Annotated in this window: 103 protein-coding genes and 1 tRNA gene (2 of these 104 running past the window's edge); 38 read left to right on the top strand and 66 right to left on the bottom strand. The window is 73.2% G+C overall.

Annotation, left to right across the window (positions count from 1 at the left end; genetic code table 11):
* The 3 genes in view from AC3RJ9_RS02335 to AC3RJ9_RS02325 are tightly spaced (at most 20 nt apart) and all read left to right on the top strand, a layout consistent with a single transcriptional unit that may run on beyond the window.
* A protein-coding gene (locus AC3RJ9_RS02335; protein ID WP_123244308.1) for a 5-(carboxyamino)imidazole ribonucleotide synthase crosses the window boundary here: on the top strand, positions 1-24 show its final stretch. It extends 1,182 nt beyond the left edge of the window; only the last 24 of its 1,206 coding nucleotides appear in the window; the start codon falls outside the window, past its left edge; it ends in the stop codon at positions 22-24.
* Positions 21-578, top strand: coding sequence for a 5-(carboxyamino)imidazole ribonucleotide mutase (gene purE / locus AC3RJ9_RS02330; RefSeq protein ID WP_002854497.1), 558 nt, complete (start codon positions 21-23; stop codon positions 576-578). The genes AC3RJ9_RS02335 and purE overlap by 4 nt, the downstream gene beginning before the upstream one ends.
* A 20-nt stretch (positions 579-598) precedes the next feature.
* Positions 599-2,191, top strand: coding sequence for an LCP family protein (locus AC3RJ9_RS02325; RefSeq protein ID WP_233569949.1), 1,593 nt, complete (start codon positions 599-601; stop codon positions 2,189-2,191).
* Between the two features lie 28 nt (positions 2,192-2,219).
* Here the strand turns inward: AC3RJ9_RS02325 and AC3RJ9_RS02320 are convergent, their stop codons facing one another.
* Complete coding sequence (locus AC3RJ9_RS02320) at positions 2,220-3,227, bottom strand: IS481 family transposase (RefSeq protein ID WP_489727678.1); 1,008 nt, start codon at positions 3,225-3,227, stop codon at positions 2,220-2,222.
* Positions 3,228-3,354: 127 nt separating this feature from the next.
* Between AC3RJ9_RS02320 and manA the strand changes: the two genes are divergently transcribed.
* The gene (gene manA / locus AC3RJ9_RS02315; protein WP_123244300.1) at positions 3,355-4,599 is read left to right on the top strand and encodes a mannose-6-phosphate isomerase, class I; all 1,245 of its coding nucleotides are present in this window, start codon (positions 3,355-3,357) and stop codon (positions 4,597-4,599) included.
* 23 nt (positions 4,600-4,622) lie between these two features.
* Here the strand turns inward: manA and glpX are convergent, their stop codons facing one another.
* Positions 4,623-5,645 (bottom strand): class II fructose-bisphosphatase, encoded by a 1,023-nt coding sequence (glpX, locus tag AC3RJ9_RS02310; RefSeq protein ID WP_144825398.1) that lies wholly within the window; start codon positions 5,643-5,645, stop codon positions 4,623-4,625.
* Between the two features lie 107 nt (positions 5,646-5,752).
* Between glpX and AC3RJ9_RS02305 the strand changes: the two genes are divergently transcribed.
* From AC3RJ9_RS02305 to AC3RJ9_RS02295, 3 genes are read left to right on the top strand one after another with little or no spacing between them, the layout of a single operon-like run.
* Positions 5,753-6,343 (top strand): DUF4245 domain-containing protein, encoded by a 591-nt coding sequence (locus AC3RJ9_RS02305; RefSeq protein WP_152743687.1) that lies wholly within the window; start codon positions 5,753-5,755, stop codon positions 6,341-6,343.
* The gene (locus AC3RJ9_RS02300) at positions 6,340-7,011 is read left to right on the top strand and encodes a carbonic anhydrase (protein WP_002854504.1); all 672 of its coding nucleotides are present in this window, start codon (positions 6,340-6,342) and stop codon (positions 7,009-7,011) included. Before AC3RJ9_RS02305 ends, AC3RJ9_RS02300 begins: the two co-directional genes overlap by 4 nt.
* Positions 7,012-7,066: 55 nt before the next feature.
* The gene (locus tag AC3RJ9_RS02295) at positions 7,067-8,488 is read left to right on the top strand and encodes a class II fumarate hydratase (RefSeq protein ID WP_095347539.1); all 1,422 of its coding nucleotides are present in this window, start codon (positions 7,067-7,069) and stop codon (positions 8,486-8,488) included.
* A 90-nt stretch (positions 8,489-8,578) separates the two neighbouring features.
* Here the strand turns inward: AC3RJ9_RS02295 and AC3RJ9_RS02290 are convergent, their stop codons facing one another.
* Both AC3RJ9_RS02290 and phoH2 read right to left on the bottom strand, forming a co-directional pair.
* Positions 8,579-9,082 carry a prepilin peptidase gene (locus AC3RJ9_RS02290; protein ID WP_041105007.1) on the bottom strand — a complete coding sequence of 168 codons (504 nt, stop codon included), beginning with the start codon at positions 9,080-9,082 and terminating at the stop codon, positions 8,579-8,581.
* A gap of 345 nt (positions 9,083-9,427) precedes the next feature.
* Entirely contained in the window at positions 9,428-10,876 is a 1,449-nt protein-coding gene (gene phoH2 / locus AC3RJ9_RS02285) for an RNA 5'-3' helicase PhoH2 (RefSeq protein WP_041105009.1), read from the bottom strand.
* Positions 10,877-11,103: 227 nt separating this feature from the next.
* On the opposite strand from phoH2, the gene AC3RJ9_RS02280 reads away from it, so the two are divergent.
* Positions 11,104-11,745 carry a rhomboid family intramembrane serine protease gene (locus AC3RJ9_RS02280; RefSeq protein WP_256093448.1) on the top strand — a complete coding sequence of 214 codons (642 nt, stop codon included), beginning with the start codon at positions 11,104-11,106 and terminating at the stop codon, positions 11,743-11,745.
* Here AC3RJ9_RS02280 and AC3RJ9_RS02275 read toward each other — a convergent pair.
* Complete coding sequence (locus tag AC3RJ9_RS02275; RefSeq protein WP_036339992.1) at positions 11,724-12,497, bottom strand: isoprenyl transferase; 774 nt, start codon at positions 12,495-12,497, stop codon at positions 11,724-11,726. The genes AC3RJ9_RS02280 and AC3RJ9_RS02275 overlap by 22 nt on opposite strands.
* Positions 12,498-12,602: 105 nt before the next feature.
* Between AC3RJ9_RS02275 and trhA the strand changes: the two genes are divergently transcribed.
* Positions 12,603-13,322 carry a PAQR family membrane homeostasis protein TrhA gene (gene trhA, locus AC3RJ9_RS02270; protein ID WP_069941637.1) on the top strand — a complete coding sequence of 240 codons (720 nt, stop codon included), beginning with the start codon at positions 12,603-12,605 and terminating at the stop codon, positions 13,320-13,322.
* A gap of 156 nt (positions 13,323-13,478) precedes the next feature.
* Here trhA and AC3RJ9_RS02265 read toward each other — a convergent pair whose 3' ends face one another.
* Together AC3RJ9_RS02265 and mca are read right to left on the bottom strand one after the other, a co-directional pair.
* Positions 13,479-13,883 (bottom strand): hypothetical protein, encoded by a 405-nt coding sequence (locus tag AC3RJ9_RS02265; RefSeq protein ID WP_049147425.1) that lies wholly within the window; start codon positions 13,881-13,883, stop codon positions 13,479-13,481.
* Positions 13,884-13,931: 48 nt separating this feature from the next.
* Positions 13,932-14,924: a mycothiol conjugate amidase Mca gene (gene mca / locus AC3RJ9_RS02260; protein WP_489727677.1), complete on the bottom strand. Its 993-nt coding sequence runs from the start codon at positions 14,922-14,924 to the stop codon at positions 13,932-13,934.
* 115 nt (positions 14,925-15,039) lie between these two features.
* Between mca and AC3RJ9_RS02255 the strand changes: the two genes are divergently transcribed.
* From AC3RJ9_RS02255 to AC3RJ9_RS02245, 3 genes are all read left to right on the top strand, one after another.
* Positions 15,040-15,486: a DUF4307 domain-containing protein gene (locus tag AC3RJ9_RS02255; RefSeq protein WP_036316331.1), complete on the top strand. Its 447-nt coding sequence runs from the start codon at positions 15,040-15,042 to the stop codon at positions 15,484-15,486.
* Between the two features lie 258 nt (positions 15,487-15,744).
* Entirely contained in the window at positions 15,745-16,239 is a 495-nt protein-coding gene (greA, locus tag AC3RJ9_RS02250) for a transcription elongation factor GreA (RefSeq protein ID WP_060973861.1), read from the top strand.
* 96 nt (positions 16,240-16,335) lie between these two features.
* Complete coding sequence (locus tag AC3RJ9_RS02245; RefSeq protein WP_123244296.1) at positions 16,336-16,974, top strand: GOLPH3/VPS74 family protein; 639 nt, start codon at positions 16,336-16,338, stop codon at positions 16,972-16,974.
* A 10-nt stretch (positions 16,975-16,984) separates the two neighbouring features.
* On the opposite strand, the gene ilvA is transcribed toward AC3RJ9_RS02245, so the two are convergent.
* The 20 genes from ilvA to AC3RJ9_RS02145 form a co-directional block, all read right to left on the bottom strand.
* Complete coding sequence (gene ilvA, locus AC3RJ9_RS02240; protein ID WP_123244295.1) at positions 16,985-18,316, bottom strand: threonine ammonia-lyase; 1,332 nt, start codon at positions 18,314-18,316, stop codon at positions 16,985-16,987.
* Complete coding sequence (locus tag AC3RJ9_RS02235; RefSeq protein WP_123244294.1) at positions 18,316-19,533, bottom strand: AI-2E family transporter; 1,218 nt, start codon at positions 19,531-19,533, stop codon at positions 18,316-18,318. Before AC3RJ9_RS02235 ends, ilvA begins: the two co-directional genes overlap by 1 nt.
* Entirely contained in the window at positions 19,530-20,501 is a 972-nt protein-coding gene (locus tag AC3RJ9_RS02230; RefSeq protein WP_123244293.1) for an aldose 1-epimerase family protein, read from the bottom strand. The genes AC3RJ9_RS02235 and AC3RJ9_RS02230 overlap by 4 nt, the downstream gene beginning before the upstream one ends.
* 122 nt (positions 20,502-20,623) lie before the next feature.
* Complete coding sequence (locus AC3RJ9_RS02225) at positions 20,624-21,499, bottom strand: Bax inhibitor-1/YccA family protein (RefSeq protein ID WP_123244292.1); 876 nt, start codon at positions 21,497-21,499, stop codon at positions 20,624-20,626.
* Between the two features lie 184 nt (positions 21,500-21,683).
* Positions 21,684-21,760, bottom strand: a tRNA-Leu gene (locus AC3RJ9_RS02220).
* Between the two features lie 91 nt (positions 21,761-21,851).
* Positions 21,852-23,267, bottom strand: coding sequence for an NAD(P)/FAD-dependent oxidoreductase (locus AC3RJ9_RS02215; RefSeq protein WP_123244291.1), 1,416 nt, complete (start codon positions 23,265-23,267; stop codon positions 21,852-21,854).
* Between the two features lie 53 nt (positions 23,268-23,320).
* Positions 23,321-24,919: a DUF501 domain-containing protein gene (locus AC3RJ9_RS02210; protein ID WP_095353414.1), complete on the bottom strand. Its 1,599-nt coding sequence runs from the start codon at positions 24,917-24,919 to the stop codon at positions 23,321-23,323.
* A gap of 50 nt (positions 24,920-24,969) precedes the next feature.
* A complete protein-coding gene (locus AC3RJ9_RS02205; RefSeq protein ID WP_371469960.1) occupies positions 24,970-25,776 on the bottom strand; it encodes an FtsB family cell division protein in 807 nt (268 codons plus the stop codon).
* A 137-nt stretch (positions 25,777-25,913) separates the two neighbouring features.
* Positions 25,914-27,191 (bottom strand): phosphopyruvate hydratase, encoded by a 1,278-nt coding sequence (gene eno / locus AC3RJ9_RS02200; RefSeq protein ID WP_036339963.1) that lies wholly within the window; start codon positions 27,189-27,191, stop codon positions 25,914-25,916.
* Positions 27,192-27,368: 177 nt separating this feature from the next.
* The gene (locus AC3RJ9_RS02195) at positions 27,369-28,175 is read right to left on the bottom strand and encodes a MazG nucleotide pyrophosphohydrolase domain-containing protein (protein ID WP_113913985.1); all 807 of its coding nucleotides are present in this window, start codon (positions 28,173-28,175) and stop codon (positions 27,369-27,371) included.
* 7 nt (positions 28,176-28,182) lie between these two features.
* Positions 28,183-29,394 (bottom strand): adenosine deaminase, encoded by a 1,212-nt coding sequence (locus AC3RJ9_RS02190; protein ID WP_041102916.1) that lies wholly within the window; start codon positions 29,392-29,394, stop codon positions 28,183-28,185.
* A gap of 24 nt (positions 29,395-29,418) precedes the next feature.
* Positions 29,419-30,066: a DedA family protein gene (locus AC3RJ9_RS02185; RefSeq protein ID WP_123244461.1), complete on the bottom strand. Its 648-nt coding sequence runs from the start codon at positions 30,064-30,066 to the stop codon at positions 29,419-29,421.
* 4 nt (positions 30,067-30,070) lie between these two features.
* Positions 30,071-31,405: a thymidine phosphorylase gene (locus AC3RJ9_RS02180; RefSeq protein ID WP_061866925.1), complete on the bottom strand. Its 1,335-nt coding sequence runs from the start codon at positions 31,403-31,405 to the stop codon at positions 30,071-30,073.
* A 74-nt stretch (positions 31,406-31,479) separates the two neighbouring features.
* Positions 31,480-31,911: a cytidine deaminase gene (locus tag AC3RJ9_RS02175; protein ID WP_010079337.1), complete on the bottom strand. Its 432-nt coding sequence runs from the start codon at positions 31,909-31,911 to the stop codon at positions 31,480-31,482.
* A 2-nt stretch (positions 31,912-31,913) separates the two neighbouring features.
* Positions 31,914-33,221, bottom strand: a complete 1,308-nt coding sequence (locus tag AC3RJ9_RS02170; protein ID WP_061866926.1) for an ABC transporter permease — start codon at positions 33,219-33,221, stop codon at positions 31,914-31,916.
* Positions 33,218-34,633 (bottom strand): ABC transporter permease, encoded by a 1,416-nt coding sequence (locus tag AC3RJ9_RS02165; protein ID WP_136940002.1) that lies wholly within the window; start codon positions 34,631-34,633, stop codon positions 33,218-33,220. The genes AC3RJ9_RS02170 and AC3RJ9_RS02165 overlap by 4 nt, the downstream gene beginning before the upstream one ends.
* Positions 34,630-36,228 carry an ABC transporter ATP-binding protein gene (locus AC3RJ9_RS02160; RefSeq protein ID WP_036313325.1) on the bottom strand — a complete coding sequence of 533 codons (1,599 nt, stop codon included), beginning with the start codon at positions 36,226-36,228 and terminating at the stop codon, positions 34,630-34,632. Before AC3RJ9_RS02160 ends, AC3RJ9_RS02165 begins: the two co-directional genes overlap by 4 nt.
* A 126-nt stretch (positions 36,229-36,354) precedes the next feature.
* Entirely contained in the window at positions 36,355-37,512 is a 1,158-nt protein-coding gene (locus tag AC3RJ9_RS02155; RefSeq protein WP_061866928.1) for a BMP family lipoprotein, read from the bottom strand.
* A gap of 144 nt (positions 37,513-37,656) precedes the next feature.
* On the bottom strand, positions 37,657-38,913 hold the full coding sequence (locus AC3RJ9_RS02150; RefSeq protein WP_061866929.1) for an amidohydrolase: 1,257 nt from the start codon (positions 38,911-38,913) through the stop codon (positions 37,657-37,659).
* Positions 38,914-38,974: 61 nt separating this feature from the next.
* On the bottom strand, positions 38,975-40,126 hold the full coding sequence (locus AC3RJ9_RS02145; RefSeq protein WP_052520022.1) for a mannose-1-phosphate guanylyltransferase: 1,152 nt from the start codon (positions 40,124-40,126) through the stop codon (positions 38,975-38,977).
* Positions 40,127-40,373: 247 nt separating this feature from the next.
* Between AC3RJ9_RS02145 and sdhC the strand changes: the two genes are divergently transcribed.
* From sdhC to AC3RJ9_RS02125, 4 genes are all read left to right on the top strand, one after another.
* Positions 40,374-40,778, top strand: a complete 405-nt coding sequence (sdhC, locus tag AC3RJ9_RS02140) for a succinate dehydrogenase, cytochrome b556 subunit (RefSeq protein WP_078025777.1) — start codon at positions 40,374-40,376, stop codon at positions 40,776-40,778.
* Positions 40,779-40,781: 3 nt separating this feature from the next.
* On the top strand, positions 40,782-41,261 hold the full coding sequence (locus AC3RJ9_RS02135) for a succinate dehydrogenase hydrophobic membrane anchor subunit (RefSeq protein ID WP_036314556.1): 480 nt from the start codon (positions 40,782-40,784) through the stop codon (positions 41,259-41,261).
* Positions 41,262-41,338: 77 nt separating this feature from the next.
* Positions 41,339-43,126, top strand: coding sequence for a succinate dehydrogenase flavoprotein subunit (gene sdhA, locus AC3RJ9_RS02130; RefSeq protein ID WP_069941877.1), 1,788 nt, complete (start codon positions 41,339-41,341; stop codon positions 43,124-43,126).
* Positions 43,126-43,917 (top strand): succinate dehydrogenase iron-sulfur subunit, encoded by a 792-nt coding sequence (locus AC3RJ9_RS02125; RefSeq protein ID WP_002856582.1) that lies wholly within the window; start codon positions 43,126-43,128, stop codon positions 43,915-43,917. Before sdhA ends, AC3RJ9_RS02125 begins: the two co-directional genes overlap by 1 nt.
* A gap of 178 nt (positions 43,918-44,095) precedes the next feature.
* Here AC3RJ9_RS02125 and AC3RJ9_RS02120 read toward each other — a convergent pair whose 3' ends face one another.
* The 8 genes from AC3RJ9_RS02120 to AC3RJ9_RS02085 all read right to left on the bottom strand — a co-directional run bounded on the left by AC3RJ9_RS02120 (position 44,096) and on the right by AC3RJ9_RS02085 (position 50,793).
* A complete protein-coding gene (locus AC3RJ9_RS02120; RefSeq protein ID WP_036381951.1) occupies positions 44,096-44,623 on the bottom strand; it encodes a hypothetical protein in 528 nt (175 codons plus the stop codon).
* A gap of 8 nt (positions 44,624-44,631) precedes the next feature.
* Entirely contained in the window at positions 44,632-45,246 is a 615-nt protein-coding gene (locus tag AC3RJ9_RS02115) for a hypothetical protein (RefSeq protein ID WP_199727625.1), read from the bottom strand.
* A 78-nt stretch (positions 45,247-45,324) separates the two neighbouring features.
* Positions 45,325-45,921, bottom strand: coding sequence for a hypothetical protein (locus AC3RJ9_RS02110; protein ID WP_123244114.1), 597 nt, complete (start codon positions 45,919-45,921; stop codon positions 45,325-45,327).
* Between the two features lie 49 nt (positions 45,922-45,970).
* Complete coding sequence (locus AC3RJ9_RS02105) at positions 45,971-47,254, bottom strand: ABC transporter permease (protein WP_123244113.1); 1,284 nt, start codon at positions 47,252-47,254, stop codon at positions 45,971-45,973.
* Positions 47,251-48,012 (bottom strand): ABC transporter ATP-binding protein, encoded by a 762-nt coding sequence (locus AC3RJ9_RS02100; RefSeq protein WP_123244112.1) that lies wholly within the window; start codon positions 48,010-48,012, stop codon positions 47,251-47,253. Before AC3RJ9_RS02100 ends, AC3RJ9_RS02105 begins: the two co-directional genes overlap by 4 nt.
* A 182-nt stretch (positions 48,013-48,194) precedes the next feature.
* Positions 48,195-49,277: a tryptophan--tRNA ligase gene (gene trpS / locus AC3RJ9_RS02095; protein WP_002856591.1), complete on the bottom strand. Its 1,083-nt coding sequence runs from the start codon at positions 49,275-49,277 to the stop codon at positions 48,195-48,197.
* 26 nt (positions 49,278-49,303) lie between these two features.
* Complete coding sequence (locus AC3RJ9_RS02090; protein WP_036381964.1) at positions 49,304-50,230, bottom strand: exodeoxyribonuclease III; 927 nt, start codon at positions 50,228-50,230, stop codon at positions 49,304-49,306.
* Entirely contained in the window at positions 50,230-50,793 is a 564-nt protein-coding gene (locus tag AC3RJ9_RS02085) for a hypothetical protein (protein WP_123244111.1), read from the bottom strand. The genes AC3RJ9_RS02090 and AC3RJ9_RS02085 overlap by 1 nt, the downstream gene beginning before the upstream one ends.
* 102 nt (positions 50,794-50,895) lie before the next feature.
* Between AC3RJ9_RS02085 and AC3RJ9_RS02080 the strand changes: the two genes are divergently transcribed.
* Entirely contained in the window at positions 50,896-52,398 is a 1,503-nt protein-coding gene (locus tag AC3RJ9_RS02080; RefSeq protein ID WP_233569925.1) for an MFS transporter, read from the top strand.
* 16 nt (positions 52,399-52,414) lie between these two features.
* On the opposite strand, the gene AC3RJ9_RS02075 is transcribed toward AC3RJ9_RS02080, so the two are convergent.
* The 4 genes from AC3RJ9_RS02075 to glyA form a co-directional block, all read right to left on the bottom strand.
* Positions 52,415-54,304: an ABC transporter permease gene (locus AC3RJ9_RS02075; protein WP_123244110.1), complete on the bottom strand. Its 1,890-nt coding sequence runs from the start codon at positions 54,302-54,304 to the stop codon at positions 52,415-52,417.
* A 3-nt stretch (positions 54,305-54,307) separates the two neighbouring features.
* The gene (locus AC3RJ9_RS02070; protein WP_060974382.1) at positions 54,308-55,294 is read right to left on the bottom strand and encodes an ABC transporter ATP-binding protein; all 987 of its coding nucleotides are present in this window, start codon (positions 55,292-55,294) and stop codon (positions 54,308-54,310) included.
* Positions 55,295-55,423: 129 nt separating this feature from the next.
* Positions 55,424-56,335: a bifunctional methylenetetrahydrofolate dehydrogenase/methenyltetrahydrofolate cyclohydrolase gene (locus tag AC3RJ9_RS02065; protein WP_123244109.1), complete on the bottom strand. Its 912-nt coding sequence runs from the start codon at positions 56,333-56,335 to the stop codon at positions 55,424-55,426.
* 7 nt (positions 56,336-56,342) lie between these two features.
* Complete coding sequence (gene glyA, locus AC3RJ9_RS02060; RefSeq protein ID WP_010079361.1) at positions 56,343-57,623, bottom strand: serine hydroxymethyltransferase; 1,281 nt, start codon at positions 57,621-57,623, stop codon at positions 56,343-56,345.
* Between the two features lie 227 nt (positions 57,624-57,850).
* Between glyA and AC3RJ9_RS02055 the strand changes: the two genes are divergently transcribed.
* A complete protein-coding gene (locus AC3RJ9_RS02055; protein WP_119217521.1) occupies positions 57,851-59,365 on the top strand; it encodes a catalase in 1,515 nt (504 codons plus the stop codon).
* A 105-nt stretch (positions 59,366-59,470) separates the two neighbouring features.
* Here the strand turns inward: AC3RJ9_RS02055 and AC3RJ9_RS02050 are convergent, their stop codons facing one another.
* Positions 59,471-61,021, bottom strand: coding sequence for a hypothetical protein (locus tag AC3RJ9_RS02050; protein ID WP_119217522.1), 1,551 nt, complete (start codon positions 61,019-61,021; stop codon positions 59,471-59,473).
* Between the two features lie 179 nt (positions 61,022-61,200).
* On the opposite strand from AC3RJ9_RS02050, the gene purU reads away from it, so the two are divergent.
* From purU to AC3RJ9_RS02035, 3 genes are read left to right on the top strand one after another with little or no spacing between them, the layout of a single operon-like run.
* Positions 61,201-62,106 carry a formyltetrahydrofolate deformylase gene (gene purU / locus AC3RJ9_RS02045; protein WP_036314586.1) on the top strand — a complete coding sequence of 302 codons (906 nt, stop codon included), beginning with the start codon at positions 61,201-61,203 and terminating at the stop codon, positions 62,104-62,106.
* A gap of 55 nt (positions 62,107-62,161) precedes the next feature.
* A complete protein-coding gene (locus tag AC3RJ9_RS02040) occupies positions 62,162-62,683 on the top strand; it encodes a gamma carbonic anhydrase family protein (RefSeq protein WP_036314590.1) in 522 nt (173 codons plus the stop codon).
* 24 nt (positions 62,684-62,707) lie between these two features.
* Positions 62,708-63,712, top strand: a complete 1,005-nt coding sequence (locus tag AC3RJ9_RS02035; RefSeq protein WP_063188967.1) for a D-isomer specific 2-hydroxyacid dehydrogenase family protein — start codon at positions 62,708-62,710, stop codon at positions 63,710-63,712.
* A gap of 27 nt (positions 63,713-63,739) precedes the next feature.
* Here the strand turns inward: AC3RJ9_RS02035 and AC3RJ9_RS02030 are convergent, their stop codons facing one another.
* From AC3RJ9_RS02030 to AC3RJ9_RS02010, 5 genes are all read right to left on the bottom strand, one after another.
* Positions 63,740-65,032 (bottom strand): ABC transporter ATP-binding protein, encoded by a 1,293-nt coding sequence (locus AC3RJ9_RS02030; protein WP_063188965.1) that lies wholly within the window; start codon positions 65,030-65,032, stop codon positions 63,740-63,742.
* 35 nt (positions 65,033-65,067) lie between these two features.
* Positions 65,068-65,970, bottom strand: a complete 903-nt coding sequence (locus AC3RJ9_RS02025; RefSeq protein ID WP_080695865.1) for a carbohydrate ABC transporter permease — start codon at positions 65,968-65,970, stop codon at positions 65,068-65,070.
* A complete protein-coding gene (locus AC3RJ9_RS02020) occupies positions 65,967-66,938 on the bottom strand; it encodes a carbohydrate ABC transporter permease (RefSeq protein ID WP_041102962.1) in 972 nt (323 codons plus the stop codon). Before AC3RJ9_RS02020 ends, AC3RJ9_RS02025 begins: the two co-directional genes overlap by 4 nt.
* Complete coding sequence (locus AC3RJ9_RS02015) at positions 66,935-68,239, bottom strand: extracellular solute-binding protein (RefSeq protein ID WP_063188962.1); 1,305 nt, start codon at positions 68,237-68,239, stop codon at positions 66,935-66,937. The genes AC3RJ9_RS02020 and AC3RJ9_RS02015 overlap by 4 nt, the downstream gene beginning before the upstream one ends.
* An 86-nt stretch (positions 68,240-68,325) precedes the next feature.
* Complete coding sequence (locus AC3RJ9_RS02010; RefSeq protein WP_480221902.1) at positions 68,326-71,007, bottom strand: ATP-dependent helicase C-terminal domain-containing protein; 2,682 nt, start codon at positions 71,005-71,007, stop codon at positions 68,326-68,328.
* 65 nt (positions 71,008-71,072) lie between these two features.
* Between AC3RJ9_RS02010 and AC3RJ9_RS02005 the strand changes: the two genes are divergently transcribed.
* The gene (locus AC3RJ9_RS02005; RefSeq protein ID WP_095353388.1) at positions 71,073-72,920 is read left to right on the top strand and encodes a glutaminase; all 1,848 of its coding nucleotides are present in this window, start codon (positions 71,073-71,075) and stop codon (positions 72,918-72,920) included.
* 46 nt (positions 72,921-72,966) lie between these two features.
* Here the strand turns inward: AC3RJ9_RS02005 and AC3RJ9_RS02000 are convergent, their stop codons facing one another.
* Positions 72,967-74,565: a TIGR01777 family oxidoreductase gene (locus AC3RJ9_RS02000; protein WP_095353387.1), complete on the bottom strand. Its 1,599-nt coding sequence runs from the start codon at positions 74,563-74,565 to the stop codon at positions 72,967-72,969.
* Between the two features lie 72 nt (positions 74,566-74,637).
* Here AC3RJ9_RS02000 and AC3RJ9_RS01995 point away from each other — a divergent pair, with 72 nt between their 5' ends.
* Positions 74,638-75,231, top strand: a complete 594-nt coding sequence (locus AC3RJ9_RS01995; RefSeq protein ID WP_123244107.1) for a methylated-DNA--[protein]-cysteine S-methyltransferase — start codon at positions 74,638-74,640, stop codon at positions 75,229-75,231.
* A 145-nt stretch (positions 75,232-75,376) separates the two neighbouring features.
* Here the strand turns inward: AC3RJ9_RS01995 and AC3RJ9_RS01990 are convergent, their stop codons facing one another.
* From AC3RJ9_RS01990 to purH, 4 genes are all read right to left on the bottom strand, one after another.
* Positions 75,377-77,599, bottom strand: a complete 2,223-nt coding sequence (locus AC3RJ9_RS01990; protein ID WP_101967361.1) for an NADP-dependent isocitrate dehydrogenase — start codon at positions 77,597-77,599, stop codon at positions 75,377-75,379.
* 74 nt (positions 77,600-77,673) lie between these two features.
* Positions 77,674-78,126: a hypothetical protein gene (locus tag AC3RJ9_RS01985; RefSeq protein WP_228070504.1), complete on the bottom strand. Its 453-nt coding sequence runs from the start codon at positions 78,124-78,126 to the stop codon at positions 77,674-77,676.
* Between the two features lie 39 nt (positions 78,127-78,165).
* Positions 78,166-79,518 carry a magnesium transporter gene (gene mgtE / locus AC3RJ9_RS01980; protein WP_489727676.1) on the bottom strand — a complete coding sequence of 451 codons (1,353 nt, stop codon included), beginning with the start codon at positions 79,516-79,518 and terminating at the stop codon, positions 78,166-78,168.
* 68 nt (positions 79,519-79,586) lie between these two features.
* Positions 79,587-81,278, bottom strand: a complete 1,692-nt coding sequence (gene purH, locus AC3RJ9_RS01975) for a bifunctional phosphoribosylaminoimidazolecarboxamide formyltransferase/IMP cyclohydrolase (protein WP_101967363.1) — start codon at positions 81,276-81,278, stop codon at positions 79,587-79,589.
* 119 nt (positions 81,279-81,397) lie between these two features.
* Between purH and AC3RJ9_RS01970 the strand changes: the two genes are divergently transcribed.
* Positions 81,398-82,819: an MFS transporter gene (locus tag AC3RJ9_RS01970; protein ID WP_101967364.1), complete on the top strand. Its 1,422-nt coding sequence runs from the start codon at positions 81,398-81,400 to the stop codon at positions 82,817-82,819.
* Here the strand turns inward: AC3RJ9_RS01970 and purN are convergent.
* Positions 82,806-83,369 carry a phosphoribosylglycinamide formyltransferase gene (gene purN / locus AC3RJ9_RS01965; protein ID WP_069941533.1) on the bottom strand — a complete coding sequence of 188 codons (564 nt, stop codon included), beginning with the start codon at positions 83,367-83,369 and terminating at the stop codon, positions 82,806-82,808. The genes AC3RJ9_RS01970 and purN overlap by 14 nt on opposite strands.
* A gap of 22 nt (positions 83,370-83,391) precedes the next feature.
* On the opposite strand from purN, the gene AC3RJ9_RS01960 reads away from it, so the two are divergent.
* Complete coding sequence (locus tag AC3RJ9_RS01960) at positions 83,392-83,829, top strand: hypothetical protein (RefSeq protein ID WP_036382019.1); 438 nt, start codon at positions 83,392-83,394, stop codon at positions 83,827-83,829.
* A 10-nt stretch (positions 83,830-83,839) separates the two neighbouring features.
* Here AC3RJ9_RS01960 and AC3RJ9_RS01955 read toward each other — a convergent pair whose 3' ends face one another.
* Positions 83,840-85,204, bottom strand: a complete 1,365-nt coding sequence (locus AC3RJ9_RS01955; protein WP_231862054.1) for a cell division protein PerM — start codon at positions 85,202-85,204, stop codon at positions 83,840-83,842.
* 160 nt (positions 85,205-85,364) lie between these two features.
* On the opposite strand from AC3RJ9_RS01955, the gene AC3RJ9_RS01950 reads away from it, so the two are divergent.
* The 4 genes from AC3RJ9_RS01950 (at position 85,365) to AC3RJ9_RS01935 (ending at position 90,465) form a co-directional block, all read left to right on the top strand.
* Positions 85,365-86,582, top strand: coding sequence for a glycosyltransferase family 4 protein (locus AC3RJ9_RS01950; RefSeq protein WP_061866968.1), 1,218 nt, complete (start codon positions 85,365-85,367; stop codon positions 86,580-86,582).
* Between the two features lie 74 nt (positions 86,583-86,656).
* Positions 86,657-87,715: an aldo/keto reductase gene (locus AC3RJ9_RS01945; RefSeq protein WP_020621605.1), complete on the top strand. Its 1,059-nt coding sequence runs from the start codon at positions 86,657-86,659 to the stop codon at positions 87,713-87,715.
* A 157-nt stretch (positions 87,716-87,872) separates the two neighbouring features.
* A complete protein-coding gene (gdhA, locus tag AC3RJ9_RS01940; protein ID WP_020621604.1) occupies positions 87,873-89,213 on the top strand; it encodes an NADP-specific glutamate dehydrogenase in 1,341 nt (446 codons plus the stop codon).
* A 193-nt stretch (positions 89,214-89,406) separates the two neighbouring features.
* Positions 89,407-90,465 carry a hypothetical protein gene (locus AC3RJ9_RS01935; protein WP_144825567.1) on the top strand — a complete coding sequence of 353 codons (1,059 nt, stop codon included), beginning with the start codon at positions 89,407-89,409 and terminating at the stop codon, positions 90,463-90,465.
* 140 nt (positions 90,466-90,605) lie between these two features.
* Here AC3RJ9_RS01935 and AC3RJ9_RS01930 read toward each other — a convergent pair whose 3' ends face one another.
* From AC3RJ9_RS01930 to AC3RJ9_RS01920, 3 genes are read right to left on the bottom strand one after another with little or no spacing between them, the layout of a single operon-like run.
* Complete coding sequence (locus AC3RJ9_RS01930) at positions 90,606-91,052, bottom strand: acyl-CoA thioesterase (RefSeq protein ID WP_002853740.1); 447 nt, start codon at positions 91,050-91,052, stop codon at positions 90,606-90,608.
* Positions 91,049-92,269, bottom strand: a complete 1,221-nt coding sequence (locus tag AC3RJ9_RS01925; protein ID WP_159832861.1) for an App1 family protein phosphatidate phosphatase — start codon at positions 92,267-92,269, stop codon at positions 91,049-91,051. The genes AC3RJ9_RS01930 and AC3RJ9_RS01925 overlap by 4 nt, the downstream gene beginning before the upstream one ends.
* A gap of 27 nt (positions 92,270-92,296) precedes the next feature.
* Positions 92,297-92,743 (bottom strand): DUF6508 domain-containing protein, encoded by a 447-nt coding sequence (locus tag AC3RJ9_RS01920; RefSeq protein ID WP_020621601.1) that lies wholly within the window; start codon positions 92,741-92,743, stop codon positions 92,297-92,299.
* A gap of 185 nt (positions 92,744-92,928) precedes the next feature.
* Between AC3RJ9_RS01920 and AC3RJ9_RS01915 the strand changes: the two genes are divergently transcribed.
* The 3 genes from AC3RJ9_RS01915 to AC3RJ9_RS01905 all read left to right on the top strand — a co-directional run bounded on the left by AC3RJ9_RS01915 (position 92,929) and on the right by AC3RJ9_RS01905 (position 95,443).
* A complete protein-coding gene (locus tag AC3RJ9_RS01915) occupies positions 92,929-93,936 on the top strand; it encodes an IS481 family transposase (RefSeq protein ID WP_206496026.1) in 1,008 nt (335 codons plus the stop codon).
* A gap of 9 nt (positions 93,937-93,945) precedes the next feature.
* The gene (locus AC3RJ9_RS01910) at positions 93,946-94,851 is read left to right on the top strand and encodes an inositol monophosphatase family protein (RefSeq protein ID WP_036317028.1); all 906 of its coding nucleotides are present in this window, start codon (positions 93,946-93,948) and stop codon (positions 94,849-94,851) included.
* Between the two features lie 67 nt (positions 94,852-94,918).
* On the top strand, positions 94,919-95,443 hold the full coding sequence (locus AC3RJ9_RS01905) for a pyridoxamine 5'-phosphate oxidase family protein (RefSeq protein WP_122053937.1): 525 nt from the start codon (positions 94,919-94,921) through the stop codon (positions 95,441-95,443).
* 23 nt (positions 95,444-95,466) lie between these two features.
* On the opposite strand, the gene AC3RJ9_RS01900 is transcribed toward AC3RJ9_RS01905, so the two are convergent.
* The 6 genes from AC3RJ9_RS01900 to AC3RJ9_RS01875 all read right to left on the bottom strand — a co-directional run bounded on the left by AC3RJ9_RS01900 (position 95,467) and on the right by AC3RJ9_RS01875 (position 102,166).
* Positions 95,467-96,492, bottom strand: a complete 1,026-nt coding sequence (locus AC3RJ9_RS01900; protein ID WP_159832859.1) for a dioxygenase family protein — start codon at positions 96,490-96,492, stop codon at positions 95,467-95,469.
* Between the two features lie 258 nt (positions 96,493-96,750).
* Positions 96,751-98,466 carry a thiamine pyrophosphate-binding protein gene (locus tag AC3RJ9_RS01895; RefSeq protein ID WP_101967283.1) on the bottom strand — a complete coding sequence of 572 codons (1,716 nt, stop codon included), beginning with the start codon at positions 98,464-98,466 and terminating at the stop codon, positions 96,751-96,753.
* Entirely contained in the window at positions 98,463-99,479 is a 1,017-nt protein-coding gene (speB, locus tag AC3RJ9_RS01890) for an agmatinase (RefSeq protein WP_129867225.1), read from the bottom strand. The genes AC3RJ9_RS01895 and speB overlap by 4 nt, the downstream gene beginning before the upstream one ends.
* Before the next feature lie 74 nt (positions 99,480-99,553).
* Positions 99,554-100,123, bottom strand: a complete 570-nt coding sequence (locus AC3RJ9_RS01885; RefSeq protein ID WP_041103047.1) for an XRE family transcriptional regulator — start codon at positions 100,121-100,123, stop codon at positions 99,554-99,556.
* Complete coding sequence (locus AC3RJ9_RS01880) at positions 100,120-100,836, bottom strand: cyclase family protein (RefSeq protein WP_255476792.1); 717 nt, start codon at positions 100,834-100,836, stop codon at positions 100,120-100,122. The genes AC3RJ9_RS01885 and AC3RJ9_RS01880 overlap by 4 nt, the downstream gene beginning before the upstream one ends.
* Positions 100,826-102,166: a purine-cytosine permease family protein gene (locus AC3RJ9_RS01875; RefSeq protein WP_129867224.1), complete on the bottom strand. Its 1,341-nt coding sequence runs from the start codon at positions 102,164-102,166 to the stop codon at positions 100,826-100,828. The genes AC3RJ9_RS01880 and AC3RJ9_RS01875 overlap by 11 nt, the downstream gene beginning before the upstream one ends.
* Positions 102,167-102,348: 182 nt before the next feature.
* On the opposite strand from AC3RJ9_RS01875, the gene AC3RJ9_RS01870 reads away from it, so the two are divergent.
* Positions 102,349-103,956, top strand: a complete 1,608-nt coding sequence (locus AC3RJ9_RS01870; RefSeq protein ID WP_236557116.1) for a sodium:solute symporter family protein — start codon at positions 102,349-102,351, stop codon at positions 103,954-103,956.
* A 95-nt stretch (positions 103,957-104,051) separates the two neighbouring features.
* Entirely contained in the window at positions 104,052-105,245 is a 1,194-nt protein-coding gene (locus AC3RJ9_RS01865; protein WP_101967281.1) for an alcohol dehydrogenase catalytic domain-containing protein, read from the top strand.
* A 75-nt stretch (positions 105,246-105,320) separates the two neighbouring features.
* Here AC3RJ9_RS01865 and AC3RJ9_RS01860 read toward each other — a convergent pair whose 3' ends face one another.
* Positions 105,321-105,644, bottom strand: coding sequence for a DUF202 domain-containing protein (locus AC3RJ9_RS01860; protein ID WP_061866963.1), 324 nt, complete (start codon positions 105,642-105,644; stop codon positions 105,321-105,323).
* A gap of 4 nt (positions 105,645-105,648) precedes the next feature.
* On the bottom strand, positions 105,649-106,068 hold the full coding sequence (locus AC3RJ9_RS01855) for a YidH family protein (protein ID WP_041103054.1): 420 nt from the start codon (positions 106,066-106,068) through the stop codon (positions 105,649-105,651).
* 97 nt (positions 106,069-106,165) lie between these two features.
* Between AC3RJ9_RS01855 and AC3RJ9_RS01850 the strand changes: the two genes are divergently transcribed.
* Complete coding sequence (locus tag AC3RJ9_RS01850; RefSeq protein WP_095353376.1) at positions 106,166-107,296, top strand: VIT1/CCC1 transporter family protein; 1,131 nt, start codon at positions 106,166-106,168, stop codon at positions 107,294-107,296.
* 179 nt (positions 107,297-107,475) lie between these two features.
* Here the strand turns inward: AC3RJ9_RS01850 and AC3RJ9_RS01845 are convergent, their stop codons facing one another.
* Positions 107,476-108,183, bottom strand: a complete 708-nt coding sequence (locus tag AC3RJ9_RS01845) for an ABC transporter permease (RefSeq protein ID WP_060973830.1) — start codon at positions 108,181-108,183, stop codon at positions 107,476-107,478.
* Between the two features lie 46 nt (positions 108,184-108,229).
* Positions 108,230-109,150 (bottom strand): ABC transporter ATP-binding protein, encoded by a 921-nt coding sequence (locus tag AC3RJ9_RS01840; RefSeq protein WP_060973829.1) that lies wholly within the window; start codon positions 109,148-109,150, stop codon positions 108,230-108,232.
* A gap of 211 nt (positions 109,151-109,361) precedes the next feature.
* Here AC3RJ9_RS01840 and AC3RJ9_RS01835 point away from each other — a divergent pair, with 211 nt between their 5' ends.
* Genes AC3RJ9_RS01835 through AC3RJ9_RS01825 form a run of 3 tightly spaced genes read left to right on the top strand, consistent with a single transcriptional unit; the run spans position 109,362 to position 111,365 of the window.
* Positions 109,362-109,610, top strand: coding sequence for a hypothetical protein (locus AC3RJ9_RS01835; protein WP_060973828.1), 249 nt, complete (start codon positions 109,362-109,364; stop codon positions 109,608-109,610).
* A gap of 40 nt (positions 109,611-109,650) precedes the next feature.
* A complete protein-coding gene (locus tag AC3RJ9_RS01830) occupies positions 109,651-110,760 on the top strand; it encodes a sensor histidine kinase (RefSeq protein WP_060973827.1) in 1,110 nt (369 codons plus the stop codon).
* Complete coding sequence (locus AC3RJ9_RS01825; protein ID WP_230956215.1) at positions 110,757-111,365, top strand: response regulator transcription factor; 609 nt, start codon at positions 110,757-110,759, stop codon at positions 111,363-111,365. The genes AC3RJ9_RS01830 and AC3RJ9_RS01825 overlap by 4 nt, the downstream gene beginning before the upstream one ends.
* A gap of 118 nt (positions 111,366-111,483) precedes the next feature.
* Here AC3RJ9_RS01825 and sucD read toward each other — a convergent pair whose 3' ends face one another.
* On the bottom strand, positions 111,484-111,815 hold the final stretch of the coding sequence (gene sucD / locus AC3RJ9_RS01820; RefSeq protein WP_061867723.1) for a succinate--CoA ligase subunit alpha. 589 nt of this gene lie beyond the right edge of the window; only the last 332 of its 921 coding nucleotides appear in the window; its start codon lies off the right edge, out of view — the gene reads right to left on this strand; it ends in the stop codon at positions 111,484-111,486.

Genomic DNA, 111,815 nt, shown 5'->3' with positions numbered 1-111,815 from the left:
ACCGAGACGGAGGCCCGCCCATGACCGCCACGCCCCAGACCCCCGCCCAGCCCCTGCAGGACGACGCCCCGGTCGTCTCCGTCGTGATGGGCTCCGACTCCGACTGGCCCGTGATGAGCGCGGCCGCCGAGGCCCTGCGCGAGCTCGACGTGCCCGTCGAGGTCGGCGTGGTCTCCGCGCACCGCATGCCCCACGAGATGGTGGAGTTCGGCGCCCGCGCGCACGAGCGCGGCATCCGCGTGATCGTGGCGGGCGCGGGCGGCGCGGCGCACCTGCCCGGGATGCTCGCCGCCGTCACCCCCCTGCCCGTGATCGGCGTGCCCGTGAAGCTCAAGAGCCTGGACGGGATGGACTCCCTGCTCTCGATCGTCCAGATGCCCGCCGGTGTGCCGGTGGCCACCGTCTCCATCGACGGCGCCCGCAACGCCGGCCTGCTGGCCGCCCGCATCCTCGCCTCGGCCGACACCGCGGAGGGCGACCGCCTGCGCGCCGCCCTCGCCGAGCACGCCGACGAGCTCAACGCCCAGGCCCGGGCCAAGGGGGCCCGCCTGCGCGAGCGGATGGCCGCCGACCGCTGATGTCGCCCGCCACCGGATCCGTGCCCGCCGGTCACGCGCAGCCCGACCCGCTCCGAGATCCACGCGTCGCCTCCCCCACCGAGCGCACCCGCCGGGCGCTGATCCTCACCGCCCTGACCCTGCTGGTCCCCGGCGGCGCCCAGCTCGTCGCCGGCAGCCGCCGGCTCGGCCGCGTGGCGCTGCGGGTCACCGTCACCGTGTGGGCCGTGCTGATCCTCGGGCTGCTGTGGTGGCTGGTCTCCCGCGCGAGCCTGATCTCGCTCATGGCCCGGGACGGCGTGCTGCTCGGGCTGGCGGTGGTCCTGGCGGCGTTGGCGGTGGGCTGGGCGGTGCTGTGGGTGGACACGTTCCGGCTGATCCGGCCGCACCTGCTCGCCCCCGGCGCGCGGAAGATCACGGCGGCGGTCACCGCGCTCGCGCTCGTGCTCACCAGCGGCGCCCTGCTCTACGGCGGCTGGGCGGCGAACACGAGCCGCGGGGCGCTCGGCGAGGTCTTCCAGGAGGGGCCGGCCGTCCCGGAGGCCGAGGGCCGCTACAACATCCTGGTCCTGGGCGCGGACGCCGGCGAGGGCCGCCAGGGGCTGCGCCCGGACTCCATGCACGTGGTCTCCGTGGACGCCCGCACCGGCGCCATCGTGATGTTCTCCCTGCCCCGCAACCTCCAGAACGCGCCGTTCGTCGAGGGCTCCCCGCTGTGGGACGTGTACCCGAACGGCTTCGACTGCGGCGACGAGTGCATCCTCAACGCCCTCTACACGGACGTGGAGGAGCACCACGCAGACCTCTACCCGGACGCCGAACACCCCGGCGCCGAGGCCATGAAGGACGCCGCCGGCGGCATCCTCGGCCTGGACGTCTCCGGCTACGCCCTCATGGACATGGGCGGCTTCGCCCAGCTGATCGACGCCATGGGCGGGGTGGACGTCGTCAGCGGCGGCTACGTGGTGCACCGCGGCGTCCGGCCCGACGGCGTCTGGGGCAACATCTGGTGGGAGCCGGGCACCCACCACTTCAACGGCGACGACGCGCTCGCCTTCGCCCGCTCCCGGCACTGGTCCACCGACTACGCCCGCATCCGCCGGCAGCAGTGCCTGCAGGCGGCGATGCTGGAGCAGTTCAGCCCCGCCACCGTGCTCACCCGCTTCGAGGGGATCCTCGCGGCGGGCCAGCAGATCGTGACCACCGACCTGCCGCAGTCCCAGCTCGGCACGTTCGTCGACCTCGCCGAGCGCTCGCGCGGCCAGAAGATGCGGCGGCTGACCATCGGCCCGCCCGACTTCGGCGACACGGGCACCCACTTCACCACCTACCCCGACTACGACCTCGTCCACCGCCGCGTGGACGAGATGCTGGCCGATGAGTCCGTGACCGCCGGATCGGAGCCGACCGGGGTCTCGGCGACGCCGCTGCTCACCGTGCTGGCCGTCGTCGCGCAGGAGACGCAGGCCCCCGACGTCGACGAGGACGACCCGGCCACGTGGCCGGCCCCGCCGACCCGCTCCGACGGCGAGCCCTTCACCGCCGAGGACCTGATGACGGCCGAGGACCTGGGCCAGGAGGACGTGCTGAACCACGCGTCCTCGACGAACGGGCTGTGCGTCCCCGCCCCGTGAGGCGCGGCGCGCGGGCCGACGGGCTGACCTAGGTGTAAGAGGTCATGACGTTGTTGACTCGGGCCGGGGCCAACGAGGCCGGAGGAGCGTCTCCCCAGGAGGTATGAGGCCGATGGTAGTTGTAGTGGTTCACCCACACCGCCAGGGCCTCACGCCGAGCTTGCTCTGAGGTGTAGGGGCGGGCGTAGAGGACCTCATCGACCATCAGCCGGTTGTACCGCTCGACCTTCCCGTTATGGCGCGGGGTGTAGGGTCGGATCCGGTGATGCCGGCCCCCGAGCGAGACCACCTTCGCGGTGAAGTCCGCAGCCCGATAGTTGTTCCCGTTGTCCGTGATCACCCGGTCCACGGTGATGCCGTGGGCGGCGAAGAACGCCCGCGCCCGGCAGTAGAAGCTCACGGTCGTGGCCGCCCGCTCGTCCTCCAACGCCTCGGTGTAGGCCAGGCGGGTGTACCCGTCGATCGCCGAGTGCAGGTAGGTGTAGCCGACCCGCCGGCCAGGCCCGCGCTTGGAAGCACGGCCTGCTTCACTTTCACGTCCGTGGGTGCGCCAGCCGCCCCCGTCTGGGATCTTCCCGATCTTCTTCACATCCAGGTGCACCATGTGCCCCGGCCCTCTCGCGGTGATCTTCTGGGGTCGTTGGCGCAGGTCCTCACCTGTGGGCGCGAGGTCTCGCAACCGGGAGATGCTCAGCCGGTGCATCCACCTCCCCACGGTGCGCAGGCACAGCTGGTGGCCTTCGGAGGCGAGGTGGTGATGGATGCGCCGTGCGGACCACTTGCGCTCCCGCCGCAGGGCGTGGATCTGGGCGACCAGGACCGGATCGAGCTGGGCAGGTGAACGGTGCGGCCGGCTGGGCAGGTCCTGAAGGCCGGCCTCGCCCTCGGCGCGGTAGCGGGCCACCCAGGTGGCCACCGTGGGCCGGCTCACCCGGAACTCGGCGGCCACGTGCGCCTGTGGGATCCCGTCGTGCAGGTGGCGGTGGACCATCCTGAGACGGCCGGTGGGGGTCAGGGGTGCGTTAGCGTGAGTCATGAGTGGGTCTTTTCGGGCAGGTGGGTTGTTGAGGAACTTCCATCCTGCGGGAGAGGCCCACTCGTCTCATCTCAGCCGGCGCCTCGTGGCAAGAACCTCATGACCCACAACACCTAGGCTGGGGCGCATGCACGTCCTGAAGCCCGTGATCCGTGACTACGCCTGGGGCTCCCCCACGCTCCTCGCCGACCTGCAGGGACGCGAGCCCACCGGCCGCCCCGAGGCCGAGCTGTGGCTGGGCGACCATCCGGGCGCCCCGTGCGTCGCCGTCGTGGCGGACGGCGCCCGTGTCGGCCTGGACGAGGTGGTGGCCGCGGACCCGGAGCGCTGCCTAGGGCCCGCCGCGCCGGAGGGCCGTCTGCCCTTCCTCATGAAGCTGCTCGCCGCGGGCGCCCCGCTGTCCATCCAGGCGCACCCCACCCTGGAGCAGGCCCGCGCGGGATACGCCGCGGAGGAGGCCGCCGGCGTGCCGGTCGACGCCCCGGAGCGCAACTACAAGGACGCGAACCACAAGCCGGAGATGCTGCTCGCGCTGACCCCCTTCTCGGCGATGTGCGGCTTCCGCTCCCCCGAGGTCTCCTCGGACAGCTTCGAGGCCCTGGCCCGCGCCCTCACGGAGCGGGCGGACGGGGACACGTCCGCCGTCGCCGTCGCCGCCGCCCGGATCAGCCAGGCCCTCGCCGCCGGGGACCTCGAGGACGCGTTCACCTCGATCCTCGACCCGGACTCCGTGTGGGGCTCTCCCGGCGCCGTGGCGCAGGTCGTGGACGTGCTGCGGGCCGCGCCGGACCTGGCCGAGCGCGACCCCTCGCTGGCCACGGCCCTCGAGGTCGCCCAGCACCACCCGGACGACCCCGGCGTGGTGGTGGCCATCCTGCTCAACCGCGTGGACCTGGCCCCGGGTCAGGCCATCCATCTGCCCGCCGGCAACGTGCACGCGTACCTGCACGGGCTGGGCGTGGAGGTCATGGCGGCCTCGGACAACGTGCTGCGCGGCGGGCTCACCCCGAAGCACGTGGACGTGCCCGAGCTGCGCCGCGTGGTCACCTTCGAGGCGCTGCCGGTGCCCTCCACCGAGCCCGAGCGCGTGGCCGACTCCGTGGTGGCCTTCCGCCCGCCGTTCGAGGAGTTCGAGCTGCTCCAGGCCACGCTCGAGGACGACGCCGTCCACGGGCTCGACGTGCACGGGCCCGGGATCGCGGTGGTCACCCGCGGCACGGCGAGCCTGGCCCTGGCAGGCCAGGAGATCGAGCTGGGCCCGGGCGAGGCCGTGTTCCTGCCCGCCGCGGAGACGGCGTCCGGCCCGCTGGCCGTCCGCGCCGCGGCCGGCGCCCCGGCGACGGTGCACGTGGCCGGCCTGCCGCGGGGCTGAGCCCGGCAGGCCGGCCCGCAGGCTCAGCGGGCGTCGCGGTCCTCCAGCCACTTCGACCACTTCTTCACGTCGTGGTCGGCGTCCACGGTGCGGACCGTGCCGGATGACGAGCGCATCACGATGGACTGCGTGTGCACGCGGCCGTCGGCGAAGCGCACACCGCGCAGCAGGTCGCCGTCGGTGATGCCGGTGGCCGCGAAGTAGCAGTGGTCGGAGGTGACCAGCTCGTTCGTGGTCAGCACGGCGTCGAGGTCGAGGCCGGCGTCGAGGGCCTTCTGCTTCTCGGCGTCGTCGGTGGGGGCCAGGCGACCCTGGATGATGCCGCCGGTGGCCTTGATCGCGCACGCGGTGACGATGCCCTCGGGGGTGCCGCCGATGCCCATCATCATGTCCACGCCGGTGCCCGGGCGGGCGGCAGCGATGGCGCCGGCGACGTCGCCGTCCAGGATGAACTTCACCCGGGCGCCGGCCTGGCGGATCTCCTTGACCAGGCCCTCGTGGCGGGGGCGGTCCAGCACGCACACGGTCACCTGGGAGACGGGCTTGTCCAGGGCCTTGGCCACGAGGTTCACGTTCTGCTTCACCGGCAGGCGCATGTCCACGAAGTCGGCGGCCTCGGGGCCCACCACGAGCTTGTCCATGTAGAACACGGCCGACGGGTCGAACATGGTGCCGCGCTCGGCCACCGCGAAGACGGAGAGCGCGTTGTTGTAGCCCATGGCGGTCAGGCGGGTGCCGTCGATCGGGTCCACGGCCACGTCCACGGCGGCGCCGGAGCCGTCGCCGACCTGCTCGCCGTTGAACAGCATGGGGGCCTCGTCCTTCTCGCCCTCGCCGATCACCACGGTGCCGTCCATGGCCACGGTGTCCATGAACGCGCGCATCGCGTCCACCGCGGCGCCGTCCGCCTTGTTCTTGTCCCCGTAGCCCACCCAGGGGCTCGCGGCGATGGCCGCCGCCTCGGTCACCCGCACCAACTCCATGGCCAGGTTGCGGTCCGGGACGTGGTTCTCGTAGCCGGTCTTCTCCGAGGACGCGCTGGTCATCGCTGCTCCGATCCTTGCTCGCGGCGCTCCGTCCGCACGGGACGGGGCGTGAGGGCGGCTCTGCCCCGGTCCTCATCCTACGGGGGCGGCCTCCCGCGGGTGGCACAATGCTGACCGTGAGCTCCGCCGACCCCCACGCCCCCGCCCCCCGTCCCGTCCTGACCGCCACGCAGGCGCAGCGGGCCCGGCAGCCGTGGATGGCCATGGTGCTCTCCCTGGCGGCTCTGCTGGCGATCGTGGCCGTGGTCCTCCTGCTCAACCCGGAGCCGCCGCAGCGGCCCCGTGAGGACCGCGTCGACGTCGCCGCCGAGGCCGCCACGGTCCCCCACGACGACGGCGACCTGCCGGCCCTGGCGCCCGAGGTGCCGGAGTCCTGGTACGCCAACTACGCCCGCCTGCAGAAGCTGGACGGCGTCTCCACGTGGGACGTCGGCTGGGTGGTGACGGACACGGTATTCGCGGGCCTGCAGCAGGCCGAGGACGTCGACCCCACCTGGGTGAGCCTGCGGGTGGACCACGTCCCGACGTCGGAGACGATCGAGATCGACGGGATCGCGTGGGATCTCCACGCCGATCCGAAGAAGCCGGAGCGACGGCTCGTGGCGGAGGTGGACGGCAGCACCGTGGTGCTGACCACCACCGGCGACCAGGCCGTCCTCGAAGACCTGGCGCACGGCGTCGCGAAGGAGACACGATGACCCCCCATACCCGCCCCGAGACGACGCCGGCCCCCGACGTCGTCGTCCCCACCTCCGACCTGACCCCCGCGGAGGCGTGGGAGGTCCTCGCCGAGGGCAACCGCCGCTTCGTGGCGGGCGAGCCGAGCCACCCGAACCAGAACGCGGAGCGGCGCAGCGACCTGACCGCCGGCCAGGCCCCGGTCGCCGTGATCTTCGGCTGCGCCGACTCGCGGCTTGCGGCGGAGATCATCTTCGACCTGGGCCTCGGCGACGTGTTCGTGGTGCGCACGGCCGGCCACGTGATCGACGACGCCGTGCTGGGCTCCATCGAGTACGGCGTGGACGTGCTGGAGATCCCGCTCGTCATCGTCCTGGGCCACAACTCGTGTGGCGCCGTCACCGCGACGGTCGAGTCCTACATCTCCGGGACCATGCCGCGCGGCTTCGTGCGCCCCCTCGTGGAGCGCATCATCCCGTCCGTGCTGGCCGGGCGCCGCCGCGGTCTGGAGGAGGTCGACGAGTTCGTGGCCGAGCACGTGGACCAGACCTGCGACCACCTCCTGGAGACCTCGCAGTCCGTCCGCGCGGCCGTCGAGTCGGGGCGCACCGCCGTCGTCGGGCTCACCTACTCGCTCTCCGAGGGCACCGCGCGGCCGGGCCGCGTGCACGGCGACCTGGCGGTCTGACGACGCCGGGCGTCCGGTGCGGCACCGGGCGCCCGCGCCGTCCTAGGATGTGACCATGACCGCAGAGAACACCGATCAGCAGTTCCGCATCGAGCACGACACCATGGGCGAGGTGAAGGTGCCGGTGAACGCGCTCTACCGTGCGCAGACCCAGCGCGCCGTGGAGAACTTCCCGATCTCCGGCAAGGGCCTCGAGCCCGCCCACATCCACGCCCTCGCACAGGTCAAGAAGGCCGCGGCCAAGGCGAACGCCGAGCTGGGCATCATCTCGCAGGAGCGCGCGGACGCCATCGTCGCCGCCGCGGACCAGGTCATCGCCGGCGACCACGACGACCAGTTCCCGATCGACGTGTTCCAGACCGGCTCCGGCACCTCCTCGAACATGAACACCAACGAGGTGCTCGCCACCCTCGCCACCCGCGCACTGAAGGAGGCCGGCTCCGAGGACGAGGTGCACCCCAACGACCACGTCAACGCCTCCCAGTCCTCGAACGACGTGTTCCCGACCTCCGTGCACGTGGCCGTCACCGCCGCCCTCGTGAACGACCTCGTCCCGGCGCTGGACCACCTGGCCGTCTCCCTCGAGAAGAAGGCGGAGGCCTTCGCCGGCGTCGTGAAGTCCGGCCGCACCCACCTCATGGACGCCACCCCGGTGACCCTGGGCCAGGAGTTCGGCGGCTACGCCGCGCAGGTCCGCTACGGCATCGAGCGCATCCAGTCCGCGCTGCCGCGCGTGGCCGAGGTCCCGCTCGGCGGCACCGCCGTGGGCACCGGCATCAACACCCCGAAGGGCTTCTCCGCCCGTGTGATCGAGCTGCTCGCCGAGGAGACCGGTCTGCCGCTGACCGAGGCCCGCAACCACTTCGAGGCCCAGGCCAACCGTGACGGCCTCGTGGAGGCCTCCGGCCAGCTGCGGAACATCGCGTTCTCGCTCATGAAGATCAACAACGACCTGCGCTGGATGGGCTCCGGCCCGAACACCGGCCTCGGCGAGATCGCCATCCCGGACCTGCAGCCGGGCTCCTCGATCATGCCGGGCAAGGTCAACCCCGTGATCTGCGAGGCCGCGATCATGGTGTGCGCCCAGGTGATCGGCAACGACACCACCGTCGCCCTGTCCTCCACCAACGGCGCCTTCGAGCTCAACGTGGGCATCCCCGTGATGGCCGCCAACCTGCTCGAGTCCATCCGCCTGCTGGCCAACACGACGCGCGTCATGGCGGACAAGATGATCGACGGCATCGAGGCCAACGAGGAGCGCTGCGCCTTCCTCGCCGGCGCCTCGCCGTCCATCGTGACCCCGCTGAACAAGGTGATCGGCTACGAGGCCGCCGCCAAGATCGCCAAGCACGCCGTCGCGAACAAGATGACCGTGCGTGAGGCCGTCGTGGACCTCGGCTACGTCGAGCGCGGCGAGGTCACCGAGGAGCAGCTGGACAAGGCCCTGGACACCATGTCCATGACCCACCCGGAGTGATCCGGCGGATCCGGTGAGCGGCGCGACGCCGCCTCCCGGACCACGACGACGAGCGGCCGTCCTCCCGTGCGGAGGGCGGCCGTCCGTCGTTCACGCCAGCACCAGCACTCCGGCGGCCGCCGCCACCATCGCCGGCCCGAACGGCAGCGCCGTTCGCCCCGTCGCCCGGCCCGCGAGGACCAGCAGCCCCGCCACGACGCCGCCGAGCAGGATCGCGCCCACCCCGGCGGCGAGCACCGCCGTCGGACCGAGCACCCCCGTGTACACGCCCAGCCCGCCGGCGAGCTTCACGTCCCCCATCCCGAGGCCGCCGCGGCTGAGCACGTGCAGCGCGAGCATCGCCACGGTGTAGCCGAGACCGCCCAGCAGGCTGCAGAGGGCCAGGTCACCCCGGCCCGCCAGCAGCGCTCCCCCGGTCATCATCGCCAACCCGCCCAGCGCCAGCCGCAGCGTCCATCGGTTCGGCAGCCGATGTTCGCGCAGGTCCGTGCGCACGAGCACGCCCGAGCACACCGCGAACCACACCAGTCCCAGGGACCACAGCACCGCCGTCGCCGGCGCGCCGTGCGTCCACGCCCATCCCACCCCGCTCATGCGCCCAGCCTAGGCCGGGCGGCGCACCCGCCGGGCCGTCGTCCACAGGGCGATCCGGCCACCTCGCGTTCACGGTCCGGCCACCCGGTGTTCTGCCCACAGCGCAACCGGAGCCGCCCATTGCGACGAGCCCTCGCGTGGGTCTACTGTGAAGTCACGAGCTTCCAGCCGTCTCATGGACGTACGGGGCTCACACAGACCCCATGGCCTCAATCCCGTTTCAAAGGGGCCATGGTGGCGGGCTTCCTCGGTCCCCCATCCCCCCCTCCGCGGGGCCGAGCACCCCCGCCGGGGGCCGCTGCTTCGGCAGCGGCCCCTTTTTCATGACCGACCCCGCCGCCCGGCTCAGGCCCGGCCCTCCTCCAGCAGGTCCGTGACCAGCGCGGCGATCGGGGAGCGCTCGGAACGGGTCAGCGTCACGTGTCCGAACAGCGGGTGGCCCTTGAGGCGCTCCACCACGGCCGCGATGCCGTCGTGCCGGCCCACGCGCAGGTTGTCCCGCTGGGCGACGTCGTGGGTCAGCACGACCTTCGAGTTGCGGCCCATCCGGCTCAGCACCGTGAGCAGCACGTTCCGCTCGAGCGACTGCGCCTCGTCCACGATCACCCACGCATCGTGCAGCGAGCGGCCGCGGATGTGCGTCAGCGGCAGGATCTCCAGCATCCCGCGGTCCACCACCTCGTCCACCACGGACGGGGAGACCAGCGCACCCAGGGTGTCGAACACGGCCTGCGCCCACGGGCCCATCTTGTCGCCCTCGGAGCCGGGCAGGTAGCCGAGGTCCTGGCCGCCGACGGCGTACAGCGGGCGGAACACGACCACCCTGCGGTGCTCGCGGCGCTCCATCACGGCGTCGAGGCCCGCGCACAGCGCCAGCGCGGACTTGCCGGTGCCCGCGCGGCCGCCGAGGGAGACGATGCCCACGCTCGGATCCGTCAGCAGCTCGATGGCCAGCCGCTGCTCGGCGGAACGGCCGTGCAGGCCGAACACGTCGCGGTCCCCGCGCACCAGGCAGGCTCGGCCGCCCTCGCCGACCCGGGCCAGGGCGGAGCCCCGGGGCGCGGTGAGCACCAGCCCCGTGTTGACCGGCAGACGGTCCGCCTCGGCCGGGGCCTCCTCCGGCCCGGTCTCGACGCCCGTGCCGGTCAGGGTCCCCAGCGGGACGCCGGCCAGGTCGACCTCGCCGTCGTCGTAGAGGGCGTCCAGCCGCTCCTGCGCCACGCTGAGGGAGACGGTGCCGCGCCAGCCCGAGTCACGCACGAGCTCGTGGCGGTACTCGTCCGCGGCGAGGCCCATGGCCGCCGCCTTCACGCGCATCGGCAGGTCCTTGGACACGACCGTGACCGTGGCGCCCTCGTCCGCGAGCGCCTTCGCGACGGCGAGGATGCGGGAGTCGTTGTCCGTGCCGCGGATGCCCAGGGGCAGCACGTCCACGGACACGTGGTTCAGTTCGATCCGCAGCGTGCCGCCCTCGGGGGTGATCGGCACGGGCTGGTCCAGCGCGCCGTGGCGGCCGCGCAGGTCGTCGAGCAGGCGCAGGGCCGTGCGCGCGTAGTAGCCGAGGTCGGGGTCGGCGCGCTTGGCCTCGAGCTCCGAGACCACCACGAGCGGCAGGACCACCTCGTGCTCGGCGAAGTGCAGCAGGGCGCGCGGGTCCGAGAGCAGCACGGACGTGTCCACCACGTAGGTCCGCAGGCCGGTCGCCTCCGCCGCCCCCGCCTCGGCACGCGCCTGGCCCGGCCGGCTCGACGGCTCCTGCCGGGTCTGCGCGTGCTCCACGAGCTCTGCCACCATGTCTGCCTCCTGTGCCGGTGAACCGTGCGGGCGGGGGTCCGCCCACGGGCCACGCTAGGAAGCGGCGTCGTCCGCCGGGGCCCGGCACGGTGAACCCGGGATGAAGTCGCGGTGACGGTCCGTCCGGGCCCCGCCACGGCCCCGGCGTCCCGCGCTCCCTACACTGGAGACGCGCCGCCGACGTCCCGACGGCCGCCCGCTCCCCGTCCCCAGGAGGGCCCTTGAGCATGCACCGCCCGTCCCCCGGCCTGCCCGATCTGCCGGGCGGCCCAGCCCCCGCCCCGACCCTGGCCGAGCGCGCCGGCGGCCGCCTGCTGGGCGCCGTCGCGCCCACCGCCGTGCTGATCGCGGCCATGTGGGTCGCGCAGGTCGTGCTGATCTTCCTCGGCCGGGTGATCATCCCCGGCGTGGGCCTGATCCCCCGACGCCTCGACGGCCTCGACGGGGTCCTGTTCTCCCCCGTGCTGCACGCCGGCTGGGCCCACCTGATCGGCAACACGACGGCGCTGCTCGTCCTCGGTCCGCTGGCCGCCCTGGTCTCGCGTCGGCCGGTGGCCCTGCTCGTCTGCGCCTGGCTGGGCTCGGGCCTGCTGACCTGGGTGATCGGCACCCCGGGCGTGCACATCGGCGCCTCCGGGATCGTGTACGCGCTGATCGCGTTCCTGATCGTCTACGGGGTCGCGGTGCGGCGGATCGGGGCGGTCGTCGTCTCCGTGCTCGTTGCGCTCACGCACCTGGGCTCGAGCCTGATCGGCCTGCTGCCGGCACCCGGCATCTCGTGGACCGGCCACCTGGCCGGGGCCGTCGTCGGGGTGCTGCTGGGCCTGTGGTGGGGCCGCGCCGACCGTCAGGTGCCGAACCGGCGCTGACGGCTGCCGTAGTCGCGCAGGGCACGCAGGAAGTCGACCTTGCGAAACGCGGGCCACATGGCCTCGCAGAAGTAGAACTCCGAGTACGCGGACTGCCAGAGCAGGAACCCGGAGAGCCGCTGCTCCCCGGACGTGCGGATGACCAGGTCCGGGTCCGGCTGGCCGCGCGTGTAGAGCCGGTCCGCGATCTGCTCGACGGTGACGGACTCGGCCACCTCCGCCGCGCTGTGGCCCAGGGCGTGCTCGTCCCGCAGCAGCTCGCGCACGGCGTCGAGGATCTCCTGGCGGCCCCCGTAGCCCACGGCCACGTTCACGTGCACGCCGTCGTGGTCCTTGGTCTGTTCGGCCACCTCGGCGAGCCGTCGCGCCATGGGCTCGGGGAGCAGGTCCACCGCGCCGACCGGCTGCACGCACACGGGGGCGCGGCCCTCGGCCGGCTGGGCGAGGCGCTCCGCCGTCGTCTGGATGATCTCCAGGAGCGGGGCGAGCTCCTCCGCCGGGCGCCGCAGGTTCTCGGTGGAGAGCATGTAGAGCGTGACCACGGGGATGCCGGCCTCGTCGCACCAGCCGATGAAGTCGAGGATGCGCTCGGCGCCGGCCTGGTGACCCTGCTGCGTGGACGCCCCGAACGCGCGGGCCCAGCGACGGTTGCCGTCCACCAGCACGCCGATGTGCCGAGGCAGGCGCTCCGGGTCCAGGCCACGCGTCAGCCGCCGCTCGTACAGGCGGTAGAAGGCCTCGGGTCGACCCACGGCGCGCTCCCCTCTCGGACGGTCCTGCGAGCCTCCAGGATACGCGCGCGGCACACAGCGACCATCCCGTGCCCCGGCCCCGGGCCGACCGACGACAATGGAGGCATGGACCCTGTGACACCCCTCCGCGAGACCGACGCCGCCCGTCGCCTGCGCTGGCGCATCGAGCGCATCCGCGACCCCGACCATCCGCTGTACAAGCCCCGACTGCGCGGTTGGATCCACGCGGTCATGGCGCCGCTGACGCTCGCGGCCGGCATCGTGCTCATCGTGCTCGCGCCGACCGCGACGCTGCGGTGGGCCAGCGCGGTCTACACCGTGACGGGCCTGCTGCTGTTCGCGGTCTCGGCGACGTACCACCTGGTGCAGTGGAACGAGGTGGTCTCCCGTGTCCTCAAGCGGTTGGACCACACGAACATCATGCTGGTCATCGCCGGCACCTACACGCCGCTCTCCCTGGCCCTGCTGGCTCCGGACCGGGCGCGGGTGCTGCTCACCCTGGTGTGGGTGGGGGCCGTGGCCGGCGTCGCGTTCCGGGTGCTGTGGACGGATGCCGCGCGCTGGCTCTACACGCCGGTGTACGTGGTGCTCGGGCTGGCGGCGCTGCTGTACCTGGGCGACTTCTTCGCCGCGGATGCGGCGGCGGGGTGGCTGATCGTGGCCGGCGGCGTCGCGTACATCACGGGCGCGGTCTGCTACGCGCTGCAGGCCCCCACGATCCACCGCGAGTGGTTCGGCTTCCACGAGCTGTTCCACGCCTTCACGGTGGCCGGCTTCGTGTGCCACGCCGTCGCCATCTACCGGGCGGTGCTCGTCGTCGCCTGAGCGTGTCGAGGAAGGGGGTCTGCGCCCCGCCGGGCAGCGCCGAGGCCCGCAGACGCGCCGCTACGGCATGGAGGTGGCGGCGCGTCTGCGGGCCTCAAGGGTTCGGGCGTGGAGTCTCCGGCGTCGAGTCTCGGGCGTGCACGGGCCCGACGACGGTCAGTCGCGTCCGGTGTCCGGGGCCTGGGGCTCCGGGGCCGGCTCCTGGAGGTAGCCGGGGTACTTCTCCTGCAGGCGGCGCAGCCGGTCCTCCGAGTCCGCGTCCAGGTGCTCACCGCCCGCGCGGACCTCGTCCGGCAGGTGCTGCTGATGGCGCTCCACGAGCATGGCCTCGGCCTGCGGGGAGCGCTGCTGGACGCGGCGCACGGAGCGGACCATGACGCGGAAGACGATGATCGCCATGACCACCATGAGCGCGGTGAACAGGAACCCTTCGATGCCGGGGGTGACCTCCGCCTCCTCGAGCCCGGGGCGCAGCGTCGGCTCCGGGACGGCGGGCACCGGCGCGGGGCTCGCGGCCGCGAGCGCGTTGAGGACGAGGGGAAGGCCAGACAGGGGTGTCACGCCGCCCCACTCTACCGGCCCCGGCCGCACGGCCCGAGCCGGGTCGGCTCAGCGCAGGCCGGCGAAGAGGTCGTGCTCCGGCAGCTCGGAGGGCACGCGCGAGTCGATCAGCGCGAAGTCCTCCCACGGCCAGGCGCGCCGCTGCAGGTCGTGGGGCGCGTCGAAGAACATGCCGTCGGGGTCGATCTGGGTGCGATGCGCCCGCAGGGCGGCGTCGCGCTCGTCGAGGAAGCCGGTGACGTCCACCTGCGTGGTGACGTCGTGGTCCGCGGTGACCCACGGCGGGATGACCTCCGGGTCGGGCACGTCCTCCCCGGCTTCGCGGCGGCGCAGCACCTCGCGCATCGCGTCCATCGCGTCGAACATCATCAGGCGTCGGGCGAACGGCACGTCCTCGCCGTCGGCCTCGGCCACCGCGGCCATCGTGCGGAACTTCCGCGGGTTGAAGCCGCAGTCGTAGTAGACCTTCGAGACCTCCCAGGCGGGCCCGGCCTCGGGGTACTCGTCGGCGAGGCCCGCGGCCCGGTACGCCTCCATCGTCACGGCGTGGGCCTGCAGGTGGTCCGGGTGGGGGTAGCCGCCGACCTCGTCGTAGGAGATGAGCACGTGCGGGCGGAACCGGCGCACGAGCGAGATCAGCGGGGCCGCCGCATCCCGGAGCGGGACCTCGGCGAAGCAGTTCGCCGGGAGGGCCGGCAGCGGATCCCCCTCGGGCAGGCCCGAGTCGAGGAAGCCGAGCCAGGCGTGCCGGATGCCGAGGATGCGCGCGGCCTCCGCCATCTCCTCGCGGCGCACGGCCGCGATGTCCCGGTCCGCCCGGGTGGTGTCCCCGAACGACGGGTTGAGCAGGGTGCCGGCCTCGCCGTCGGTGCACGTGACGACCATGACCTCGGCCCCGGCCGCCGCGTAGGCGGCCATGGTGCCGGCCCCCTTCGAGGACTCGTCGTCCGGGTGGGCGTGCACCGCCATGAGACGCAGCCCGGTGGAGGGCGGCAGGGCGGTGCCTGCGGCCGGCTGGGCCTGGGGGGTCTGATCGGTCACGGGGGTCGCACACTCCTGTCCGGATGGCGGGGCCGCCGCGGGGGCGGCGGCGTGAGGGGTCCAGGCCGACGTCGTCATCGGCCTCCGGCGGCGGGCAGCGGCTAGGGTGGAGGGGATGTCTCACCACGCCCCCGCGGTCCGCGCGCAGGACCCCACATTAGCCAACCGGTACGGCACGAACCACACGCGTCCGGGCCGTCGTCGGCTGTGGGCGGGCCTCGGCGGGCTCGGGCTGGTCGTGGCCGTGCTGCTGTCCGTGTGGATCGGCCTGAACATGTCCGTGGGCGCCATCGAGTACAAGGACGTCGGCTTCACCATCGAGGACGACGGCCACGCGACCGTCACCTTCCAGGCCTCCGTCCCGGAGGGCGTGCAGGCCGAGTGCGATGTGCTCGTCACCGACTCCCACGCCGCCCCCGTCGGCTTCCGCACCGTCCGCCTGGAGACCCTGCCGGCCGACCGGCGGGACTCCCCCTCGGACGCGCAGCAGCGCTACACCGTGGACGTGCGCACCGTGGTGCGGGGCGACTCCGGCATCGTCGAGACCTGCCGCAAGGTCTGAGCCCTCCCGGAGTGCTCCGCCCTCGGCGTAGCGGCCGCCGTTGGTGTGACGCACGCCGCCCGGATAGACTCGTCGGAGCATTCCCGCCCCGCCGGTGAGTCAGGCAGGCGTCGCACGGAGCCCTCGGGTCACGCGCGTCCTCCTGGTCGGCGGGGTCTTTCGCATGCGGGCGCGTCCGCCGGACGCGGATCGCGCACCGGATACGGTGCGCCGCGCCCCGGACTCCGCATCACCCGAGACAGAAAGGCGGAACAGAGCATGACCACCAGCCAGTCCGACGCCCCGTGGCTGACCCAGGAGGCGTACGATCGCCTCTCCAAGGAGCTCGAGTACATCTCCGGTCCCGGCCGTCAGGAGATCATCGAGCGCATCGAGGCCGCCCGCGATGAGGGCGACCTCAAGGAGAACGGCGGCTACCACGCCGCCCGCGAGGAGCAGTCGAAGAACGAGGGCCGCATCGCCGAGCTGAAGCACCTGCTCGAGACCGCCCGCGTGGGCGAGGCCGCCGAGAACGACGGCGCCGTGCACCCGGGCACCGTGGTGACCGCCGTCGTCGCAGGCGACGAGATGACCTTCCTCTTCGGCAACCGCGAGATCGCCGCGGACGACGAGTCGCTCGAGGTCTACTCCGAGCGCTCCCCGCTCGGCGAGGCCATCAACGGCGCCAAGAAGGGCGACAAGGTCTCCTACACCGCCCCGAACGGCAAGGACATCAAGGTCGAGGTCAAGGACGTCCAGCCCTACTCCGGCTGACCCTGCCCGGCTCCGACGGCGGCCGCGGTCCCCTCCAGGGGCCGCGGCCGTCGTCCGTCCCGGGTCCCACCGCGCCCCCGTTGCTACTCTGGCCCCATGCTGACCGTCGAGAAGGCACACCTGCTGCTCACCCGCGAGGACGGGTGCTCCGAGAGCCCCTCCCACCACCGCGTTGCCCTCGCGGCCGCCGCGCTGGCCGACCACCGGTCCGCCGGGATCGTGACCCTCGAGGACGTCCCCGTGGACCGGGCCCGCGTGCTCGTGACCGCGGCCGGCACCACCGGCGACCCCGTCCTGGACTCCTCCCTCGGACAGGTCGACGCCCTGGCCGGCCGACCGCTCGTGTCCACTGTGGCGGCCGGCAAGCCGGACCTGCGCAAGGCCGTCGTCGCCCATCTGACCGAGACCGGCCGCCTCACCGAGCGCAAGGCCTTCCTGGCCACCCGGCACGTCCCCCGGGGCACCGAGCGCACCGAGCTGCTGGCGCACCTGACCGCCGTGGTCCTCGACGAGGCCGAGCCCTCCGACGAGGACGTGCTCCTGCTCGGCGTGCTGCAGCACCTCAACCTCGCCCGACGCCTGCTGCCGGGCGCCCACGAGCGCTACGACCGCCGCGAGATGGTCCGCCGCATCGAGGCGCTGACGCGCGAGGACCTCCTGGTCCAGGCCGTGCGCCGCGCGGTGGGCGGGACCTGTGGCACCGTCACCGCGGCCGCCGCCGGCTCCGCGGCCTGAGCCGGCCCGGTCAGGGCAGCGGGGCCGGGCTGTAGCCGGCCGCGCGCAACGCCTCCAGCACCTGGGCGGAGTGCTCGGTGCCGCGGGTCTCCATGTCGATCGTGATGTGCACGCCGCCCATGGACAGCTCCGGGCCGACGCGGGTGTGGTCCACGCGCACCACGTTGGCGTCCGTGTCCGCGATGATCCGTGAGATCGTGGCCAGCTCGCCCGGGCGGTCCCGCAGCGGGATGCGCACGGTCATGTAGCGCCCCGCGGCCGACAGTCCGGCCTGGATGGACTTCAGCATGAGCATCGGATCGATGTTCCCGCCGGAGAGGATCACGGCGGTGTTGCCGAGCTCGAAGCCCAGGTCCGCCGTGCGGCCCGCCAGCAGGGCGGCCACCCCGACGGCGCCCGCCGGCTCCACGACGAGCTTGGAGCGCTCGAGGAGGTGGACGAGGGCCGCGGCGATCTCGTCGTCCGTGACGGTCACGACGGCGTCCACCAGCTCGGCGGCGATCCGCAGCGGCAGGGCCCCGGGCCTGCCGACGGCGATGCCGTCCGCGATGGTGGACACGCTCTCCAGCACCTGGACGCGGCCCTCCTCGAGGGAGCCGGGGAACGCGGCGGCGGTGGCCGCCTGCACGCCGATGACGCGCACCGTGCGCCCACGACGCCGGGCGGCCTCCTTGAGGGCCACGGCCGTGCCGGCGATGAGCCCCCCGCCGCCGATGCCCATGATCACGGTGTCCACGTCCGGCAGCACGTCGAGGATCTCGAGGCCGACGGTGCCCTGGCCCGCGATCACGGCCGGGTCGTCGAACGGCGGGATGAACACGGCACCGGTCTCCGTGGCCCACCGCTGCGCCTCGGCGAGGGACTCGTCCACGGTGGAGCCGTGCAGGACGACCTCGGCGCCGTGGTCCCGGGTGGCCTGCAGCTTGGGCAGGGCGACGCCGTGCGGCATGAAGATGCGGGCGCGGATGCCGAGCTTGGCGGCCGCGAGGGCGACGCCCTGGGCGTGGTTGCCGGCCGAGGCGGCCACGACGCCGCGGCCGCGCTCCTCCTCGCTCAGCTGCGCCATCCGCACGTAGGCGCCGCGGACCTTGAACGAGCCGGCCCGCTGCAGGTTCTCGCACTTCAGGTGCACGTCCGTGCCCACGGCCCGGGAGAGCGCCCGGGAGTGCTGCAGCGGGGAGAGCTCGGCGATCCCGCGCAGCGTCTCGCGCGCCCGCTCGATCTCCTCGAGGGTGACGGGCAGCGCCGTCGGGGCCGGCGGGCCGCCGGCGGGCCGCACCCACCGGGGCGACGGCGTCGGGACGGTCCGGTCCGGGGTGTCCGTGGCCTGCGCCGCGCCCATCAGGCGTCGTCCCCGTGCCGGGTGCCCGCGTCGGCCTCGGAGGCGAGGGCGGCGTCGTCGTGCGCCGAGGGGCGGTCCCGGTGGGAGCCGGCCGTCTCGTCCTCCGCGCCGCCCGGTTCGAGGGCGTGGCCCGTCCGCTCCGTGAGCTCCTCGGGGGTGTCGGCGGTGAGGGCGCGGACGAAGCTGTTCACGAAGGCCAGCACCGGCACGGCGAACACGGCGCCCGCCAGACCGAGGACGGTGGAGCCGGCGGCGACGGCCAGGAACACGGCCAGCGGGTGCAGCGCGACGGCCTTGCCCATCACGAGCGGCTGCAGGACGTTCGACTCGATCTGCTGCACGAGCAGCACCACGCCCAGCATGAGCAGCGCGTTGACCAGGCCGTTGGACATCAGCGCCAGGAGCACCGCCATCGCGCCGGTCAGGGTGGCGCCGATCATCGGGATGAACGAGGCCAGGAACACGAGCACGGCCAACGGGATGGCCAGCGGCACGCCCAGGATCAGGGCACCGATGCCGATGCCGACGGCGTCGATGAACGCCACGAAGATCTGGACCCGCACGTAGGAGCCGAGCGACTGCCAGCCCGAGCGGCCCGCGCGGCCCACGGTGGCCCGGTGCGCCTTCGGCACGAAGATCAGCAGGAAGCGCCAGATGCGGTCGCCGTCGTAGAGGAAGAAGATCAGGGAGAACAGGGCGATGAACAGGCCCGCACCGATGTTGACGGCCGTGGAGCCGAACGAGACGGCGCTGTTCATGAGCGTGGCGGAGTTGTCCCGCAGCGTCTGCCACAGGCCCTCCAGCCCGGCACCGGAACGGGGGATCTCCACGCCCACGCCGGCCAGCCAGGCGATCGCGTCGTCGACGGCCTGGCCCAGCTGGCCGCCCAGTTCGGCGAAGCCCTGGACGATCTGCTGACCGGCGAGCCCCATGAGGCCCACCACGACGACGACCAACAGCAGCACGCACAGCAGGGCGGCCGCGACGCCCGGCACCTTGATGCGCCGCATCGCCTGGAACACCGGGGCCAGCAGGGTGGCCAGCAGCGCGGCCACGAGGATCGGGATCACCACGAGGCTCACGAAGCCCAGCAGGTACACCACGACGCCGATGCCGATGACGACGGCCACCAGCCGCCAGGACCAGGCCGCGGCCACCGTCAGCCCGTAGGGCACGTCCTTGTCGATCTTGGTCTGGGCCGCCAGGGTCGAGCTCACGCGCGATCCTCCTCGTGTGGGTGGTCGGGGACATGGGGGGTCAGACCCCACTGGACGCTCCAGCGGGCGTGCGGGGCGAGCCGGTGCAGGCCCTCCCCCGAGTTCAGGGCGTCCGCGGGAGCGGTGAGCGGCTCCACCGCGAGCGCCGTGTCACGGCCGGGCAGCCGGTCCGTGACGAAGACGTGGGTGTAGGCGAACGCGTGGTCGGACCACAGGGTCACGGCGCGGCCGTCCGCGGCGAGCAGGGTCTGGCGGTGCCGGCCGTCGGCGTCCGGGGTCAGGCCGGTGAGGCACACGTCCAGGGCGGCCTCGCCCACGGCCCGGCCGCGGCGGAAGTCCAGCTCGGTGCCGTCCACCGGCAGGGTCTCCACGGGGATGAGGTCCTCCCCCGTGCGGATCCAGGCGTCCGCGGGCACGCGCAGGCTCAGCTCCGCCGTCGGGACGTCCCCGATGCGCAGGAACGGGTGGGAGCCGACCGCCACGGGCACGGTGGCGTCCGTGTGGTTCTGCACCTCGGCGGTGACGGTGAGGCCGCCGTCCGCCTCGAGCTCGTACGTGACGCGGTGGGTGAGCCGGAACGGCCAGCCGTGCTGGGGGTGGATCTCACCGCGCAGGGTCACCGCGTGGGCGGAGAACGTCTCGGTGACGAAGTGGGTGTTGCGCAGCAGGCCGTGGCTGGCGTGGCCGCGCGCGGGTTCGGTGACGTCCAGGCGCTGCTCGACGCCGTCCAGGATCCAGCGGGCGCCGGCGACGCGGTTCGGCCACGGGCTCATCTGGATGCCGTTGGCGGCGGGCGGGACCACGTCCGGGCCGTACGGCTCGGTGAGGTCCACGCCGGCCACGCGGTACCTGCGCAGGGCACCGGCCAGGCCGACGACGACGGCCTCCGCGGACCCGCGGTGCAGGCGGTGCTGGGTGCCGGTGGCGTCCGGGGCCCCGAAGGCGGGCAGGTCGCTGGTCTCGGTCACGGGACCTCCTGGGTGACGGCGAGGGACCCCCTCAATCTACGCCCTCGCGGACGCAGACCGCCCCGGCCTGTGCAGGACCGGGGCGGCGGTGCGGGTCTCCGTGCGGGGACGGGACGGACGGGTCAGTCGTCGCTGCGCAGGATGGAGAGGATGCGCAGGATCTCGACGTACAGCCAGACCAGGGTCACGGTCAGGCCGAACGCGACGGACCAGGAGTACTTCTGCGGGGCGCCGTTCTTCACGCCCACGGCGGCCATCTCGAAGTCCATGGTCAGCGAGTACGCCGCGAGCAGCACGGCGATCGCTCCGATGATCAGGCCGAGGCCGCCGGTGCGCAGGTTCGCGATGCCCGTCCAGGTCAGGACCAGGTTGACGAGCATGAACACGAGGTAGCCCAGCATGGCCGTCATGACGATCTTCGTCATGCGCGGGGTGGGGCGGAACTTGCCCGAGGTGTACAGGGCCAGCATCACCGCGAACACGGAGACGGTGCCGAGCACGGCCTGCACCACGATGCCCGGGTAGGCCGCCTCGAACACGGCGGAGATGCCGCCGAGGAACAGGCCCTCGGCCAGGGCGTAGAGCATGATCAGCACGGGCGAGGGCTCGCGCTTGAACGAGTTGACCAGGCCGAGGACGAGGCCGGCGATCGCGCCGATGATCATCAGGCCCGGCGAGAACCAGCCCACGGCGCCCGCCACCACGACGAGCACGAGCATCAGGCCGGTCTTGCCGACGACGTCGTTGAAGGTCATCCGGCCGGTCTGCTCCGGGCCGGCGGAGGGCGCGCGGAAGGCGTCCTCCATGGACTGCTGGTGCGCGTACTGCTGGGCCGCCTGGCCGGCGCCGAACGCCTGGGCCTGGCCGTACGGGCTCTGCTGCTGGCCGTACGGGGACTGCGCGGACTGCTGCCCGCCCTGGTACCAACCGGGCTGCGCCTGTCCGCCGCCCTGCATCTGCTGCTGGAAGTTCTGAGAGTTCATGACCGGATTCGCCACGGCTCACTCCTTCGGGTCGAGTCGGCCCGGTCGCACGCCGCCGCAGTGAGCCGCGTTCGTGCCCCGGGGTTCAGCACGATCCTATCGGGAGGTCTGTGTCCGCGCGCGGGGTCGGAGCGTGGATCCGCGCCGGTTCACCGGCTGTTCACGGTGGGCGCAGAAGCGAGGCGCGCGGGGAGACGCGTGGTGCCCCCGGCGGGACTCGAACCCGCAACACGCCGATTTTAAGTCGGCCGCCTCTGCCAGTTGGGCCACGGGGGCGTGGCGGGCCCGTGGACGCGGGCCCGGGTGCGGACGACGCCGGCCCCGCCCGATGCGCTCGGACGGGGCCGGCGGCCCGCTGGCTGCGGGATCAGCCCTTCGAGGACTCGAGGGCCCGCTGCCGCTCGAAGCGGCCGGGCTCGAGCTCGACGCCCGCGGCGCGGCGGAACGGGTTGAACGGGGTGTCCAGGCCCGCCACCGAGGTGGAGTCACGGCCGAACAGGGTCTCGGCGACCCAGCCGGACAGGATGCGGAACTTCCGCTCCAGGGTGGGCATCGCGTAGCCGTGGTAGCCGCGGTGGGCCAGGAACGCCGGGATGCCGGCGATCTTGGTGCCCAGCGGGTTGCCCACGCCGCGGCCGAAGCCCAGCCCCGCCACGGTGCCCAGGGACTTGTGCACGTACTCCTGCACCTCGCCCTCGCCGTGGCGCACGGCCATGTAGTTGGCGGCCAGACGCTTGGCCTGACGGATGGCGTGCTGGGCGTTCGGGACGCAGAAGCCGCCCGGGCCGGCCCCGGTCAGGTCCGGCACGGCGGAGACGTCGCCGCAGGCCCACGCACCCTCGAGCGCGCCGGCCTCGCCGTCCTTGATCTGCAGGGTGGGGGTGGCCTCCACGCGGCCGCGGTCGTCCACCGGGAAGTCGGTGCTCTTGACCACGGAGTTGGCCACCACGCCGGCGCACCACACGAGGGTGTCCGCCGCGAAGGTCTCCGCCTCCTCCTTGGAGGGCATGGCCACGAGCTTCATGACGCCGTCCGTGGCGTCGCCCAGCGAGGTGTTGAGCAGGACCTCGATGCCGCGGTCCTTCAGGTGCTCCACCACGCCCTGGGCCTGCTCCTCGGAGACCTCGGGCATGATGCGGCCCATGGCCTCGACGAGGACGATCCGGATCTCCGACTGGGAGAGGCGCTCGTTGCGCTCCACGGCGTTGCGGATGAGGTTCTCCATCTCCGCGATGGCCTCGATCCCGGCGAAGCCGCCGCCCACCACCACGAAGGTCAGGGCACGACGACGGGCCTCGGCGTCCACCATGAGGGAGGCGGCGTCCAGGCGCTCCAGGATCTGGTTGCGCAGCTGGACGGCCTCCTCGACCGAGCGCAGACCGATGCCCTGCTCGCCCAGACCCGGGATCGGGAACACGCGGGTCACGGCGCCCGCGGTCATCACGATGTCCTGGTACGGGATCTCGAACTCGTCGCCGCCCTCGCCGCGCACCACGGCGGTGCGGCCGGCGTGGTCCACGGACACGACGGCGCCGCGGACGACCTCGGCGTCCTTGAGGTGCGTCTGCAGGTCCACGTTCACGTGGCGGCCCTCGATGTGGCCGCCCACGACCTCGGGCAGGAACGGGTAGTACGTCATGTACGGGCGGGGGTCGACGACGGTCACGACGCCGCCGCGCTCGGCGACCTTCTTCTGCAGCTCGCGGGCGACATGGAACCCGGCGTAGCCGCCGCCGACGATCAGCAGGCGCGGCTTGGGAGACAGTTCAGGGGTGAGAGACATACCGCCAGTCTACGCACGCACGGGCCCGGCCCCTCCACTCTCCGCCGTCGTGGTCAGGACCGCAGCGAGAGCACGATCCCGTCCAGGATGTCGTGCTCGCTCGCCCAGGCCTCGGTGACGCCCGCGACCTCGGCCACCCGCTCCAGGACGGTGCTCCACAGCAGCGCGCCCGCGCCGATCACGTCCACCCGTCCCGGGTGCATGAACCCCCGCTCGGCGCGTTCGGCCCGGGTCGCCGCCACGAGGCCCTCCGCCGCCGCGCGGAACTCGGCGATCGGCAGGCGCGCACCGTGGATGGCCTCGGGCTCGTACGTGCTGAGCCCGAGGGCCTCGGCGGTCACGGTGGTCACCGAGCCGGCCACGCCGACCACGCGCGCCACGCGTTCCAGCGGCAGGCGGGCGGCGGCGTCGTCGAGGAGACGGAGCGCGTCTGCGCGGGCCGCGGTGACCTCATCCGACGTCGGGGGGTCGGAGCGCAGATGACGCTCGGTGAACCGCACGCAGCCCATGTCCAGGCTGACCGCGCCCACGACCTCGCCCGCGGGCGTGCCGACGACCAGCTCGGTGGAGCCGCCGCCGAGGTCCACGACGAGCACGAGGTCCTCCGGGCCCAGGTCCGCGGTCTCGACGGCGGAGACGGCGCCCGCGAAGGACAGGCCGGCCTCCTCGGCGCCCGAGACGACCTCCGGCTCGACGCCGAGCCGCTCCCGGACGCCGTCGACGAACGCGGCCCGGTTGGAGACGTCCCGGCTGGCGGAGGTGGCCACGAACCGGACCCGGCCGGCGTGGTGGCGCTGGACCAGGCGGGCGTACTCGTCGACCGCCGCGAAGGTGCGCTCCAGCGCGGCGTCGGAGAACGCGCCGGTGGCGTCCACGCCCTCGCCCAGGCGCACCACGCGCATCTCGCGCACGACGTCGGCCAGCGGCGCCGCCGGGTCGGCCCCGGCGCCGGTGGTCTCGTCCGTCCCGGCCGGCCGGGAGATCAGCAGGCGGATGGAGTTCGTGCCGCAGTCCACGCCGGCCACCGTCACCTCCTTCAGCGCGGCGACGCGCTCGAGGTGCTTCACGTGCCGGGAGAGGTCCTTCGTGGGCACCGCCGCGGCCTCGTCCCACGCGCCCTCGCACGCGCAGACCTCGGGCGTCCACCACGGGGCCACCAGGGCGATCGCCTCGTCCCCGAGCGGGTTCACCCCCGGCCCGGCCGCGAGCGCGTGGCCCACGAGGGCGTGCAGGCACTTCACGCGCTCGGGCATGCCGCCGGCCGAGACCCCGGCGATCTCCGGGACGGGCCCCGTGCCGGCCTCGGCCCCGACCCGGTCCCGCTCGGCGATGTAGGCCTCGTGCGCCGCGCGGTGCGCGGCCGCGAGCGCGGGGTCCTGGGCGAGGCGGTCGTTCATGCGCGCCATCTCCCCGTCCGCCTCCACGCGCGAGACCGCCGCCGTCAGCACGGGGTGGGTCAGGTAGAAGGTCGTGGGGAACGGGATGCCGTTGGAGAGCCGCGGCGCGGTGGTGGCCACGAGGGGGTTGCCGCACACGCAGCGGGCGCCGATCTCCACGACGTCCCGGACCGGGCGGCCGAGCTGGCGGGACAGGGTGTCCAGGTCCTTCTCGGTGACGGTGCGGTCCTGGGCGGGGCGGGGGCTGACGGTCATGGTGTCCTCGGGGGTGCGGGGGTGGTGCGGGCGGGGGCGGGGCGCGGGGCTCACTCGAGCCCGGCGCGGACGGCCGAGTCCCACAGGCCCTCGGCCCACGGCAGGCGGGTGTTGACGACCTCGTCCGCGCCGGCGGCGGGCGTGTCCTCGGTCTCGGTCGCGGTGTCGGTCTCGGAGGGCCGCCCCGTCACGGAGTACAGGGTCTCCCCCGGCATGACCAGCTCGAGACGCTCACGCGCCTGCTGGGTCACGTAGGCGGGATCGTCCCACAGCTGGATCCGCCGTTCGTAGTCCTCGCGCTGGGCCTGCATGGTGGCGATCTCCTCGCGCGCGGCCGAGATCTCCAGCTGCTGGTTCAGGAACGCGCGCAGCGTGGGCGCCACCAGGACGGCGGCCACCAGCAGCACGGCGACGACGATGAGCGAGCGGCCCGTGATCTGCCGGGCCGGCACCGGCTCCGGCAGCGGGGCCCGACGGCGGGCGGCCGTGGCGGCGGCGGATGCGGCGCGGCGGGGGGCGGGCCGGGGCCGACGCCCGGCCGGGCGGGCCAGAGCCGTGCGGCGCGGGGGTGCCGACGGGGATGCGGGGGCGGCGGTGTCCTCGGCGGGGGCCGTGTCGGCCCGGTCCACGTCCGGGTGACCGGCCTGGCGGCGCTCCTGGATGCTCTGCAGGTCGATGACCTCGGCGTCCGTCGCCGCGGGCGCCGGCGTGGGGGCCGCAGGGGCCGCGGGGGTCGGCGTGGGCGCGTCCGCCTTCGGGGAGGCCGTCGTCGGGGCCGCCGGGGCCGCGACGACGGTCCGGCGCGGGGCGCCCGTCGTCGGGTCGACACGGGGCACGCGGGGGCGGCGCGGACTCATCGCGGACTCCTTCGGACGCGTGGCGGGGACCCTCCCAGCCTACTGCCCGCCCCTGACAGGATCCTGGCCACACCCGGGACGGACGCGGGCCCGCCCGGAGGGATCCGGGCGGGCCCGCGCGTCGTCGTCGGGGACGGTCAACCGCGGAAGCGCGGGAAGGCGGAGCGGCCCGCGTAGACGGCGGCGTCGGCCAGGTCCTCCTCGATGCGCAGCAGCTGGTTGTACTTGGCCACGCGGTCCGAGCGGGCCGGGGCGCCGGTCTTGATCTGGCCGGCGTTGGTGGCCACCGCGAGGTCCGCGATGAACGTGTCCTCGGTCTCGCCCGAGCGGTGCGAGATCATGCAGTGGAACATGTGGCGCTGGGCCAGGGAGATCGCGTCGAAGGTCTCGGTCAGGGAGCCGATCTGGTTGACCTTCACGAGCAGGGCGTTGCCGGCCTTCTCGTCGATGCCGCGCTGCAGCCGCTCCACGTTGGTGACGAACAGGTCGTCGCCCACCAGCTGGACGCGATCGCCCAGCTGCGCCGTCAGGTGCTGCCAGCCGTCCCAGTCGTCCTCGTCGAGCGGGTCCTCGATGGAGACGATCGGGTAGTTGTCCACCAGCTCGGTGTAGTAGGCGGCCATCTCCTCGGCGGAGCGCTGCTGGCCCTCGAAGGTGTAGGAGCCCTTGGCGAAGAACTCGGAGGAGGCGACGTCCAGCGCCAGCGCGATGTCCTCACCCAGGCGGTAGCCGGCCTTCGTCACGGCCTCGGCGATGAGGTCCAGGGCGGCGCGGTTGGACTCCAGGGACGGGGCGAACCCGCCCTCGTCGCCCAGGCCGGTGGACAGGCCCTTCTCCTGCAGCACGGTCTTCAGGGCGTGATAGACCTCGGTGCCCCAGCGCAGGGCCTCGCGGAAGGACGGGGCGCCGATCGGGGCGATCATGAACTCCTGGATGTCCACGTTGGAGTCCGCGTGGGCGCCGCCGTTGAGGATGTTCATCATCGGCACGGGCAGCACGTGGGCGTTCGGGCCGCCCAGGTACTTGTAGAGCAAGAGGTCGGAGGCCTGCGCGGCGGCCGCCGCGACGGCCATGGACACGCCCAGGATCGCGTTCGCGCCCAGCTTGCCCTTGTTGGGGGTGCCGTCCAGGTCCAGCATCGCGCGGTCCACGGCGCGCTGGTCCGCGGCGAACTCGCCCTCGAGCTCCTCCGCGATGCCCCCGACGGCGGCGACGGCGTCCAGCACACCCTTGCCGCCGTAGCGCTTCTTGTCCCCGTCACGGCGCTCGACCGCCTCGAACTCGCCGGTGGACGCGCCCGAGGGCACGGCCGCGCGGCCCAGGGAGCCGTCGGTGAGCAGGACCTCCACCTCGACGGTGGGGTTGCCGCGCGAGTCGAGGATCTCGCGAGCGTGGATGGCGTCGATCAGGGCCATGGACGGGTCTCCTTCAATCGAAGTCGGAAGTCGTGCCCGCGGCGTGGACACGGCCTCAGCCTAGCGGGGACCTCAGGTTCCAGTCGGCCGCGCGCCGGCGACAAGACCGCCGTTCCCCCCTGCTGCGATGTCGCTGGGGCGCGGTCGGGGCTGCGGCCGGGCCGGAGCGGCGCCGCGTCAGCCGGACGGGCGCAGGGCCGACCAGTCCCCCGCACGCACCCGCGCCACCGTGGTGCGCAGGGCCCGTTCGGGGTCGAGCCCCGCCGCCCGGGCCCGGCGCACCAGCGCGAACAGCTCCGCCCCGAGCGCGGCCTCGTCGGGCCACACCGCCGCCGGGCGCTCCCCCGCCTCGGCGGCCGGCGCCGGGACGTGCGCCGCGAGCGGGTCCGGCTCCTGCCGGGCCGCGCGGTCGACCACCTTCGCGGCGGCGGCCAGCGCCGGCAGCCGGGCCGGGATGTCGCCGACGTCGAGGCCCGGGCCGGTGCCGCCGTCGCCGTGGGCCGGGGCGGCGGACGAGAGCCCCGCGGCGGCCCGCTCCTGCGCCTTGACCCGCTCCCAGGCCAGCTCGACGGCCTCGGGCGTGACGGCGGCGAGCTCCTCGGCCGGGCGCAGGCCGCCCTCGGGGGTGAGCACGAGCGGGTTGCGCCGGATCATCTTGGCGGTGAGGGCGTCGGCGGCGTCGTCCAGGCGGAACCCGGCCGTCTCCGCCGGGGCGCCCGGCGCCCGGGAGACGGCGGCGTGCAGGACCACCTGGAACAGGACGTCCCCGAGCTCGGCGGCCAGGGCGGGGTACGCGCCGTCGGCCCGACGCGCGGGCACGTCGGCCCATGCGGCGGCGTCGCGGGACTCGATCTCCGCCACCGCCTCGTACGCCTCCTCCACGAGGTACTCGGCGAGGTCGGCGTGGGTGAGCGCGGCCGTCCACGGGCAGTGGTCGCGCAGGGCCTCGACCACCGCCACCAGACGGTCCACACTCGCGCTCACGGGCGGATCAGTCGTCCTCGTCCTCGTCGTCCAGCTCCTCGAGGACCGGGCCGACGGCGTCGCCGGAGATGACCTCGCCCCAGCCGGCCACGAGGATCTCGGCGAGGTCCTCGCGCTCGTCCACGGACAGGAAGGCGGCCTCGGCGGCGTTGAGCTGCAGGTCCAGCAGCTCGGAGAGCGAGTAGCCGAAGGTCTCGGCGAGCAGGTAGAGCTCGTCGGTCAGGGACACGTCCGAGACGAGCCGGTTGTCCGTGTTCACGGTGACGCGGAAGCCGAGCTGCACGAGCAGGTCGATGGGATGGCCCGCGATGCCCGCCGCGGCGTCCACCGCGCCGGTCTGCAGGTTCGAGGACGGGCAGACCTCCAGGGCGATCTGCCGGTCCCGCACCCACGCGGCGGTCTCGCCCAGGTCCACGATGCCGGTCAGCTCGTCCAGCTGCTCGCCGTCCTCGTCCACGCCGCCGTACTCCACCGAGATGTCCTCGGCCAGGCGCACGCCGTGGCCCAGACGCAGGGCGCGGCCGTCCACGAGGGCCGAGCGGACGGAGTCCAGGCCGTCGCCCTCGCCCGCGTGCACGGTGACGGGCAGGTGGTGGGCGGCCAGCCACGTGAAGGTGTCGGCGAAGCGGGAGGGCGGGAACCCGGCCTCGGCGCCCGCGATGTCGAAGCCCACGACGCCGGCCTCGCGGTGGCGCACGGCCAGCTCGGCGATCTCCTGGGCCCGGTCGGCGTGCCGCATCGCGGTGACCAGCTGGCCCACGCGGATCACGTGGCCCGCGGCGTCGGCGGCCTCGACCGCCTCGTCCAGGCCGGCCTGCACGGCCTCGACGGCCTCGTCCAGGCTCAGCCCGCCGGCCAGGTGCTGCTCGGGGGCCCAGCGGATCTCGCCGTAGATGACGCCGTCGGCGACCAGGTCCTCGACGAACTCGCGGGCCACGCGGCGCAGCTGCTCGCGGGTCTGCATCACGGCGGTGGTCAGGGCGAAGACCTGCAGGTACTTCTCGAGGGACTCGCCGTTGGCGTGCTCGGCGATCCACTCGGCCAGGCCCTCGACGGTGTCCGCGGGGACCTCGACGCCGGCCTCGCGGGCCAGGTCGAGGACGGTGCCCACGCGCAGGCCGCCGTCGAGGTGGTCGTGGAGGGAGACCTTGGGCAGGACGGCCAGGTCGACCTCGAGCGGGGAGGGGGATGCGGTGTCCGGAAGCTGCGTCGTCGTCACGGGCGTCACTCTACGGCAGGGCGCTCAGCGCAGGGCCTCCTGCTCGGCCAGGGTGAGGCCCTTCACCCCGGCGCCCAGCCGGCGGCGCAGCAGGGCCTTGAGCAGCCGGTCCAGCAGCAGGCCCACGAGCGCCGCGCCCGTCACGGAGGCGGCGATCTGCAGCACCGGGTTCTCCAGCCAGCCCGCGGTCAGGCGCGCGATCATGATCGAATACGCGGCCCAGCTGGCCGTGGAGAGCAGGTCCAGCGCCACGAACCGCACCGGCGGATAGCGGGTGGCGCCGGCGGTGAAGTTGAGGGCCACGCGGCCGCCGGGGATGAACCGGGCGGTGAACAGCAGCAGCGCGCCGTGACTGTGCAGGTGGTGCCGGGCGACCTCGACCGTGGCCCGCACCCGCCGCAGCCGCATCCACCGGAACCGCTCCACACCCACGGCACGGCCGATCCCGTACGCGGCCACGTCCCCCAGGAACGCGCCCGCGAAGCCGACCCCCCACAGCGCCCACAGGGAGAACGGGTGCCCGTCGCGGACGATCGCGCCGAGGGCCACCAGCACCGACTCCGACGGGAAGATCGGCACGATGCCGTCGAGCAGGCACAGCAGCAGCGTCAGTGGCAGGACCCACCACTGCGCGGAGGCGTGGAGGATCGCCTCCTCGAGCCACGCGAGCATCCGGTCAGCCGATCCGGTCCAGGATCACGGAGCGCTCGCGCAGGGTCCGGGCGGCGGCGTCGTCGAGCTCGCCGACGGCCCAGCCGCCGGCGAGCGCGGCCTTCGCCCGCTCGAAGCGCTCCGGCGTGTCCGTGTGGAGGGTCAGCACCTTCTGACCCCGGGCCACGCGCTCGCCGGGGCGCACGTGCACCTCGACGCCGGCCGCGGCCTGGACGGCCTGGCCCTGCCGCTCCCGCCCGGCGCCGAGGCGCCACGCGGCCAGGCCCACGGCCATCGCGTCCAGCTCGGTGAGGACGCCGTCCGTCTCCGCGACGACGTCCTCGCTGTGGGCCGCCGTCGGGAGGGCCGCGCGCGGGTCGCCGCCCTGGGCCTCGATCATCCGGTTCCACACGTCCATCGCCCGGCCGTTGGCCAGGTGCTCGGCCGGGTCCACGTCCGTGACCCCGGCGCCGGCGAGCATCGCGGCGGCGAGCGCCACGGTGAGCTCCACGACGTCGGCCGGGCCGCCGCCGGCGAGCACCTCCACCGACTCGCGGACCTCGAGGGCGTTGCCGGCCGTCCGGCCCAGGGGCACGGACATGTCCGTGAGCAGCGCCGAGGTGTCCACCCCGGCGTCCCGGCCGAGATCCACCATGGTCCGGGCCAGCTCGCGGGCGGACGCCTCGTCCTTCATGAACGCGCCCGAGCCGCACTTGACGTCCAGCACCAGGGCGCCGGTGCCCTCGGCGATCTTCTTGGACATGATCGAGGAGGCGATCAGCGGGATGGCCTCCACCGTGCCGGTGACGTCACGCAGGGCGTACAGGCGCTTGTCCGCCGGGGCCAGGCCCGAGCCGGCCGCGCAGATCACGGCGCCCACCTCGGAGAGCTGGCGCAGCATCGCCTCGTTGCTGAGGTCGGCCCGCCACCCGGGGATCGCCTCGAGCTTGTCCAGGGTGCCGCCGGTGTGCCCGAGGCCGCGGCCGGACAGCTGCGGCACCGCCACCCCGAAGGAGGCCACGAGCGGGGCCAGCGGCAGGGTGATCTTGTCCCCCACGCCGCCGGTGGAGTGCTTGTCCGCGGTGGCCAGGGGGCGGCCGTCCGGGGTGGTGAGCCCGCCGAAGTCCATGCGCTCACCCGAGGCGATCATCGCGTCCGTCCAGCGGGCGATCTCGGCGCGGTCCATGCCGTTGAGCAGGATCGCCATGGCCAGGGCGGACATCTGCTCGTCCGCCACCACGCCGCGGGTGTACGCGTCCACCACCCAGTCGATCTGCTCGGGGGACAGCGTCCCCCGGTCCCGCTTGGTGCGGATCACCTCGACGGCGTCGAAGGGCTCGGCCTGCGGCTGCGCGGTCATGGGGTTCTCCTCGGAGGACGGCTGCGACGGTCAGCCTCCGACTCTAGCGAGCGGGCCCGGGAGCGCGCCGCAGGTCAGGGACGGTCCGCCCGCTCCAGGTCGGCCGGGCCGAAGGCGTCCGGCAGCACCGCGTCGATCCCCCGCTCCCCCGCCGGGGTGAGCAGCACGAGCCCGGGGGCGCGGAACTCGTACAGCAGCTGGCGGCACCGCCCGCAGGGCATGGTGAGCACGCCCTCGCCGTCCACGCACACGAACGCGGCCAGTCGGCCGCCCCCGCCCATGCGCAGGTCGGCCAGCAGCGCGCACTCGGCGCACAGGGTCAGCCCGTAGGACGCGTTCTCGATGTTGCAGCCCGAGACGAGGCGGCCGTCGTCGGTGAGCGCGGCGGCGCCCACCCGGAACCCCGAGTAGGGCACGTAGGCGTGCTCCGTGGCGGCCAGGGCCGCGGCCCGCAGCCGGTCCCAGTCCACGCGCGGCGCCGTCGTCGTGTGCTGCCCGTCCGCCACGGCTACTCCTTCACGTACGGCACGCCCGAGGCGGCCGGGCCGCGCGAGCGGCCCACGAGGCCGGCCACGGCGAACACCGTGACGAGGTACGGGAGCATCGCCATGAACTGGCTCGGCACCGGGGTGCCGAGGATCGCCAGGACGTACTGCATGTTGGTGGCGAAGCCGAACAGCAGCGCCGCGAAGAACGCGCCGATCGGGTTCCAGCGGCCGAAGATCACGGCCGCGAGCGCGATGAAGCCCTGGCCCGCCGTCATCTCCTTGGTGAAGGACGACGCGGAGACGAGCGTGAAGAACGCCCCGCCCATGCCGGCCACCGCGCCGCCCAGCAGGACGGCGGCGTACCGCGTGCGGTTCACGTCGATGCCCACGGTGTCCGCGGCCTTGGGGTGCTCGCCCACGGCGCGCACGCGCAGGCCCCAGCGGGTGCGGAACAGGGCGAACCACAGCGCGATGACGAGCAGGTACATCGCGTAGCCCAGGATCGTCTGGTTGAACAGGATGGGCCCGAGCACGGGGATGTCCGCCAGGCCCGGGATCCGCAGGTTCGGGAAGTGCGGCGGCGCGTTGAGCTCGGTGTCCCCGCCCGTGAGGACGGTGGAGTACAGGAAGCTCGTCAGGCCGGCCACGAGCACGTTGAGCACGACGCCGACGATCACCTGGTTGACCAGGTACTTGATCGAGAACACGGCGAGCAGCCAGGACACGAGGACGCCGGCCACGATCGCGGCGGCCAGGCCCGCCCAGGGCGAGCCGGTGGCGGTGCCGACGACGGCGGCCGTGAACGCGCCCGCCAGCAGCTGACCCTCGATCGCGATGTTCACCACGCCCGAGCGCTCGGCCAGGATGCCGGCCATCGAGCCGAAGATCAGCGGGACGGCCAGCGCGAACGAGCCGGCGATCAGGCCGGTGAGGAACACGGTGGTGTTGTCCGCCGAGCCGATCACCCAGATGAGGAACGCGGCCACGAAGGCGACGGCGAACAGGGCCGCGGCCCAGCCGGGGGTGCGCCCCGAGCGCAGGGTCGCCAGCCAGGCCACCGCGGTCAGCAGCGCCATGAGCCCGACGAGCAGCCAGCCCCCCAGCACGGGGTCGGCGGTCAGGTCCGGGAGCACGACGGCGTCGGACGCGTTCGAGAGTCGGAAGGTCGCCGCCGCCTCGGGGGCGCCGAGGGCGAAGACGGCCAGGGCCAGCAGGGTCAGGATCGTCAGGGCGATCGGGGTGGTCCAGTGCCGGACCACGACCCGGGCGGGCTCGGCGGCCTCGGGGCGGACGACGTCGGCGTGGGGCCGGGCGGCGGTCGCGCTCATCGGGCGTCCCCCTTCTGCTCGTGCGGGCGGTGGGTCGGGGCCGTGTCCGTGGGTGCAGTGGTCGGAGCCTGCGGGTCCGCGACGGCGGCGGTCGCGGCCTCCTGGACGCCCGTGGACGGGGCGGCGGCGTGGCCGCCGGCGCCGGTCAGCGCGGCGCCGGCCACGGCGGGCTGGGTCACGGGGTCGGCCGCGCGGCGGGCGCGCGCGGCGCCCGGGGCGGGCAGCCGGAAGATGGCGCGCACCAGCGGCGGGGCCGCGATGAGCAGCACGATCACGGACTGCACCACGAGGACGATGTCGACCGGCACCCCGGTCTCGGTCTGCATGGTCACGCCGCCGGCGCGCAGGGCGCCGAAGAGCAGGCCCGCGAACAGCACGCCCACCGGGTGGGACCGGCCGAGCAGCGCCACCGTGATCGCGTCGAAGCCGAAGGACCCGGCCACGGAGGTGTTCAGCGTGCTCTCCGTGCCGGCCACGTGGGTGGCGCCGGCCAGGCCGGCGAGGCCGCCGGAGATCGCCATGGCGGCCAGGTAGGAGCCCTTGACGGAGATGCCGGCCGTGCGGGCGGCGTCCGGGTTGGCGCCCACGGCCCGCAGGCGGAAGCCGAGGGTGGAGCGCTGCATCAGCCACCACGTGAAGAGCACGGCCAGCAGCGCGACGAAGAAGCCCCAGTGCAGCCGGAAGTCGGTCCCCAGCAGCCGCGGGAACATGGCGGAGCGGTCCAGCGGCGCGGACACCGGGTTCGTGGTGCCGGGCGCCCGCAGGACGGGGGTGTTCAACAGGTAGGCGAGCAGGTTCACCGCCACGTAGTTGAGCATGATCGTGAGGATCACCTCGTGCGCGCCCGTCCAGGCCTTGAGCACGCCGACGACGGAGCCCCACAGCACGCCGCCGAGCACGCCCATCACGACGACGAGCAGCAGGTGCACGCCGGCCGGCAGGTGCAGGTGCACGCCGAACCACGCGGCGAACATGGCGCCGAAGATGAACTGACCCTGGCCGCCGATGTTGAACAGGCCCGCCCGGAAGGCGATGGCGATGCCCAGCGAGATGATGATCAGCGGGGTCGCCACGGTGAGGGTCTCGGTGAGCGGGTAGAGCATGCCCGTCGCGTCCGAGGCCCGGTAGTTGAAGACGGCGCCGCGGAACAGGGCCGCGAAGGCTCCGGCGAACGCGGCCCAGGCGGCGGAGAGCAGGTCGCCCGGGCGGGCGAAGAAGTAGCCGGCGGCGTCGCGGACGTCCTCGTCCACGGCGATGATCAGCAGGCCGGAGATCAGCAGGGACAGCAGGATCGCCAGGGCGGTGACCGTGCCGTTGCCCGAGAGGATCCGGCGCAGGGCGGAGTCGGCGGGGGCGGGCCGGGCGGCCGCGTCGGACGCGGGGGCCGGGCGCTGCGGGGCGGCGGTGCTCACGGGCGCTCTCCTTCCGTGGTGGGGTGGGCGGCGGGCGCCTCACCGGCGGTGCCGGGCGTGCCCGCGGCGACGTCTGCGCCGGAGGCGAGGGCCGCGTCGTCGGGGGTCTGGCCGGCCATCATGAGGCCGAGCGTCTCGCGCGAGGTGTCCCCCGGCACGATGCCGACGATCCGCCCGTGGTACATCACGGCGATCCGGTCCGCCAGCTCGAGGACCTCGTCCAGCTCGGTGGAGACGATCAGCACGGGGGTGCCGGCGTCGCGCTCGGCGATAATCCGGTCGTGCAGGAACTCGATCGAGCCGACGTCCACGCCGCGCGTGGGCTGCGAGGCGATGAACAGGCGCAGCCCGTCCACGAGTTCGCGGGCCATGACGACCTTCTGCTGGTTGCCTCCCGAGAGGGAGGAGACCGGCAGGTCCACGCCCTGGGTGCGGACGTCGAACTCGGCCACGCGGCGCTCGGCGAGCGCCCGCACCGCGGCGGGGCGCATCTGCACGGCGTTGCCGGCCGGGGCGACGTCGTACCGGTTGAGCACCATGTTCTCCGCCACGGAGAACGGGCCGACGAGCCCGTCCGTGGAGCGGTCCTCGGGCACGAAGCCGACGCCGGCGCGGATGATCTGGCGGGTGGACCGGCCGATCAGCTCCCGGCCGTCCAGGGTGACGGAGCCGGTGGCCTTGACCAGGCCCATGATCGCCTCGGTCAGCTCGGTCTGCCCGTTGCCCTGCACACCGGCCACGGCGAGGACCTCGCCCTGGCGGACGGCGAAGGACACGGCGTCCAGCAGCACCTGGCCCGTGGGCGAGACGACGGAGAGGTCCTCGACGCGGAACGTCTCCTCCCCCAGGGTCGGGGCCGTCTTGCGCCGCTCGAGGACGACGTTCCGGCCCACCATGAGGGCGGCCAGCTCGGCGGCCTCGGCGGAGGGCTCCGCCGTGCCGACCACGCGGCCGCGGCGCAGCACGGTGATGTCGTCCGAGACGGCCTTGACCTCGCGCAGCTTGTGGGAGATGAACACGATCGCCGTGCCGTCCGCCCGCAGCTGCCGGATGATGCCGAGCAGCTCGTCGGTCTCCTGGGGGGTGAGCACGGCGGTCGGCTCGTCCAGGATGAGGATGCGCGCGTCGCGGACGAGGGCCTTGATGATCTCGACGCGCTGCTGCACGCCCACGGGCAGGTCCTCGACGACGGCGTCCGGGTCCACGTCGAAGCCGTACTGCGCGGAGATCTCCCGGATCCGCCGGCGGGTGGCCTCGAGGTCGAGCACGCCCAGGGCGCGGGTGTGCTCGTCGCCGAGGGCCACGTTCTCGGCCACCGTGAAGACGGGCACGAGCATGAAGTGCTGGTGCACCATGCCGATGCCCGCGCGCATGGCCTCGCCGGGGCCGGAGAACCGGACGGGCTCGCCGTCGAGCAGGATCTCCCCCTCGGTGGGCTCGTAGAGCCCGAAGAGGACGTTCATCAGGGTGGACTTGCCGGCGCCGTTCTCGCCGAGGAGGGTGTGCACCCGCCCCGACTCCACGGTCAGGTTCACGTCCTCGTTCGCGGCGAACGAGCCGAAGCGCTTGGTGATCCCGCGCAGTTCGAGCCTCATCGAGGGCCTTCCGTCTGGTCGATGCTCGTGGTGCCGCGCTCGGCGGCGGGGGCGGGCCGGGCGCCCGCGCGCCGCGGGGCCGGTCCGGAGGGGTCCGGGCCGGCCCTGCGGCGGTGGCGAGGCGGGTCAGGCCTCCGGGGAGTACTCCGAGCCGACCTTCAGCTCGCCCGAGACGATCTTGGCCTCGAGATCCTTGAGCTCGTCCTTGAGCTCCTGCGGCACCGTGTCCTCGAAGTCGTGGAACGGGGCCAGCTCGACGCCCTTGTTCTCCAACGTGCCCACGTAGGGCTCGGCCGAGAACTCGTCCTTCAGGTCCGCGGCGATCACGTCGGCGACGGACTGGCCCATGTTCTTCTTCACCGAGGTGAGGATCAGGTTGCCGTCCTTGGTGGACTCGTAGCCGTCCGAGTCCGGCCAGATGACCTTGACGTCCTTGCCGCCCTGGTTCGCCTCGCGGACGGCGTCCAGGGTGCCCAGGCCCACGGGGCCGGCCACCGGCATCACGATGTCGGCGCCCTCGTTGATGAAGTTGGCGGTGTTCGTCTTGCCGTTGGCCACGTTCTTGAAGTCGCCCGTGAAGGAGCCGGTCTTCGCGTCCTTGTCCCAGCCCAGGACCTTGACGTCCTTGTCCTTGACCTCGTTGTAGTGCTCCACGCCGCGGGCGAAGCCGTCCATGAAGATGGTGACGGTGGGGATCTCCATGCCGCCATAGGTGGCCACGGTGCCGGTCTCGGTGGTGCCCGCCGCCAGGTAGCCGGCCAGGAACGCCGCCTGCGCCGTGTCGTAGGTGAGCTTCTGGAAGTTGTCGGAGAAGCCCTCCGCGGTGACGTCCACGCCGAAGAAGTGGGTGTCCGAGTGCTGCGCGGCGATCGGCTTCATGGCGTCGCCGAGGAGGAAGCCCACGCCGATGACGGCGTCGCAGTCGGCGTTGACCATGGCGGTCACGTTCGGGGTGAACTCGCTGGGCTCGTTCGACTCGGCCTCGCTGGTGGTGATGCCGTAGGCCTTCTCGGCGGCCTTGAGGCCCTCGTAGGAGGACTGGTTGAAGGAGCGGTCGTCGAAGCCGCCCTCGTCCGAGACGATGCAGGCCTTGTAGTCCTTGTTGTCCGAGCCGACGCCGTCCACGGTGGCGATGGCCTCGCTCTCGGCGGCGCCGGAGCCCGAGGCCTCGGACTGCTCCGGCGGGGCGCCGCACGCGGTCAGCAGCAGGCCGGAGACGCCGAGCGCGGCGACGGGGAGCAGGAGACGACGACGGCGCGCGGCCGACGGGGTGGCGATGCCCATGGGGTCCTCATTTCGGAAGGCACGGTGCGAGGCCCGCGGCCGGTGGCCGCGGAAAGACGGGGCCCGTGCGGGCGGCCCCGTCCGGATGAGCGCGAGTCTACCGAACGGTGGGCCCGTCCCCTCCGGCGGGTGCGGGCGGCGGGGTCAGTGGTGGTCCTCGCCCGTGAGCACCTGCAGCGCGGCGGCGGTGAAGACCCGCATGCCCACGCCGATGGCCCGCTCGTCCGGCGCGTAGTCCCCGCGGTGCAGATCGTAGATGGGGCCACCCGGGGACCGGGTGCCGAGGCGCAGCATGGAGCCGGGCACCTTCTGGGTCATCCAGGCGAAGTCCTCGCCGCCCATCGACTGCGGGGTCAGGACGATCGCCCGCGAGCCGAGCTCCCGCCGCGCCGCGGTCTCGATCAGCGCCGTCTCGCCCTCGGTGTTGTGCACCGGCGGGACGCCGCGCACGTGCTCGAGCTGCACGTGCACGCCGTACGGCGCGGCCACCTGCCGGACCACCTCGTCGAGCAGCGCACCGGCCTCCTCCCACACGTCCGCGTCGAGGCAGCGCATGGTCCCGGCCAGGTAGCCGGTGTTGTCGATCGCGTTGGGCGCGCTGCCGGCGGCGATCTGCCCCCACACCACCGAGACGGCCGAGCGCACGTCGATCCGCCGGGAGAGCACGGCGGGCACGTTCACGGCGATCTGGGACAGGGCGAAGACCATGTCCTCGGTGAGGTGGGGCCGCGAGGTGTGCCCACCGCGTCCGGTGAGGGTGATCCGGATCGTGTCCGCCGCCGAGGTGATGGCGCCGATGCGGGTGCCGATCGAGCCGACGTCGACCTGGGGGTCGCAGTGCGCCGCCAGGATGCGGGGCACGTCGTCGAGGATCCCCTGGCGCAGCACGGCCAGGGAGCCGCCGGGCAGCCGCTCCTCCGCGGGCTGGAAGATGACGCGGACCGTGCCGTGGACCCGCTCGCCGGCCGCGCGCAGGTCGGCGTCGGCGGTGGCCCCGCGGAGGATGCGGCCGAGGGCGACGGCCACACCCGCCATGACGGCGGTGTGCATGTCGTGGCCGCACGCGTGCGCGACGCCGTCATTGACGGACACGTAGGGCAGGCCGGTCTCCTCCTCGACCGGCAGCGCGTCGATGTCCGCGCGCAGGGCCAGCACCACCGGCCCCTCCCCGACGTCCACGTAGGCGCCCGTGGACTCCATCCGCACGGGCGAGAGCCCGTAGCCGGAGAGCAGCTCCACGATGCGGTCGGTGGTGCGGTACTCCTCATAGGAGAGCTCGGGATGCCGGTGCAGGTCCCGGCGGAAGGACACGATCTCGTCCTCGAGCTCGGCCACCACGGGGCCCACCGAGGGGACGGAGGTCGGACGGGGCCCGGTCAGCACGGAGTCGGAGGTGGTCATGGCCCAGCACCCTACTCCGGGGGTGCCGGTCGGTGCGGGCCGGACCCGGCCCAGGGCGCGGTCAGAGGACCTCGTCCACGCCCTCCGCCTTGAGCGCCTCGACGGCCTTCTTGACCTCCTGGGCGTGCTCCGTGGTGGTGACCAGCAGCGCGTCCTCGGTGTCCACCACGACGACGTCCTCGATGCCGATCAGCGCGATGACGCGCTTCGTGTCCGTCACCACGACGCCGGACGCGTCGTCCGAGTACACCCGCGGGGTGTCGCCGATCACCGTGATGCCGGAGGCGTCCTTGACCGGGTTCAGGCGGGCGATCGCCGCGAAGTCCCCCACGTCGTCCCACGTGAAGGAGCCGGGGATCACGGCCACGTCGCCGACGGCGGCGGCGGGCTCGGCGACGGCGTAGTCGATGGCGGTCTTCGTCAGCTCGGGCCACACCCGGGCCATGACCTCGTCCCGCTCCGGCGTCTCCCACGCGCGGGCGATCTCCATCAGGCCGGCGTGCAGCGCGGGCTCGTTCTCCTCGAGGTGGGCCAGCATGAGGCCCACGGGCGCCACGAACATGCCCGCGTTCCAGAGGTAGCGGCCGGACTTCACGTACTGCTGGGCGACCTTCAGGTCCGGCTTCTCCACGAACGCGGCGACGTCGTACGCGTCCGGGGCGCCGGCCACGCGGAGGCGGCGGCCCCGGCGGATGTAGCCGAAGCCCGTGGCCGCGTGCGTGGGCTCAATGCCGATGGTCACGATCCGGCCGGTGGCCGCCGTCTCGACGGCCTGCCGCACCGCGTCCTGGAAGACCTCCACCGGGGAGATCACCTGATCCGCCGCGAACGAGCCCATGATCGTGTCCGGGTCGCGCAGGGAGAGGATCGCCGCGGCCAGGCCGATGGCGGCCGCGGAGTCCTTGGGCGAGGGCTCGAGCACCAGATCCGTCTCCGCCAGGGCCGGCAGCTGCGTGCACACCGCCTCCCGGTGGGCCTCCCCGGTCACCACGAGCATGCCCGCGGCCAGGGGCGCCAGACGGTCCCACGTGGCACGGATCAGGGTCTGGCCCGAGCCGGTGAGGTCGTGGAGGAACTTCGGCGCGGCGGCCCGCGAGAGGGGCCACAGGCGGGTGCCCACGCCCCCGGCGGGGATCACGGCGTGGAAGCGGGACAGGGCCGTGCCCGGCGCGGCCTCGCGCGGGGCATCGGTCAGGTTCGGATCGGTGCTCACCGGGCCAGACTACGGAACCGTCCGGACGGGGGACCACTCGCCGCGTCCCAGGCGGGGCACAGCCCAGACCGAACAGGACGGCGGCGGGGCGCCGCACGCGTCACAGTGGTCGCCCGGGTCCCCGATCGGGCACGGAGGCGCGGGAAGGGTCTACCCTAGGCGGAGGAATCCACTCGCACACGCCCCTGCCCGTCGTCGTCCCACGGCGGAGGACCGGGATCGTGCATTCCCCCTGGAGGTATCAACCGTGTCTAGCGCCACTGCGCAGGCCCCGGCCAAGAACGGCCGCGGAACCCTGTACCGGGGCCACGGCGGCATGTGGTCCTGGGTGGGCCACCGCGTCACCGGCGTCGTCATCTTCTTCTACCTGCTCGTCCACGTGCTGGACACGGCCCTGGTCCGGGTCTCCCCCGAGGCCTACAACGCCGTGATCGGCTCGTACAAGACGTGGTACTTCGCGCTCGGCGAGGCCGGCCTCGTCGCGGCGATCATCTTCCACGCCCTGAACGGCCTGCGCATCATCCTGGTCGACTTCTGGAAGGGCGGCACCCAGCACCACAAGACCCTGCTGTGGATCGTGCTGGGGCTGTGGGTCGTCCTGACCCTGGGCTTCGCCATCCGTCACTTCAGCCTCGCACTCGGAGGTCACTGAGCCATGAGCACCACCGCTGAGACCACCATCGCGGCGCCCCGCAGCCGCCGTCTGGACCCCAAGTACACGCGCGACGGCGGCGGCCGCGGCAACTTCGAGATGCTCGCCTGGCTGTTCATGCGCATCTCGGGCGTCTTCCTCGTCGTGCTGATCGCCGTGCACCTGACCACCAACCTGCTGGTGGGCGACGGCATCCACGCCATCGACTTCGGCTTCGTGGCCGGCAAGTGGGCGCACCCGCTGTGGCAGTTCTGGGACCTGGCCCTCCTGTGGCTGGCCATGCTGCACGGCGCCAACGGCGTGCGCACGATCATCAACGACTACACCCGTCGCGGCAGCGCCCGCTTCTGGCTGACGATGATCCTGTACATCGCCACAGCCGTGATCATCATCCTCGGCACCCTGGTGATCTTCACCTTCGATCCCTGCATGGTGGACGCCTCCGGCGCCCTGCTCGAGGGCTCCCCGGCCTTCTGCGGCTGACCTCGGAAACGCTCACCCTGCGGTGCGGCCGGCCCGAGCGGCCGCCGCGTCACAGACACCCAGAAAGAGAGACCTGAATGCAGGTGCACAAGTACGACGTGGTGATCGTCGGCGCCGGCGGCGCGGGCATGCGCGCGGCCATCGAGGCCGGTCAGCGCGCGCACACCGCCGTCCTCACCAAGATCTACCCCACGCGTTCCCACACCGGCGCGGCCCAGGGCGGCATGTGCGCGGCCCTCGCCAACGTCGAGGAGGACAACTGGGAGTGGCACACGTTCGACACCGTCAAGGGCGGCGACTACCTGGTGGACCAGGACGCCGCGGAGGTCATGGCCAAGGAGGCCATCGACGCGGTGCTGGACCTCGAGAAGATGGGCCTGCCCTTCAACCGCACCCCCGAGGGCAAGATCGACCAGCGCCGCTTCGGCGGCCACACCCGTGACCACGGCAAGGCGCCCGTGCGCCGCGCCTGCTACGCCGCGGACCGCACCGGCCACATGATCCTCCAGACGCTGTACCAGAACTGCGTCAAGCACAACGTGGAGTTCTTCAACGAGTTCTACGTGCTCGACCTGCTGCTGGTGGAGGAGGACGCCGTGCGCGAGGACGGCACCGCCTACAAGCAGAAGCGCACCGCCGGCGTCGTCTCCTACGAGCTGGCCACCGGCGAGATCCACGTCTTCCAGGCCAAGTCGGTCATCTTCGCCACCGGCGGCGCCGGCAAGGTGTACAAGACCACCTCGAACGCCCACACCCTCACCGGCGACGGCATGGCCATCGCCTACCGCGCGGGCCTGCCGCTCGAGGACATGGAGTTCGTGCAGTTCCACCCGACCGGCCTGGCCGGCCTGGGCATCCTGCTCTCCGAGGCCGCACGCGGCGAGGGCGGCATCCTCCGCAACGCGGACGGCGAGCGCTTCATGGAGCGCTACGCCCCCACCATCAAGGACCTCGCCCCGCGCGACATCGTGGCCCGGTCCATGGCCGAGGAGGTCCGTCAGGGCCGCGGCGCCGGCCCCAACAAGGACTACGTGCTGCTCGACCTGACGCACCTGGAGCCCTCGCACATCGACGAGAAGCTCCCGGACATCACCGAGTTCGCCCGCACGTACCTGGGCGTCGAGCCCTACACGGAGCCGGTGCCGGTGTTCCCCACCTGCCACTACTTCATGGGCGGCATCCCCACGAACATCAAGGCCGAGGTCCTCCAGGACAACGACACCGTCGTGCCGGGCCTGTACGCCGCCGGTGAGGTGGCCTGCGTGTCCGTGCACGGGTCCAACCGCCTGGGCACCAACTCGCTGCTGGACATCAACGTGTTCGGCCGCCGCGCCGGCATCTACGCCGCCGAGTACGCCGCGCAGGCGGACTGGGTGGAGCTGCCCGAGGGCGGCGAGCTGCCGACCGTGGAGCACATCGAGAACCTGCGCTCCGCCACCGGCTCCGAGCGCGTCGCGGACATCCGCGCCGAGCTCCAGGAGTCGATGGACGCGGACATGCAGGTCTTCCGCGACGAGGACTCGATCCGCCGCGCACTGGCCAAGATCGAGGAGCTGCGCGGGCGCTACGAGAACGTGTCCGTCCAGGACAAGGGCCACCGCTTCAACCTCGACCTGCTCGAGGGCATGGAGCTGGGCTACCTCCTGGACATCGCCGAGGCCATGACCCTCGCGGCCCTGGGCCGCAAGGAGTCCCGCGGCGGGCACTACCGCGAGGACTACCCCGACCGCGACGACGAGAACTTCATGGCGCACACCATGATCTACCGTGACGAGACCGCGGAGATGGAGGGCGTCAAGGGCATCCGCTTCGAGACCAAGCCCGTCGTCGTGACCCGTTACCAGCCGATGGAGCGTAAGTACTGATGAGCCACTCAGCAACCGAGACCGAGGCCCCCGTGGCCCAGGCGCAGACCCAGTCCGCCGGTGGCGGCGCAGGCGAGGTCGAGAGCTTCGACATCGTACTCAAGGTCCGCCGCTACCTCCCGGAGTCCTCCGAGGAGTCCTACTGGGACGAGTGGCGCCTGACCATGTACGGCACCGACCGCGTGCTGGACGCCCTGCACAAGGTCAAGTGGGACCACGACGGCACCCTGTCGTTCCGCCGCTCCTGCGCCCACGGCGTGTGCGGCTCCGACGCCATGCGCATCAACGGCCGCAACCGCCTGGCCTGCAAGACGCTCCTGAAGGACCTCGACCTGTCCAAGCCCATCCTGGTGGAGCCCATCAAGGGCCTGCCGGTGGAGAAGGACCTGATCGTGGACATGGACCCGTTCTTCCAGTCCTACCGCGAGATCATGCCGTTCCTGGTCGCCGAGGGCCACGCGCCCACCAAGGAGCGCTACCAGTCCCAGGCCGACCGGGCGATCTACGACGACACCACGAAGTGCATCCTGTGCGCCGCGTGCACCTCGTCCTGCCCGGTGTTCTGGACGGACGGCCAGTACTTCGGCCCGGCCGCCATCGTGAACGCGCACCGGTTCATCTTCGACTCGCGTGACGAGGCCGGCGACATGCGCCTGGAGATCCTGAACGACAAGGAGGGCGTGTGGCGCTGCCGCACGACCTTCAACTGCACCGACGCGTGCCCCCGCGGCATCCAGGTGACCAAGGCGATCTCCGAGGTGAAGCAGGCCATCCTGGCCCGCCAGTTCTGATCCCCCGCACCACGACGGCGGCCCGTCTCCTCGCACGAGGAGGCGGGCCGCCGTCGTCGTGGGCGGAGCCCCCTCCCGCCGAGGCCCGCAGACGCGCCGTCACCGGCCCGGCGTAGCGGCGTGTCTGCGGGCCTCAGCGTGGGGGCGGGGTGGGGACGGAGGCGGGGGCGGTCCGAGCTCAGACGTCGAAGGCGTCGCGCGTCTCCCGCCGGTGCGCCACACGCAGCCACACCGCGCTGGACACGAGCATCCCGACGACGGCGCCCAGCACGACCGGGCCCCCTCCCCCGGCCTGCACCATCCGCCCGCCGTCGACCATCCAGAAGGCCGCCGTGAGCATCCCCAGCACCACGAACACGCTCCCCACGGGGCGCACGGCCCGAATCCGGCGGGTGATGCCGGCCAGGAGCACCAGGGTCAGGACGACCACCGCCGCGGCGGCCACCGGCCCCGCCCCCGCCGGGGTGAGGAACGCGGCGACGTCGGCGTCGGTGACCTCGCTCGCGCCCCAGGAGCGCGCCTCCAGCACGGCGCGGGCATAGGTGGGCGACAACTGCAGCGCGAGCACGCCCCCCACGCCGGCCGCGCTCAGTGCCCCCGTGACCGCCGTGACGGTCTGGAACAGGCGCAGGGGACGCAGGGCCGCGCGATCGGGACCGGGGTCGCGCTCCGTGGTCTCGTGGGGATCGTCGTGGAGGGGGTGCATGCCCCCCATCATGCCCGGCGGCGCAGGAAGGTCGTCGCGAGGCCCGGGTTGAAGGCGCACACGAGCCAGGCCGCGTTCACGAGCGCGAACAGCCCGCCCAGGACCAGGGGCAGCACCACGTCCCCGGCGGGGAAGACGAACAGGCGGATGGCCCCCAGCAGCGTCACGAAGATGGCGATCGAGGCGAACAGGGCACCCATGATGCGCGCCGTGTTGCTGTGCCGGGTCAGCCCGACGAGGACGATCGCGTAGACCGCCAGACCCAGCAGGGTCGCGAACCAGGCACTGCCGGTGAGGGCGCCCTCGATGGCCTCGGCGGTCATCGCGGGCGACTGCGCGCCGCCCTCGGGCAGCGAGTCCGCGATGTCCTGGGCCGCGCCCGGGAGGAGGTTGCGCAGGATCGACGCGGCATAGAGGACTGCGGACGCGACCGTCAGTCCGAGCAGCGCCCGGAACACGCCGGGGGTGCGGGCGTCGGGGCGGATCAGCGGGCGGGCGTCCGGGCCGGAGTGCCCGGCGATGCGCCGCCGCGCCTCATCCGGGCCCACCACGGGCCGCCCGCCGCCGTCCAGGTCGTCGGAGTGGGGGGACACGGGATGCGGGGGTCGATGATCGGAGGCCATGTCGCCATGGTCTCCGCTGGCCGACGCCGGGGCGAGGGCTGGCGACCCAGGACTCGCCGCCGGCGAACGGCGTCGGGATCAGGCGCGGCGGCCCTGACGGGTGTAGGCCGCGACCTGCGGGTTGAAGGCCTTGACCAGCCACAGGATGTTCACGATCACCAGTGCCAGGCTCAGCACGGAGGCCAGGACGCCGCCGATGCCGGGGAAGGTCACGAAGGAGAAGATGCCGCCGACGGCGCTGAGGGTGCCCAGGATCGCGACGACGATGCCGAGGATGCGGGCCCAGTTCTTGGCCCCGCGGAGGTTGAAGTACACCAGGGCGTACAGGGCCACGCCGATGAGCAGGACGATGATCGTGCCCACCGTCACGGAGGCGCCCACGACAGGCGCGATCTCCTCCACCTGCTCGGGGGTGAGGCCGCTCTGGCGAAGGGAGTCCCGCATGCGTTCGATACTCTCCTCACCGCCGAACAGAGCCGGCAGGGAGGACAGCACGTACAGCGCGAGCGACGTGAGCGTCAGCGTCAGGAGCGCGGGGAACGCGGCCGGCTCCGGGACGATGCCGTACGGGCTGCCCGGCTGGGCGCCGTAGCCCGGGGCCGCGTAGGGCTGCGTGCCGTAGCGGGAGCCCACGGCGGGCTGCTCCGGGTTCGGGTTCGGTCGATCGGTGGTCATGGTGTGCTCCTCGGTGACGGTGGCGGCGGTGACGGGCGCGGTGGCAGGATCACTCGTGCCGCAGTGCCTCGATGGGATCCTTCCGGGCCGCACGCAGGGCGGGCAAGGTGCCGGCGATGAACGCGATGGCCACGATCAGCAGCAAGATCAGCAGCAGGGCGAGGGGGTTGACCGCGAACAGGACCAGGCCGGTGACGCCGCTGAGGGGGCCGGTGGTCAGCACCTGGTTCGCGATGAGTCCGACGGCGACGCCCAGGCCGATGCCGATCAGCGAGCCGAGCAGGCCGATCACGACGGCCTCCATGGTGAACAGGCCGAAGATCTTCCCGCCGGTCATGCCGAGGGCCTTCATGAGGCCGATCTCCCGGGTGCGCTCCTGCACCGCCATGAGCAGGGTGTTGATGATGCCGAAGCTGGCGGCGAGCAGCGCGATGAGCGCGAAGCCGGTCAGCACCCACGTGACGGCGTCGATGATGCCGCGGATCACGCCGAGCTGCTCCTCGAGGGTCTGCGCCAGCAGGCCCTGGTCGGCCAGCGCCTGCTTCACGGCGTCCTCGTTCGCCTCCGGGTCCTCCACGATCGCCGTGGCCTGGAAGTAGGTGTTCCGCTGCGACTCCGGCAGGCCCTCCGTCGTGATGTCGTAGATCTCCTGCTCGAGCGACTCCGACGGCGTCGGGGCGGTGCCCGCACCGGACGCGGCCGCCTTCGTCACACCGACCACGGTGGCCGTCACGGACTTGTGCTCCTGCAGCGGGGTCGCCGCCACGACGATCAGCTCCGTGCCGACCAGGTCCTCGGCGTCGCCGGCGCCCAGGTCCTCCACCCACGACTCGGGCATGACGATCTCCGCGGCGCCGGCCTCGGGGGCACGGCCGGCCGAGAAGGTGAGCATGTCGATCTCACCGGAGCTGCCCGTGAAGCCGGTCTGCCACTTGCGGTCGTCCGGGCCCTGGATGTACTCCGGCTCGGCCACCCGATAGGTCTTCACCTCGGTGACGTGCTCGGTGTCCTCGATCGCGGCGAGGTCCTCCTGGGTGAGCAGCGGCATGCCGAACATCTCGCCGCCGGCGGCGTCCTGCTCCGTGTACTCCTGGGGCGAGCCGCTCGCCGCGCCGGCCGAGGACATGTCCTGCTGCTTCATCACGGTCAGCTCACCGGGCTTGCCGAAGCCCTCGACCACGTTGTCCACGTACTTGTTGATGCCCGCGCCGAGCCCCGTGGTGAGGGTCAGCGTGAATGCGCCGATCACGATCGCGACGACGGTGAGGAAGGTGCGCAGCTTGGAGCGCATCGTGTTGGCGAGCGCCGTGCCCGCGACGTCGGTGGCCTTCATGCCCGCGCTCCGTCCTGCTCGGTGCCGACGCGCTCGTCGGCGATGACCACGCCGTCCTGCAGCTCGACGCGACGGTCGCACTTCGCGGCCAGGTCGTCGTCGTGCGTGACCACCACGAGGGTGATGCCCTCGTCGCGGTGCAGGCCGAAGAGGATGTCCTCCACGGCCGCCGAGGTGGCGGAGTCCAGGTTGCCCGTGGGCTCGTCCGCGAACAGCACCGTCGGGTTGTTCACGAGCGCGCGGGCGATGCACACGCGCTGCTTCTGGCCGCCGGAGAGGTCCGTGGCCTTGTTCTTCGCCTTGTCCGCGAGCTCGAGCCGCTCGAGCACCGCCATGCCGCGGCGGGTGCGCTGGGCCCGGCCCACGCCGGCGATCTTCAGCGGCAGCACGGTGTTCTCCAGGACCGTCTGGGTCGGGTTCAGGAAGAACTGCTGGAACACGAAGCCGAACCGCTCGTTGCGCAGCTGGGAGATCTCCGCGGCCTTGAGCTGGGAGACGGGACGGCCGTCCATCGCCACCACGCCGGCGGAGGGCTGGTCCAGCAGCGCCAGCAGGTGCATCAGGGTGGACTTGCCGGAGCCGGACTTGCCGACGACGGCCAGGGACTCGCCGCGCTGGATCTGCAGGGTGATGCCCTTCAGCGCGTCGAAGCGGGACGCCCCGCGGCCGTAGACCTTGACGAGGTTCTCCGTCTCCAGGACAGGTTCGGCGCCGGGTGGGACCTCGGCGACGGCGGGGATGGGGACCGCGGTGGACATGGCTCCGGCACTCCTCTGTCGGTGGGGCTCGCCCCCGCTGCGGCAGGAGCGGAGGCAGTGCACCCATCCTGACAGCCGGGCACGCGCCGCCGCCTCCGCCTCGAGTCGGAGAAACACGACGGCCCGCGTCCCCCGCAGGTCGGGGGCGCGGGCCGTCGTCGGGGAGGCCGGTGCGGTCCGGCTCAGCGCAGCGGCGGCAGGAAGCCGACCTTGGCGTAGACGTCCTCGAGCACGGGCGTGGCCACGGCGCGGGCCTTCTCGGCGCCGGCGGCGAGGATGCGGTCCAGCTCGGCGGGGTCGTCCAGCAGCGCGAGGGCGCGCTCGCGCACGGGGGCCAGGCGCTCGACGACGGCGTCCGCCACCGCGACCTTGAGGTGCCCGTACATCTTGCCGACGAACTCCTCCTCGAGCTGCGGGATCGGCGTGCCGGACACCGCGGAGAGGATGGTCAGCAGGTTGGAGACGCCGGGCTTGGCCTCGCGGTCGAAGCGCACCTCGGTGCCGTCGTCGGTCACGGCCGACTTGATCTTCTTGGCGGTCTTCTTCGGCTCCTCGAGGATGTTGATGAGCCCGTTCGGGGACGCCGCGGACTTGGACATCTTCGACGTGGGGTCCTGCAGGTCGTAGATGCGCGCGCCGGTCTCCGGGTAGAAGCCGGTGGGCACCACGAACGTCTCGCCGTAGCGATGGTTGAAGCGCTGGGCGAGGTCGCGGGTGAGCTCCACGTGCTGGCGCTGGTCGTCGCCCACGGGCACGCCATGCGGCTGGTAGAGCAGGATGTCCGCGGCCATGAGCATGGGGTACGCGAGCAGGCCGACCCCGGCCGCGTCCGCGCCCTGCTTGGCGGACTTGTCCTTGAACTGGGTCATCCGCATGGCCTCGCCCATGCCGGTCATGCAGGTCAGCACCCAGGCAAGCTGCGCGTGCTCGGGCACCTGGGACTGGACGAACAGCGTGGAGCGCTCGGGGTCGATGCCGCCGGCGATGAACTGCGCGGCGGCCACCCGCGTGCGCTCCGCCAGGGCTGCCGGGTCCTGGGGCACGGTGATGGCGTGCAGGTCGGGGATGAAGAAGAACGCCTCGAAGTCGGCCTGGGTGCGCTCCCAGTTCACGAGGGCGCCGAGGTAGTTGCCCAGGTGGAGGGAGTCCGCCGAGGGCTGCATGCCGGAGAGCACGCGGTGCCGGGCGGACGCGCCGGCCAGGTGGGCGGTGGCGGCGGCGTCCTGGGCCAGGACGTCCTGGACGGAGTTCTTCTTCATGGTCATCTCAGCCTCGGGTCTCTCCTGCACGGTCAGAACTGGTAGTCGACCACGAGCGGGGCGTGGTCGGAGAAGCGGGTGCCCCAGCTGGGGGCGCGGTCCACGACGGCGGTCGTCGCCCGCTCGGCCAGGCCCGCGGTCGCCATGTGGTAGTCGATGCGCCATCCGGCGTCGTTGTCGAAGGCCTTGCCGCGCATGGACCACCACGTGTACGGGCCCGGCACCGGCCCGGCGAGGGCTCGGTGCACGTCCGTGAAGCCGAGCTCGCCGAAGAACCGGTCGAAGTAGGCGCGCTCCTCGGGCAGGAAGCCGGCCTTCTTCACGTTGCCCTTCCAGTTCTTGATGTCCAGCTCGGTGTGGCCCACGTTGAGGTCGCCCGTGACGAGGGCATGCCCCTCCCCCGCGGCCAGCTCGGAGAGGCGGCGGGCCATCTCGTCGAGGAACCGGTACTTGTCCACCTGCTTCGGGGTGTCGACCTCGCCCGAGTGCACGTACGCGGAGACCACGGTCAGCGGCGAGCCGTCCGGCAGGCGCAGGTCGGCCTCGATCCAGCGGCCGGCGTCGTCGAAGTATCCGTCGGCGTCGGCGATGCCGGTGCGGACCTCGCCGAGCGGGAACCGCGAGGCGATCGCGACGCCGGCCCGCCCCTTGGCGGCGGCCACGGCGTCCGCCAGGTGCACCTCGTCCCAGTCCTCGCCCACGATCTCGCGGACCAGCTGCGCCGTGACGTCCGCGGGGGCGCGCACCTCCTGGAGGGTGAGCACGTCCACGCCGCGGCCGGCGAACCACTCGCGCATGCCCTTGCGGTGCGAGGCGCGGATGCCGTTGACGTTCACGGTGGCCACGCGCACGGCGCCGTCGGCCTTGGGCGCCCCGGCGTGGGCGTGCACCACGGGCTCGCCCTCGGCGGGCTCGGGGTACTTCCCGGTGACGGGGTCCTTCTCGGGCAGCGCCGTCATCAGCCGATCACCGTCCCGCTCACCGGGCCCTCGGCGCCGCCGGCCCGGGACTCCTTGATCATGTCGCGGGCGTTGGAGGCCGTGATGTCGATGGTCTCCAGGGCGCGGTCCACCATCTCGCGGTCCATGCCCTCGCCCGCGGCGAGCTGCTCGCGCACCACGCGCACCTGCACCTGGGCGATCTTGAACGAGTGGTCCAGCTTGGTGTCCCGCAGGGGGTCCGCGGCCGGGGCCTGCGGGGCCACCGCGGGGGCTGCGGCGTCGGTGTCCCGGCCGCGCAGGGCGGCGACGTCGGCGCGGGCGTTCTGCATGGCGGTGTCCACCTTGCGGCCCGCGGCCTGGACGCCGCGGCGCATCTGCAGGTACACGACCACCGCGAACACGAGCCAGCCGGCGGCGACGGCGACCACGAGCCACCCGATCACGTCGTTCTGGTTCGCGGCGAAGATGATCGCCACGATCAGGATGACGATCATCGCAACGAAGCCGAGCGATCCCACGCGCAGGCCGGCGCGGGGGCCGCGGCGCGCGCCGTCGGGACCGGGGGTCAGGGACTGGGACATGGGTGCTCCTCCGGAGGGGCTCGTGGGGTCTGCCCTCCATCATCCCGCATCGTGGGGTGCGCTCCGAATCGGACGGCCCGCGTCGGCGCCTATCCTGAGGCGATGACCCCCCGGCCCCCACACCCCGCCGACCCCGTGTCCGGGGCCTTCACCCCTGACCAGCGCCGCATCCTCATCGCACTGCTCATGCCGCTCTTCCTCGCGCTGATGAGCGTGTCCGTGGTGAACGTGGCGCTGCCGGCCATCGAGTCGGGCCTGGACGCCACGAGCGCGGATCTGCAGTGGGTGCTGGCGGGGTACACGCTGACGTTCGGCACCGTGCTCGTGGCCGCGGGCCGCGCCGGCGACCTGTGGGGGCGCAAGAACCTGTTCCTGGCGGGCATCACGCTGTACATGCTCGGCTCCCTGCTCTCCGGCTTGGCCGGGGACACTCTGCTGCTCAATGCCGGGCGCCTGCTCACGGGCCTGGGCGCGGGCGTGTTCAACCCCCAGGTCATCGGGTTCATCCAGTCGAACTTCCACGGCCGCGCCCGCGGGCGGGCCTACGGGCTCTTCGGCACCGTGGTGGGCCTCGGCGTGGCCGTGGGGCCCCTGCTCGGCGGGCTGTTCCTCGGCGCGTTCGGCCCCGAGTGGGGCTGGCGCTCCACGTTCCTCATGAACGTGCCCGTGGGCCTGGCCGCCGTCGCGATGGGCGCCCTCTGGCTGCCGCCGCCCACCCGCGTGCACGGCCTGCCCCCCGCCCCCGGACCACGCGGGATCGCCGCGCTCGATCCGGTGGGCGCCCTGCTGCTCGGCGCCGGCGGGGTGAGCCTCATGGTGCCGTTCATCGTCCCGGGCACCGCCTGGCTGCTGGTCCTCGCCGCCGCGCTCGTGACGGCGTGGTGGCTGTGGGAGAAGCGCGTGAAGGCCCGGGCGTCGGCCACCGGCGTGCAGCCCATGGTGGACCCGGCCCTGTTCCGGCGGCCGTCCTTCACGATCGGCGCGCTCGAGTCCACCATCTACCTGGCCACCATGCCGGCGGTGTTCGCGATCGTGGCGATCTTCCTGCAGCGCGGCATGGGGTTCACGCCGCTCGAGGCCGGCCTCGTGGGTCTGCCCGGCGCCGTCGTCGTGGCCTCCCTGTCCCCGTGGGTGGGTTCGATGGTGCAGCGGCGGGGGCCCGTGCTCGTGCTGCTCGGCGCTCTGGTGGGCCTCGTGTCGCTGGGGGTGCTCGCGCTCGCGTTCGAGCGCAGCGCGGCCGGCGCGTGGTCGCCGTGGATCGTGGGGGTGGGGCTGATCGTGCAGTCGGCCTCGCAGGCCCTGCTGCTCACCAGCACGCAGGTGCTGATGATGGACGACGTCGCCGGCCACGAGGCGGGGGCGGCCGGCGGCGTCGCCCAGACGGCGCAGCGTCTCGGCACCGCCCTGGGCCTGTCCGTGGTGACGGGCGCGTTCTTCGCGGCCCTGGCCGGCGCCGCAGCCGAGAGCGCCGGTCCGCCGTCGGCCGCGGCGTACGCGCACGCGGCCTCGACCGCCATGGGCATGGTGGCCGTGTGCTGGGCGCTCACCGCCGCGGTCGCGGCCCTGGACGTGGTCCGGCGGCGCCGCGCCGCGCGCGCGGCCTGACCGGCCCGCGGGGGCCTCAGCGCAGGAACAGCGCGCCGAGCCGGCGGGCGGCGAGCCACACCCCGACGCCGGCCATCACCACGAAGTAGAGGACGTGGCCGGCGGTCGCCCAGCTCAGCACGCCCACCGCGAGGGCGCGCATCATCTCCACGGCGTGCCACAGCGGGAACACGCGGATCACCCACTGGATCGGCTCCGGGTAGACCGCGAGCGGGAAGAACGTGGCCGAGAACAGGAACATGGGCATCAGCACGATCTGGACCCAGTCCATGTGCTGGAACGTCTTCATCCAGCTCGTCACCGCCATGCCGAGGGAGGCGAAGCCCAGCGCCACGAGCAGGGCGCCGGGGATCATGAGCAGCGCCGTCCACGAGGTGACGAGCCCGGCCACGGTCATGACGATCAGGAAGCCGACCGCGTAGATCAGCCCGCGCAGCAGCGCCATCGCGATCTCCCCGAGCGCCACGTCCAGCGGGCCCAGCCGCGTGGAGAGCATGGTCTGGTACGTCTTCGCGTAGCGCAGCTTGAAGAACACGTTCCACGTGGAGTCGTAGATGGCGCCGTTCATCGCCGAGACCGCCAGCAGTGCGGGGGCGAGGTACATGCCGTACGGGACGGGGGTGCCGTCCGGGCCGGCCACGTCGCCGACCAGCGCGCCGAGCCCCAGCCCCATGGAGGCCAGGTAGAGCACGGGCTCGAAGAAGCCGGAGAAGAACACCACCCAGTTGTTGGACTTCAGGGACAGGAACGCCCGCTCCATCACCGCGCGCACGTTGCCCGAGTACGCGCCGGCCAGCGGGCCGCGGCGCACGGGGATCTCGGGCAGGGGCGGCACGGCGACGGCGTGTTCCCGCACCACCGACGACGACGGCGCGGCAGGCTCCGCCTGCGCGGCGGCGGGTGTGACGTCGGCGCGGGCGGCCCCGGTGCGCGGGGCACGGCGGCCCAGGCGCGGGGCACGGCGGCCCAGGCGCGGGGCACGGTCGCGACGGGCGGCCGTGACGGCGTCGCGGTCCGGGGTGCCGCGGACCCAGCCGAGGCGGCGCGTGTAGATCCGCACCGCGAGCCAGGCCCCGCCGAGCGCGAGGGCCAGCAGGAACGCCACGTGCACCACGGTGAGCCAGGCCGGCTCGACCATCCCGTAGGAGAGCACGCGGCCGAGCTGGGCGGCATGCCACTGCGGGGAGAGCCAGCCGATCCAGCGCAGCCACACCGGCAGCGCCTCGAGCGGGTAGAAGGTGGCGGAGAACAGGAACAGGGGCATGACCACGAGCCGCTGCAGGGTGGCGAACTGGCCCTTGTCCTCCTTCAGGGAGGCCGCGAACGCCATGATCGGCGCGCCGACGGCGAGCCCGCCGAGCGTGGCGGTGAGGACCTGCACCCACGCCCACGGGCTCGAGACCACGCCGAACGCCAGCATCACCAGCAGGAACACGGCGGCCTGGAACACGAACCGCAGGCTCACGGCCGCGAGGTGGCCCAGGGCGATCTGCGCCGGAGACAGCGGAGTGGCCTGCGCCGCGTAGTACGTGCGCTGCCACTGGAACCCGCCCATCACCGGGTAGGAGAACTCGACGGACGCGGTCATCAGCGCGCCCGAGGCCAGCAGCGCCGGGGCGATGAACGCGACGTAGGAGACCCCGCCCAGGGCGTCCTGCGGCATCCCCCCGCCCATGAGCTGGGCCAGGCCCAGGCCCATGGCCAGCAGGTAGAGCACGGGCTCGCCGAGCGCCCCGACGAGCAGCACCGCGCCGTAGCGACGCATGTTCCGCAGCTGGTGTTCGGCGTAGAGCAGGACGCCGCGGCGCCTCACACGCTCCGCGGACGCCGCCGCGGTGACCGGCGGGCGCAGCGGCTCGGCGGGCGTGGCGGGGCCGGGGGCCGTCGTCGTGATGGGGGACGGCACGGGTCAGTCCACCAGGGTGCGGCCGGTGAGGATGAGGAACACGTCCTCGAGGCTCGCCCGGCGGGTCAGCGTGGTGGCGGGGGCGGGCAGGGCGCCCTCGTCGACGAGGCGCTGCACGACGTCGTGCAGGTCGTCCGCGCGTCGGGCGTAGACGAGGACGCGGTCCGGGAGGACCTCGACGCGGTGCACGACGCCGTCACCCGCGTGGGCCTGGACGGTGCGGGCCGCGGCCTCGTTGCGGTCCGCGCCGAAGCGCGCCTCAAGGACCTCACGGGAGGCGTGCTCGCGGATGAGCTCGGCGGGGGTGCCGGCGGCCATGATCTCGCCGCCGTCGACCACGACGAGCCGGTCGCACAGCTGCTCCGCCTCGTCCATGTGGTGCGTGGTCAGCAGCAGCGTGGTGCCGCGTTCCTTGAGCCGGTAGAGGCGGTCCCACAGGATGTGGCGGGCCTGCGGGTCCAGGCCCGTGGTGGGCTCGTCGAGGAGGAAGAGGGCCGGCTCGTTGACCAGGGCGCGGGCGATCACGAGCCGGCGCTTCATGCCGCCGGAGAGGTCGGTGACCTTGGCGTCCGCCTTCTCGGTGAGCTGGGCGAAGGCCAGCAGCTCCTCGGCCTTGGGCCGCAGGTACGAGTAGGGCAGGCCGAAGTAGCGGCCGTAGATCAGGATGTTCTCCCGGGCGGTGAGCTCCTCGTCCAGGTTGTCCTGCTGCGGCACCACGCCCAGGCGCGCACGGACGGCCGGCCCGTCCTCCTCCGGGTCGATGCCCAGGATGGTCAGCTCGCCCGCGGTGCGCTGCGAGGTGCCCGCGAGCATGCGCATGGTGGTGGACTTGCCCGCGCCGTTGGGGCCGAGCAGGCCGAAGCACTCCCCGGGGCGCACGTCCAGGTCGATGCCCTTCACAGCGTGGAACTCGCCGTACTGCTTGCGCAGCCCACGGGCACGGATGACGGAGGCGCCGCCGGGGGACGCGTGCAGAGTGGTGTGACTCACAAGGCGACAGCATAGGCGCACCACCCGCCCGGACGCGCGCCGCCCCCTCGGCGACGAACCCTGCGATATGGCCCCCATCCGGGGTGGATGGGGGCCATATCGCAGGGTTGGTCGCGGGAGTGGGAGAGGTCAGGCTCCGGCCCGCTCCCCGGCCCAGTCCTCGCCGTCGGCGGCACGCTCGGCGGCCTCGACGACGTTCGCCAGCAGCATGACGCGGGTCATCGGCCCGACGCCGCCCGGGTTCGGCGCCATCCAGGCCGCCTTCTCCTTCACGGCCGGGTCCACGTCGCCCAGGACGCGCGACGTCCCGTCCTCCCCGGTCACGCGGGAGACGCCCACGTCCAGGACGATCACGCCCTCCTTGACCTGCTCCGGCTTCACCATGTGGGCGGAGCCGGCGGCGGCGATCACGACGTCGGCGCTCGCCAGCAGCTCGTCGAGGTTCGTGGTGCCGGTGTGGGCCAGGGTCACGGTGGCGTTGACCTCGCGGCGGGTGAACACGAGGCCGGCGGGCCGGCCGATGGTCACGCCGCGGCCGATCACGAGCACGTGCTTGCCGGCCAGCCCCACACCGTGGTGGCGCAGCAGCTCGACGCAGCCGGCCGGGGTGCACGGCAGCGGCGAGTCCAGCTCGCCGCCGACCGAGGCCACGAGCCGCCCCAGGTTCATGGGGTGCAGGCCGTCCGCGTCCTTGTCCGGGTCGATGGCCTCGAGCACCTTCTGGGTGTCCACGTGCTTCGGCAGCGGCAGCTGGACGATGTAGCCCGTGCAGGCCGGGTCCTCGTTCAGCTCGCGCACGACGTCGAGGATCTGCTCCTCCGTCGCGTCCGCGGGCAGCTCACGCTGGATGGACTCGATGCCCACCTCGGCGCAGTCGCGGTGCTTGCCCGCCACGTACTTCTGCGAGCCGGCGTCCTCACCCACGAGCAGGGTGCCGAGGCCGGGGGTGCGCCCACGCTCGGCGAGGGCGGCCACGCGGCCGCGCAGCTCCTCCTTGATCGCGGCGGCGGTGGCCTTGCCGTCCAGGACCTTCGCGGTCATCGGCGGCTCACCAGCCCTCGAGGCCGTCGTACAGCGGGAAGTCCTCGGTGAGCTTCACGACGCGGGCGCGCAGCGCCTCCACGTCCGGGCTCGGCTTCAGCGCCTCGGCGATGACGTCGGACACCTCGCGGAACTCGGCCTCGCCGAAGCCGCGGGAGGCCAGCGCGGGGGTGCCGATGCGCAGGCCGGAGGTGGTCATCGGCGGACGCGGGTCCCACGGCACCGAGTTGCGGTTCACCGTGATGCCGACCTCGTGCAGGATGTCCTCGCCCTGCCTGCCGTCCAGCTGGGACTCGCGCAGGTCCACCAGGACCAGGTGCACGTCCGTGCCGCCGGTGAGCACCGAGATGCCGTGCTCGGCCATGTCCGGGGCGGTCAGACGCTCGGCCAGGATCTGCGCGCCGGCCAGGGTGCGCTCCTGCTTCTCCTTGAAGTCCGCGGAGCCGGCGATCTTGAAGGCCACGGCCTTGCCCGCGATCGCGTGCATCAGCGGGCCGCCCTGCTGGCCCGGGAACACGGCGGAGTCGATCTTCTTCTTCAGCTCCTCGGTGGAGAGGATGAAGCCCGAACGGGGGCCGGCGAGGGTCTTGTGCACGGTGGAGGAGACGACGTCGGCGTGCGGCACCGGGTTCGGGTGCAGGCCGGCGGCCACGAGGCCGGCGAAGTGGGCCATGTCCACCCAGAGCCGGGCGCCGACCTCGTCCGCGATCGAGCGGAAGGCGGCGAAGTCGAGCTGACGGGGGTAGGCGGACCAGCCGGCCACGATCACCTTCGGCCGGGCCTCGAGGGCCTTCTCGCGCACCTTGTCCATGTCGATGCGGTGGGTGTCCGGCTCCACCTCGTACGCGGCGATGCTGTAGTTCTTGCCGGAGAAGTTCAGCTTCATGCCGTGCGTCAGGTGGCCGCCGTGCGCCAGGGACAGGCCCATCATCGTGTCCCCGTGGTCCAGCAGCGAGGTCATCACGGCCACGTTGGCCTGGGCGCCGGCGTGCGGCTGGACGTTGGCGTGCTCGGCGCCGAACAGGTCCTTGGCGCGCTGGATGGCCAGGTTCTCGGCCACGTCCACGAACTCGCAGCCGCCGTAGTAGCGGCGGCCCGGGTAGCCCTCCGCGTACTTGTTGGTCAGCACCGAGCCCTGCGTCTCGAGGATGGCGCGCGGCACGAAGTTCTCCGAGGCGATCATCTCGAGCGTGCCCCGCTGGCGGCCGAGCTCGTCCGCGAGCGCCGCGGCGATCTCCGGGTCCACCTCGGCGAGGGGCTGGGTGTTGATGTCGGGCGTCTGCGTCACGGGGGTTCCCTTCGAACGGGGGTCTGTGCGGCCGGAAGGCTCCGGTGCCCTCCATCCTAGTGACCAGGCGCCGTCGTCGGGCCTGCGCGACGGCGGCCCGCGGCCCCGGCGACCGACCCCGGCACCCGGTTCTTTTGACTGATTCAGAAATATGCCAAGATCGGGGGTGACGCCGCCCACCGCGCCGATCGGTGCGCGGCCGACGTCGATCGACGAAGGAGAGTTCCATGACGGAGTACCAGAAGAAGACCCCGCACGCGACCGGTTCCACCCGCCAGAACGGCGCCCCGGCCGTCAGCGACCGCCAGTCCCTGACCGTGGGCAGCGAGGGGCCCATCGTCCTGCACGACACCCACCTGCTGGAGACCCACCAGCACTTCAACCGCATGAACATCCCGGAGCGCCGCCCGCACGCCAAGGGCTCCGGCGCCTTCGGCGAGTTCGAGGTGACCGAGGACGTGTCGAAGTACACCAAGGCCCTCGTGTTCCAGCCGGGCACGAAGACCGAGACCCTCCTGCGCTTCTCCACCGTGGCCGGCGAGCTCGGCTCCCCGGACACCTGGCGCGACGTGCGCGGCTTCGCGCTGCGCTTCTACAGCGAGGAGGGCAACTACGACATCGTCGGCAACAACACCCCGATCTTCTTCCTGCGCGACCCGATGAAGTTCACCCACTTCATCCGCTCGCAGAAGCGTCTGCCGGACTCCGGCCTGCGCGATGCCACCATGCAGTGGGACTTCTGGACCAACAACCCCGAGTCGGCGCACCAGGTGACCTACCTGATGGGCCCGCGCGGCCTGCCCCGCACCTGGCGTGAGATGAACGGCTACGGCTCCCACACCTACCTGTGGGTCAACGCCCAGGGCGAGAAGCACTGGGTGAAGTACCACTTCATCTCCCAGCAGGGCGTGCACAGCCTCTCGAACGACGAGGCCACCAAGATCGCCGGCGAGAACGCCGACTTCCACCGCCAGGACCTGTTCGAGTCCATCGCCAAGGGCGACCACCCCAAGTGGGACCTCTACATCCAGGCGATCCCCTACGAGGAGGGCAAGACCTACCGGTTCAACCCCTTCGACCTGACGAAGACGATCTCCAAGAAGGACTACCCGCGCATCAAGGTCGGCACGCTGACCCTGAACCGCAACCCGGAGAACCACTTCGCGCAGATCGAGTCCGCCGCGTTCAGCCCGAGCAACACCGTGCCGGGCATCGGCCTCTCCCCGGACCGCATGCTCCTGGGCCGCGCCTTCGCGTACCACGACGCCCAGCTGTACCGCGTGGGCGCCCACGTGAACCAGCTGCCGGTGAACCGTCCCAAGAACGCGGTGCACAACTACGCCTTCGACGGCCAGATGTGGTACGACCACACCGGCGACCGCTCCACCTACGCGCCGAACTCCAACGGCGACTCCTGGTCGGACGAGACCGGCCCGGTGGACGACGGCTGGGAGGCCGACGGCACCCTGACCCGCGAGGCCCAGGCCCTGCGCGCGGACGACGACGACTTCGGCCAGGCCGGCACCCTCGTCCGCGAGGTCTTCTCGGCCCAGGAGCGCGAGGACTTCGTGGAGACCGTGGCCGGCGCGCTGAAGGGCGTCCGCCAGGACGTCCAGGCCCGCGCCTTCGAGTACTGGAAGAACGTGGACGCCACGATCGGCCAGCGCATCGAGGACGAGGTCAAGCGCCACGAGGGCGACGGCATCCCGGGCGTCGAGGCCGGCGGCGAGGCCCGCATCTGACGGCTCCTTCCCCCGGCGGGCGCCCGCGCGGGCTCCGCTGAACGCGCGGCGGCCGCTCCCTCACACGAGGGGGCGGCCGCCGTCGTCGTGGGGCGGTTGTTCCGGTCAGCGCTTGCCCCAGCGGCGCTCCTGCGCCTGGGACAGCTTGTCCTTGACCACCTTCACGACCGTGTCCTTGGCGGGCACGGCCACGTTGTCCCGCAGCGGGACGGCGACCTTGTCACGCACGGTCTCGAACGCGGAGGCCGCCACGGCGCCGACCTGGGCCAGCTTCGACTCACCCTCGGCGTCCGAGACTCGGGTCTCGTCGCGGTCCGCCCGCAGGTCCGGGAGGGCGGCGCCCTCGGTGTCGTCCTCGGCGGGCTCCTCATCCGTGGGGGCGGAGGAGGTGGAGGTGTCTGGGGCCACGGTCGTGGGCGTCGACGACGTCGGCGCGGCGGTCCCGGCAGTCCCGGCGGCTGCCGCCGACTGGGCGGCGCGGGCCTCGCGGCGGGTCGCCGGAGTGGCGTCCTCCGCACGGCCGGACGAGGCCGCGGTCGGATCCAGCTCCGGGGCGCCGCCCAGGGGCGTGGCCGGCGTGGTGCCGGCGTGGGTCTCCGGGGCCTCGGCCCGGCGGGTGGCCGGGGCGGCCTCGAGGGAAGGGCGCTCGGCTGCGGGCTCGACCGCCGCCGGCTGCGCGGCGTCCACGCGATGGTCCTCGGTACGCGCCGGCTCGCGGTCCGCCTCGGCCACGCGCCCGGGCACCCCGGGCGTGCCGTCGATGCGCAGGGCCCCGGCGGCCGAGCGATCCGCCCCGGCGGCGCCGGCCTGCTGGGCCTGGTCCAACTCGGCGGCCACGACGGTGACCGAGCCGTGCGCGGTGGTGGCGACCGTGTGCGTCTCGAGGTGCTCGCCCTGCGGGACGGGGATCGCGTCCGTGGCGAACTCCTTGGTGGGGGTGTGCTCGGTGGCGACCTCGGCGGCGGGGACGGTCCCGTGCACGTGCTCGGGAGCCGGGGTGAGGTGGCTCCTGTGCTGCGGAGCCTCGGCGGCCGGTGCCGCCGGGGCGGGGGTCTCGGTCACCGGGGACGGGGAGGCCGGGGTCGCCGGGACGTCCGCCGCGGGCGTCTGCTCGTCCAGGGTGACGCCGGAGCCGCCGGCCACACCGGCCGCGCCCAGGCCCACGGTGTCCGCCTCGCGCGCCGTGCTCGGCGCCGCCGGAGCGGGGCGCAGAGTGCCCCGGGTGGCCGGAGCCGCGGCGTCGCGGCGGTGGATCTGAGCGGCGGCGTCGGCGCTCGGGGCGTCGTGCTGGTCCACGGTCACCCCGGCACCGCCGGCCACGCCGGCGACGGACTCGTCGGTCTCGCGGTCCGCCGCGGCGGTGTCGGACGCAGCCGGACCCCCGGCGGGCTTCACCGCGGCCGCGGGGCGAGCGTCCTTCTCGGCCGCCACCTCGTCCAGGCGGGAGAGGCGGGTCGGGGCCGCGGGGGCGGCCGCGGCGGCGGCCGCCTGCTCACCCGCGGTGTCCGCGCTGACGCCCCGGCGCTCGAGCCGGGTCTCGGCCGCCTCGGCCTCGGCCTCACGACGACGGCGGGAGGCGATCACCGAGAGGATGATCAGGATCAGCAGCACGACGATGATCGCCGCGATGATCCAGTAGAGGGTGGACTGTGGCATGGGGGTGCTCCTCGGTCGTCTGGGGCGACCGGCCGGGCCGGGCGCCGCGTCGTGCTTCCCGCGCCGCCGCGCGGCGGGGAACCTGGTCTTGAGGATGACACGGGGCCCGGCCCCCCGACCAGGGATCAGCCCCGTCATCCCGCGGTTCCGCGCGGCCGGCACCGCCTACCATCGACGCCATGGACACGGCAGCCCTCTCCCCCAGCCCCTCCCCCGCCTCCGGCGCGGAGCACGCCCGCGTGCTCACGCTGGCCTGCACGAACCGCAAGGGCATCGTGCACGCCGTGACGGGCGCCCTGCTGGGCGTGGAGGCGGACATCACCGAGTCGCAGCAGTACGACTCCCCGGACACCGGCGACTTCTTCATGCGCGTGGAGTTCGTGACCCCGGCCACGCGGGAGGACATCGAGCAGGCGCTCGCGCCGGTGCGCGAGGAGTTCGGCATGCGCATGGGCCTGTGGGACGCGGCGCAGCGCATGCGCACCCTCGTGATGTGCTCCAAGGACGGGCACACCCTCAACGACCTGCTCTTCCAGCAGCGCGCCGGCACCCTGCCCATCGAGATCCCCGTGGTGGTCTCGAACCACCTGGACCTGCAGCCGCTCGCCTCCTTCTACGGCGTGCCCTTCATCCACGTGCCCGTCTCGAAGGACCCCTCGAGCCGGGACTCCAAGGAGGCCGCGGAGGACCGGCTGCGCGATCTGATCGCCCAGTTCGACATCGAGCTGGTGGTCCTGGCCCGCTACATGCAGATCCTCTCGGACGAGCTGTGCCGGGACCTGGCCGGGATGGCCATCAACATCCACCACTCGTTCCTGCCCTCCTTCAAGGGCGCCCGCCCCTACCACCAGGCGCACGAACGCGGCGTGAAGCTCATCGGCGCCACCGCCCACTACGTGACCGCCGACCTGGACGAGGGCCCGATCATCGCGCAGTCCGTGCAGCCGGTGACCCACGCCCAGACCGCCGCCGACTTCGTGGCCCGCGGCCGCGACGTCGAGGGCTCCACGCTCGCGCAGGCCGTGCGCTGGCACGCCCAGCACCGCGTCCTCGCGGACGGCCGGCGGACCGTCGTCTTCAGCTGAGCCCGGGACGACGGCGCCACGCGGCGCCGTCGTCCTGCCCGCCTAGGCTGGTGGCATGGCCCACATCATCACCGTCGCGGGTGCCACCCCGCGCATCCACGAGTCCGTCTTCCTCGCCCCGACCGCCGCGATCACCGGCGACGTCGAGATGGCCGAGCGCTCCTCGGCCTTCTACGGCGTCTCCGCCCGCGGTGACTCCGCCCCCATCCGCGTCGGGGCGGGCACCAACCTGCAGGACAACGTGGTGCTGCACGCGGACGAGGGCTTCCCGTGCACCCTGGGCGCCGGTGTCTCCGTGGGCCACTCCGCCGTGGTGCACGGGGCCACCGTGGAGGACGACTGCCTGATCGGCATGTCCGCCACGGTGATGAACGGCGCGGTCATCGGCGCCGGTTCGCTCGTGGCCGCCGGCGCCCTGGTGCTCGAGGGGACGCAGGTCCCGGCCGGCTCGCTCGTGGCGGGCGTCCCCGCGAAGGTCCGCCGCCCCCTCACGGACGAGGAGCGGGAGGGCCTCAAGAAGAACGCGGCCACCTACCTGCGGCTGTCCGCCGCGCACCGGGACGCCGTCGCCGGCTGAACCAGGCCCGGAGGATGTGGGACGGTGGGCACCATGCCCACCACTTCCACTCTCCCCCGCACCCGACCCGACGACGTCCCCGAGCGTCTGCTCATCCTCCCCGCGGCGCAGGACGTCGCCGGCACCCCCTACGCCCACGCCCGTCGGCTGGCCGAGCAGGCCGTGGCCGACGTCGGCGGCGCCGCCGTGGCCGAGGGCGACACCTCCGCCACGGCCCTGCTGATGGTCCGCCCGATCCCGGTCGATGCGCTCGCTGCGGCCCTGGCCGCCCACCCCCGGGTGAGCTGGGTGCAGCTCCCGTTCGCCGGGATCGAGCCGTTTGTCCCCCTCGTGCGCAGCCGCCCGGACCTCGTGTGGACGTCCGCCAAGGACACGTACGCGCCGCCGGTGGCCGAACACGCGCTGCTGCTCACCCTGGCCCTGCTGCGGGACCTGCCCGCGCGCGTCCGCGCCACCACGTGGGGCCCCTCCTCCGGCCGCACCCTGAACGGCCTGAACGCCGTGGTCGTGGGCGGCGGCGGGATCGCACAGGAGTACATCCGCCTGCTCAAGACCTGGGACGTGCACGTCACCGCGGTCCGCCGACGCGCGGGAGACGTGCCCGGCGCGGACCGCACCGTCACGACCGACCGCCTCGACGAGGTCCTGCCCGGTGCGCAGGTCGTGATGATCGCCGCGGCCGCCACGGACGAGACCCGCGGCCTGTTCGACGCCGACCGCCTCGCCCTCCTGGACGAGGACGCCGTGCTCGTGAACATCGCCCGCGGGACGCTGGTGGACACGGACGCCGTCGTCGAGGCCCTCGCGGCGGGCCGGCTGCACGGCTACGGCACGGACGTCACCGACCCCGAGCCGCTGCCGGAGGGCCACCCGCTCTGGACGGAGGAGCGTGCGCTCATCACGCCGCACACGGCGGACACCCCGGAGATGTGCGTCCCGCTGCTCCACGCGCGGGTCGAGCGGAACCTGCGGGCCCGCGCGGCCGGGACGGAGCTGGAGGGCCTGGTGGACGCCGAGGGCGGGTACTGACCCGCCCCCGGCGTCCGCGGTGCCGGCTCAGCGGCGCGGCGCGTCCGCCTCGCGTTCGGCGGCATCGCGCTCGGTGGCCATCTCGATCTGGCGGCGGCGCTCCTCGGCGGCCCGGCGGGTCAGCTCCGCGCCGACCTCGGGGTCGCGGGTGAGGTTCTCACCGGTGGTCGGGTCGAACAGGTGCACGCGGGTGGTGTCCACCCACAGGCGGGTCGGCGTGCCCGGCCGGGCGCGGGACTCGCCGGAGAGGGTGGCCACGACGACGGGGCGCAGCTCGTCCGCGTCCAGGTCCTTGGCCAGCGAGGAGAGCATCTCGGCCACGGCCGGGTCCGGATCGAACTCGATGTAGCCGTACTGCTCGTGGCCGAGCCACTCCAGGTGCGTGAGCGTCGCGTCGAAGGTGGAGCCCTGGTCGCGGCGGCTGTCCTCCACCAGCTCGGCGTCCTCGAAGAACTCCGGCCGCAGGCCGAGGAACACGATGTCCCGCCCCTCGGCGGCGCGGGCCTTCTCGGGCGGCACCGGGATGTCACCGATCGGCGAGGACAGCACGTGGCCGCCCTCCTTCTGCTTCAGCGAGGCGGGCAGGAAGTTCATCGACGGCGAGCCGATGAAGCCGGCCACGAACAGGTTGAGCGGCTGCTCGTAGAGCTCGCGCGGGCTGGCCACCTGCTGCAGCTCGCCCTTCTTGAGCACGGCCACCCGGTCGCCCAGGGTCATGGCCTCGGTCTGGTCGTGCGTCACGTAGACGGAGGTGGTGGCCAGGCGGCGCTGCAGCTGCGAGATCTCCGCGCGCATCTGCCCACGCAGCTTGGCGTCCAGGTTGGACAGCGGCTCGTCGAAGAGGAACGCGTCCGCCTCGCGCACGATCGCCCGGCCCATGGCCACGCGCTGACGCTGGCCGCCGGAGAGGTTGCCGGGCTTGCGCTCGAGGTGGTCCTCGAGCTCGAGCACGCGGGCGGCGTCGCGCACCTTGCGGTCGATCTCCTCCTCGGAGGGCTTGTTGTCCTTGATCAGCCGCAGCGGGAAGGCGATGTTCTCGTACACCGTCAGGTGCGGGTACAGCGCGTAGTTCTGGAACACCATCGCGAGGTTGCGGTCCTTGGGGGCCGCCTCGTTCACGCGGCGGCCGTCGATCAGCATCTCGCCGTCGGTGATGTCCTCGAGGCCCACGATCATGCGCAGCAGCGTGGACTTGCCGGAGCCGGAGGGGCCCACGAGGATGACGAACTCGCCGTCCTCGATCTCCAGGTTCACGTCCTTGATGGCGTGGAAGCCGTCGTCGTAGGTCTTGTCGATGTGGTTCAGGGTGATGGAGGCCATCGGGGGGTCCTTTCGGGAGGTCTCGTGTGCGGGCCTCAGCCCTTCACCGCGCCGTTGGTCAGGCCGGCCACGATCTGACGCTGGAACGCCAGCACCAGGATCACGATCGGGATGGTCACGATGATCGCGGCCGCCGAGATGGCCCCGGTCGGCGACTCGAACTGCGAGGCGCCGGTGAAGAAGGCCAGGGCGGCGGGCACGGTGCGCGCGGTCTCGGTGGAGGTCAGGGAGATGCCGAACACGAAGTCGTTCCAGGCGATGAAGAAGGCGATGATCGCCGTCGTGAAGACGCCGGGGGCGGCCAGCGGGACGATCACCTTGCGGAACGCCTCGAGCGGGGTGGCGCCGTCCACCTGCGCGGCCTGGTCGAGCTCCCACGGGATCTGGCGGAAGAACGCGGCCAGGGTCCAGATGGAGATCGGCAGGGTCAGGGACAGGTAGGGGATGATCAGGCCGAGCCACGTGTCGTACAGCCCGAGGGTGCGCCACATGTTGAACAGCGGCGTCACCAGGGAGATGACGGGGAACATCGAGACCATCAGGGACACCGTGAGCACGATCCGCTTGCCCGGGAAGTCCAGGCGGGCGATCGCGTAGGCGCACAGCGTGGCCAGGATGACGGCGATGATCGTGGCGATCACGGTGATGCCGATCGAGTTGCGCAGCGCCGTGAGGAACAGCTCGCGCGAGCCGCCCACGAAGATCTCCTCGTAGTTCACGGTGGACCACTGGGTGGGCAGCAGCTTGCCGTTGGCGAGGTCGGCGGGCGTCTTGAAGCTGGTCGCGAAGATCGAGAACAGCGGGAAGAGGCACCACACGCCGATCACGACGGTGAGGATCCACCACAGTGCGGTGGCCTTTCCGGTGCCGCGACGGTGGGGCGCGCGGCCCTCAGGCGCGCGGCCCTCGGGGGCGGGAGCGGATGCGGCGGTGCTCACTTGGAACCTCCTCGGTCGGCCAGGTCCACCTTGAAGCCCTTGACGGCGATGACCGCCATGAGGGCCACGCACAGGAACAGGATCACGGAGACCGCCGAACCCATGCCGATCTCGAGCCGGCCGATGGACGTGCGGTAGGCCAGCAGCGAGAGGACCTCGGTGCCGTAGGCGCCGTTGGTCATGATGTAGATGGAGTCGAAGATGCGGAACGCGTCCATCGCGCGGAACAGGACGGCCACCATGATCGAGGCCTTCATGTTCGGCAGGATGACCAGCTTCATCCGCTGCCACCACGAGGCGCCGTCGACGGAGGCGGCCTCGGTGAGGTCGCCCGGCACCTGGGCCAGGCCGGCCAGCAGGAGCAGGGAGATGAACGGGGTGGTCTTCCAGATCTCGGAGAGCATGATCACGAACAGCGCGGTGCTGCCCTGCGCGAACCAGTTCAGGTCCGCGTCGACGCCCGGCAGCCACTCGAACCAGGCGTTGATGTAGCCCGAGTCGATCGAGAACATGTAGAACCACGCGAACGCGGAGACCACGGTGATGATGCCGTACGGCACCAGGATGATCGTGCGGATCAGGCCGCGGGTCTGCTTGATGGCGTGGTGCATGGCCAGGGCCAGCAGGAAGCCGAGGATGAGCTCGACCACCACGGTCACCACGGTGATCAGCAGGGTCACCCCGAGGCCCTTCCAGAACACGGGGTCCGTGAGGATCACGCCGTAGTTGCCCAGGCCCACGAACTCGCGGTCGCCCGGCGCGGTGAGCCGGTACTTGAACAGCGAGTCGTAGAGGGCCTGCAGGATCGGGTACAGGACCACGAACAGCATCACGAAGAACGCGGGGCCGGCCAGGAGCCAGCCGAGACGCGCCTCGGACTTCGCGCGCTGGGACTTCACCCGGCGGGGGCGACGACCCTCGGCGGCGCGCGGGGTGGATGCGGCGGGTGCGGTGTCGACGTGGCTCACAGCAGACGCTCCCCTCTCAGGACTTCCTGGATGAAGTCGTCGGTCTCGGCCGGGGTGGACTCGGAGACGCCCGACGGCGGCGCGTAGCGCTGCTGGATCGCGGTGGAGACCTCGTTGTAGTACGGGGTCTGCGGCCGCGGGGCGCCGAGTTCGAGGGACTCCCGGATGGTGTCCGCCATGGGGTACTTCTCGGCGACCTCGGGGGCGTCGTAGGCCGCCGGGTCGGCGGGCGGGTTGCCGTTCTCGACGAAGTACTGGCTCTGGTGCTCGGTGGTGGTGATGCAGGAGATCGCGTCCCAGGCGAGGTCCTGGTGCTCGGACTTCGCGCCCACCCCCAGGTTGATGCCGCCCACGGGCGGCGCGGCGTCCTCGCCCTCGACGGTGCGGGGGTAGACGGCCCAGCCGATGTCCTCGGGCAGGTCCTCCGGCAGCGAGCCCTCCTCCACGGAGCCGAGGGTGGCCGGCCAGACGAACGGCCAGTTGACCATGAACGAGCCGTTCTTGCCCTGGAAGAGCAGCATGGAGGCGTTCTCGTCCTGCGTCGGCAGGCCGGCGCTGCCGAGACCCTCCTTGCCGATCGTGGAGATGATCCGGGCGGCCGTGCGGCCGGCCTCGGAGTCGAGGTTCGTGGTGACCTCGTCCGTGGGCGCCTCGGCGTTGGGGACGATCTGCTCCCCGCCGCCCTCGATGAGCGCGTTGAGCCACACGGTCATGGACTCCGCACGGGCGCCCTGGACGGCCAGGTCCTTGTCCTGGCTGCGGGCGGCCTCGATCAGCTGGTCCCACGTGACGGGCTGGGACATGTCCAGCCCCGCGGCCTCGGCGACCGACTTGCGGTACCAGAGCAGCTGCGTGTTGGCCCAGAACGGGACCGTGACGAGCTCGTCCTTCCAGCTGGCGGCCGCGAGCGCGCCCTCCAGGGCGTTGTCCTTCGCGTACGCCTGCATCTCCTCCGGCACGGGGGCCAGGAAGCCGGGCTCGGCGAGCTCGGGGACGAACGGCGGGTCGAGGGACATGATGTCCATCGACGTGTCGCCCGCGGCGAGGCGGCGGGTCAGCTGCTCGCGCTGGGAGGCGGCGTCCGTCGGAAGCATGGACGTCTCGACTCTGTACCGGCCGTTCGCGGCGTCGGTGCACTGGGCGGCGATCTTCGCCTGCCCGCCGTCGTCGGGGTTGGTGTACCAGGTCAGGGTGGGCGTCTGCTCGGCCGGAGCACACCCGGCCAGGATCAGCGCGCCCGCGGCGACGGCGCCGGCCAGCGTGGCCCGGCGCCGTTGACGTGCCCGCGTGTCGTGTCTCACAAGTGGAACCTCAATCGATGCGAGTCGGATGTGACGGCCATCATCACGCATCACAGCGATTCCTGCACGTTTCGCGGACCCCTTTCTCAGCGGGCGCGGCGGTTCGTCCGGGCGGTCGGCTCCGCGGCGGCGGGATCCTCGGGCCACGGGTGCTTGGGGTAGCGCCCCCGGTTCTCAGCGCGGACCTGCGCGTAGGGGCCGGCCCAGAAGGAGGGCAGGTCGGCGGTCACGGCGAGCGGGCGACCTGCCGGGGAGAGCAGGTGCAGGACCACCGGCTCACGACCGTCCGCGACAGCGGGGGTGACACGCGCCCCGAAGAACTCCTGCAGCTTGGCGGCGACCACGGGCGGGGTGTCCTCGTGGACGGCCGGATAGTCCACGACGACGGCGCGCCCGCTCGGCACGGGCAGACGCTCGGGGGCGAGCTCGTCCAGCCGCCCCGCCTCCGGCCACGGCAGGGCACCGCGCAGCAGCGCCTCGGCGTCCAGGCGCGCGAGGGGCCGCCCCGCGGCCAGGTCGGCCGCGAGCCCGTCGACCAGCGCGTCCAGGCCGGGCAGCGCCGCGTCCGAGAGGTCCGGCCACGGGGCGCCGAGGACGCGGTGGAGCAGGTGCACCCGGCGGCGCAGGCGTTCGGCTCGACCGCTCGGGTCGAACCGGGCGAGGCCGTCGGCGGCGAGTGCGGCGCGCACGGCCTGCGCGGCGGCGTCGGGGGCGACGCGGGCCGGCGTCTCCGCCAGCACGAGCGCGCCCAGCCGGTCCACGCGTCGGCCGGTGAGCCGGTCCCCGCGCCAGTCGGCGGTGTCCTCGGTGCGCCGCAGGCCCGCGCCGGCGAGCTCGGCGAGCGGCCGGTCGATCGGCGCGGCCGCGCGGATCGCGGCACCCATGCCGGCCGCGTCCCCGGCCACGCGGGCGACCTCGGCCACGGCCAGCCACTCCTGCCCCGCCAGGCCGCCGCCGGCGGCGTCGCGGGGCAGGGCCGCGCGGGTGCCGGAGGTGAGCAGGTACGCGCCCGCCTCCCCCGCGCGTCGGGCGATCCACGCGGGGAAGGCCAGGGCGGCCACGAGGCCGGCGGGGTGGCGCCGCGCGGTCGCCGTCGCCTCGGGCCCGGGCTCGCCCGGGGCGTGGTGTGCGTGCCGACGGGCGAGTCGTTCCAGTCGGTCCGCCTCCCGGCGCCAGCGCCCGGCCTCCGGGTGCCGGCCGTCCCGCACGGCCGCGACCAGCGCCTCGAGGTCGGCCCCGGGGGCGCGCAGGTCCAGGGCGAGGGCCGCCGTCGCCTCGGCCGCGGGGCGGGGCCCCGTCCACGGTGCCGCGCGCAGGAGGGCGTGGCCGAGGGGCGGGTCCAGGGGCAGCTCGGCCAGGACGGCGCCGTGCGGGGTGACGCGCCCGTCCGCGTCCACCGCGTCGAGGGAGGCGAGCGTGCGCTCGGCGGCGGCCATCGCGTCGGCCGGCGGGTCCTCGGGCAGGGTCAACCCGTGGCCGCCCGGGGCGCCCCACGCCGCGAACGCCAGGGCCACCGGCGCGAGGTCGACGACGGCGAGGGCCGGCGTCGGGGCTGCGGGCGCGGTGCCCAGGGCCGCGGCGGTGTGGCAGCGGACCACCGTGCCGGGGCCGAGGCGGGCGGCGCGGCCCGCACGCTGGCCGGCGGCGGCACGCGAGGCCTGGACGGTGACGAGCCCGGCCATGCCGCGCCCCCGGTCCCGGCGCGGCTCGCGGGCCAGGCCCGCGTCGATGACGAGGCGCACCCCCGGCACGGTCAGCGAGGACTCGGCGACCGCCGTCGCGACGACGACGCGCGGCACGGTGGGGTCGGCGCGGCCGGCGAGCGCGGCGTCCTGGTCGGCGGGCTCCTGGCGGCCGTGCAGGACGCGGACCTCGGTGTCCGGGGCGAGCGCGGCGACGCGCCCCGCGACCGCCTCGACCTCGGCCACGCCGGGCAGGAAGACGAGGGCGTCCACGGTCGGGTCGGCGTCGAGCGCCGCGGCGTGGGCGCGCGCGGCCGTGGCCGCGACGTGGTCGAGGAAGGCCCGGTCCACGCGGCCCCCGGCGGTGAGACGGTGGCCGCGGAAGGGGACGTGCTCCTCGCGCAGCGGGTGCAGCACGGCCGGGGTGGAGGCCACGGGCAGGGGCGCCTCCTCCCCCATGCCGCGGGCCCAGCGGGTGGCCAGAGCCGCCGCGTCCACGGTGGCGGACATGGCCACGAGCGCGAGCTCGGGACGCAGCTGCCGCAGGTCGGCGAGGAGCGCGAAGAGCACGTCTGTGTCCAGGTCCCGCTCGTGGACCTCGTCCAGGACCACCGCGTCCACGCCGTCGAGCCCGGGGTCGGCCAGGAGGCGGCGCAGCAGCAGGCCCGGGGTCACGAACTCGACGGCCGAGGCCCCGCCGCCGGCCGCATCACCCCGCACCGCGTAGCCGACGGCGGCGTCCGCGAGCCGAGCCCGCGCGTCGGGGCCGGCGCCGGGCTGCGCGTCGGCCGCGGCGCCCAGCACCGCCGTGCGCAGCCGCCGCCAGGCCGCGCGCACCGCGACCCGCCGCGGCTGCGTGACCAGGACGCGCCCGCCGCCGTGGTCCGCGAGCCGGACCGCGAGCGCGGGCGGGACCACGGTGGTCTTGCCCGTGCCCGGGGGCGCCTCGACGACGGCCGCCCCGCGCGCGTCCAGCGCCGCCTCGAGGTCGGGCAGGGCGGCGGTGAACGTCAGCCCGGCACCGAGGCGGTCGAGGGCGGCGGCGAGGGCGGTGGGGACGGCGACGGGATCGGCGGGGGTGGGCATCGGGTCCATTGTGCCCGCCTCCGTCGCGCTGTCCCGGGACCGTCCCACTGACTAGGCTGTGACCCATGACCACACCCGTCCAGGAGCACCTCGATCGCCTCACGTCGGCCCACGCGGGTGAGGGGGAGGTCCCGGACGGGCTGGGCGTCGCGATGCTCATGGTGGACGGACACCGTTACGTCTCCGGATCCATGACGCCCGTGCCGCTCGCCACGCTCGCCTCTCCCCTGTTCCACGCGCAGGCCCTCGAGGACCTCGGCGCGGTGCGGGTGGGCGAGCGCGTGGGAGCCGCCCCCGTGCGCGACCTGGACCACCGGGTCGAGGTGGACGCCGCCACGGGCCTGCCGCACAACCCGCTGCAGAACGCGGGCGCGGTGGCCACGGCCTCCCTGGTGAAGGGCCGCGGTGGCCGCGACCGGACCGCACGCATGATGCAGCTGCTCTTCGCACTGTTCGACCGCGAGGTCACCGTCACGGAGTCGGCCGCACGGGCGGAGAACCGCGCCCAGCACCACACCCGGTCCGCTGCCTGGCTGATGAAGTCCCTCGACACGCTGGACGCCGACCCCGAGACGCTGCTCGAGGACATCGCCACGGTGCGTGCCGCCGCCGTGACCGTGGAGGACCTCGCCCTGCTCGCCGGCACCCTCGCGCACGGTGGCGTCCACCCCGTCACCGGGGACCGTGTGCTGAGCGAGGAGACGGTCCGCGGTGTGCTCTCCGTGATGGACTCCTGCGGCATGGACACCCGGGACTCCCGGTGGGCGTACGACGTCGGCCAGCCCGGCTGGGCGTCCACGCGCGGCGGCACGGTGCTCGTGGTGGTGCCGGGCCACCTCGGTCTGGCGCTGCAGTCGGACACGACGGACGAGAACGGGCTCGGCGCCGCGGCGATGGCCGCCCTGCGGACCCTCGTCGAGGACTTCGAGCTGCACCCGTCGGTGGTCACCGGTTCCCCGCGCGCGGCTCTGCGCACCCACTACCGGATCGACCAGGCCCCCTCGGGCACGGTGCGCAGCGCCGTCGTCCTCGAGGCGCTCGGGCGGTTCGCGGACACCGTGCACGTCATGGAGCTGGGCGGTCACCTCGGCTTCAGCCAGGTGGACGCGATCGCCCGCGTCAGCCGCGGTCTGCCGGAGGCCCTCGAGACGCTCGTGGTGGACATGCGCTCGGTCAGCTCCATCTCCCGTCCGGCCCGGCTGCTGGTGGCCCAGTGGTTCGCCCGCGCGCTGGGCAACGGGCTCGACGTCGTCGTCGTGGACCGGGACGCCGCGGAGATGAAGGAGCTGATGGCGGCCGTCGAGGAGTCCGTGGAGGTGGACCTGCCCGAGCCGCTGCAGGATGAGGCCGAGGGGGTGGACCCCGCTGCCGAGGGCGCGCAGTTCGTGTTCTTCGACTCCCGCTCGCGGGCCGCCCAGTGGGCCGAGCAGCGGCTGCTCTCCCGGCACGCCCCCCACCTGCTGCCGCGGGACGCCCAGGAGGCGGCCGTGGCACCCCTGCTGCAGCACCTCTCCGCGGACGACGCGCGTCTGCTCGAGTCCATGATGGACGAGCGGGTCTACTCGGACGGCCAGATCATCCGCCGCGCCGGCCAGCCGTTCGGCGGCATCTACGTGATCGTCTCCGGCACCGTGGAGCTCTCGGGCCAGGGCACGGGCAGCCGCCGCGTGCGCCGCACCCTGCTCACCCCGGGGATGACGTTCGGCGAGATGGCCCTTGGCCAGCCCGGCCGCCAGCCCTCCACCGTCCGCGCGCGCGGGCCGGTCACGGCGCGAGTCCTCACCGCCCAGGTGATGGTCGCGCTCCAGGAGGGCTTCCCCCAGCTGGCCCTGGCCCTGTGGGAGGCGCTGGCCCGCGACGCGTTCACCGCGCTGGGCCAGCTCATCCGGGAGACCGGCGCGCTGCAGGACTGACGACCCGCGGGGGCAGCGTCCCCGTGGGACGCTGCCCCCACCCCCGTCACCGCCCGAGGACGTGGCGCAACGCGCCCTCCAGTTCGGGGTCGCGCATCTCGTAGCCGGAGGAGACCAGCCGGTCCGCCACGACCTTCTGGTCCGCCGCGACGGTCTCCACCCGGCCCTCCTCGCCCAGCAGCAGGCGCGGCCCGGCCTCGGGCACCGGGATGAGAGCGGGCCGGCGCAGCACCCGCCCGAGCACGGTGGCGAACTCCTTCGCCGTGACCGGCTCGGGCGCCACCGCGTTGACCGGGCCGGTGACGCCGTCGTCGAGCACCGCGTGGGCGAAGGCCCCCGCGATGTCATCCGCGCCGATCCAGCTCAGCCACGGGCTGCCGTCGTGGCTCTCCCCGCCCGAGGTCGCGACCGGGCCGCCGAGCCCCGCGAGGAACAGCGGCAGCACCTGCTGCAGCATGCCCCCGGCCGGGCTCAGGACCACGCCGGTCCGCAGCATCGCCACCCGGATGCCGGACGTCTCGGCGCGTCGGGCCTCGGCCTCCCAGTCCGCGACGACCTCGGCGAGGAAGTCGTCCCCGGGCTCCAGATCCTCGACGAGGCCGCTGCCGAACGGGCCCGTGCCCGCGTCCGCCCCGTAGTACCCGATCGCCGAGCCGTTCACGAGTGCCCGCACCCGCGCGTCGTCCCCCTCCCGTGCGGCAATCCGGGCGAGCGCGTCCACGAGGGTGCGCGTGCCGCGCACGCGCGAGTCGTGCACGGCCTCCTTGTGCGCGTCCGAGAACCGGCCGGCGATGGGCTCGCCCGCCAGGTTCACGACGACGTCGGCCTCGGCCAGGGCGTCCTCGTCCACGGTCTCCCGGCCGGGGTCCCACAGCGCCGCGTCCAGCGCGCCGGCCTTCTTCGGGCTCCGCACGAGCCGGATGACGCGGTGGCCGCCGGTGGTGAGCAGGGCACAGAGCTGCCGGCCGATCAGTCCGCCGGACCCCGTCACGGCGACCGTGCGAGCCGGCCCGCCGACGAGGGGGCCGGGATGGGCGGCGTGGAAGTCCAGGTCATCGGCCATCACGCGGGCCCGATAGGCGAACTGGCGGCCCAGCTCCGCCTCGAAGGCCTCGTGGGTGCGGCGCGAGGCCGCGCTGCCCAGAGCAGGCACGCGGGCCACCAGGGACTCCCCCGGCAGGGCGTACTCGATGTGGTCCGTCACGACCGTGCCGCGCCGGCCGTCCGCCGTGTCCGCCTCACCGGGCGCGGCGTCATCGAGCAGGTGGGTGTGCCGCCAGGAGGCGAGGGGACCGGAGACCATCTCGTCCCGGAACATGCGGCCCTCCTCGTAGGCCGTGTGGCGGGCCCGCCACGGCACCGCGGGCGCGGCCCCACCGGGCAGGCGGGAGGCGACGGCGTCCGGCAGCAGGCCGGTGAGCATCCCGTGGGCCGCGCCGGCGAACAGGCCGGCCGCCCCGGGGGCCTGGATGCGCAGCCGCGACTCGGAGCCCACGCGGAGGCCGTCCGTGGGTCCCTGGACCACCTCGCCCGCGAAGGGCGGGGTGAGCCGCTCCAGCGCGCCGGGGTTCTCCAGCCAGCGGAAGACCACCTCACGCGGGTGGCGCAGGAGGGTGCGATGCTCGAAGACGCGGATCTCGGTCATGGACGCCAGCCTGACACAGGGAGAGGACGCGCGAACACCTGTCCGGGCCGGGCCGTGCAGGACAATGAGGGGATGGACCTGCTTCCCGAGCTGCGCTGGACCGCCGCCGCCCTGCCCGCCACCGAGCTCACCCTCGTGGCCGTCTTCTCCCCCGAGGACCAGACGGTGCGCGCCTCCGGCGTGGCCGTGCCGGAGGACTCGGAGCCCCCCGCCGCCGCGATCGGGCGCCTCCTCGAGACGCTCATGGACCGGCTCGTGGCCCTGGACCCGGAGACCGCCGACCGCGAGATGAACCCGCGCCCCGTGGAGCCGCGCCCGGGCGTGTCCCAGCCCGTCGCCGACGCCCTGGCCGCCTACACCGCGGGGGACGTGGCCGCGCTGGACGCCCTCGACGTCGCCCAGCCGGGCACCGCGTTCCGGCAGCGGGCGTGGCGGGAGCTGCGCGGCATCGCCCCCGGCTCCCCCGCCACCTACGGCGGCCTGGCCGAGCGGTGCGGGGCTCCGCGGGCCGTGCGTGCCGCCGGCGGGGCGTGCGCCGCCAACCTGGTGGCCGTCGTCGTGCCCTGCCACCGCGTGGTGCGCGCCGACGGCGCCGCCGGCCACTACCTCTACGGCACCGCCGCGAAGCAGGCCCTGCTGGCCCACGAGGCGGCGCGCGCGGGCTGACCACCCCTCCCCCCGGGCAACGCGGGTTGAGTTGTCACGGGTCCGGGGCTCGAACACCCGTGACAACTCAACCCGCGTTGCGGACACGAGAAGGGGCCGGGCCGCGCGCTCCACGCACGCGGCCCGGCCCCAGGCGCTCAGATCGTCAGACGGAGAGCTTGTCCACGATCGCGTTGAGCGTCGCGGACGGACGCATCACGGAGGTGACCTTCTCCAGCTCCGGCCAGTAGTAGCCGCCCAGGTCCACCGGGGAGCCCTGCACGCCGTTGAGCTCGGCCAGGATGGTCTCCTCCTGGGCCTCCAGCTCCTCGGCGACCGGCTTCGCCGCGGCCGCCAGCTCGGCGTCCTCGGTCTGCTTCGCCAGCTCGCGGGCCCAGTACAGCGCCAGGTAGAAGTGGCTGCCGCGGTTGTCCAGCTCGCCGACCTTGCGCTTCGGGGACTTGCCCTCGATCAGCAGGGTGCCGGTGGCGGCGTCCAGGGTGTCCGCCAGGACCCGCGCGCGGTGGTTCTCGTTCGCGACCGCCTCGTGCTCGAAGGACACGGCCAGCGCGAGGAACTCACCGAGGGAGTCCCAGCGCAGGTGGTTCTCCTCCACCAGCTGCTGCACGTGCTTCGGGGCGGAGCCGCCCGCACCGGTCTCGAACAGGCCGCCGCCGTTGAGCAGCGGGACGATCGAGAGCATCTTCGCGGAGGTGCCCAGCTCGAGGATCGGGAACAGGTCCGTGTTGTAGTCACGCAGCACGTTGCCGGTCACGGAGATGGTGTCCTCGCCGCGGCGGATGCGCTCCACCGAGAGCTTGGCGGCCTCCACCGGGGAGAGGATGCGGATGTCCAGGCCCTCGGTGTCGTGCTCCTTGAGGTACTCCTCGACCTTCTTGATGAGCTCGCGGTCGTGGGCGCGGGTCTCGTCCAGCCAGAACACGGCCGGGGTCTGGGACGCGCGGGCGCGGGTCACGGCCAGCTTCACCCAGTCGCGCACCGGGACGTCCTTGGTCTGGCAGGCGCGCCAGATGTCGCCGGCCTCGACGTCGTGGGAGAGCAGGGTCTCCCCGGCGGAGTTCTTCACGGCCACGGTGCCCGCGGCGTCCATGATGAACGTCTTGTCGTGCGAGCCGTACTCCTCGGCCTTCTGCGCCATGAGGCCCACGTTCGGGACGGTGCCCATGGTGGTGGGGTCGTAGGCGCCGTTGGCCCTGCAGTCGTCGATCACGGCCTGGTAGACGCCGGCGTAGGAGGAGTCCGGGATGACGGCCAGGGTGTCCTGGGTCTGGTCGTCCTTGTTCCACATGCGACCGGAGGTGCGGATCATGGCGGGCATGGAGGCGTCCACGATCACGTCGGAGGGCACGTGGAGGTTGGTGATGCCCTTGGCGGAGTTCACCATGGCCACGTCCGGGCCGTTCTCGTAGGCGGCGGCGATGGCCGCGCGGACACCCTCGGCGGTCTCGGCGTCGAGCTTGTCCAGGCCGCCCTCGATCGCGGCGAGGCCGTTGTTCGCGGACAGGCCGGCGGCGGCCAGCTGCTCGCCGTACTTCTCGAACAGCTCGGAGAAGTAGGCCTTCACGACGTGGCCGAAGATCACCGGGTCGGAGACCTTCATCATGGTGGCCTTCAGGTGCGCGGAGAAGAGGATGCCCTCCTCCTTGGCGCGCTTGACCTGCTCGGCGAGGAACGCGTCCAGGGCCTTGGCGGACATGAACGTGCCGTCCACGACCTCGCCCTTGAGGACCTTCAGGCCCTCCTTGAGCACGGTGGTCTTGCCGTCCTCGTCGGTGAACTCGATCGTCAGCACGTCGGCGGCCGGCAGGGTCACGGACTGCTCATTGGCGCGGAAGTCGTCCGCGCCCATGGTGGCGACGGCGGTCTTGGAGTCCGGGGTCCACTCGCCCATCGAGTGGGGGAAGCGCTTGGCGTACGCCTTCACGGCCTTCGGGGCGCGGCGGTCCGAGTTGCCCTCGCGCAGCACCGGGTTCACGGCGGAGCCCTTGACCGAGTCGTAGCGCGCCTTCGCGTCCTTCTCCTCGTCGGTCTTCGGCTCGTCCGGGTACTCCGGCAGCGCGTAGCCGTCCGCCTGCAGCTCCTTGATCGCGGCGCGCAGCTGCGGCACGGAGGCGGAGATGTTCGGCAGCTTGATGACGTTCGCCTCGGGGGACTTCACGAGCTCGCCGAGCTCGGCGAGGGCGTCCGCGGTGCGCTGCTCCTCGGGCAGGACGTCCTTGAACGCGGCGAGGATGCGGCCGGCCAGCGAGATGTCACGGGTCTCCAGCTCCACGCCGGCGGTGCCCGCGTAGGCGCGCACGATCGGCAGCAGCGACGCGGTGGCCAGCATGGGCGCCTCGTCCGTGAGCGTGTAGATGATCTTCGACATGCGGATGATCTCTCCTTCTGGCCGCACTCGAGACGCGGCCCTCGTCGGCAGGGAACGGGTGACTCGCCGCCAATCTACCCGGCGTCTCGGACGCGCCACACCGTGTGTGGCTCGTGTGGCTCGGCGTCAGCGCCCGCGGCCGGTCCGGCGGGCCCGCCCCGGAACGCCTCGCCGAGGCGGGCCGCATGCCGCACCTGCTCGGCCTCGCGCCGGCGTCGCCGCTCCCCCTCGGTGAACGACTGCCAGGCGCCGAGGGCGGTGACCGCGGTGAAGGTGATCCCCATGAACCCGAAGAACGTGCCCCACGCGGCCAGGGCCACCACGACCGCCACGGCGAGCAGCCCGAAGCCGACCGCCCCGGGGACGGCCCACGGCTGCCCCTCGGCCCGTCGCTCGCCGGCCGCGCGCAGAGGGACGCGCGCGAAGCCCCCGAGCACGAGGCACGCCAGCAGCGCCAGCCAGCCGCTGCCGACCATGAGTTCACCCATCATGCCGCCCATGCCACCCCAGGGCCCGTCGTGCATCATGCGGCCAGTGTAGGCAGGGCGGCGTGGATCGTGGTCGGCTCAGATGCCGAGCACGGCCTGGGCGATGAAGAAGTAGACGACCAGGCCGAGGGCGTCCACGAGCGTCGAGATGAACGGGTTCGAGAACACGGCGGGGTCGGCGCCGATCGTGCGGGCCGCCAACGGCATGAGACCGCCGACGGTGGCGGCGAAGGAGCACACGGTGAACAGCGTCGCCCCGATCACGAGACCGACGGGCCACGAGAACACGAGCCCGGCGATCACGAGGCCCAGCAGGCCGATGCACCCGCCCAGGGCCATGCCGACACGCAGCTCGCGGAACATCACGCGCGGCGCGTCGCGGGGCCGGACGTCGTCGAGGGCGAGCGCCCGGGTGACCGTGGTGGCCGCCTGGTTGCCCGTGTTGCCGCCGGTGCCGATGATCAGCGGGATGAACAGGGAGAGGACGACCATCTCCTCGAGCGTGTCCTCGAAGACGCCGAGCACCTGCACGGTGAGGGTGGCGCCGACCGCGAGCACGAGCAGCCACGTGATGCGCGAGCGCATCAGCGCCAGCACGGAGGTCGCCAAATAGGGCCGGCCGAGGGGCTCCACACCACCGGCGCGCGCCGCGTCCTCCGTCGACTCCTCGTCGAGGACCTCGAGGGCGTCGGCCACGGTGAACACGCCGATCAGGCGCCCCTCCGAGTCCGTCACGGGGACCGTCCACAGGCGGCGGTCCGCACAGAGCCGGGCCACCTCCTCGGCGTCCTCGGTGGCGACCGCGGACACCGGTTCCCGCATGATCTCCGAGACCCGCGCGTCGAGCGGCTGCGTGACCAGGACGGAGACGTCCACGACGCCGGTCAGGCGCGCCTGCGGGCTCACCACCGGCACGGAGACGATGGCGGCCTGCTCCCGGCCGCCGTGGTCCCGGAGGTTCTCCAGGGCCACGGCCACGGTCCAGTCCTCGCGCAGACGCACCGGCGCCATGCGCAGCCGGCGGCCCACCGAGTCCGCCGGGTAGCCCAGGAGCCGACCGACCTCGCCGCGCGCCTCGGCGTCGAGCCCGGCGAGCATCTTCCGGGCCACGGTGGCCGGCATCTCGTCGAGCAGCCGGGCCTGGCCCGAGACCCGCAGCTCGGCGAAGAGGTCCTGGACCTGACCGTCCTGGAGCTGGCGCACCAGGTCGGACTGCTGGCCCGTCTCCATCGCCGCGAAGACGTGGACCGCCGTCGACTTGTCCAGGAGCCGGAACAGCACGGGGACCATGCGCGGCTCGGAGCGGTCGAGCAGTTCGAGCGCGTCGCCCGGAGACAGCGCGCGCAGCAGCTCGACCGCGCTGTCGAGGCCGTCCCTGCGCAGGTGCTCGCGGATGCGGTCCTCGACGCTCTCAACCTCGCGGCGGGTCATCGCCTCGTCACCTCCTGGGGGTCGCGGGGGCCCGGTCCGGGCCCCCGTCCGGCAGCGGCGCGCCGCGCTCAGCCGTGGAAGAAGTGGCGCGCCCCGGTCAGGTACAGGGTCACGCCGGCGGCCTCGGCCGCGGCCACGACCTCCTCGTCCCGGACGGAGCCGCCCGGCTGGACGACGGCCTTCACGCCGGCGTCGATGAGGATCTGCAGCCCGTCCGCGAACGGGAAGAACGCGTCCGAGGCGGCCACGGAGCCGCGGGCCCGCTCGGGGGCGCCCTCCCCGGAGACGTTCTCCGCGCCGCCGGCGCTGCTCACGTCCTGCCCGCCGGTCTGCGCGGCGCCCAGGGTGTTGGCGCGCTCGACGGCCAGGCGGCAGGAGTCGAGGCGGTTGACCTGGCCCATGCCCACGCCCACCGTGGCGCCGTCGTGGGCCAGCAGCACGGCGTTGGACTTGGCCGCGCGCACGGCACGCCACGCGAACGCCAGGTCGGCCAGGACGGCGTCGTCGGCGGCGGGACCGGCGGCGAGGGTCCAGGTGGCCGGGTCGTCGCCGTCCGCGTCCACCGCGTCCGCAATCTGCAGCAGCATGCCGCCGGAGACCTGCTTGGCCTCCACGGCGTCCCGCAGGAAGCCCTCGGGCAGGCTCAGCAGGCGCAGGTTCTTCTTGGCGGAGAGGATCTCCAGGGCCTCGGACTCGAACGCCGGGGCCACGACGACCTCCGTGAACACGTCCTTCACCTGGGCGGCCATGGCGGCGGTGACGGGGCGGTTGGCCGCGATCACGCCTCCGAACGCGGAGACCGGGTCGCACGCGTGGGCCTTGGCGTGCGCCTGCGCGATGTCCGTGCCCTCGTCCGTGACGGCCACGCCGCACGGGTTGGCGTGCTTGACGATCGCCACGGCCGGGACCGGGTGGTCGAAGGCGGCGCGCACCGCGGCATCGGCGTCCACGTAGTTGTTGTAGCTCATCGGCTTGCCGTGCAGCAGCTCGGCCTGCGCGATGCCGGGGGCCGCCGAGGAGTCCAGGTACAGCGCCGCGGGCTGGTGCGGGTTCTCGCCGTAGCGCAGGATCTGCGCGCGCTCGAGGGAGAAGCCGGCGTAGGGCGGGAACACGGGGATCTCGTCGGCGTGCGTGTCCTCGCCGAAGTGGGCGGCGGTCCAGGCGGCCACGGCGTTGTCGTACGCCGCGGTGTGGGCGAAGGCCAGGGCGGCCAGGCGCCGGCGGGCGTGCAGGTCGAAGCCGCCGGACTGCGCGGCCTGGACGACCTCTCCGTAGCGGGCCGGGTCCACGACGATCGCCACGGACGCGTGGTTCTTCGCGGCCGCGCGCACCATGGACGGCCCGCCGATGTCGATCTGCTCGACGACGGCGTCCTCCGCGGCGCCCGAGTTCACGGTGTCCACGAACGGGTAGAGGTTCACGACGACGAGGTCGAACGGCTCCACCTCGAGCTCGCGCAGCTGGGTCACGTGGTCCTCACGACGACGGTCGGCCAGGATGCCCGCGTGCACGCGCGGGTGCAGCGTCTTCACGCGGCCGTCCAGGCACTCCTGGAACCCGGTGACCTCGGCGACCTCGGTGACGGGCACGCCGGCGGCGGCGATGCGCTGGGCGGTGGAGCCGGTCGAGACGATCTGCACGCCCGCGGCGTGGAGCCCGGTGGCGAGCTCCTCGAGTCCGGTCTTGTCGTACACGGAGATCAGGGCCCGCTTCAGGGGCACCGTGTCCAGGACGGTGGGGATTGACTGGGCAGAGGTCACGAGGGGGCGCTCCTTCGAGGGGGTCCGGGTGCGTCCCCCAGCATAGGCCGGGCCGCATAATGGCCCAGGCGTCCGCGTGACGGACCGCCCCCACTCCACCCGACGAACGGGAGCCGACCATGTCCTCCGCCACCCCACCCCACCCCAGCGCCGACGGCGCGCACCCCGGGCCCACGTCCGACGTCGTCGCCCCCGACGCCACCCTGCCCACCGGTGAGGCGGTCGTCCAGGAGCTGCCGTGGCGCTGGTCCGTCCAGGGCCGCATCTTCCTGATCGGCGGCCTGGGCTTCATGTTCGACGCGTGGGACGTCACGCTCAACGGCGTGATGATCCCGCTGCTGCGCGAGGAGTGGGCCCTGGACAAGGCCGACGCCGCGTGGATCGGCACCGCCAACCTCATCGGCATGGCCGTGGGCGCGTTCCTGTGGGGCACCATCGCGGACCGCATCGGCCGCAAGGCGGCGTTCGCGTGGACGCTGGCGATCTTCTCCGTGTTCACGATCGCGGGCGCGCTGACGGACTCCCTGCTGTGGTTCGCGCTGTTCCGGTTCGTGGCCGGCATGGGCCTGGGCGGAACGATCCCCGTGGACTACGCGCTCGTGGGCGAGTTCACCCCGCGCCGGCTGCGCGGTCGCGTCCTGGCCGCGATGGACGGCTGGTGGCCCGTCGGTGCCGCGCTGTGCGGCCTCGTCTCCGCCTGGCTCGTGGGCACGTGGGGCGACTGGCGCCTGCCCCTGATGGCCATGGTCCTGCCGGCCCTGCTCGTGTTCGTCGTGCGCCTGGGCATCCCCGAGTCCCCGCTGTTCCTGATGAGCCGGGGCCGCGAGACACAGGCCCGCGCCGTCATCGACCGCATGGTGGCGGCCACCGGCGCGCCTCGCCGGCCCTACACGATGCCCCCGGCCGAGCCGGCCCGCTCCGGCGGCGTCGGCGCGCAGCTCGCCGCGGTCTGGCGGTTCTCCCCGCGCATCACCGCGGTCGCCTGGGCCCTGTTCGTGGCCATCATGCTCGTCTACTACATCGCGCTGCAGTGGCTGCCGACGTTCCTCATCGACGCCGGCTACGCGGAGGGCCGCGCCTTCATCATGACCTCCGGCATGGCCGCGGCCGGCCTGCTCGGCGTGGTCGTGGCCACCGCGCTGATCGAGGTCACCGGCCGCCGCTGGCTGCTGGCCGTCAGCGCCGTCGTCGCGAGCGCCCTGACCGTCTGGCTGGCGAGCGTGCTGGACGTGCCCGCTGCGGTGCTGCCGCTCGTGCTGACGTTCGGCTTCGTGGTGCAGGTCGCGATCCCGGTGCTCTACACGTACGTCTCCGAGCTGTACCCGACGACGCTGCGCGCCTCCGGCTTCGGCTGGGCGTCGGCGGCCTCGCGGGTGGGCGCGGGCCTGGGCCCGCTGCTCTTCGTGGGCACGCTGGTCCCCGCCCTCGGGCTGCCGGGGGCGTTCGCCGTCACCGGCGGGCTCGTGGTCCTGGCCTGCGCGGCGATGCTGGCGCTGGCCCCGGAGACCCGCGGCCGCGCCCTCGAGGTCAGCGCCGACTGAGCTCGCCGAGCACGCGCAGCAGCAGGGCCCGCTCCTGGACCTTGATGCGCTCGTGCAGCTCGGCCTCGGTGTCCGTGTCCAGCACGGGCACCGCGGCCTGCGCGAGGATCGGGCCGGTGTCCACGCCCGCGTCCACCACGTGCACGGTGCAGCCGGTGACCTTCACCCCGTGCGCCAGCGCGTCCCGGACGCCGTGGGCCCCCGGGAAGGACGGCAGCAGGGCCGGGTGGGTGTTGAGGATGCGGCCCTCGAACCGCTCGAGCAGCGGGGCGCCCAGGATCCGCATGAACCCGGAGCACACCACCCAGTCCGGCGCGTAGGCGGCGACGGCGTCCGCGAGCGCCTCGTCCCACGCGCGCCGGTCCGCGTGGTCCTTCGGTGACACCACGAACGTCTCGATCCCGTGGGCGCGGGCGCGCTCCAGGCCGCCGGCGTCGGCGACGTCGGCGCCCACCGCGGCGATCTCCACGTCCAGGGCGCCGGAGGCGACGGCGTCGAGGACGGCCTGCAGGTTGGTGCCGGAACCGGAGACGAGGGCAACGATGCGCATGCGCCCATCGTAGGGTGAGGGGGTGTCCGCCCCCGTTCCCTCCTCCCCGCCCCGCCCGCCGCAGGGCGCCCCGGACCCCGGCCGCGTCCGCACCGGTCGTGCCCTGCTGTGGCAGTCCGTGGCGCTGCTGGGGATGGTGCTCTCCTTCTCCCTCGTGCTGCCGTGGAAGCTGATCGCCCTCGCGCTGGGGCTGGTCGCCCTCGTGCTCGGCGTGCGCGTGTGGGTCACGAGCCGCGGCGCCGAGCGCTCGGGGCTGCCCCGCGCGGTGGCGTCCGCCGGCATGGCGATGGCGCTGATGGGCATGACGACGGCGGCGCTGCCGCTGCTCGCGTGGGACGCGACGGTCCAGCTCGAGCAGTGCAGCGCCTCCGCGCTCACCGTGCGGGCACAGCAGGCGTGCGCGGACGAGTTCACCCGTCAGGTGGAGGAGCGCACGGGGGTGCCCCAGCTGCGGCCCTGAGCCGCGGGCGTCAGTCCCGCGCCCGGCGCGGGGACGGCCGGTCGCGCGGGCCCGAGGCGCGGTCGCCGGACCGCGGCACCGTCGTCGTCCCGTCCCGGTGCCCGGCCACGGCCAGGGCGGTGAGGTAGCCGGCCGCGCAGCCCAGCGCGACCCACCCGGCGACGGCGGCGCACACCGCCCAGACGTGGGAGCCGATGTCCGTCAGCGTGCCGAGCCCGAGCGTCCCGGAGGTGAGGGCCAGCGGCACGAGCAGCAGCAGCCCCGTGAGCAGTCCGGTGAGCACGGCCAGGGCCAGCGTGGACAGTGTCAAGGACACCGCGCGGCTGCCGTGGCGGGTGTGCAGCCAGTCGTCGAGGTGGTTCTCCCCCTCCCGCAGCAGCCACACGCCGGCCACGGCGCCGGCGCCGATCGGCACGGCCAGCAGGAGCAGCTGCCACGGCGACCACGTCCCGGGCAGCGCACCCAGCGCCGGGAGGGCGGGCGCGGTGGCCGGCGTCGCGCCGAACACGGAGTAGAGGCTGTCCGCGCCCACGGAGAACCCCGGGCCCGCCGTCCACGCGATCGACCACGCGGTGAACGTGGGCAGCCAGCCGATCTGCAGCAGCGCCAGGAGCAGGCCGCCCAGCGGACCGCCCCCGATCGCCTCGGCCACGGTGACGACGGCGGTCCACTCGACGGCCAGCCGCCCCGCCACGAGCAGCGCGTTCAGGCCCGTCAGGGCGAGCACGGCGAGGACCGCGGCGCGCACCACGGACCAGGCGTACGAACCGGCCCAGCGTTCGTACTGCGAGCGCCGCGAGATCCGCTCCGTGAGGTCCAGGCCGATCAGGTGGGCCCAGGTGCCCGCCTCGCGCCGGGCCCCCGCGAGGGCGGCGACGCCGAAGAGCAGGGCGGGCAGCAGCGCCGCCGGGGCGGGGTGGACCGTCAGCTCGTCCGTGCCGGGCAGGAACGCCACGGCCAGCCCCACCAGGGCGTAGGCCCCCACCGCGCCCACGAAGGCCTGCCACGCCTGGTCCCGGTAGGACGCGCGGGCCAGGCGCCGGCCGGCCCGCCACGACAGCGCGAGCGGGACCAGGGTCAGGCCCCACGGCACGAGCCACGCCGTGCCGGTGATGAGGTGATCCGGCGCGGTGGGCATGGCCGTGGCCACGGTGACGGGCACCGCGTGCAGGGCCAGCCACAGGACGCCGCCCACCTGGACGGCACCCTCGATGGTCGGCCGCTCGAACCCGCCCGTGGCCCACACCGCGAGGGTGGGGACCATGACCGCCAGCAGGCTGATCATCGCCGTGACGAGCGCCTCGACCACCCCCTGCAGCCACAGCGGCAGGGGGACGGGGCGCAGCAGACGGGGCGCAGCGGGGCGGGAACTCACCCGTCCATGGTGCCACCCGACTCCGGGCGGCGCCTGGACGGGGGCGGGCCGCGCGGGCCGGTGCGACGACCGTCACGCGCCCCGAGAGTTCACCGCGGGGTCACCGGGCCGTCGTCGGCGGGTGTCCCGGCCGTGGTCCGGGGTCCTTAGCGTCGGCCACGTGCGTGTCGTCGTGGTCGCCGAATCGTTCCTGCCCCACATGAACGGGGTCACCAACTCCATCCTCCAGGTGCTGCGGCACCTGCGGGAACGGGGCGACGAGGCGATGGTGGTCGCCCCGGCCGCCTCGTGGTCCGCCGGGTGGACCCAACGCGCGGGCGCCGGTGAGGCCCCCCGCGAGGTCGAGGGCTTCCCCGTGCGCACCCTGCCCTCCGTGCCCCTGACCGGGTACACCTCCGTGCGGGTGGCCGCCGGCACGGTGGGCCGGCTGCGCGGCATGCTCGCCGACTTCGCCCCGGACGTGGTGCACATCGCCTCCCCCTTCGTGCTGGGCTGGCGCGCGGTGCAGGCGGCCGAGGAGCTCGGCATCCCCTCCGTGGCCGTCTACCAGACCGAGGTCCCCGGCTACGCGGCCCGGTACGGCGCCCCGTGGCTGGAGGACGTCCTGTGGAGCCACGTGGCGCGCCTGCACAACATGGCCACGCTGACGCTCGCGCCGTCGTCGTTCACCGTCCGGCAGCTGCACCGCCAGGGGGTGCGACGCGTGCACCTGTGGGGCCGCGGCGTCGACTCCCGCCGATTCCATCCCGCCAAGCGGGACGAGGCGCTGCGCGCCGAGCTCGCCCCGAACGGCGAGAAGCTCGTGGGCTTCGTGGGGCGGCTGGCGCACGAGAAGCAGGTCGGGGACCTGCGGGTGCTCTCGGACCTGCCGGGCACCCGCCTCGTGGTCATCGGCTCCGGGCCGCTGCGCGAACAGCTCGAGCGGGAGCTGCCCGGCGCGCACTTCGCCGGCTTCCAGGGGGGCGAGGACCTCGCGCGCCACGTGGCCAGCCTGGACCTGTTCGTGCACCCCGGCGAGTCCGACACCTTCGGCCAGACGCTGCAGGAGGCGATGGCCTCGGGCGTGCCCGTCGTCGCCGTCGGCCGCGGCGGCCCCCTCGACATCGTGGACGCCTCCCGCACCGGCTGGCTCTACCCGCCCGGCGAGCTGGACGAGCTGCGCCGCCACGTCGCGGACCTCGTGTACGACGACGTCAAGCGGGCCGCGTTCGCCGACGCGGCGTGGGCGTCGGTGCAGGGCCGGACCTGGCCGGTGCTGTGCGAGCAGCTCGTGGGCTACTACGAGAAGGCGATCGCGGTGCAGGAGCGCCGCCGCGTGGAGCTGGCCCGCCGGCTGCTGACGGCGCCGTCGCTGCTGGCCGCGCGCGTGTTCGGCTGAACCCCGGGCCGGACGCCGGGCGGGCGCCCGGCGGTCCGGGTCTCGCGTCCGGAGCCGTGGCTAGGGTGGCGGGCATGGACGCCACCCCGCACCCCCGACCCGCCGAGCCCGGCCCCCTGCCCGATCCCGCCGCGCCCCGCCGCCTCGCCGGCAAGGACGTGCACCCCGTCGGCCTCGGGTGCATGAACATCGTGCACGGCTACTCCGGATTCCTCGACGACGACGCCGCCGTCGACCTGCTCACCCGCGTGCTGGAGGACGGCACCGACCACCTGGACACCGCCACCCTCTACGGCGGCGGCCGCAGCGAGGAGCTCGTGGGGCGCGCGCTCGCCCGGGCGGGGTCGGACGTCCGCGAGCGCGTGCTGCTCGCCTCCAAGGGCGGGCTCGTGCGGGACGGGCAGCGGCGGATCGACGGCCGCCCGGAGACGCTGCGCGCGCACGTGGACGCCTCCCTGAGCCGGCTCGGCCAGGACCGGATCGACCTGTACTACCTGCACCGGCTGGACCCGGAGGTCCCCGTCGAGGAGTCCGTGGGGGCGCTCGCAGAGGCCGTCACGGAGGGCAAGATCGGGGCGATCGGCCTGTCCGAGGTCTCGGCCGTCACCCTGACCCGGGCCGTGGCCGTCCACCCGATCGCGGCCGTGCAGTCCGAGTACTCCCTCGCCACCCGCAACCCCGAGTGGGGCGTGCTCGAGGCGTGCCGCCGCCATGGGACCGCCTTCGTGGCCTTCTCCCCCGTCAGCCGCGGCCTGCTCACGGACGCGCCGCCGCGGCTGGGCGGGCTGGACGCGGGAGATCTGCGGCACCGGCTGCCCCGCTTCGCCGAGGGCCACTACGAGGCCAACCTGACGCTGCGCGAGGCGCTCTCGGCCGAGGCCGTCCGGCTCGGGACGAGCACGGCGGGGCTCGCCGTCGCCTGGGTCCTGGCCCAGGGCAAGGACGTCCTGGCGATCCCGGGCACCACCTCGTGGGAGCACTGGCTCGAGGACCGGGGCGCGCACGAGGTGCGGCTGACCCCGGCCGACGTCGCCCGGCTGGACGACCTCGTCAACGACGCGACCGTGGCGGGCCCGCGCTACAGCGAGAGCCAGCAGGCCAGCATCGACACCGAGGCGGCGCCGCCGCGCTGAGCCGAACGCGGGGCCCGGGGTGGCCCGCGTCTCATTTCGGCAACAGAGCGCACTCCCTGTCAGGATGGGCGTCAGGCACCGCGGCCTCCTCCGACCGCGGCGCGCCACGGCGGGGGCACCGCGGGGCGTCTCTACCCCGACGTCCGAGGAGGACACCATGAATGAGTCTCTGGAGACCCTGCGCGACGAAGTGTTCGCGCGCAACCCCGGCGAGGCCGAGTTCCACCAGGCGGTGTCCGAGGTGTTCGAGGCGCTGGGGCCGGTGGTGCAGCGCCACCCCCAGTACGTCGAGGCCGGGGTCATGCACCGCCTCTGCGAGCCGGAGCGCCAGATCATCTTCCGCGTCCCGTGGATCGACGACGCCGGCGTCGTGCAGGTCAACCGCGGGTTCCGCGTGGAGTTCAACTCGGCGCTCGGCCCGTACAAGGGCGGGCTGCGCTTCCACCCCTCCGTGTACCTCGGGATCGTCAAGTTCCTGGGCTTCGAGCAGATCTTCAAGAACTCGCTCACCGGCATGCCGATCGGCGGCGGCAAGGGCGGCTCGGACTTCGACCCCGCCGGCAAGTCCGACCGCGAGATCATGCGGTTCTGCCAGTCCTTCATGACGGAGCTGCATCGCCACATCGGTGAGCACACGGACGTGCCGGCCGGTGACATCGGCGTGGGCGCCCGCGAGATCGGCTACATGTTCGGCCAGTACAAGCGACTGACCAACCGCTTCGAGGCCGGCGCCCTCACCGGCAAGGGCCTGACGTGGGGCGGCTCGCTGGTCCGCACTGAGGCCACCGGCTACGGCGCCGTGATGTTCGTCGACTCCATGCTGCGCACGCGCGGCGAATCCATGGACGGTCAGCAGGTGCTGATCTCCGGCTCCGGCAACGTGGCCATCTACGCCGCGGAGAAGGCCGCCGCGCTCGGGGCCACCGTGCTCACCGCGTCCGACTCCTCGGGCTACATCGTGGACCCGGACGGCCTCGACCTGGACCTGCTCAAGCAGATCAAGGAGGTCGAGCGTGCCCGCATCTCCGAGTACGCCGAGCGCCGCGGCGGGCGGTCCCGCTACGTGACCGGCGGCAGCGTCTGGGACGTCGAGGGCACCGTGGCCCTGCCGTGTGCCACCCAGAACGAGCTCGACGAGTCCGCCGCGCGGACCCTGCTGAAGAACGGGGTGAAGGCCGTGGCCGAGGGCGCGAACATGCCCTGCACCGAGGCGGCCGCCCACCTGTTCGTCGACTCCGGGACGCTGTTCGGCCCGGGCAAGGCCGCCAACGCGGGCGGCGTGGCGACGTCGGCGCTGGAGATGCAGCAGAACGCCTCGCGGGACTCGTGGAGCTTCGACTACACCCACGACCGGCTCGAGCAGATCATGCGCGACATCCACGACCGCTGCGTGGAGACCGCCGAGGAGTACGGCACGCCCGGCAACTACGTGGCGGGGGCGAACATCGCCGGGTTCATCAAGGTCGCCGACGCGATGATCGCCCAGGGCGTGGTCTGAGGCCCGGCCCTGTCCCTTCCGTGATCCTCCGCCGCCCTGCGACATCACCGCCGTTCTGACGCGCGGTGATGTCGCAGGGCGGCGGTCGCTCAAGGGCGCCCGGCTCCTGCACAGGCCCCCCGACGTCGGGTGCCCTCCACCGCCGGCGCGGCCGACCCGTCGCGCCCCCGACGGGCCCACGAGACTGGGCCGCATGACCCTGCTCTCCGACCACTCGCGTGCGCTGCTCCCGGGACGCGGGCCCCTGCTCAGCGCGGCGGACCCTCACGACGGGGCGGCGCGGCGCCGTCTCGAACGCGCCTGGACCCGCGGGGTCCTCGTGCGGCTCTGCCCGCGCGTCTACATCAGCGTCAGCGACTGGGCCGCGCTGCGTCCGTGGGACAGGGCGGTCGTGTCCGCCGTCGCCCTCTCGATCGCCCGCCCCGCGACGGTGTTCACGGGCCTGACCGCGGCCCGGTTGCACGGTCTGGGGCCGGCCGTCGAGCCGCCCGTGCTCGAGCTGCGCGCCCCCTCGCCCGGGCATCACGGCGCCGGTCCGCTGACCCGCCGTCCCTTCGCCCCCTCCGTGGTGGCCCACGATCGCCGGCTTCCCGTCCCGCCGCGCCGCCGACCCCGGTGGGGGCTGCCGGAGGCGGCCCCCGCCGCGCCTCAGCCGGTCGAGGCCATCCTGTCGGACGGGCAGAGCCTGGGAACCGTCCTGGCGGATCCGCTGCCCACGGTGCTGCTGGTGCTGGGGGCGGCCACCCCGTTCCGCGACGCCGTGGCCCCGCTGGACGCGCTCGTCCGAGCCCGGCCCGAGGAGGCCGCACGCTGGGCGAGGCAGGCGGAGAGCCGACTCAAATCCGCGGCCGCCCTCCGCCGATTCGAGCGGGCCTGGCACTTCGCGGACGCGCGGGCGGAATCCGCCGGCGAGTCCTACAGCCGGGCCAGCATCCACGAGCTCGGCTTCGTCCCGCCCACGGCGCTGCAGCATCGCCACCGGGATGCGAACGGACGCGAGGTGGCCCGCACGGACTTCTGGTGGGAGCAGGTGCGGGTGTACGGGGAGTTCGACGGGCTGGGCAAGTACGACCTGTCGTTCTTCGACGGTGACGACACGGCCCGCCGCGCCAGCATCCGCCGGGAGAAGGAACGGGAGGTGGCCCTGCAGCTGGTCACCCGGGCGGGCGCGCATTGGACGTGGGGAGACCTCCTGCGGCCGGACCGGCTGGCGCGGATCCTCACCGCCGCGGGCGTCCCCCGCTCGGTCTGATCCACGGCCGTCCCACGGGCCCGGTCCCGACTCGGCGAGCCCGAGCGGCGGACCTCCGCTCTGCGACATCGCAGCCGTGCTGCACGGCGGTGATGTCGCTGGGCGGCTGTCGGGCGGTCAGCAGCCCACCTCAGCCCACCTCAGCCGGCCAGGGCCGCCCGCTGCTCGGGGCTGATGCGCACGGGGCGGCCCGTCTGCCCGTCGACGAACACCATGACGGACGTCGCGGTGGCGCAGAGGGTGTCGTCGACGCCGTCGTGCAGGGCGTAGCCCACGTGCACCGAGGCGGCCTTCACGGCGTCCACGCTCACCACCACGCGCAGCGGCACGGGGCGGTAGGGCATCTGGGCCCGGTACTTCACGGTGTGCTCGGAGATGAACGTCCGCACACCGGGGGCCACCCCCTCGAGGAGGTCGATCGGCGGGGCCTGCCCGCCACCGGCGCCGGTGTTCGCGGGCACGCCGAAGGCCGCCACACGGGCCTCCTCCAGCAGCTGCACCACGGCGATGTTGTTCACGTGGCCGTAGGCGTCCATGTCCGCCCAGCGCAGCGGGATGCGGACCTCGACGGAGCGTGAGGCGGTCATCGGGCGGCCTCCTCGTCCGCGGGCCGACCGTCGCGCTGCGCCGCGGCGTCGAGGGTCGCCGGCGCCTCGTCGTCGCCGAGGATGTCCTCGCGCCAGGCCTCGGGCTGCACGTCCACGAACTCGACGGGCAGGATGCCCAGGTCCTCGAGCTGATTGGACAGCGTGGCCCCGTCCGGGCCGTAGCACCACGGGATGCCCGGGGTGGAATGGCGGGTGTCCTCCGCCCGGCCGCCCGCGAGCAGCGCCTGCGAGGGGGTCAGCTGCCGGATGACGATCGCCTTGACCCGGTCGGGGTGGCGCTGCGCGAACTCGGCGTAGATCTCGGGGTCGTGCTGGCCGTCGTCGCCCACCAGGATCCACTGGATGTCCGGGAACTGCTCGGCGAGGCGCTCGAGCTGGACCCTCTTGTGCTCCTGACCGGAGCGGAACCAGCGGTCCCTCGTGGGCCCCCAGCTGGTCAGCAGCAGAGCGCCGAGCGGGTAGAGGTTGCGGCCCAGGAAGCGGGTGAGGGTCTGCGCCACGTTCCACGCGCCCGTGGACAGGTACAGCACGGGGGCCTTCGGCTCGAGCTCGGCGATCCGGCGCAGCAGCACGGCGATCCCCGGAGTGGGCGTGCGGGCGTGCTCGTCGATCACGAACGAGTTCCAGGCCGCCAGCAGGGGGCGGGGCAGCGAGGTGACCACCACGGTGTCGTCGATGTCCGAGACCAGGCCGATCCGCGCGCCCGGCTCGCAGATGTACAGGTCCATGACGGCGTGCCCCTCTTGGCCGCCGACGTGGAGGGTGGCGGTCTGCCAGCCGGGCTCCAGCTCGACGTCCAGCACGACGTCGACGACGCCCATCCGGTCCGTGCGCACCGTGGTGCGCAGGTCCCCCACCTGCACCTCCACCTCGGCGTAGGCCATGGGCGGGGCCACGAAGTTGCGCCAGCCGCGCACGCCGTCCGCCACCACCTTCGACAGCCGACGGCCGTTCATGAACTCCTCGTCGGAGGCGATCACCACACGGGAGAGGATCCGCACCCAGCTGGTGCTGCCGTAGCCCGTGAACGCCATGACCGTCGGCACGTTGCCGGCACGCAGCGCGCGGGCGCGGTGCCAGCGGTTCCATCCCTCCTGCAGGTGCGTGGCGACGTTCTCCACGGGAGTGGGGTCACCGGAAGGGGCCAGGCGGCCGCGCCGGGGCGCGGGCGTGGGTGCGTCGGAGGCTGCGGGCATGCGTCCAGTATTCCGCACCGCGCGCTCTCAGCGGATCTCGGGGACCAGCGCGGTCAGGCGGTCCAGCATGCGGCCGACCTTGCCGTTCTCGATCGCGGCGGCCACGTGCCCGTCCGCGAACCGCTCGCCGCGCACCAGGTAGGTGAACAGCGTGCCGAGGTCGGCCAGGGACGCCTCGGCGATGCCGGCCTCGCTCACCCGGTCCACGTTCCGCAGGTAATCGACGTCGATGCCGGCCAGCTCCTGCGCGGCCACGAGGCCGGGGAACACGCGGTCGTCGTAGTCCGGGTAGACGCCGCCGAGGGTGCCGGGCGCGGGGGCGCCGTACGAGGCGATGGGCCGGGCCTCGGTGCCGTAGCCGGCGGCGAGCAGCTCGCGCAGCGCACGCACGGCGGCCACGCGCTGGGGCGTGGGGGTCTGCGGGCCGGTGAGGGTGGCGTCGTCGTCGGGGGTCGGGAGGGGGTGCTCGGTCATGGCGGCTCCTCTGCTCGGTGGGTCGGCCCCATTGTCTCGCGTGCGGTCTGGAGTGTCCGAACCCCCGCCTAGGTGTTGTGGGTCATGAGGTTCTTGCCACGAGGCGCCGGCTGAGATGAGACGAGTGGGCCTCTCCCGCAGGATGGAAGTTCCTACACCACCGACCTGCCCGAGAAGACCCACTCATGACTCACGCTAACGCACCCCTGACCCCCACTGGCCGTCTCAGGATGGTCCACCGCCACCTGCACGACGGGATCCCGCAGGCACACGTGGCCGCCGAGTTCCGGGTGAGCCGGCCCACGGTGGCCACCTGGGTCGCCCGCTACCGCGCCCAGGGAGAAGCCGGCCTTCAGGACCTGCCCAGCCGGCCGCACCGTTCACCTGCCCAGCTCGATCCGGTCTTGGTCGCCCAGATCCACGCCCTGCGGCGGGAGCGCAAGTGGTCCGCACGGCGCATCCATCACCACCTCGTCTCCGAGGGCCACCGGGTGTGTCTTCGTACCGTGGGACGGTGGCTGCACCGACTCGGGATCTCCCGCCTACGGGACCTGACCCCGGCCGGAGAAGACCTGCGCCAACGACCCCAGAAGATCACCGCGAGAGGGCCGGGGCACATGGTGCACCTGGATGTGAAGAAGATCGGGAAGATCCCAGACGGGGGCGGCTGGCGCACCCACGGACGTGAAAGTGAAGCAGGCCGTGCTTCCAAGCGCGGGCCTGGCCGGCGGGTCGGCTACACCTACCTGCACTCGGCGATCGACGGGTACACCCGCCTGGCCTACACCGAGGCGTTGGAGGACGAGCGGGCGGCCACGACCGTGAGCTTCTACTGCCGGGCGCGGGCGTTCTTCGCCGCCCACGGCATCACCGTGGACCGGGTGATCACGGACAACGGGAACAACTATCGGGCTGCGGACTTCACCGCGAAGGTGGTCTCGCTCGGGGGCCGGCATCACCGGATCCGCCCCTACACCCCGCGCCATAACGGGAAGGTCGAGCGGTACAACCGGCTGATGGTCGATGAGGTCCTCTACGCCCGCCCGTATACCTCAGAGACAGCTCGGCGTGAGGCCCTGGCGGTGTGGGTGAACCACTACAACTACCATCGGCCTCATACCTCCTGCGGGGACGCCCCTCCGGCCTCGTTGGCCCCGGCCCGAGTCAACAACGTCATGACCTCTTACACCTAGGCTCGGGGCATGAGCCCAGCCCTGCCCCGCCCCGCCGAGCTCCGCGCGATCGCCCTCGACGCCGCCCGCGCGGTCGTCGGCGACCTCGCCGCCGCCTTCCGCTCCCCCACCGCCATCGGGCCCGAGGCCAAGACCACGCACCACGACCTCGTCACCGTGCACGACCGACACACCGAGGCCCGGCTCGTCGCCGCGCTCACGACGGCGGTCCCCGGCTCCGGCGTGCTCGGCGAGGAGCTCGGGGCGCAGGCCGGCACCGGTGAGGCCGCCCGGCTGACCTGGATCGTCGACCCCATCGACGGCACCTCCAACTTCACACACGGCTTCGCGATGTTCTCGGTGTCCCTGGCCGCCGAGGTCGACGGCGAGGTGGTGGCCGGCGTCGTGCTGGACCCCGTGGGCCGGCTGGCGTTCTCCGCCGACGAGGACGGCGCCTACCTCACCCGCGGCGACGGGCCGGAGCGCCCGCTGGCCGAGGTCGCCCGGCCGGCGCCGGCCGGCGGCGAGCGCGCCCAGAACCTCGTGACCTCCTACCCGGCGGGCGAAGCGATCGCGCGCGAGGGCGAGGACGCGCTGCGCCGCTTCGGGCGGCTCGTGACCGCCCACGCGACCGTGCGCCGCACCGTCTCCGGCGCCCTCGAGCTCGCCCACACGGCGGCGGGCTGGGCCGACGCCGCGCTGTACGTGGACACCAAGCCCTGGGACGTCGCGGCAGGGCAGCTGATCCTGCGCCGCGCCGGGGGCAGGTGGCTCACGCCGGACCCGGCCGCGCCGTCGTCGGGCCGGCTCGTCGACGACGGCCCGCGCGCCCACACGTGCCCGTTCGCGCTCGCCGTCGCCCCGGGCCGCGAGGCGCCGACGACGGCGGCGGTGCTGGGTGACATCGTCGCCTCGCGGGCGACCGACCATGTATAGAGTGGATGTGAGCCCGATCTCAGCGCCGCGCCCGACGGCGCCCGTCCCGGCATGCCAGGAGGCCCCGATGACCCAGCAGCACCATGACACCGACGACGCCCCGTCGATGCAGCGCCCCGATCCGGTCGCGGAGCCCGGGGACCACCTGATGTTCGAGCACCCGGACGGTGAGGCCGTCCTGGTGCTGGACGAGGACCAGGTCTGGCGACTGCTGCGCCGTGTGCGCCACGCGCGCCTCGGGCTGGCCGTGGACGGGCGGCCGGACATCGTGCCGGTGAACGTGCGGGCCCACGACGGCGCCATCTACTTCCGCACCGCGCCCGGCTCGAAGCTCGCCGAGCTCACGGTGAACCCGCGCGTCGTGGTGCAGGCCGACGGGATCCTGGCCGACCAGGCCTGGTCCGTGCTCGTGCACGGCACCGCGCGACGCCTGGACACGGAGGCGGAGATCGCGGAGGCCGAGTCCCTCGGCATCGAGCCGTGGGTGCCGACGCTGAAGGACTTCTACGTCCGCGTGGACGTCCAGCGCGTGTCCGGCCGCCACTTCGTGTTCGGCCCGCACCCCGAGCGCAACGAGTCCCAGACCGACTGAGCCGGTGACCGGGCCGGGAAGGCTCAGGGACGCGCCGGGGGCTGCCCGCCGCCGGGCCCGCCCATCCCGCCCTGCTCCTGCTCGGTGGTGGTGTCGATCGGGACGTCGATGGTGATGGCGAAGCCCTTCTCCACGGAGCCCGTGATCTGCGGCAGCTGCGTCTCGTAGCCGTCCGAGAAGACGTTGTCCGTCTCGAGGCTGACCCTGGCGAAGTTCGCCGCCGACCCGTCGTAGGCCGAGGTGGCGTAGACCTGCGCGGACTGCTCCTCGGGCATGGCGATCTGGGAGGTGAGGACGTTGTTCGTCGCGTCCGTGATGGACGCCTTGTCCGGGAACACCTCGAAGTGCAGGTGGGGCCACCGGCCGTCGTAGCAGCCGGGCCACACCGTGGTGAAGGTGACCGTGCCGTCGTCGCCCACCACCTGGACGCCGCGCAGGTAGGTCTCCTCCGTGATGCCGTCCGAGTACATCGAGTAGCGGCCCTGCGCGTCGGCGTGCCAGAGGTACACGGCGGCGCCGGTCATCGCGGCGTCGCCGTTGGCCATGTCGATCACGTTCATCGTCACCGTCAGCGGGACGCCCTCGGCGGCGGTGCCCGTGTCGATGCTCGTGGTCAGGTCGGAACGTTCGATGCCGGACGCGTCGAGCACGTCCGGGCCGTTGGAGCCGTCGCCCGGGTACGGGCCTGCGGTCTCGGTGACCATCTCGGTCAGGGTGGCGGACGGCGAGGCGCTCGCCGCCGACGAGGAGGAGGCCGCGGGTGACGAGGAGCCGGCGCTCGCCGACGTCGAGCCGGAGGAGGACGAGGCGCCCTCCTGGACACCGCACGCGGCGAGGACGAGGGCTCCCGCCCCCGCGCCGAAGATGCCCAGCGCGTTGCGGCGGGAGACGAGCGTGCCGACGTCGAAGGCGGCGCCCTGGTCCTCGACGTCCTCGGCGGGGCGATGGAAGGCCCGGCCCTCGAAGGTGGGCGTGACGGCGGGGGCCTCGTCTCCCTCGGTGACCTGGGGGAAGGGACGGCGGGAGCGGGTCGGGAGCCCGGGGGCCATGGAGTTCCTCTCGTGGGGCGCCCGCCGGGTGGCGGGCCGCGTCGAGAGGCCAGCATGGCAACGGATGCCGGACGTTTTCGTGAGATCGGCGGGATGGTTCCAGGACATCTCCTGGGCGGTTTCTGACACGGGCGGGACCGCCGGCGCCTCGGTCGACGTCTCAACTACCTGCCGGTCCAGCTCCGTTGCTGAAACATGCACCTGGAAAGGTGGCGCACACTCTCAGGGTCGAGTCAGCGATTCCGGCGCCGGGCCGCGTCAGACCTCCGGAGCCTCCCCCAGGTGGCTCGGCGCCCACATCGCCAGGCGGGTCTGCACCACGACGACGTTCGGCCCGTCCGCCTGGAACGCGCGCTCGAGCGCGCCGCGCACGTCCTCCACTCCCACCGTCTCGGCGGGCACGCCGAAGGAGGCGGCGAGGGCCTGGAAGTCCGGCCGGTCGAGCTCGGTGGCCGTGGCCTTGCCGAACGCGCCCTCCATGTACTCGCGCAGGATGCCGTACCCGCCGTCGTCGATGATCAGCCACGTCACCGCCGCACCGTGCTGCCGGGCGGCCGCGAGCTCGGCGAGGGAGTACATCGCCGAGCCGTCGCCGGCGACGGCGAGCACGCGCCCCTCGATCCCCGTGCGACCCTGGTGGGCCAGGCCCACCGCGCCGCCGAACGCGGCCGGGAACCCGTAGCCGAGCCCCCCGGCGCCCTGCGCCGAGTGGAACTCGCCGTCCTGCGCGTCCCAGCAGTTCCACGCCCAGTATGCGGCGATGGTCATGTCCCAGTACGTCTGCATGGTCGACGGGACGGCGGCCCGGATGTCCGCCAGGAGCCGGCGCTCCACGCCGAGGTCCTGGGCGTCGAGGCGGGCGGTGATGCGCGCGTTGACGTCGGCGACCACCTCGGCCGGGGTGCGGCCGTGCCAGACGGCGGCGTCCTGCGCCACCGAGCCCGACTCGCGCAGCGCCGCGGCGAGGGCCTCGAGCGCCTGGCCGGCGTCGGCGCGCACACCCAGCGTGGGGTGGTTGGTCTCCAGCACACGCGGCTCCGCGTCCACCTGGATGAGGCGGCCGCGCGGCTCGAGCGTGAAGTAGTTGGAGGTGACCTCGCCGAGCGAGGAGCCCACCACGAGCAGCACCTCCGCGTCCTCGAGCAGGTCCGTGACGAGGCGGTCCTCCACCCAGCCGCCGAGGCTGAGCGGGTGCCCCCACGGGAAGGCGGTGTTGCCGCCCGGCGAGCAGACCACGGGCGCCTGGAGCAGCTCCGCGACCTCCCGCAGGCTCTCCATCGCGGCCCGGCCGGAGCGGCGCACACCGCCGCCGGCCACGATCGCCACCCGCCCGGCCCCGCGCAGCCAGCGCACGGACTCGGCCACGAGCTCGGCGCGCGGCGGATGGTCGTAGGGCACGGCCAGGGCGTCCTCGACCGGGGGCACCATCACCTCGCCGAGCAGCACGTCCTGCGGGATCTCGACCCACACCGGCCCCTGCGGCACGGTGACGGCCTCGGCCCACGCGTCCTGGATCGCGGACGGGATGCCCGAGGCGTGGTGCACCGTGAACTGGGCCTTGGTGACGTTGCGGGCCGAGGCCTTCTGGTCGTCCAGCTGGTGCAGCATGCCCTTGCGCCGGGCGCCGAGCCCGGACAACGGGATCTGCGAGGCGATCACCAGCATCGGCACGCCCGTGGCGTAGGCCTCCTGCAGGCCGGCCAGCGCGGTGAGCGCGCCGGGGCCGGTGGAGAGGAACAGCACCCCGACCTCGCCGGTGGCCCGGGCGTACCCGTCGGCGGCAAAGGCGGCGTTGTTCTCCACGCGGTTCGAGACGAACTCCAGCGGGGAGCGGGACAGGGCGTCGAAGAGGCCCAGGGCGTGCTGGCCCGGGATGCCGAAGACCGTCCGCGCGCCCAGGGCGTGGAGCGTCTCCACGGCCAGGTCGCCGCCGTTGCGCCGCGGGGCCGCCGTCGTCGTCTGCTCGTCGGTCATCGGCCCGGCTCCTCACCGGCGGCCGCGCGGGTGGCGCGGCGGTCGGCCATCAGGGAGATGAGGTCGTAGGCCACATGGGAGGCGGCGACGCCGGTCAGCTCGGCCTGGTCGTAGGCCGGGGCCACCTCCACCAGGTCTGCGCCCACGATGTCGAGCCCGCGCAGCCCACGCAGGATCTCGAGCAGCTCGCGGCTCGTGATGCCGCCGGCCTCGGGGGTGCCGGTGCCCGGCGCGTGCGCGGGGTCGAGGACGTCGATGTCCACCGAGATGTAGAGCGGCCGACCCCCGATGCGCTGGCGCAGCTGGTCCACGATCTCGTCCACGCCCTGACGGAACACGTCCGAGGAGGTGACGATGCCGAAGCCCATGCGGTGGTCGTCGTCGAGGTCCTTCTTGCCGTAGAGCGGACCGCGCGTGCCCACATGCGAGATGGCCTCGGTGTCCAGGATCCCCTCCTCCACGGCGCGGCGGAACGGCGTGCCGTGGGTGTACTCGGCCCCGAAGTAGGTGTCCCACGTGTCCAGGTGGGCGTCGAAGTGCAGCAGGGCAACGGGCTCGCCCGCCCGGGCGGAGGCGGCGCGCAGCAGCGGCAGCGCGATGGTGTGGTCGCCGCCGATGGTCATGAGCGAGGAGCCGTCCTCGGTGAGGTCCATCGCGTCCTGCTGGATCGCCTCGATGGCCTCGCCGATGTCGAACGGGTTCACCGCCATGTCCCCGGCGTCCACCACCTGGGCCTGCGCGAAGGGCGAGGTGTCCGTGGCGGGGTTGTACGGGCGCAGCAGCCGCGAGGACTGCCGCACGTGGCCGGACCCGAAGCGTGCACCGGGGCGGTAGGAGACGCCGGCGTCGAACGGCACGCCGACCACCTTGATCTCCGGGGCGACGCCGGCCGCGGCCGCCTCGTCCAGGCGCGGCAGCAGCGCGTAGGTGGGGGTGCCGCCGTAGCGGGGCACGAGGGCGGAGTTCACGGGGCCGAGGCGGCCGTTGTCCTCGACGCGGGGGATCTCGAGCATCTGGATGTCCTCTCTGGGCGGTTCGGTTCGGTCTGGTCGGTCTGGTCTGTCCGGTGTGGGCGCGCCGGACGGGGTCACGCGTGGCCCACGAGGGTCCACAGCACGACGGCGGGGCGGTCGTCCGGATTGGCCCACGAGTGGGGCTCGCGGCCGGGGAAGGTGACGGTGTCCCCCTCCTCCAACAGGTGCACGGCCTCGGTGGTCCGCAGCTCGAGGCGGCCGGTGACCACGTGCACCGCCTCCACGCGGCAGTCCACGGTGTACAGCTCCGCCTCCCCGCGGCCGCGCGGCGCGATGTCAGCGCGCAGGATCTGCAGGTCACGACTGCCGCGCGGGGTGATCAGACGCTCGCGGATGCCCTCGCCGCCGAGGTTGACCGCGGGGGCGTCGGCGAGGCGCACGACCGTCACCTCGGGCGCGTCCAGGACGTCGCCCGGGCTCGCGCCGAGCACCTGGCACAGGGTCACGAGCGTGCTCACGGACGGGCTCGTCAGGTCCCGCTCGAGGCGGGAGAGGAAGCCCTTGCTGACGCCGGCCGCCTCGGCCAGCTGGGCCACGGTGAGCCGCCGCGCCTCGCGCAGCGCACGCAGCCGACGGCCGATCAGCGCCTGGCCCGGCGCGGTCTCGAGCGGGAGGGCCTTCATCGCGCTCCTCCCGACGTCGGCCAGGCGAGGACGCGGGCCGGGGCGCCGTCGCCGCCGGCCAGGGGCAGCGGATGCACCTCGAGCCGGGAGCGGGCGGACCAGTCAACGCGCGGCGCCGTTCCTGCGGGGCGGAGCGCGTCCAGCCCCACGAGGTTCTCGACGATGATCCCGTCGCCGCCGAGGAAGACCGCGTGGGTCGGAAAGTCTGGCTCACCGGCGAGCCCGGTGGGATCAGGACTGAGCATGTCCACCCCTAACAGACGGATGCCACGATCCCACAGCATGGCCGCGGCCTCTCCTGTGAGGAAGGGATGACGTGCGCGGAGGAGGTCGTCGCGCCAGTGTCGATCCCAGCCCGTGGCCAGCAGGAGTCGGGCGGGCGTCCACGCATCTGTGCCGGGCAGGAGGGGGGCCAGGCGCGCGGCGGAGATCGACTCCCCGGGGCCGAGCCCGGCCAGACCGAGGACGAGGGCTTCCCCGCACAGCTCGTCCCAGTTCAGCCCCTCGACGGTGCGGCCGCCCGGCACGGTGTGGCACGGGGCGTCCACGTGGGTGCCGGCATGCGATCCGATCTCGAGGGCCATGACCGCGACCCCGTCCTGGGCGACGGTGAGGGCGGGGCGGATACGCACACCCGGATCGCCCGGGTACACGGGCATGCGGTCCTCCAGGGGGCGCGAGAGGAGCAGGGGGGCAACGGTGTCAGGCGCCACGGCGTCCCTCGATCGACGCGCCGGCCTCGGGGCGGGCCTCCGGCCGGTGACGCGGCCAGGCGAGCAGGGCGTAGAGCAGGGCGCTCAGGAGGAACACCGGCACGGTGGCGCCGACGGGACTGGGCCACACGTCTGTGAGCAGCCACGACGTCGCGGCGCCGACGGCCCACACGGCGACTGCTCGCCAGTGGACACCCACGCGGAACCAGGCGCGCGGGCCACGGGCCACGAGCACGTCCAGGGTGATGCGGCGGCCCTGAAGCACGTAGTCCACGAGGATCACGGCGAACACCGGCACGAAGAAGGCACCGATCAGCGCAAGGAAGTCGGTGAAGCGGGTGAGCAGGTCGAACCACATCGCACCGATGACGCTCACCGCGCCGAGCACCAGGGCGACGGGAACGAACGGAAGGGGCCGGCTCAGCGAGGCGTGGGTGACCGACGTCGCCATCCCGTAGACCACCATCGTGTTCGTGGCCATGACCGAGAGGAACATCACCACGGCCAGCGGCCACCCGAAGGCTGTGACGAGGGTCGCCGGATCGAAGGGGGTGGCCGCGGCGTCGCCCAGGAGCACATGGGCGAAGGCCGTGAGGCCCAGGCTCATCGCGATGACGGTGGACAGGGTATAGCCGATGCCGGAGCCCAGCGCGGCCGCGCGCGGGGTGCTCGCGTTCCGGGTGATGTCGGCGGAGAGGACGGTCCAGGAGATGGCCGTGGCGAAGACGAGATCGAAGGCGAGGGCGGGAGTCAGCCCGACGGTGGGGTCCACCGGGATCGACGCCAGCTCGGCCGGGCCGTGGGCACGGAAGGCGGTGACGAAGATCCCGCCCATCACGGCGAGCATCACGAGGGCGAGCCAGGGTTCGATCCGCGCGATGCCCTCGTGCCCGAGGATCGCCAGGGCCACGACGACGAGCTGGCACAGGACCGCGAAGAGCATCGGTGAGGAGAATCCGGTGGCCGCGGACACCAGGGCGTCCACCGCGAGGCCGGCCAGCATGGCCTGCACCCAGGACCACCCCATCAGGACCACCACGTTGAACGTCACCGGCAACAGGGATCCGCGGTGGCCGAAGGCCGCACGGGTCAGCGCCATGGTGGGCAGACCGGTGCGGGCACCGATGACCCCGACCCCCACCAAGACGAGGGCGCCGAGGACGGTGCCCAGCACGATGCTGGTCAAGGCGGTGGCATAGGAGACCCCGGGCTGGAAGAGGGTCCCCGTCAGGAGCGTGGTGACCACGAGGTTGGCGGCCAGCCAGATCAGGAGCATGCGGAGCGTGCTCACGGTGCCGCGGGGCGGCGTCTGGACGACATGCTCGGACACACGCGCTCCTCTCTCTCGGCCCGGAGCCTGCACCCCGTCACCCTGGACTACATGTTGCCTGACAAGCAACATGTGTTTACCGTAGACCCGGTTCGTGTGATCGGCAACACGCCGATCACTCCTGTCCCGCCGCGGCGCCCCCACATCCGGCGCCCCGGATCCCCTCGCCCCAAGGACCGCCCGTGACCCTCAACCTGACCATCGTCGCCGTCTACCTGGTCGGCATGCTCGCCTTCGGCTGGTGGGGCAAGGCCCGCGCCGCCAGCTCGGAGGACTACCTCGTGGCGGGCCGCCGTCTCGGGCCGGTGCTGTTCACCGGCACCATGGCCGCCGTCGTGCTCGGCGGCGCCGCCACCGTGGGCGGCGTCGGCCTGGGGTACGAGTTCGGGCTCTCCGGCGCGTGGCTCGTGGCCGCCATCGGCGTCGGCGTGCTCATCCTGTCGGTGGCGTTCGCCCCGATCCTGGCCCGCCTGAAGATCTACACCGTCTCGCAGATGCTCCGCCTGCGGTACGGCCGCGGCGGGGCCTCGCACGCCTCCTCGTTCGTGATGCTCGCGTACACGCTCATGCTCGCCGCCACCTCCACCGGCGCCTACGCGTCGATCTTCGTGGTGCTCTTCGGCTGGGACCGCTGGCTGTCCGTCCTGGTGGGCGGCGGCATCGTGCTGGCCTACTCCGTGCTCGGCGGCATGTGGTCCATCACCCTGGCGGACATGGCCCAGTTCCTCATCATGACCGTCGGCCTGTTCGCCCTCATGCTCCCCCTCTCCCTGGCCAACGCCGGCGGCTGGGGTGCCATGCAGGAGCGCCTGGGCGCCGAGTTCTTCAGCTGGGACGGGATCGGCGTGCAGTCGATCGTCACCTACTCCGTGGTCTACACCCTCGGCCTGCTGATCGGCCAGGACGTCTGGCAGCGCGTGTTCACGGCCCGCTCCCCCCGCGTGGCGCAGATCGGCGGCGCCACCGCGGGCCTGTACTGCATCATCTACGGCGTCGCGGGCGCCGTGATCGGCATGGCCGCCCGCACGGTCACCGCGGACATCGCCACCCAGGACGACGTGTTCGCGTGGGTCGCCCAGAACCTGCTGCCCGTCGGCGTCGGCGGCGTGGCCCTGGCGGCCGCCGTTGCGGCCATGATGTCCACCGCCTCGGGCGCGATCATCGCGGCCTCGACCGTGATGCGCACGGACATCCTCCCCATCCTCCGCGGCGAGGCCACCGCCTCCGAGGACGGCGCCACCGCCGGGGACGAGGCCCCGGAGACCGCGGCGGAGCTCGCCTCGAACCGCGGCTGGGTGCTGCTGCTCGGCGCCGTCGTGCTGGGGCTGGCGATCGTCGTCCCGGACGTGGTGGCGGCCCTGACCATCGCGTACGACATCCTCGTGGGCGGCCTGTTCGTCGCGATCGTCGGCGGCCTCGTGTGGAAGCGCGGCACCGGGACGGCGGCCCTGTGGTCCATGGTGGTCGGGACGGTGGGCACCCTCGGCACCATGGGCTGGCTCGAGCTGAACGCGGCGGAGCCCTTCGAGGGCGTCTTCGCGAACGAGCCGATCTACGTCGGCCTGGCCGCCTCCGCCGTCGTGTACGTCCTCCTCAGCCTGATGACCCCGCCCACCGACCCCGCGGTCCTCGAGGCCTGGCGCGTGCGCTCCCGCCACGGCGTCGACGCCGTGGCGGGAGCGTCTCTGACCAGGAATCCCGGGGCCTGCGATCCTCCGATGCCCGCACGATGGTCAGGCCAGACGATGCGGCGGCGGGCGATCCTTCCTCAGGCTCCTCCCGGCCCCTAGTGTTTCCGTATAGCTCGGGACCGGGACGCCCCCTCGGGGCCGTTCCGGCTTCCATTCACCCGGGCCTCGCTGGAGACAGAAAGGCAACGGTTCCCATGACCACCAAGAATCGCGCCGTGGCATTCCACGGCATCAAGGACGTGCGCGTCGACGAGCTCGACTTCCCCAAGCTGGAGATGCCCGACGGCTCCGCCGCCCCGCACGGCGTCATCCTCAAGATCGTCGCGACCAACATCTGCGGCAGCGACCTGCACATCTACCGCGGGTCCTTCCCCGCACCCGAGGGCATGGTGCTGGGTCACGAGATGACCGGCCAGGTGCTGGAGGTCGGCAGCGACGTCCAGTTCCTGCAGGAGGGCGACCTCGTCTCCGTGCCGTTCAACGTGGCCTGCGGCCGCTGCCGCAACTGCCGCGCCGGCCGGACCGAGATCTGTGAGACCGCCAACCCGGAGCAGGCGTGCGCCGCCTACGGCTTCAATCTGGGCGGCTTCCAGGGCGGACAGGCCGAGTACCTGTTCGTGCCGTACGCCGACTTCCAGCTGCTGCGCTTCCCGGGCCAGGAGCAGGCGATGGAGAAGATCCTGGATCTGGCCGTGCTCTCGGACATCCTCCCCACGGCGTTCCACGGCCTCATGGAGGCCGGCGCCAAGCCCGGCTCCACCGTCTACATCGCCGGTGCCGGCCCCGTGGGCCGGTGCGCCGCGGCCGCCGCTCGGCTGCTGGGCGCCTCGTGCATCATCGTGGGCGACCAGGACGCCTCGCGGCTGGAGCTGGTGCGCAAGCACGGCTGCGAGACCATCGACCTCTCCGTCACGGAGAACCTGCAGGACGCCGTGAACGACATCCTCGGCGAGCCGATGGTGGACTGCGCGGTGGACTGCGTCGGCTCCGAGGCCCACGGCCTGGGCTCCGCGTCCGATGAGATGCAGCCGATCGCCGCCGTGAACCAGGTCCTGGACATCACCCGTCCGGGCGGCGCCACGGGCATCATCGGCATCTACGGGCCGGACCCGATCGCGGAGACGAAGGCCGAGCAGGAGGGCACCTTCCCGGTGGACTTCGGCAAGGCCTGGATCAAGTCGCCCCACATCATCGGCGGCCAGGCGCCCATCATGCGCTACAACCGCCAGCTGATGATGTCCATCCTGTGGGACCGGATGCCGTACCTGACGGAGATGGTCAACCCGCGCGTCATCAGCCTGGACGAGGCACCCCAGGCCTATGCGGAGTTCGACCAGGGCTCCCTGGAGAAGTTCGTCATCGACCCCCACGGCATGATCGCCCGCTGAGCGGTCCGCCTCCGGAGGCACGACGGCGCCCCTCACCTGCCCGCGCAGGTGAGGGACGCCGTCGTCGTCCGCGGATCATGCCGCGTGCAGCAGCGTGGCGGTGATCCCGAGGGCCGCCAAGCCCACCACCAGCGCGACCATGCAGGCCACCGACGCCAGGGCCGGCCGGGCCTGCTCCCGCGCGATTCCGTCCGCGTGCGCCACGTAGCGCCGGCGCTGCGTGGCCAGCACCGCCGCCCCGCCGACGGCCGCCACCACCGCAGGCCCGAACGCCCACGCGCCGACGGCCGGCCACCACCTCAGGAACGTGAGGCTGAGGACGCCCAGCGCCAGGACCGTGCGGCCCCAGCTCATCACGGTGCGCTCGGGCTGCAGCCCCGGGTCGTGATGCAGGCGCATCGTCTCAGCCTCGCGGAAGGACGACGGCGGCCAGCAGCACCACGACGGCCAGCACGACGCCCCCCGCGAGGACCGGGACGATCAGCGGCAGCGGCAGCGGACGGCCGCGGCGCATCGCCCGCTCCACCCGGAGCCAGCGCGCGCCCGCGCCCAGGGCGAGCAGCGCCGCCAGGACGAGCAGCACCGTGCTCAGCACCACCCGGACCGGCGGCGCGAAGAGGGCGCCGGTGAACGCCTCCACCGCGACCCCGCCGGCCAGCAGCGCCAGCGCCGTCCGGACCCAGGCCAGGAACGTGCGCTCGTTGGCGAGCGTGAACCGGGGGTCCGGCTCCTCCCCGCCCGCCAGGAGGCGGTGCTGCCAGGCCGGCCGGCCGCCGTCGTGGGCGGCGGTCTCGGGGCCGTCGGGGGTCTCTGCTGCGTCCATGCGGCCATGGTAGCGACGGCGTAGACTGGCCGGTCGGGCGCGCCCGGCCGCCGCGGCCGCGACGGCGCCGCCCCCCCCGCCCATCCGATGGAGCCCCATGAGCCCCGCCCACACCGCCACTCCTGCGGCACGTCCCGAGCCGACCCGCGAACAGGTCCGACGCTGGCGCCGCTACCTCGCGGATGAGATCGCCGAGGGCCAGATCTACCGCGACATCGCCGCTCGCAAGGACGGCGTGGAGCGCGACATCCTGCTCGGCCTCGCCGAGGCCGAGCGCCGCCACGAACAGCACTGGCGGGCCCTCCTGGGCGAGCACGCCGAGAACCCGCCGCGCCCCTCCCTGCACCGCATCCTGCTGCGCTGGCTCGCGCGGATCTTCGGCTCCGTGTTCGTGCTGGCCCTGGCCCAGCGCGCCGAGTCGGACACTCCCTACGCGGAGGACCAGGACGCCCCCGAGGGCATGGTGGCGGATGAGGCCATCCACGAGGAGGTCGTGCGCGGCCTCGCCGCCCGGGGTCGCGAGCAGCTGGCCGGCAACTTCCGCGCCGCCGTCTTCGGCATGAACGACGGGCTGGTCTCCAACCTGGCGCTCGTGATGGGCATCGGCGCGACGGGCGTGGCGCCGTCCGTGGTGCTGTTCACCGGCGTGGCCGGCCTGCTGGCGGGCGCGCTGTCCATGGCGGCCGGCGAGTACGTCTCGGTGCGGTCCCAGCGGGAGCTGCTCGAGGCCTCCTCCCCCACCCAGATCACCCTCGAGGCGGCCCAGCACCTGGACCTGGACCACAACGAGCTCAAGCTCGTCTACCTGGCCCGCGGCATGACGCCCGAGGACGCCGAGCACCGCGCGCTCGAGCGCCTCGGCTATCTCACGTGCGACTGCAACCCGCAGTTCTCCGCCCGTCCCGACGGCTCCCAGGGCCCGGTGGACCACTCGGACTCCTTCGCGGAGATCGGCTCGGCGTGGAGCGCCTCCCTGTCCAGCTTCGCGTTCTTCGCCTCCGGCGCACTCATCCCGATCCTGCCGTACATCTTCGGCATGTCCGGGCTGTGGGCCCTGGGCCTGGCGGCGGCGATGGTGGGCGTGGCCCTGCTCTTCACCGGCGGTGTGGTCGGGCTGCTGTCCGGCTCCTCACCGCTGGCTCGGGGCCTGCGCCAGCTCGCGATCGGCTTCGGCGCCGCTGCCGTGACGTACGTGCTCGGCCTGCTCTTCGGCGCGAACGTGGGCTGACGCGGGGAGGGCGGTCTGGCGCCCCGGCCACGAGAAGAGGGTCCGGTCCTCTCCGTCCTCTCGGCGGCTCAGTTCCTCCAGAGCCCCGATGAGTGCACCGACAGCGGTGGGCCGGCCCGCTGTCGCAGTGTCGCTCTGCTCTGTGTCATGAGGAGCGGAAGGTGGTGACCATGCGGGCCTCAGGTACGCGGTTCCCACCGGAAGGTGCTCTTTGCCATGGCGAACGCCGCCACGACGAAGGCGAGGCTCGGCAGCAGCAGGCTGACGGCCTCGTGGAGGGCCATGCCGCTCCATCCCTCGATGATCAGCTCGGTCACCGCACCGCCGGGGAGCAGGCGTTTGACTCCGGCAAGCTCCTCCGTGCCGGTCAGACCGACCCACATGGAGGCGCCGAGGGCGACGACGAACAGGGGCAGCGTGGTCACCTGCGCGTGGTCCGGGGAGTTGGTGAGACCCGCCGTCGCGATGGCCGCGCCCACGAACATCAACTCCAGGACGACGACGGCGGCCACGACGGCCACGACCCCCACCGGAGGGGTGCCGACGACCGACAGGATCGCGACGATGACCCCGGCCTGCACCAGGTTCACCAGCGCAATCGGCAGCACGAGACCGCTCAAGATGGAGGCGTCCTTCGCCGACGTGGAGCGCAGCCGCTTGAGGAACAGGTTCTGGCGGCGGGAGGCCAGGGTGGTCGTCGCCGTGATGTAGGTGCCCATGGCGGTCACGGTGACCAGGATCAGAGCGGCCGTCACCGGGGTGCCCCCGAAGTTCTCGCGGTTGAAGATCAGGACCGCGCTGAAGGCGAGGGGGATGAACAACGACGAGGCTGCGACGAGGCGGTTGCGGACGAGCTGTGTCATCTCGCTGCGGGCGATGGCGAACATTGCGGGCTCCTCTTGTGGTGGTCGAGTCGGTCGTGAGGACGTGTGATCAGGCGTTAAGGGCGCGGAAGAGGGATTCGAGCCCCTCGGCTCCGACGTTCAGGCCCTCGAGCTCCACATCGCGGGAGCGGGACCACACCAGGAGGCGGTACAGGTCCTCCTGGAGGTTCGTGGTGGGGATGGTGACCGCGCCGCCGGGTGCGATCGTCGCGTCCTCGAACGGGACGGTGGGCTCACCACTCAGCCGGAAGCTGATGGTCGAGGGGAAGGCCGAGGTGAGCTCGGCGACTGTCCCCTGCCGATGGATGCGGCCGCTGTGCATGAGCGCGATGCGGTCGGCCCGCTCCTGGGCCTCCTCGAGGTAGTGCGTGGTGAGCAGGATCGTCGCGCCCTCGTCACGCAGCCGGTCCACGACGTGCCAGAGTGCGTCGCGTGCCTCGATGTCCAACCCCGTGGTGGGCTCGTCAAGGAAGATCAGCTCCGGTGAGCCGAAGATCGCCGTGGCGAAGTCGAGGCGGCGCTTCTCGCCGCCAGAGAGCTGCCCGGTCCGGGTGTCCCGACGCCGGCGGAGGTCCACGAGGTCCAGGACACGGTCGACGTCGTCGTCCCGCCGCGTCAGACGACCGATCAGCGCGAGGGTCTCGCGTACGGTCAGGTCCGGGGCGAACCCGCTCTCCTGGAGCATGATCCCCACCCGACGACGCAGGGTGCGGTCGCTCGGGTCCTGCCCGAGGACCCGCACGGAGCCGGCGGTCGGGGCCCGGTGACCCTCCATGACCTCGATGGTGGTGGTCTTCCCGGCACCGTTGGTGCCGAGCAGGCCGAAGAACTCCCCACGTCGGATCTCGAGATCGATCCCGTCGACGGCAGTGAAGTCCCCGTAGTCGACCCTGAGGTCGTGGATCTCGACGATCGTCTCCGTGCGAGAGTCGACGGCGGTGGGGGCGGGGAGAAGCGTCGTGTTCTGCATGTCCCCCACACAACCAACCGGAATCCGCCCCCGACAGTGAGGTCACGTCACTGCGCGGCATGACAGAGTTGGTGCGCAAGCATGACGCTGCGTCACTGGTGCGGGGCGGGCCGGTGACGGAAAGGTGGATGTCGTTCCGATCCCGCGGCACCCGCGGCGGATCGGGACCGCCGAAGAGAACCAACCATCGACCTGGACACGGGAGGCTCCCATGAAGACCATCCGGACCATCGCATTCATCCTGTTTCTCTGTGCCACCGCGTTCGGCGTCATGTTGACGCTGCACTACCTGCCCATCCCCGAGATCCTGCCCTCTGAGATCACCTCCTGGGTCCCCGCACGGGACACCGCCGACGCCACCTGGCTGATCGTCGGCATGGTGGTCGCCGTCGTCGCGACCGCTGTGGGGTTCTCGGCCAGCCACAAGGCCGTCGAGCGAGAGACGCAGGTGACCTCCTGAGGGGCACCCGATCCACGCGCTGACTGAACATGGAGTGCCCATGACCTCCGAGCACACGTCGGAGACGCGAAGGCTGCGCAGTAGGACGAGCTTCGTCCTGCTCGCAGTCTTCGGTGTTGCCGCCATCGTCGCCCTCCTGACGTCCGCTGTGGAGCCGTGGCCCCCTCTCGTCCTGGCACCCGGCCTCATCGCCGGCCTCTGGCTGCTGTCCCAGTGGCACCGGGAGGTGGCTGCTCCGACGCGTTGGGCAGTGCTCGCCCTGGGCACTCTCACCTGGGCGCTCAGCGCCCTCTGGGATCTGACTCCCCTGGGCGCCCTGGCCTTCGCCCTCGCCGGTGCGCTCGAGGTCATGTGGAGCCGACACGCCAGGGCCGTCGTGACCCTGCTGGTGCTCACTGTCGGGTCGGCGGCCGGCGCTCTCGTGTTCGTCACCGATCCCCAGGCCTTGTGGGTCTATGTCGGCATGGGCGCCCTGCTGACGGGCGTCGCGTGCGTGACCATCCCCGTTTCCCGAATCTCCTTCGACCTCATGCGCCTGCAGGACCAGCGTGCGGAGCAGGAGCGGGCAGCCTCTCTCGATGCCGAGCGGCTGCGCTTCTCCCAGGACCTCCATGACATCCAAGGCCATGCGCTGCACGTGGTGAAGCTCAAGATCGCCGTCGCCCAGCGGATGCTTTCCACGGACACCGACGCGGCCCAGCGGGAACTCGATGAGGCTCAGCAGACCCTGCGCCAGACCATGGCCGAGACCAAGGCGCTGGCACAGGACGGGCACACCTTGACCCTGCGCGGTGAGCTCGCGAACTCCGTCGCGCTGCTCGAGGCCACAGGCATCACCGTCACCACCGACGACGACGGCGGCCCGCGAGGCGAAGAGTTCGAGCATGTGGCCGGCGTCGTGATCAGGGAGGGGACCACCAACATCCTGCGTCACTCCGACGCCCGCAGGGTCGAGATCAGCCTTGCCCCCGGGCACGTGGTGATCTCCAATGACGGTGCGGCCGGTGTCTCCGCCGAGGACCACACGGGAGGGCTGGACAACCTCCGGTCCCGCCTCGCGGGGGTCGGAGGCCGCCTGGACGTCTCCTGTGTCGACGGACGGTTCACCCTCGGGGCACGATGGGAAGCGGACGAGGAGGAGTCGGTGTGAATGACATCAGGATCGTCCTGGCGGACGACGAGAAGCTCCTGCGCACAGCACTGGCCACTCTGCTGGAGATAGAGGGCGGCATCCGCGTCGAGGAGGTGGCCGCCGACGGCCATGAGGCGGTCGAGGCAGTGCGCCGCATCGATCCCGACATGCTGGTGACGGACATGGAGATGCCCGGTCTGGACGGCGTCGCAGCCGTCGCGACGCTCCGCGAGACCCACCCCGACCTCCCGGTGGTGATGCTCACCCGCCACGCCCGTCCCGGGGTGCTCCGACGGGCGCTGAAGGCTGGCGTCACCGGGTTCGTCACCAAGTCTGCGGAGCCGGGGGAAATCGCCGATGTGATCCGCAGGGTGAACAGCGGGCAACGATGGATCGATCCGGACACCACGGCCCGGGCGATCTCGGACGACTGTCCCCTCACCGACCGGGAGCTCGACGCCCTGCGTGCCACGGGCGAGGGGTACTCCGTGGCCAGGATCGCGCAGCAGCTGCACCTCGCGGAGGGCACGGTCCGCAACTACCTCTCCAGCGCCATGCAGAAGACCCAGACGTCCACGCGCCATGACGCGGCGCGGTTCGCCCGCCGCCACGAGTGGCTCTGACTCCGCGTCTCCCGTCATCTCACAGGACCTCACCACGACGACGGCCCCTCACCCTGGCGGGTGAGGGGCCGTTCGCTGTGGTCGCCGTGCCGTCAGGCCCGGCGGCCGAGGGTCGGGATCAGGCCTGGGCCTGCAGGATCTCCCGCATGAGCTGGGCGGTCTCGGACGGGGTCTTGCCGACCTTCACGCCCGCGGCCTCGAGGGCCTCCTTCTTGGCCTGCGCGGTGCCGGCGGAGCCGGAGACGATGGCGCCGGCGTGGCCCATGGTCTTGCCCTCCGGGGCGGTGAAGCCGGCCACGTAGCCGACGACCGGCTTGGTGACGTTGGCCTTGATGAACTCGGCCGCACGCTCCTCGGCGTCGCCGCCGATCTCACCGATCATCACGATGGCCTGGGTGTCCGGGTCGGCCTCGAACGCCTCGAGGGCGTCGATGTGGGTAGTGCCTATGA

The organism is Micrococcus sp. 63XJN7_6_ISO-PGPR-S23-444, from assembly GCF_058072765.1.
The sequence above is the reverse complement of the archived record's forward strand: the minus strand, read 5'-3'. Positions and strand labels throughout refer to the sequence as shown.

What these genes read in the sequence shown, in the direction of transcription:
- AC3RJ9_RS01845 (WP_060973830.1), bottom strand. Translation starts at nt 108,183, where the DNA reads ATGTTCGCCATCGCCCGCAGCGAGATGACACAGCTCGTCCGCAACCGC.
- trhA (WP_069941637.1), top strand. Translation starts at nt 12,603, where the DNA reads ATGGACCCTGTGACACCCCTCCGCGAGACCGACGCCGCCCGTCGCCTG.
- AC3RJ9_RS02090 (WP_036381964.1), bottom strand. Translation starts at nt 50,230, where the DNA reads ATGACGGCGCTGCCCGAGAAGGACCCCGTCACCGGGAAGTACCCCGAG.
- AC3RJ9_RS02155 (WP_061866928.1), bottom strand. Translation starts at nt 37,512, where the DNA reads ATGGGCATCGCCACCCCGTCGGCCGCGCGCCGTCGTCGTCTCCTGCTC.
- greA (WP_060973861.1), top strand. Translation starts at nt 15,745, where the DNA reads ATGACCACCAGCCAGTCCGACGCCCCGTGGCTGACCCAGGAGGCGTAC.
- AC3RJ9_RS02290 (WP_041105007.1), bottom strand. Translation starts at nt 9,082, where the DNA reads ATGAGCGGGGTGGGATGGGCGTGGACGCACGGCGCGCCGGCGACGGCG.
- AC3RJ9_RS01900 (WP_159832859.1), bottom strand. Translation starts at nt 96,492, where the DNA reads ATGGCCCCCGGGCTCCCGACCCGCTCCCGCCGTCCCTTCCCCCAGGTC.
- AC3RJ9_RS02170 (WP_061866926.1), bottom strand. Translation starts at nt 33,221, where the DNA reads ATGAGCGCGACCGCCGCCCGGCCCCACGCCGACGTCGTCCGCCCCGAG.
- AC3RJ9_RS01910 (WP_036317028.1), top strand. Translation starts at nt 93,946, where the DNA reads ATGAGCCCAGCCCTGCCCCGCCCCGCCGAGCTCCGCGCGATCGCCCTC.
- AC3RJ9_RS01835 (WP_060973828.1), top strand. Translation starts at nt 109,362, where the DNA reads ATGAAGACCATCCGGACCATCGCATTCATCCTGTTTCTCTGTGCCACC.
- AC3RJ9_RS01905 (WP_122053937.1), top strand. Translation starts at nt 94,919, where the DNA reads ATGACCCAGCAGCACCATGACACCGACGACGCCCCGTCGATGCAGCGC.
- speB (WP_129867225.1), bottom strand. Translation starts at nt 99,479, where the DNA reads ATGCTCGAGATCCCCCGCGTCGAGGACAACGGCCGCCTCGGCCCCGTG.
- AC3RJ9_RS02040 (WP_036314590.1), top strand. Translation starts at nt 62,162, where the DNA reads ATGGCCCACATCATCACCGTCGCGGGTGCCACCCCGCGCATCCACGAG.
- AC3RJ9_RS02055 (WP_119217521.1), top strand. Translation starts at nt 57,851, where the DNA reads ATGACGGAGTACCAGAAGAAGACCCCGCACGCGACCGGTTCCACCCGC.
- AC3RJ9_RS01945 (WP_020621605.1), top strand. Translation starts at nt 86,657, where the DNA reads ATGGACGCCACCCCGCACCCCCGACCCGCCGAGCCCGGCCCCCTGCCC.
- eno (WP_036339963.1), bottom strand. Translation starts at nt 27,191, where the DNA reads ATGGCCCTGATCGACGCCATCCACGCTCGCGAGATCCTCGACTCGCGC.
- glpX (WP_144825398.1), bottom strand. Translation starts at nt 5,645, where the DNA reads ATGACCAGCGCGTCCTCGGAGAAGACCGGCTACGAGAACCACGTCCCG.
- AC3RJ9_RS02245 (WP_123244296.1), top strand. Translation starts at nt 16,336, where the DNA reads ATGCTGACCGTCGAGAAGGCACACCTGCTGCTCACCCGCGAGGACGGG.
- AC3RJ9_RS02305 (WP_152743687.1), top strand. Translation starts at nt 5,753, where the DNA reads ATGCTGACCGTGAGCTCCGCCGACCCCCACGCCCCCGCCCCCCGTCCC.
- AC3RJ9_RS01925 (WP_159832861.1), bottom strand. Translation starts at nt 92,269, where the DNA reads ATGCCCGCAGCCTCCGACGCACCCACGCCCGCGCCCCGGCGCGGCCGC.
- AC3RJ9_RS02185 (WP_123244461.1), bottom strand. Translation starts at nt 30,066, where the DNA reads ATGCTCGCGTGGCTCGAGGAGGCGATCCTCCACGCCTCCGCGCAGTGG.
- AC3RJ9_RS02205 (WP_371469960.1), bottom strand. Translation starts at nt 25,776, where the DNA reads ATGAGTCCGCGCCGCCCCCGCGTGCCCCGTGTCGACCCGACGACGGGC.
- AC3RJ9_RS01920 (WP_020621601.1), bottom strand. Translation starts at nt 92,743, where the DNA reads ATGACCGAGCACCCCCTCCCGACCCCCGACGACGACGCCACCCTCACC.
- manA (WP_123244300.1), top strand. Translation starts at nt 3,355, where the DNA reads ATGCACGTCCTGAAGCCCGTGATCCGTGACTACGCCTGGGGCTCCCCC.
- AC3RJ9_RS02065 (WP_123244109.1), bottom strand. Translation starts at nt 56,335, where the DNA reads ATGACCGCGAAGGTCCTGGACGGCAAGGCCACCGCCGCCGCGATCAAG.
- purN (WP_069941533.1), bottom strand. Translation starts at nt 83,369, where the DNA reads ATGCGCATCGTTGCCCTCGTCTCCGGTTCCGGCACCAACCTGCAGGCC.
- AC3RJ9_RS02010 (WP_480221902.1), bottom strand. Translation starts at nt 71,007, where the DNA reads ATGCCCACCCCCGCCGATCCCGTCGCCGTCCCCACCGCCCTCGCCGCC.
- AC3RJ9_RS01850 (WP_095353376.1), top strand. Translation starts at nt 106,166, where the DNA reads ATGAGCCCCGCCCACACCGCCACTCCTGCGGCACGTCCCGAGCCGACC.
- AC3RJ9_RS01985 (WP_228070504.1), bottom strand. Translation starts at nt 78,126, where the DNA reads ATGATGCACGACGGGCCCTGGGGTGGCATGGGCGGCATGATGGGTGAA.
- AC3RJ9_RS02080 (WP_233569925.1), top strand. Translation starts at nt 50,896, where the DNA reads ATGACCCCCCGGCCCCCACACCCCGCCGACCCCGTGTCCGGGGCCTTC.
- trpS (WP_002856591.1), bottom strand. Translation starts at nt 49,277, where the DNA reads ATGACCATGAAGAAGAACTCCGTCCAGGACGTCCTGGCCCAGGACGCC.
- AC3RJ9_RS02110 (WP_123244114.1), bottom strand. Translation starts at nt 45,921, where the DNA reads ATGACCACCGATCGACCGAACCCGAACCCGGAGCAGCCCGCCGTGGGC.
- AC3RJ9_RS01895 (WP_101967283.1), bottom strand. Translation starts at nt 98,466, where the DNA reads ATGACCGACGAGCAGACGACGACGGCGGCCCCGCGGCGCAACGGCGGC.
- AC3RJ9_RS02085 (WP_123244111.1), bottom strand. Translation starts at nt 50,793, where the DNA reads ATGTCCCAGTCCCTGACCCCCGGTCCCGACGGCGCGCGCCGCGGCCCC.
- AC3RJ9_RS02320 (WP_489727678.1), bottom strand. Translation starts at nt 3,227, where the DNA reads ATGACTCACGCTAACGCACCCCTGACCCCCACCGGCCGTCTCAGGATG.
- phoH2 (WP_041105009.1), bottom strand. Translation starts at nt 10,876, where the DNA reads ATGGTGGCAGAGCTCGTGGAGCACGCGCAGACCCGGCAGGAGCCGTCG.
- AC3RJ9_RS02215 (WP_123244291.1), bottom strand. Translation starts at nt 23,267, where the DNA reads ATGTCTCTCACCCCTGAACTGTCTCCCAAGCCGCGCCTGCTGATCGTC.
- ilvA (WP_123244295.1), bottom strand. Translation starts at nt 18,316, where the DNA reads ATGGGCGCGGCGCAGGCCACGGACACCCCGGACCGGACCGTCCCGACG.
- AC3RJ9_RS01995 (WP_123244107.1), top strand. Translation starts at nt 74,638, where the DNA reads ATGGACCTGCTTCCCGAGCTGCGCTGGACCGCCGCCGCCCTGCCCGCC.
- AC3RJ9_RS02050 (WP_119217522.1), bottom strand. Translation starts at nt 61,021, where the DNA reads ATGCCACAGTCCACCCTCTACTGGATCATCGCGGCGATCATCGTCGTG.
- AC3RJ9_RS02150 (WP_061866929.1), bottom strand. Translation starts at nt 38,913, where the DNA reads ATGACCACCTCCGACTCCGTGCTGACCGGGCCCCGTCCGACCTCCGTC.
- AC3RJ9_RS02125 (WP_002856582.1), top strand. Translation starts at nt 43,126, where the DNA reads ATGAGCCACTCAGCAACCGAGACCGAGGCCCCCGTGGCCCAGGCGCAG.
- AC3RJ9_RS01840 (WP_060973829.1), bottom strand. Translation starts at nt 109,150, where the DNA reads ATGCAGAACACGACGCTTCTCCCCGCCCCCACCGCCGTCGACTCTCGC.
- AC3RJ9_RS02295 (WP_095347539.1), top strand. Translation starts at nt 7,067, where the DNA reads ATGACCGCAGAGAACACCGATCAGCAGTTCCGCATCGAGCACGACACC.
- AC3RJ9_RS01860 (WP_061866963.1), bottom strand. Translation starts at nt 105,644, where the DNA reads ATGCGCCTGCATCACGACCCGGGGCTGCAGCCCGAGCGCACCGTGATG.
- mgtE (WP_489727676.1), bottom strand. Translation starts at nt 79,518, where the DNA reads ATGACCCGCCGCGAGGTTGAGAGCGTCGAGGACCGCATCCGCGAGCAC.
- AC3RJ9_RS02005 (WP_095353388.1), top strand. Translation starts at nt 71,073, where the DNA reads ATGACCACACCCGTCCAGGAGCACCTCGATCGCCTCACGTCGGCCCAC.
- AC3RJ9_RS02180 (WP_061866925.1), bottom strand. Translation starts at nt 31,405, where the DNA reads ATGACCGCGCAGCCGCAGGCCGAGCCCTTCGACGCCGTCGAGGTGATC.
- sdhA (WP_069941877.1), top strand. Translation starts at nt 41,339, where the DNA reads ATGCAGGTGCACAAGTACGACGTGGTGATCGTCGGCGCCGGCGGCGCG.
- AC3RJ9_RS02280 (WP_256093448.1), top strand. Translation starts at nt 11,104, where the DNA reads ATGCACCGCCCGTCCCCCGGCCTGCCCGATCTGCCGGGCGGCCCAGCC.
- purE (WP_002854497.1), top strand. Translation starts at nt 21, where the DNA reads ATGACCGCCACGCCCCAGACCCCCGCCCAGCCCCTGCAGGACGACGCC.
- AC3RJ9_RS02210 (WP_095353414.1), bottom strand. Translation starts at nt 24,919, where the DNA reads ATGACCGTCAGCCCCCGCCCCGCCCAGGACCGCACCGTCACCGAGAAG.
- purU (WP_036314586.1), top strand. Translation starts at nt 61,201, where the DNA reads ATGGACACGGCAGCCCTCTCCCCCAGCCCCTCCCCCGCCTCCGGCGCG.
- AC3RJ9_RS02300 (WP_002854504.1), top strand. Translation starts at nt 6,340, where the DNA reads ATGACCCCCCATACCCGCCCCGAGACGACGCCGGCCCCCGACGTCGTC.
- AC3RJ9_RS01970 (WP_101967364.1), top strand. Translation starts at nt 81,398, where the DNA reads ATGTCCTCCGCCACCCCACCCCACCCCAGCGCCGACGGCGCGCACCCC.
- AC3RJ9_RS02000 (WP_095353387.1), bottom strand. Translation starts at nt 74,565, where the DNA reads ATGACCGAGATCCGCGTCTTCGAGCATCGCACCCTCCTGCGCCACCCG.
- AC3RJ9_RS02030 (WP_063188965.1), bottom strand. Translation starts at nt 65,032, where the DNA reads ATGGCCTCCATCACCCTGAACCACATCGACAAGACCTACGACGACGGC.
- AC3RJ9_RS01865 (WP_101967281.1), top strand. Translation starts at nt 104,052, where the DNA reads ATGACCACCAAGAATCGCGCCGTGGCATTCCACGGCATCAAGGACGTG.
- AC3RJ9_RS01990 (WP_101967361.1), bottom strand. Translation starts at nt 77,599, where the DNA reads ATGTCGAAGATCATCTACACGCTCACGGACGAGGCGCCCATGCTGGCC.
- AC3RJ9_RS01855 (WP_041103054.1), bottom strand. Translation starts at nt 106,068, where the DNA reads ATGGACGCAGCAGAGACCCCCGACGGCCCCGAGACCGCCGCCCACGAC.
- AC3RJ9_RS02135 (WP_036314556.1), top strand. Translation starts at nt 40,782, where the DNA reads ATGAGCACCACCGCTGAGACCACCATCGCGGCGCCCCGCAGCCGCCGT.
- AC3RJ9_RS01830 (WP_060973827.1), top strand. Translation starts at nt 109,651, where the DNA reads ATGACCTCCGAGCACACGTCGGAGACGCGAAGGCTGCGCAGTAGGACG.
- AC3RJ9_RS02120 (WP_036381951.1), bottom strand. Translation starts at nt 44,623, where the DNA reads ATGCACCCCCTCCACGACGATCCCCACGAGACCACGGAGCGCGACCCC.
- AC3RJ9_RS01915 (WP_206496026.1), top strand. Translation starts at nt 92,929, where the DNA reads ATGACTCACGCTAACGCACCCCTGACCCCCACTGGCCGTCTCAGGATG.
- AC3RJ9_RS01885 (WP_041103047.1), bottom strand. Translation starts at nt 100,123, where the DNA reads ATGAAGGCCCTCCCGCTCGAGACCGCGCCGGGCCAGGCGCTGATCGGC.
- AC3RJ9_RS02255 (WP_036316331.1), top strand. Translation starts at nt 15,040, where the DNA reads ATGTCTCACCACGCCCCCGCGGTCCGCGCGCAGGACCCCACATTAGCC.
- gdhA (WP_020621604.1), top strand. Translation starts at nt 87,873, where the DNA reads ATGAATGAGTCTCTGGAGACCCTGCGCGACGAAGTGTTCGCGCGCAAC.
- AC3RJ9_RS02160 (WP_036313325.1), bottom strand. Translation starts at nt 36,228, where the DNA reads ATGAGGCTCGAACTGCGCGGGATCACCAAGCGCTTCGGCTCGTTCGCC.
- AC3RJ9_RS02115 (WP_199727625.1), bottom strand. Translation starts at nt 45,246, where the DNA reads ATGGCCTCCGATCATCGACCCCCGCATCCCGTGTCCCCCCACTCCGAC.
- AC3RJ9_RS01935 (WP_144825567.1), top strand. Translation starts at nt 89,407, where the DNA reads ATGACCCTGCTCTCCGACCACTCGCGTGCGCTGCTCCCGGGACGCGGG.
- AC3RJ9_RS02100 (WP_123244112.1), bottom strand. Translation starts at nt 48,012, where the DNA reads ATGTCCACCGCGGTCCCCATCCCCGCCGTCGCCGAGGTCCCACCCGGC.
- AC3RJ9_RS01930 (WP_002853740.1), bottom strand. Translation starts at nt 91,052, where the DNA reads ATGACCGCCTCACGCTCCGTCGAGGTCCGCATCCCGCTGCGCTGGGCG.
- AC3RJ9_RS02105 (WP_123244113.1), bottom strand. Translation starts at nt 47,254, where the DNA reads ATGAAGGCCACCGACGTCGCGGGCACGGCGCTCGCCAACACGATGCGC.